Here is a 100,956-nt window from a genome sequence, read left to right on the forward strand (position 1 = left end):
GGGTCTGGCGCCCGATCCGATGGCGGCCTACGCGAAGTCCGGATATTTCGAGAAGATCGCCGCCGACCGGGTCGGCGGCCGGCAGGCCGGCTGGGACGCCTAGCCGCGGGCCTCACCAGTCGTGGATGGTGCCGTCCTGGAGCCGGTTGATCGGCAGGTACGCCGCCTCGTACGGGTGCGCGGCCGCCAGCTCCTCGTCGAGGCCGACACCGAGCCCCGGTGCTTCGCCCGGATGCAGGTGCCCGTCGGTGAAGGTGTAGGCGTGGGGGAACACCGCGTCGGTCAGCTCGGTGTAGCCGGCGTACTCCTGGATGCCGAAGTTGTGGATCGCCAGGTCCAGGTGGATGGCGGCGGCCATGCCGACGGGGGAGATGTCCTCGGGCCCGTGGACGGCGCTCTTGATCTGGTGCTGCGCGGCGAAGTCGAACAGCTTCCGCAGCGGTGACACGCCGCCGAAGTGGGTGACGGCCGAGCGTACGTAGTCGATGAGCTGCTCGCTGATCAGCGTCTGGTAGTCGAAGACGGTGTTGAACACCTCGCCGATGGCCAGCGGCGTGGTGGTGTGGGAGCGGACGAGGCGCAGTCCCTCCTGGTTCTCCGCCGGGGTGCAGTCCTCCAGCCAGAACAGGTCGTACGGCTCCAGGTCCTTGCCCAGCCGCGCCGCCTGGATCGGCGTGAGGCGGTGGTGGGCGTCGTGCAGCAGGGGCAGGCCGGGCCCGAACTCCTGGCGGACCGCGTCGAAGACCTTGGGCAGGTTGCGCAGGTAGGCGGCGGTGTCCCAGTCCTCCACCACCGGCCGGGCGCCCTGCGCGGCGTCCTGCGCGGGCCGGACACCGTACACGAGCTTGAGCCCCGGCACGCCCGTCTGCACGCGGATCGCGGGATAGCCCTCGGCCAGCCGCGCCCGGATCGAGTCGAACAGCTCGGGGATGTCCCGCCCGCTGGCGTGCCCGTACGTGCGCACGCGCTCGCGGCTCGCGCCGCCCAGCAGCTGGTACAGCGGGAGCCCGGCGACCTTGGCCTTGATGTCCCACAGCGCGACGTCCACGGCGGCGATCGCGGCCATCGTCACCGGCCCGCGCCGCCAGTACGCGCCCCGGTAGAGGGACTGCCAGGTGTCCTCGATGCGATGCGGATCGCTCCCCATCAGCAGCGGCACGACGTGGTCGCGCAGGTAGCTGGCCACGGCGAGCTCGCGCCCGTTGAGGGTGGCGTCGCCGAGGCCGGTGACGCCTTCGTCGGTCTCGATCCTCAGAGTGACGAAGTTGCGGCCAGGGCTGGTCAGGACCACCCTGGCGTCGACGATCTTCAATGCACTGCCTTTCATGAGACGGGGTCAGCCCTTCGTGGCCCCGGCGGTCAGCCCGGCGACGAGGTACTTCTGGCCGAGGACCGCGACGATGACGACCGGCACCGTCATGAGCGTGGCGGCGGCCATCAGACCGCCCCAGTCGGTGCTGGCGTAGGAGATGAAGTTGAACAGCGTCACCGGCGCGGTCTGGGTGTCCTCGTCGGAGAAGATGAGGGCGAACATGAAGTTGTTCCAGCTGAAGATGAACGCCAGCACGGACGCGGTCGTGGTGCCGGGTGCGGCCAGCGGCAGCGCGATGCGCCAGAAGGCGCCGAAGACGGTGAGCCCGTCGGTACGCGCGGCCTCCTCCAGCTCGACGGGCAGCCCCTCGAAGAACCCGATCATGATCCACAGGATCAGCGGCACGGAGACGAACATGTGGCTGAGCACCAGCACGGTGTAGCTGCCGACCAGCCCGGCCTGGGCGAACAGGTAGTACCAGGGCACGAGCAGCGAGATCGCCGGCACGATGCGCGCCACGAGGACGAGCGAGCCGGTGCGGTGCATCCGGAACCGCCCGACCGCCCAGGCGGCGGGCACGGCGATGATCGCGGACAGCACGGTGGACACCACGCCGACGATCAGGGAGTTGCGCAGCGAGGCGAGGACCTCGCCGTCGGCCAGGACGTTGCGGAAGTTGTCCAGCGTGGGGGCGAAGAGCAGTCCCACGCTCGGGTCGGTGACCTGGACGTTCGTCTTGAAGGCGGCGGCGAACATCCAGATGATCGGCAGGACGAAAGCCAGGCACACGACCGTGATGGCGATGCCCCGCAGCCAGGGGAGCATCCTCATGCGGACTTCCTTCCCGGGCGCCGCCGCAGCAGCACCACGACTCCGACGATGGCGAGGGTGAACAGGACCAGGACGGCCGAGGCCAGGCCGTATTCCTGGTAGTCGAAGGTCAGGCCGTAGGCGTAGACGTTGAGGGTCTCCACCTCGAAGTCCGAGCCGCCGCCCGGTCCCTTGGTGGCGTACAGGATGTCGAAGGTCTTGAGCGCGTCGATGGAGCGCAGCACGACGGCGGTGGCCAGCGTCGGGACGAGCATCGGCAGCACGACGTACCGGAAGCGCTGCCACACCCCGGCCCCGTCCACGTGCGCGGCCTCCTCGGGCTCCTCCGGCAGCGTGGACAGGCCCGCGAGCAGCAGCAGCGTCATCATGGGGGTCCACTGCCACACGTCGATGAGCATGAGGAGCGGCAGCGACTGGCTCACCGAGCCGAGGAACTCCTGCGGCGGCAGCCCGACGGAGGAGAGCAGGTGGTTGGCGATGCCGTTGGTGGGGTCGAGGATGAGCAGCCAGAGGATCCCCACCGCCACGGGGGTGGTCAGCAGGGGGACGATGAGCACCGTACGGACCCAGCGGCTGCCCCGGAACGGCTTGCGCATGAGCATGGCCAGCGCCAGGCCCAGCACGGTCTCGACCAGCACGGCGCCGACCGTGAACAGGGCGGTGCGCCCGACGGCCGGCCAGAAGCGGCGGGTGTCGGTGAGGGCGTCGCCGAAGTTCCGCAGGCCGGCGTGGTCGTTGCCGGCGTTCACCGCGCCGAAGGCGTCGGTCAGGCTGAGGTTCAGCGTGAAGAACAGCGGGAAGATGATCATCAACCCGACGAACGCGAGGGCCGGGGTGAGCATCGTCCACTTCAGGCGCCGGTTGGCCTGCTCGAACGAGCGCGGCTTGGCGCGGGCGGCGGGGCGGCCGAGCGCCGGCGCGGTCCGGGTGGCGGACATCAGCCCTCCCTGTGGCGGTTGTCGCGGACGAGGAAGTCGGCGAACTCGGCGTCGGCCTCGCGGGCGACCGGCGCCACCGGCTCGCCGAGGATGCCGGCCACCAGCGGGCGGCCGATGATGTCCCGGGCCCGGCCGACCTGCAGCACGTCGGGCCGGTCGAGCCCCAGGCCGATCCGCGCCTGCGCCTGCATGGTCGTGGCCAGGTCGGCCGGGAACGCGGCCAGCGTGGCCGGATCCGACCAGGCGGACTGCCGGGCGCGATGCTGACCGCGCCGCTGCGCTGCCCCCGGCCGACGAAGCCGAAGAGGTCGCCGCTCTGGCCGGAGAGCCGCAGTGCCGCCTCCATGAGCTCGTCGAGCGTCTCCGGCGCGCCCGTCAGGTCCTTGCGGTAGTAGAGGACCGGCCGCTCGGTCACCACCGGAACGCTCAGGACCTTCCGGGCGGTGACGGAGCGCTCCCGCGGCGCCTTGAGGAAGTCGGCCCAGTCATAGGCCAGGTCGCCCGTCACCAGGCCGGTGAGATCGGCCAGCCAGCCGTTGTGCGCGAAGAGCAACTGCTCCTGCAGCGCCCGGACCATCATCACGTCGATGTCCGTGGCCGAGGCGTTGAGCTTGACGTTGTAGCTGTTGGCGAGCTGGTCCGAGGTGAGCAGCGACATCGACACCCGGCGGCCGGCCCGCTCCTCGAACTCGGGGAGCAGCTTCCTGATCGCCTGCGACCAGACGTGGTTGATGGCCATGATCCGCAGCGGCGTGTTCGGGGAGGGCCTGCCGCTGCCGGCCGAGCAGCCCGCGAGCGCCGTCCCGCCGAGGGAGGCCGCGACCGACGCCGCGAGCCTGCCGAAGGAGCGGCGGCTGAGGTGGTGGCTGTGGGTGGACATGCTCATGGATCGGCTTTCTGCATCGGTACGTCCCTGCAGCTATGGTCCAACTGGTAGGACCAGTTGGACCATAGCAGTCGGAATTCACCATCGCCACTCCCGGATATGAGGGTGAGCTGGGACGGAGGAGCTAGCCGCGGCTCGTGGACCGGCTCAGCAACGTCTCGATGTGCTGCCTGGCCATCGCGTCGACGCTGACGTCGAGATCCTTGCCGTAGGTGCGCAGGCCGAGAGTGAGGTGCTCGCGCATGTAGCTGCGGGCCCGCTCGACGTCGCGGGCCACGATCGCCTCGAAGATCTCGGCGTGATGGGGGACACCGGGCTCGCCGATGCTCGGGTCGGAGTGCGAGCGGAGCATCATCTCGAACATCATGCCGCTGATCGACGACAGCATGATCCGCAGCACCGGATTGCCGCTGGCCTGCGCGATCGCGTCGTGGAAGTCGAGGTCGGCATGGGCCATGTCGACGACGTCGGTCGCCTTGAGCAGCGCGTCGTTGGCCCGCCCGATGACCGCGAGCTGCGCATCGTCGGCGCGCTCGGTCGCCAGCCCGACGATCTCCACCTCCAGCGGGATGCGGGCCTCGATGAGCTGGCGGACCGTGGGCCGGCCGGCCCGGTAGAGGGCGTCGTAGTTGCGCGCGTGCTGGGAGGACTGCTCCCTGACGAACGAACCCCGGCCGGGCGCCACCTCGATCAGGTGCTGCGCCTCCAGCCGTCGCAGCACCTCGCGCACGACGTTGCGGCTCGCGCCGAACTGGGCGGCCAGCTCGCGCTCGGACGGCAGCTTGGCGCCCACCTGGATCTCGCCGGATCGGATGTCGTGCTCCAGCTGACGCGCGATGCGCTCGGTCAGCAGCCCCCGGTAGGACTGTGGCACGTCCTGGCCCATCGGTGCTGGCAGGTCGGTGGGCATGCACCGAGGATACAGGAGGTCCCCTGCGGCGATATCGCCGTCCGTGACCGGTACCGGCTCGGAGATCCCGGGCTCGTACAATCGGACCACGCCTCGGAAATGGAGCTTCATGGTCACGCCTGGTCGCCGACGACGAGTGACGATCGCCGACGTGGCGAGCCACGCTCAGGTCTCCGTCACGGCGGTGTCCAAGGTGATCCGCAACGCCTACGGCGTCAGCCCGGCCATGAAAGACCGCGTCAAGACGGCCATCGAGGAGCTCGGCTACCGGCCGCAGGCCGTGGCCCGGGGGATGCGCGGCCGCACCTTCACGATCGGCCTGGTGCTGCCGCACATCAGGAACCCGTTCTTCGCCGACATCCTCGACGGCCTGACCGCCTACCTCGAGGACACCGACTACCAGGCGTTCATGATCCAGGGCGGCGCCACCAGAAAGGTCGAGCAGCGGGCGGTCGACGCCCTGATGGACCGGCAGGTGGACGGCATCATCATGGTCGCGCCCCTCGCCTCGAAGGCGCGCCTGGAGGAGGTGGCGAAGGAGAAGCCGACCGTGGTGCTCGCGCGTCACGAGCGGTCGTCCTTCTACGACTCGGTGTTCGACGACGACGAAGCGGGCGCCGAACTGGTCGTGAACCACCTCATCGAGCTGGGGCACCGCCGGATCGCGCACATCACCCACCAGGACGACAGCATCGCCCGGCCCGCCGACCTGCTGCACAACATCCGGTCGGCGACCTACGAACGCGTCATGACCGAGCACGGGCTCGCCGACGAGATCGCGGTCGCGACCAGCTTCTACAACGAGCAGGGCGGCTACGACGGCGCCCGCGAGCTGCTGGGCCGCACGGCGCGCCCGACGGCGATCTTCGCCGGAGCCGACCAGGCGGCGCTCGGCGCGCTCGCCGCGGTCCACGAGGCCGGCCTGTCCGTGCCGGCGGACGTCTCGGTCGCCGGCTACGACAACACCCACCTGGCCGCTCTGCCCAACATCGCGCTGACCAGCGTCGACCAGGACGGCGGCGAGATGGGCCGGGCCGCGGGCAAGCTCCTGCTGGAGCGCGTCGAGGGCCGCATGACACCGGTGCGCTTCTCCGTCACCCCGAGCCTGGTCGTCCGCGGCTCCACGGCGGCGCCACCCGCCGCGTAGCCCGGACTCGGACGCCTACCCGCTCGTGCCCGTGCGGGCGTTCCCGGGCGCGGTTACCTGCTCGCGCGGTGCGGGCGTTCCCGGTCCGGCCCGGCGGGCAGCCGCCGCGCGTCCCCGTCCTGTCGGATGTCCGCGTGGACATCATGCCCAGGGCGCCCGGCGGCGGATCATCGACCGCCGTCGCCCCACGGGAGGTCAGCGGGGGAAACGTTACTCGTAAGACTCATTCATTAGCGATTTCAGCTGCGAAAATCCTGGAAACCGTTACCCAAATCGAGTCTTGACACCCTTTCACGTAACGCCTACGTTAACCGCATCGGGGAATCGCTTAAAACGATTCAATAACCCTGGAGGGGTGTGTGAAGACCTCCCACCGCACGCTTGCCGCGGCCCTGGCCGTGCTCGCGACGGCGGCCCTTACCTCCTGCGGCTCCGGCCCCGGCTCCGACGCCGGGCCCGCGGCCGACGGCACCGTGACCCTGTCCTTCATGACCGGCAGCGACCAGTCGATCGTGGACACCTCCAAAGCCCTGGCCAACGCCTTCATGAAGGCCAACCCCACCATCAAGGTCGAGATGGAGCACCAGCCCGGCGGCAGCGAGGGCGACAACATCGTCAAGACCCGGCTGTCCACCGGCGAGATGACGGATGTGTTCTGGTACAACTCCGGCTCGCTGCTGCAGGCGCTCAACCCGGCCCAGACCCTCGTCGACCTCACCGGCGACCCCGTCCTGGCCAATGTCCAGCCCGAATACCTGCCCGTCGTGACGCAGGGCGGCAAGGTGTTCGGCGTCCCCGCCACCACGCTGACAGGCGGCGGCATCCTCTACAACCGCAAGGTGTACGAGCAGCTCAAGCTGGAGGTCCCCAAGACCTGGGCCGAGTTCATGGCCAACAACGACAAGATCAAGGCAGCCGGGATCACCCCGGTGATCAGCACCTTCAAGGACACCTGGACCTCGCAGATCTTCGTGCTCGCCGACTTCCACAACGTGCAGGCCGCGGTGCCGAACTTCGCGCAGGACTACACCGCGGGCAAGGTCAAGTACGCCACCACGCCCGCCGCGGCGGGCGGGTTCCAGCACCTGGCCGACGTGCACGCCAAGGACTACCTCAACAAGGGCTTCGGCTCGGCCACCCTCGACCAGGGCCTGAAGATGCTGGTGGAGGGCAAGGGCGCGCACTACGCGATGCTCAGCGGGCTGCTGCCGCCGCTGCTGGCGACCTACCCGCAGACGGCCACCGACGTCGGCCTCTTCGGCATCCCCGGCAACGACCCCGACCGGAGCGGCGCCACCGTCTGGGAGCCGAACGCCATCTACATCGCCAGGACCACCGAGAAGCTGGACGCGGCCAAGAAGTTCCTGGCCTTCGTCGCCTCGCCGGCCGGCACGGAGGCGGTGACCGCGGCCGTGCGGCCGTCCGGCCCGTACCGCATCAAGGGCTCGAAACTGCCCGACGACGCCATCCAGGTGGCCAAGGACCTGCAGGCCTACATCGACAAGGGTGCCACCACGCCGGCGCTGGAGTTCCTGTCGCCCATCAAGGGCCCGTCGCTGGAGCAGATCACGGTCGCCGTCGGCTCCGGGCTGACGCCGCCCGCCGAGGGGGCCGCCCAGTACGACAAGGACGTGGAGAAGCAGGCCAAGCAGTTGGGGCTCGCGGGGTGGTGACGAGGCAACACGCCGGGTCCCGCACGGGGCCCGGCGTGGCTCCCGGGCAACGGCACGCCCGCCCGGCGGCCAGGCGCAGGTCGGCCTACCCGTACGCGCTGTACGCCCCGGCCGCCGTCGTCTACCTGGTGATCTTCCTGGTGCCGACGGCCATGGCCTTCTACTTCGCGCTCACCCGCTGGACCCTGTTCGACAGCACCTTCGTCGGCCTGGAGAACTTCCGCGACTTCCTGGCCGAGCAGAACCTGCGCATCGGCTTCCAGAACACGATCGTCTACGCCGTGGTCACCAGCGGCCTGAAGGTCGTGCTGGGGCTGCTGCTCGGCGTGCTGCTCACCTCCCGGCTGCGGCTGCGCGGCTTCCTGCGCTCGGTGGTGTTCTTCCCGGTGCTGGTCTCCACCGTCGCGGTCGGCATCACCTTCAGCGCCCTGCTGCGCCCGGACACCGGCCTGGTCAACCGGGCCCTCGCCGTGGTCGGCATCGACGGCCCCGACTGGCTCGGCGACGCGAACTCGGCGCTGCTGTCGGTGGCGCTGGTGGACGTGTGGAAGGGGGTCGGCCTGGCCACCGTCATCTACATCGCCGGGATCATGTCGATCCCCCGGGACTACTTCCAGGCCGTGGCGGTGGACGGCGGGGGCGCCTGGCACCGGTTCCGGCACGTGACGCTGCCGCTGTCCTGGCCGGCCACGTACTCGGTGATCATCCTGTCGTTCATCGGCGGGCTGCGCTCGTTCGACCTCATCTGGACGATGACCCGCGGCGGACCGGGCTTCACCAGCGACACCATCGCCTCGATCATCTACAAGCAGTACCAGGCCGGCTTCTTCGGCCTGTCCACCGCGGGCAACGTGCTGCTGTTCCTCGTCGTCACCGCCATCGTCGTCCCGCTCAACTACTTCCTCGGCAGGAGGCAGGTCGCCGCATGAGAACGCTGAAGAGGCTCAGCGCCGAGACGGTCGCGCTGGTCCTGGCCACCGTGATCTTCCTGGTCCCGTTCTCGTTCATGCTGCTGACCGCCGTCAAGGACCGGGCGCAGGCCGCGGATCTGGACTTCGCCTGGCCGGCGAGCTGGCCGGTCGTGCGGAACTTCCTGGACGTGGTCGAGGCGCGCGACTACGTGCTGCTGCGAGCCTTCGTCAACAGCACCGTCCTCACCGTCGCCTCCGTGGCGCTGATCGTCGTCTTCGCCGCCATGGCCGCGTTCGTGCTGCAGCGCCGGGCGGGCAAGATCGGGTCGCTGGCGAACTTCCTGGTGCTGTCCGGGCTGATCATCCCGCCCGCGATCGTGCCCACGATCTGGCTGCTGCAGGGGATCGGCCTGTTCAAGACGCTGCCGGGGCTGATCCTGGTCGAGGTCGCCTACGGGCTGTCGTACGCGGTGCTGCTGTTCCGGGCGTTCATCGCGGCCGTCCCGCGCGAGCTGGACGAGGCCGCCCAGATCGACGGCTGCACCGGGCTCACCCTGTTCTTCCGCGTCATCTTCCCGCTGCTGCGGCCCGTCACCATCACGGTCATCCTGACCACGTCGGTGGCCGTCTTCAACGACTTCGTCAACCCGCTCTACTTCACCCCGGGCGATGAGAACGCCACCGTGCAGGTCACCCTCTACAACTTCCAGAGCCAGTACAGCACCCAGTGGAACCTGCTGTTCATGGACATCGTCCTGATCACGATCCCGCCGCTGCTGCTGTTCGTCCTCTTCAACCGCAAGATCGTCGCCGGCATGACGGCCGGCGCCATCAAGGGATGACGGGCGGTCCGATGATCCACGCTCACGAGTTCCGGCACGAAGGGCTGACGCTGCGGGCCACGGTGCACCTTCCCGAGGGAGACCGGCCCGCGACCGGCTGGCCGGTCGTGGTGTTCGTCCACGGGTTCGCCAACAACCGGATGGAGAGCCGCTCGTTCGTCCTGATGGCACGGCAGCTGGCGGACGCCGGCTGCGCGTCCGTCCGGTTCGACCTGTCCGGGCACGGGGAGAGCGACGGCGACTTCTTCGACGTCACCGTCACCGGCGAGATAGCCGAGACCCGGTCCGTCGTACGCGCCGTGCGCGGCTCCGACTTCGCCGACCCCGACCGGATCGGCCTGGTCGGGATGAGCATGGGCGGTGTCGTCGCCGGGATCGTGGCCGCCGAGGAGCCCGGCGTCCGCGCCGCGTGCCTGTGGTCGCCGGCCGCCGTCGCCCCCTTCGAAGTGGGCGCCGGCCACCTCAAGGGCCGCGACATCGGCGCCGAGATCAAGGAGCAGGGCTACTTCGACGCCGACGGCCACCGGATGAGCCCGGCCCTGGTCGCGGACATCGCCGACCTCGACGTCTACGGCCGGTCCCGCCCCTACGCCGGGCCCGTACGCATCATCCACGGGGACCAGGACGACATCGCGCCCGTCTCCTACGCCCGCCGCTACCTCGACCACTACGACGGCAACGCGGAGCTGGAGGTGGTCGAAGGCGCCGACCACGGCTGGTCCACCGTGCCCCACCGCAGCCGGCTGCACCGGTCCACGCTGCGGTTCTTCCTGAAGACCCTCTCATGTCCGATGGACACTTTCTAGTTTCCTCAGGACATTGCTTAGGAGTGCGGCACAGCCTAAGTTCTGTCCCATAGCGATCTCACCTCCAGGGGGACACATGTCACTTGACGACCTCACCCGGCTGGTCGCCGTCCCGTCCGTCGAGTTCCGGCCCGAGTTGCGCTGGTGGCTGGCCGAAGGGCTGCACACCGACGAGACCCTGGTACGCGAGATCGACACCGCGCACAAGCTCGGTTTCGGCGGGATGGAGTTCCTCGCCATGGACGAGGACGGCATCGACCACGCCCGCTACGGCTGGGGCTCGGAGGAGTGGACGCACGACTCCCACGTGGTGGTGGAGGAGACGACCAGGCGGAGCATGGCGGTGAGCTTCACCTCCGGCACGAACTGGGCGAACGCGAACCTCCCCACCATCCACCCCGATCACCCGGCCGCCGCGCAGGAACTCGACGTGGCCACAGAGGACCTCGGCCCCGCCGGCTCGCGCCGCGGGCCGCTCCCGCGCGTGGACCTCGACGCCGAGCCGCCCGTGACCCACATTCCCGGTCACCGCGGCAAGGTCACCGAGCAGCGTCTGGTGGCCGTCGTGGCGGCGCGCGTGCTGGAGACCACCCAGGCGGGCACGATCCTCGACCTCGAATCCGTCGCCGACCTCACCGGCCAGGTGCGCGACGAGACGCTGGACTGGCAGGCCCCGGCCGACGGCGACTGGCGGTTGTTCGTGCTGTGGACGCACGGCACCGGGCAGACCGCCTCGCCCTCGGCGTCGGTCAACTACACCGTCAACTACCTGGACCGGGACGGTGTCGAGGCGGTCATCGACTACTGGGACACGGTCGTGCTCACCCCGGAGCTGCGCGAGCGGATCGGCCGCAACCCGCGGGTGCAGATGTACATGGACTCCCTGGAGCTGTCGACCTACGGCGCCGGTGGCCTGTTCTGGGGGCGTACCGTCGCCGCCGAGTTCCGGGCCCGCCGCGGCTACGACATCACTCCATGGCTGCCGTTCCTGCTGCGCAGCGTGCCGTTCATGGCGGTCAGCACGACGTACCACTACGACGTGCGCGAGGAGCACCGCGGCACCGTCGAGAAGGTGCGCTTCGACTACGTGCGCACGCTCACCGACCTCTACATCGAGAACATGCTGCGCCCGTTCGCCGCGTTCCTGCACGAGCACGGGATCGGGCTGCGCGCCGAGATCAGCTACGGGCTGCCGTTCGAGCTCACCCGGCCCGGCCCGGAGGTCGACGGGATCGAGAACGAGTCCCTGGAGTTCGGCGCGCAGATCGACGCCTACCGCCTGATGGCCGGCCCGGCCCACCTGTTCGGCAAGCAGTACTCCTCCGAGACCGGCGCGACCACCCGCAACCACATCCTCGACCACCGCTTCTACGACCAGATCATCGCCACCCAGCTCGCGGCCGGCATCACCAGGACCGTGCTGCACGGCTGGGCGAGCACCGCGGGCGCGCCCGGCGCCACCACCTGGCCCGGGCACGAGGGCATGTGGTCGCGCTTCTCCGAGCGGTTCGACACCCGCCAGCCCGCCGCCGAGTTCTACCCGCTGTGGAACCAGGCGATCGGCCGCTACCAGGCCGTCCTGCGCCAGGGCCGGCCCCGCATCGACGTGGGGATCCTGCGGACCGACCACTTCACCGACAACACCTGCGGCGTGGCCCTGTACGACGAGGAGGGCCGGCGCATCCCGGACGAGGACGCCTACGGGCGCAGGTGGATGCGCGACCGGCAGAACCACTGGTGGCAGGACCTGGGCATGCAGGACGCCGGATGGACGTACGAGTTCTTCGACGGATCGCTCCTGCTGCGCGAGGAGGTCTCGTTCGCCGGCGGGCTCGTCCAGCCCGGCGGCCCCGGCTACCAGGCGCTCATCGTCTACCAGGAGACCCTGGACGCGGACGTGGCGGCGGGGCTCCTGCGGTGGGCCCGCGACGGCCTGAAGCTCCTCGTCGTCAACGGCGCCCGCGAGCTCAAGTGGCTCGTCGCCGGACAGCACACCACCCACCACCGGGCCGCCGCCCGTACCCCGGGCCTGGACGGCCGCGACGACGAGCTCGCCCGGACGATGGCGGCCCTGCGCGCCCTCCCGAACGTCGCCGAGGTGCACGATCCCGCCCACACCGTCGGGGCGCTGCGCGAGCTCGGCGTCACCGGACGTGCCGAGTTCACCGCCGACAACCCCGACGTCCTGAGCCACCTGCGCGAGGACGGCGATCTGCTGCACCTGTACCTGTACCACTTCCGCTACGAGAGCGGCGAGCCGACCACGGTCGAGGTCGCCCTGCCGGGCACCGGCGCCGCCCACCGGATCGACGCCTGGACCGGCGACCTCCGGCCGCACCTCGGCGTCCGGCACGACGCGGGCCGCACGATCGTCACCGTGACCCTGGCCCCCGGCCAGACGGCGCTGCTCACCCTCGACCGCTCGGCGGCGCAGCCCGCCGGCTCCGACCCCGTCACGCCCGAGCCGGTGCGGGAGATCGCCGAGTGGACGATCGTCGTCGAGAGCTGGGACGCCGGTGAGGTCGAGGTCATCACCGAGGACCGCGGGCTCGGCTACGAGACCCGCGAGGAGCGGCCCCCGCACGGCCGTCACCCGCCTCGACGCCGGCCACGGCCCGCTGCGGCCGTGGAAGGACCTGCCCCAGGTGGGCCCGGAGGTCAGCGGCGTCGGCGAGTACACCGCCACCTTCACCCTCGACCAGGTCGCCGGGGCCAGGTATGTCCTCGACCTCGGATCGACCGCCGGCGCCCTGGGATCCGTGCGGGTCAACGCGGGCGCGGCCAAGGGCTTCGACACCTCCGTGCCCCGCGTCGACGTCACCGCCGACCTGCGGCCGGGCGAGAACACGGTCACGGTCCGGGTCTCCAGCTCGCTGAACAACCGGCTGCTCGCCCGCGGCTACTACGACGGCGTGCCCGACGTGGTCGCGTCCTTCACCGGGGCCGACGAGACGCAGCGGACGACGGTCCACGAGCACGGGCTGCTCGGACCGGTGCGGCTGCTGCGCGAAGCGGCAGCGGCCGGCAAGTAGGGTTTCGGGAAGCCGGAACGCACAACAGCAGAGGTGAGGCGCATCGTGGCCCGCGCGCAACGCTACGAGCTGGACGATCAGGACATCGACCTGTCACCCGTCATCGCGCCCGACCCCCTGGACCCGAGGGTCTCCTTGACCTCGATCATCCACTGGGCCGACAGTCTCCCCGTGCGGCTGTCCGTCATGACCGCCGTCGACTTCCCGGTGCACGACGTGTCGATGTTCCTCGTCGTCAACCAGCTCAGCTACCGGGGAGCGATGCGCCCGAGCGAGCTCGCGGAGACCCTGGGCACGGGACGGGCGAACATCTCCAAGATCGCGCACCGCCTCGACACCGCGGGCCTCATCCTGCGGGTGCGCGAGCCCTCCGACGAGCGCAGCGTGCTGCTCGCGCTGACTCCCCGCGGCCGGGAGATCGGGGAGCGGATCATGACACACGTCCAGCAGACCTTCGACGAGGCCCTCGCCCACTGGAGCGAGGAGGATGTGACCGACCTCAAACGCCTCCTCGCTCGCCTGGCCCGCGACACGGTGTGGGTGCGGCAGGCGCCACGAGGGCGCATCGCGCCAGGACGAGCCCGATGATCGCCGCGAGCGGACCGCCCCGGGCGCGCATCGCTCCTCGACGGTGACGCGCTCACCCCACTGTTTCTCGGGCCCGCCGGGCTGACCCCCGGGGGCCTCAGCGTTGGATCATCCGCATCTGCTCCTCGTTGTGGTCGTCACCGGCGGCCGGGGGCAGGTTGTCGAGCTTGGCGAGCTGGTCGGCGGTCAGCCGGACGGAGTCGGCGGCCACGTTCTCCTCCAGCCGCGAGACCCGCTTGGTGCCGGGGATCGGGGCGATGTGCTCGCCCTTGGCCAGCAGCCAGGCCAGGGCGACCTGCGCCGGGGTGACGCCCGCCGCGGCGGCGACCGCCCGCACCTCGTCGGCGAGGGCCAGGTTACGCCGGAAGTTCTCGCCCATGAACCGCGGGCTGGTCCTGCGCCAGTCGGTGTCGTCGAACTCCTCGGGCGAACGGATCGCGCCGGTCAGGAAGCCGTGCCCGAGCGGCGAGTACGGCACGAAGCCGATGCCCAGCTCGCGCAGCACCGGCAGCACCCGCTGATCCACGTCCCGGGTCCACAGGGAGTACTCCGACTGCACGGCGGTGACCGGGTGCACGGCGTGGGCGCGCCGGATCGTCTCCGGCCCGGCCTCGGACAGGCCGATGTGGCGGACCTTGCCCTCCTCGACCAGTTCGGCCAGGGCGCCGGCGGTGTCCTCGATCGGGGTGTCCGGGTCGACGCGGTGCTGGTAGTACAGGTCGATGTAGTCGGTGTCCAGGCGCCGGAGCGAGCCCTCGACGGCGGTGCGGACGCTGGCCGGGCTGCTGTCGAGGCTGCCGGGGCCGCGGCCGGTGTGTGAGATCATGCCGAACTTGGTCGCCACGACGACCTGGTCGCGGCGGCCCTTCAGGGCCTTGCCGACGAGCTCCTCGTTGGCGTACGGGCCGTAGACCTCGGCGGTGTCGAGGAAGGTGACGCCCAGGTCCAGCGCGCGGTGGATGGTGCGGACGGACTCGGCGTCGTCGCTGCCGGCGCCGGTGTAACCGAAGGACATGCCCATCGCGCCCAGGCCGATGCGGGAGACGTCCAGGTCTTTCAGGGTGGTGTGCCTCATGGTCACCTTTCGGGGACGAGTCTGATCGTCGCGTCTCGTGAGCCGGGGTTGACGACGCCGTCGATGATGTTGGCGCCGTAGCGGCGGTACTTGGTGCGGTAGACCTCGTCGATCTGGTCGTGGACGGCTGCGTCGGCGGGTCCGGCGTCGGCGAAGGTGACGTCCGCCTCGACGCCGCCGGCCGAGATGCGGCCCTGGCGACGGGTCTGGGTACCGCGGTACCAGGCGCCGGACCGGCCGTTCATGCAACGGACATAGAGCTCGTCACCTACGCGGACCACCCATATCGTCACGGGTGGGCGCAGCGTGCCGTCGTCGCGCCGGGAGGCGAGCTCCAGTTCTTCGGCGTAGCCGATCGTGCTCAGTTCGTCGCCGGTCCAGGTAGCCATCGCGGACGCCTCCTTCGGGTCAGGGCTGGACGGGGACCTACCCGCGCCCGGTCTCAGCCGGGTGACCGGCACGCCTGGCGGAGGTCCGTTGTCGGTAAATCCATGCCTGCTCCCGCCGCTCGTCGGGCGTGCCGGGCGATCCGGCCGACGTCTTCCCTGGTCAACCCCATCAAAGTCGCTCGCTCGGACATGCGGCAGGGCCTGCCGTTACAGGTAATGACAGAACCCCCATCCCCGCCGGCAGGGATGGGCACGGGTCAGGTCTGGTCCTGCGCCTCGGCGAGGTCCTGCGTGGCCGCCCAGCTGGCGAGCATCTTGAGCCCGTCGGCGGTGGGGCTGCCGGGGGTGGCGGTGTAGACGTTGAGGGTCAGGCCGGGCTCGGAGGGCAGCTCCATCGATTCGAAGTCGAGGTCGAGCTGCCCGACCACCGGGTGCCGCAGCCGTTTCCGGCCGCTGCGGTGGAACTGCACGTCGTGGGAGGCCCAGCGCTGCCGGAAGACCTCGCTCTGCGTCGACAGCTCGCCGACCAGCTCGATCAGCGCCCGGTCGTGCGGGTTACGGCCCGCCTCCAGCCGGAGCATGGCGGCGGCGTCGTTGGCGACCCGATCCCAGTCGACGAAGAACTCGCGCGCGGCCGGGTCGAGGTAGACGAACCGGGTGGTGTTCGCCGGGCGGCGCGGATCGGCCAGGACGGGGGAGTAGAGGGCGCGGGCCAGGGCGTCCAGCACGCTGTCGGAGGCGCCGGAGAGGTTCCCCCGCTCCATGCGGACGTAGTAGTCGATGGAGACGCCGGCGAGCATCGCGACCTCCTCCCGCCGCAGTCCCTTGACCCGGCGGTTGCCGCCGTACGCGGGCAGTCCCGCCTGCTCCGGGGTGATGCGCGCCCGGCGCGAGCCGAGAAACTCGCGGACCTCGGCGCGGTGCTCGATCTGGCCCATAACCCCAGGGTAGGCAGCTTTGCCCCTTTCGCCGCGGGCGCGCAGGGCTTATAAGTAAGTATCTAGTTCGTTCGTTAATCGACGCCAGGAAGGTGAGACGCCCATGCTCACCGCCGACCACGGCATGGCAACCCCTGTCAGCCGCCGCCCCGCGAGTCCTTCCCTGGCACTCGCGACGGTCTGCCTCTCCGGCACCCTGGAGGACAAGCTCGCGGCCGCCGCCGCGGCGGGCTTCGACGGGATCGAGATCTATGAGGACGACCTCATCGTGTCGAGCTGGTCACCGAGCCGGATCCGGCAGGAATGTGCCGACCTGGGGCTGTCGATCCACCTCTACCAGCCGTTCCGTGACTTCGAGGCGGTGCCGCCCGAGGCGCTCGAGGCCAACCTCCGCCGGGCGGAGCGGAAGTTCGACGTGCTGGAGCACCTTGGCACGCGCACGCTGGCGGTCTGCTCGACGACCTCCATGAGCGCGCTCGACGACGACGACCTCGCCGCGGAGCAGCTCCACACGCTGGCCGGCCGGGCCGCGCGGCGTGGCCTGCGCATCGCGTACGAGGGCCTGGCCTGGGGCCGGTTCGTGAACACCGTCGAGCACGCCTGGCGGATCGTCCGGCTCGCCGGGCACCCCGCGCTCGGGCTGTGCCTCGACAGCTTCCACCTGTTCGCCCGGGGCGACGATCCCGCCTGGATCCGTGCCGTGCCCGGTGCGAAGGTGTTCCACCTGCAGCTCGCCGACGCGCCGCGGCTGAACATGGACGTCCTGGAGTGGAGCGAGCACCACCGGCTGTTCCCCGGACAGGGCGTCTTCGATCTGACCGGCTTCGTCGGCCACGTCCTGGCCACCGGGTACGACGGCCCGCTCTCGATCGAGGTGTACAACGACGTCTGCCGGCAGGCGGATCCCCGGCACGTCGCCGTCGACGCGATGCGCTCGCTGCTGTCGCTGGAGGAGACGCTCGGCCCGGTGGCGGCCCGCGAACGCATCCAGCCGGCCGGCCTGCCGCCGGCTCCCCCGCTCGACGGTCACGTGTTCACCGAGCTGGCCGTGGACGAGATCTCCGGCCCGAACGTGGCGCGGGCGCTGGCCGCGCTCGGGTTCACGCACACCGGCCGGCACCGCTCCAAGCCGGTGCAGCTGTGGTCGCAGGCCAAGGCCCGGATCCTGCTGAACTTCGCACCGCAGCGGACAGTGCCGCCGGGCACCGCGGCCGTCTGCGCGCTGGCCGTCGAGAGCGCTGACCCGGCCGGCTCGGCCCGCCGGGCCGAGCGGCTGCTGGCGCCCGTGTTACCCCGCGCCCGGCGGGTGGAGGAGGCCGAGCTCAACTCCGTGGCCGCACCCGACGGGACCGCCGTCTTCTTCTGCCGTACGGGCGGGGACGACAACTGGCTCGACGACTTCGCCCCCACCGGCCGCACGGCCCCCGGCGAGGGTCTGCTGACCGGGACCGACCACGTCTCGCTCACCGAGTCGGTCGACGACTTCGACCAGGCCGCGCTCTTCTACCGTTCGGTGCTCGGCCTGCAGGCGACGCAGACCACCACGCTGCCCGCGCCGTTCGGGCTGATCCAGAGCCGGGCCGCGACCGATCCGGCGCACCACGTACGGATCAGCCTCAACACCGCGCCGCTCCGGCGGGGCGACTGGTCACCGGCGGTGCCGAGCCCCCAGCACGTCGCCTTCACCACGGACGACGCGATCGCCGCCGCGAAGGCGATGCGGGCGCTCGGCGCGCCGCTGCTGACGATCCCCGACAACTACTACGACGATCTCGACGCCCGCCTGGCGCTGCCGCGGGAACTCCTCACGGAGATGAGGCGGCACTCCATCCTCTACGACCGCGATCAACACGGCGAATACCTGCACTTCTACACCGAGATGCTCGGCGCGCGGATCTTCTTCGAGGTGGTGCAGCGCGTCGGCGAGTACTCCGGCTACGGCGCGGCGAACAGCGCGGCGGTGCGCATGGCCGCGCACCGCAGGCGCCGGCTGACCACGCTGCGGGAGCCGTCCGCCCTGGCCGGTGGCGACCACGACTACTCGCTGGCGCATCTGACGGCGCTCAGCCTCTCTCCGCCCGAACTGGTGAGCGCCGCCGCCGACGCGGGCTACCGGTACGTGGGCCTGCGCATGACCCGGGTCACCCCGCACGAGCCGCACCACCCCCTCGCCACCGACCCCGCCCTGATGCGCGCGACCAAGGTCCGCCTCGCGGCCACGGGAATCGAGGTGCTCGACATCGAGCTCGCCCGGATCGCGCCCGATGACGACCCCGCGGACTTCCTGCGCTTCCTGGAGGCCGGAGCCGAGCTCGGGGCCCGCCATGTCATCACGCAGCTCCCGGATCCCGACTTCGCCCGCAAGACCGACCGGTTCGCGCGGTTGTGCGAGCTGGCCGGGCCGCTCGGCCTCACCGTCGATCTCGAGTTCCCGTCGTGGACGCAGACGCCCGACCTCGCCGGAGCCGTCCGCGTCCTGCGGGCCGCCCGGCAGCCCAACGCGGGAATCCTGGTCGACCTGATCCACTTCGCGCGCTCCGGCTCCCGCGTGGCCGATCTCCGCGACCTGCCCCCCGAGTGGTTCCGCTTCGCCCACGTCTGCGACGCGCCGGCCGCGGCGCCGGCCACCCAGGAGGAGATCATCCATGCCGCCCGCTTCGAGCGCCTGTTCCCCGGCGAGGGCGGCATCGACGTGCACGGCATCCTCGGCGCCCTGCCACCCGGGATCCCGTACGCCCTGGAGATCCCCCGGGCCACGCTCGTGGCGCAGGTGGGCGCCAAGGAGCACGCCCGCCTCGCGATCACCGCGGCGCGCCGCCACCTCGACGCGGTCGCCCGGCGAGCGGGCCCGACCGAGGCGGCGTAGCGCGATCAGGGGGCGTCGCACGCCTGGCCGACGGTACGGGCCACCTCCTCCGCCGCCAGGAAGCACCGGTGGATCGACCCGCCGCTGCCCCCGGCGTCCCCGATGACGTGGACCCCGAGCCGCGGCCGCCGGGCCTCGCAGGCCGCCAGCAGGCCGGTGCGCGGGGCGACGCCATGGGAGATCAGCAGGGGCCCGGCGGCGGGCAGCCATTCTTCGTGGCCGTCGGACCGGACGAGCAGACGGTCGGGTTCGATGGACGTGATCGCGGACTCGGGGAGGATGCGCACCTTCGGGTTCCCGGTGAGCCGCGGCACCATGAGGATCTTGGCGCGGCGGCCGACGTCGGGCGCGAGGCTCGGCTGGGAGCCGATGAGCAGCACCTCGGCCCCGCCCGCGGCGAGGTGGTCGGCGACGGCGACCCCCTCGCGGTCGGCGCCCCAGATGACGCAGGCGCGGGGGACGTCCTCGCCGAGGGCGAGCCAGCGGCGTACGTCGAAGACGTGCGGCAGGCCGGCGCCCGGGACGTCCGGCAGGCGGCCGGTGCCGCCGGTGGCCAGCACGATGGCGTCCGCCTCGTGCTGCGCGAGCACCTCCGCGGTGACGGGGACACCGGTGCGGACGGTGACACCGAGCCGGTCCAGCTCGGCGGTGCACCACTCCAGGATGCGGTGATATTCCGGATACGCGGGGAGGCGGGCGGCGAGCGCGAACTGGCCACCGACGTACCCCGCGCGTTCCAGCACCCGCACCCGGTGGCCCTGCCCGGCCAGCCGCCGTGCCGCCTCCAGACCGGCCGGGCCCGCGCCGATCATCAGCACCGACGCCTTCTTCGAGGGGGCGCTCGGCGCGCCGAGGTGCTCCCGGCCCGCCCGAGGGTTGACCGAGCAGGGGATCGGCTCGCCGGTGCCCAGCTGATCGATGCAGTGGTTGCAGGCGATGCACGGCCGGTAGGGCCCGCCGGTCAGCGCGTGGCGGGGAAAGCCGGGGTCGGCGTGGAGCGTACGGGCCAGGGAGACGAAGTCGGCGCGGCCACCGGCGACGATCGCCTCGGCGCTCTCCGGCGTGCTGATCCGCCCGGCGACGCCGACCGGCAGCCCCAGCGCGCGGTAGCGCTCGGCGTACGGGGCGAGCAGGCCGCGCTCCCACTCGCCGGGCTGGATGATCCACTGCCCCGCCTCGTACGACCCGGCCGAGACGTCGAGGAAGTCCAGCAGGTCCAGGCGGGCGCGGGAGATCAGCTCGAAGGTGCGCTCCGCGCTCAGGCCGCCCTCGAAACCCTCGTGCGCGGAGACCCGCAAACCGACGGCCACGCCGGGTCCTGCCCGCTCCCGGACCGCCTCGACGACCAGGTCGAGGAAATGGAGGGGATCGGCGAACTCGTCGGTACGCAGGTTGAAGGCCGGGGAGAGGAACTGGTGCACGAGGTAACCGTGCGCGCCGTGGATCGTGATCACGTCCACACCCGCCTCGCGGCAGCGCCGGGCGCCCTCCCCGTAGGCCTCGACCAGCTCGTACACCTCCGCGGTGGCCAGCTCCAGCGGCAGCTCGCCGCCGGCCGGCAGGCACGGGACGGGGGAGGGGGCGATCGGGCGGAACCCGCTGACCGCGCCCTGGGCCGTGCGGCCCCCATGGTTCAGCTCGACACCGAACAGAGCGCCCTCGGCGTGCACGGCGGCGGCCAGCCGGGCGAGACCGGGGACGCGGGCGTCGACGTCGACGCCCATCTGGCGCAGCCGGCCCCTGCCGTCCGCGCGCACGTAGGCGGCCTCGGCGAACACCAGGGCGGCGCCGCCGCGCGCCCGCCGGGTCAGGTATTCGACGTAGCGGTGGGTGACGGTGCCGTCGATCTCGCAGTAGTTGCGCTCCATCGGTGCCGAGACGAACCGGTTGCGCAGGCGTACGGGGCCCAGAGCCAGCGGCCGTCCCACGGCCGGCCCGTCCCAGCTCATGATCGCGGTTCCTTCCGAGAGTACGGACTAGATAGTCCACAAAGCTGGGCCAGGGGCGCGGTGAAGTCAAGGGGGAGATCAATTCCGCGCGAACCGCCGCGGATTGCCCGCTAGCCACCTAACTCACTAGTACGTACATTAGGAGGGCCATGTCACGGGCCAAGCGCTCACGCGGCTGTCGTACCTGCTTGAAAGGAAGAAGTGATGGATTCGTTCCTGATCGGGTTGATCGGCTCGGGCATCGGCCCCTCCTTGAGCCCGCCGCTGCACGAGCAGGAGGCCGTGCACCACGGGTTGCACTACGTCTACCGGCTGCTCGACATCGATCGCGTGGGCGGTGACGTGGGCGAGCTGGTCCGTACGGCCCGGCGCTTCGGCTACGACGGGCTCAACGTCACCCACCCCTGCAAGCGGGACGTCATCCCGCACCTGGACGAGCTGTCGCCGGACGCCCGCATGCTCGGGGCGGTCAACACCGTGGTGTTCGACGGTGAGCGGGCCATCGGCCACAACACGGACTGGACGGGCTTCGCCGAGTCGTTCGCGCGGGGCCTGCCCGACGCGCCCGCCCACCGGATCGTGCAGCTCGGCGCCGGGGGAGCGGGGGCCGCGGTCGCGCATGCGCTGCTCACCATGGGCGCCGACCGGATCACCGTGGTCGACTCCGACCCGGCACGGGCGCGCGCACTCACCGGTGAGCTGGCCGCCCGCTTCGGTGCCGAACGGGCTCATCACGCCGGCCCGGCCGAGCTGCCGGAGCTGCTGGCCCGGGCCGAAGGGCTGGTGCACGCGACCCCGACCGGCATGGCCCGGCATCCGGGCCTGCCGCTGCCCGCCGAGCTCCTCCACCCCGGCCTGTGGGTGGCCGACATCGTCTACCGGCCGCTGGAGACCGAGCTGCTCAAGCAGGCGCGGGCGCTCGGCTGCCGGACGCTTGACGGTGGCGGCATGGTCGTCTTCCAGGCCGTGCACGCGTTCAGGCTGTTCACCGGCCGGGAGCCGGACGCCGAGCGGATGCTCGCCCACCTGACCGACCTCATCGCCGTCTGAAGGAGGAAATCGTGCGCAAGTCCATCGCCACCGTGTCGGTGAGCGGCACCCTGGCCGAGAAGCTGGCGGCCATCGCGGCCGCCGGGTTCGACGGGGTGGAGATCTTCGAGAACGACCTGCTGGCCTGCCCGCTGCCGCCGGAGGAGGTCCGGGCCAGGGCCGCCGACCTGGGCCTCGGCATCGACCTCTACCAGCCCTTCCGCGACTTCGAGGCGGTGCCCCCCGAGGTGCTGGCGCGCAACCTGCGCCGGGCCGAGCACAAGTTCCGGCTCATGGAGCGCCTCGGCGCGGATCTGCTGCTGGTCTGCTCGAACGTCTCGCCCGCCGCGATCGGCGACGACGAGCTGGCCGCCGAGCACCTGCGGCTGCTGGCCGAGCGGGCCGCCGAGCACGGGATCCGCATCGCCTACGAGGCGCTGGCCTGGGGCCGGCACGTCAACGAGTATCTGCACGCCTGGCGCGTCGCGCGGCTGGCCGACCACCCCAACCTGGGCGTGTGCCTGGACAGCTTCCACATCCTCTCGCGCGGCTCCGACCCGATCGGCATCGAGGCCATCCCCGGGGAGAAGATCTTCTTCCTGCAGCTCGCCGACGCGCCGCTGCTGGCCATGGACGTGCTGCAGTGGAGCCGCCACTACCGCTGCTTCCCGGGGCAGGGCAACTTCGACCTGGCCGGGCTCGTCGCCAGCGTGCGGCGTACGGGCTACGCCGGGCCGCTGTCGCTGGAGGTGTTCAACGACGTCTTCCGCCAGGCGTCGGCGGAGCGCACCGCGCTGGACGGCATGCGCTCGCTCATCGCGCTGGAGCAGGACCTCAACGGTGCGGCGCAGCCGGCCGTGCCCGCCGGTTTCGCCTTCGCCGAGCTGGCCGACACCGGCGCGCTCGGCGGGATGCTGGCCGCGCTCGGCTTCGCGCGTACCGGGACGCATCCCACCAAACCTGTCGAGCTGTGGGAGCAGGGCGGCGCGCGGCTGCTGCTCAACACCACGGGCGCCGACCCCGCGCTGATCGCCATCGGCCTGGACGGCCCCGACCCCGCCGGCGCGGCCAAGCACGCCGAGTCGCTGCTCTCACCGGTCCTGCCGCGCGAGCGCGCCCCGGAGGAGGCCAAGCTGGAGGCGGTGGCCGCGCCGGACGGCACCGAGATCTTCTTCTGCGACGACGCCTGGCTCGCCGACTTCGCCCCCTCGGGACCCGTGCCCGGACCGGTCACCGGCATCGACCACGTGGCCCTCACCCAGCCGCGGCACCACTTCGACGAGGCCGCGCTGTTCTACCGCAGCGTGCTCGGGCTGCGCCCGCAGGAGAGCCTGGAGCTGCCCGACCCGTACGGCCTGCTGCGCAGCAAGGCCATGTCGGGCCCCGACGGCGCCGTCCGCGTCGTGGTGAACATCGCCCAGGTCGGCGCGGACCTCCTCCCCTGGCAGCACGTAGCGCTGGCCTGCGACGACGTCGTGTCCGTCGCCCGCAGGCTGCGAAGGGAGCACCCCGGGCTGCTGCTGCCGATCCCCGGCAACTACTACGACGACCTGGAGGCCCGCCACGAGGTCGATCCCGAGCTGCGCGACCTCGGCGTGCTCTACGACCGGGACGAGCACGGCGAGTTCCTGCACCTGTACACCGTCACCGTGGGCCGGGTCTTCTTCGAGATCGTCCAGCGGATCGGCGGGTACGAGGGCTACGGCGCCGGCAACGCCCCCATCCGGCTCGCGGTCCAGCACGCGGAAGGTCACTAGGATGGGCGGGTGACCGCTCAGCCCGCCGCCCCCGAGCGCCGGCGGGACCCAGACGGCACCAGGTCGGAGATCCTCGAGGTCGCCCAGCAGGAGTTCGCCCGCCACGGCTACGCGGGGGCGCGGGTGGACGAGATCGCCGCTCGCATGCGCACGACCAAGCGCATGATCTACTACTACTTCGGCAGCAAGGAGCGGCTCTACGTCGCCGTGCTGGAGAAGGCCTACGCCGAGGTCCGCGAGATGGAGCGGGCGGTCCAGGTGGAGCACCTGGCGCCGGTGGAGGCCATCCGCACGCTGGCCGAGCTGGCCTTCGACCACCACGACCTGCTCCGCGACTTCATCAAGCTGGTCACGATCGAGAACGTCCACCAGGCCGAGCACATCCGCACGTCGCAGGCCCTGACCAACCTGGGCACACCCGTGCTCGACCTCATCGAGGCGATCCTCGAAGCGGGCACGGCGAGCGGCGACTTCGTCGCCTGCCTGACCCAGGGGGCCGACGCCATCGACGTGCACATGCTGATCAGCTCGTTCTGCTTCTTCCGGGTGGCCAACCAGCACACCTTCGGCGCGCTGTTCGGGCGCGACATGAGCGCGCCCGAGCATCGTGCCCGGTTGCGCGCGATGGTGGGGGATATGGTCGTGGCCTATGTACGGGGCTCGGGCGCCTGATCCTGATCAGAACCCTTAATCCTGCGGCAACGCACTTGTAATGTACGAACCGGTGAGTTAGTTTCCTGTCACCGCACTACCCCCCGATGTCGCTGTGAGGAGCATATTGTGACGGTGCAGGGCAAACCCCGCAAAGCGGCCATTGCGGCCTGGATCGGCAGCGCCTTGGAGTATTACGACTTCTTCATCTATGGCACCGCCGCCGCCCTGGTCTTCAACAAGATCTTCTTCCCCTCCTCCTCGCCCGCCACAGGGACGCTGCTGGCGCTGGCCACGTTCGGCGTGGGTTACCTGGCCAGGCCGGTGGGCGCCTTCGTGCTCGGGCACATGGGTGACAAGTTCGGCCGCAAGCGCGTGCTGGTCACCACGCTGGTGCTGATGGGCGGCTCGACGTTCCTGGTGGGCTGCCTGCCCACGTACGACCAGGTGGGCCTGCTGGCACCGGTCCTGCTGGTGGTGCTGCGCCTGCTGCAGGGCTTCTCGGTCTCCGGCGAGCAGGCCGGCGCCAACTCCATGACCCTGGAGCACGCGCCGGAGAACCGCCGGGCCTACTACACGAGCTTCACGCTGAACGGCACCCAGGCCGGCCAGATCATCGCCACCGCGATCTTCCTGCCGATCGCGGTCCTGCCCGAGGAGGACCTGCTGAGCTGGGGCTGGCGGGTGCCGTTCTGGCTGAGCGTGGTGGTGGCGGTGGTCGGGCTGATCATCCGGCGCACGCTGGAGGAGACGCCCGCCTTCGAGCAGGAGGTCGCCACCAACAGCGTGCCCAAGGCGCCGCTGGCGGTGCTGTTCCGCGAGCAGTGGCGCGACGTGCTGCGGGTGGTGGTGGCCGCGGTCATCGCCTCGGTCAGCACGATCTTCACCGTGCACGCCCTGTCGTACGCGGTCAACACGATGGGCCTGGAGCGCGGGCCCATGTTGTGGGTCGGCGTGCTGGCCAACGTCGCCGCGGTGATCAGCATCCCGCTGTGGGGCAAACTGTCCGACCGGGTCGGCCGCAAGCCGGTCTTCGTCGGCGGGTCGCTCGGCTGCGCGGTGCTCATGTTCGCCTACCTGTGGTCGATCTCCGCCGGCAACTACGCGCTGATCTTCATCGCCGGCATCGTGATGTTCGGCGTGGTGCACAGCGCCACCAGCGCCGTCTGGCCGTCGTTCTATGGGGAGATGTTCACCACCCGGGTCCGGTTGTCCGGCATGGCCATCGGCACCCAGATCGGCTTCGCCATCGCCGGCTTCGCGCCCACCGTGGCCACCGCCGTGGCCGGCACCGGGCCCGAGAGCTGGCTCGGCGTCTCGATCATCACCGCGGTGGTGTGCCTGGTGAACGTGGCCGCCGTGGCCACCGCCAGGGAGACGTACCAGGTGCCGACCGCCCAGCTCGGGCTCAAGCCCGCCGGGCGGGTGAAGGTGTGAGCGGCTTCCGCGTCCACGCCGTACGCTACGCGCAGCGCGACGCCCGGCGCGGCGAGCACTTCCACGGCTACGAGCCCGGCGGCGAGAGCTCCCACCCGACCGCCTACTACGTCTGGCTGGCGGTCTCCGACGCGCACACGGTCGTCGTCGACACCGGCATCGCCCAGGAGCGGGCGGCGCGCGTCGAGGGCGTCGACTACCGCTGCTCGCCCGTCGAGGCCCTGGCCGAGCTGGGCGTCGCCGCCGAGTCGGTGGACCACGTGGTGCTGACCCACCTGCACTACGACCACACCGGCACCGCCCACGAGTTCCCCCGCGCCCGGTACGTCGTGCAGCAGGCCGAGCTCGACTACTGGACCGGCCCCTGGGCCGAGCGGATCGCGCGCGAGCGCTGGCTGCTCAACGACCACGACCTCGGCCACCTGCTCTCCGCCAGGAAGGACGGGCGGGTGCGGGTGGTGGACGGGGACGCGTTCGTGGTGCCCGGCCTGAGCGTGCACCTGGTCGGCGGGCACACGGCGGGCATGCAGGTGGTCCGGGTCGAGACTTCCCGCGGCCACGTGGTGCTGGCCTCCGACGCCAGCCACTTCTACGAGAACATCGAGGGTGACCGGCCCTTCCCGATCCTGCACAGCATGACCGGCATGTACGGCGCCTTCGACCGCATCAAGGAGCTGGCAGACGCCCCCGGACTCGTGGTCGCCGGCCACGACCCCCTGGTCCTGGAACGTTTCCCCCGGCTCACCCCCGACGTCGCCCTGATCGCCCCCTGACCGCTCGAACCCCAACCGGCCCCGCCGATTCCCCTTCCCTCATGAGGACCCCGGCCGAAGTGCGGCGGAGGGCGGGCGCGGGCCCCCTTCCCCCGCCCAAATCTCCCCCCGATTCCCCTTTCCCCGCCCAGGGTCTCCCGCCGATTCCCCTTCCCTCACCCAAGGACCCCCGCCGGAGTGCGGCGGGGGTGTGGTGACGTGTGCGGGGGACCCCGGAGGGTCAGGCGGGCAGGACCTCGATCTTGCCGGTGGGGCGCGGGCTGAAGGTGTCGTTGAAGAAGTACTCGCCCGGCTTGGTGAAGGTGTACTGGAACGACTCGCCCGGCTTGAGCCGGATGTCGAAGAGGCCCTCGAAGAACTGCGTGGCCCCGTGCACGTTGACGTTGTCGGCGGGGTTGACGAAGGTGACGGTGGTCCCGGCGGGGACGCGCAGGTGGGTGGGGGCCATGGCGTTGACGGCCGTGGACTCCTCCGTGCCGACCTGCCCGTTGGCAAAGACGCGGGCGAGCACCACGGTGTTGTTCACCGCGCTGCCGTCCACCGGCTGGCCGGAGACCGGGCGGCGGACCACGGGCGGCGGCGGGGTGTCGGCAGGCGGCACGGTGCCGCCGAGCTTGAAGGCCCACAGGTGGTCGCCGCGCGGGGCGGAGTTGCCGTACGGGATGCTGGTGCCGCCGGCGTAGACGGCGATGTACTGCTCGCCGTCGATCTCGTAGGCGATGGGGGAGCTGCTGACGCCGGCGCCGGTCTGCCAGCGCCACAGCTCGCGGCCGTCGCGGGCGTCCAGGCAGAGCAGGTTGCCGTCGGGCTGGCCGATGAACAGCAGGTCGGAGCCGGTGGTGAGGATGCCGTTGCCGTGGGCCAGCGAGTACGGCATGTTCTTCTTCCAGCGGACCCGGTTCGTGGAGGGGTCCACGGCCACGACGCCGCCGGTCATGTACTCGCCGGGCGGCCGCAGCCCGTTGGACGACTCGGTGAGGGAGTGGGCGGCGGCGACGTAGCCGAAGCCGGTGTAGACCAGGCGGGTGCTGTGGCTGTAGGACTGATGGTTCCAGTCGGCGCCGCCGCCGTGGCCGGGGATGGTGAGGATCGGCTCGTCCCAGTGCGGGGTGTACAGCGGCCCGATCTTGTAGTTGGGCACGGCACGGTAGGGCAGGCCGGGGATCTCGGTGCCGAGCGGCTGCCGTACCGGGGTCTGCTCGGTCCAGCCGCCCTGGCGCGGGAAGGGCTGGGTGGGCCAGGTCTTCTGCCGGGGCTCCTGCGGCACGGGCACCTCGTCGATGCCCAGCGGGGCCGAGCCGTCGGCGCGGTCGAGGATGTAGTACATCCCGGTCTTGCTGCCGTACACGACGAGTTTGCGCGTCCGCCCCCGCACGCGTGCGTCGAGCAGGACGGGCGCCATGACGTTGTCCATGTCCCAGATGTCGTGGTGGATGGACTGGAAGTGCCAGCGGTACGCGCCCGTCTTCAGGTCCATGGCGACGAGCGAGTTGGCGAACAGGTTCTGGCCGCCGCGCTCGGAGCCGTCCTGCGACGACTTGCTGCCCCTGGCGTTGCCGAACGTCCAGTAGACCAGGCCCAGCTCGGCGTCGATGGCGCAGTGCATCCACGGCGTCGCCCCGCCGACCTGCCAGGAGTCGCCCTCCCAGGTGTCGCCGCCGATCTGGCCGGGGGCGGCCGTGCCCCAGAAGTGCCACACCAGGTCGCCGGTCTCCGCGTCGAAGGCCAGGGCGGCGCCGCGCGGGCCGTCGTTGGTGCCGCAGTAGAGCATGCCGTCGTGGTAGGTGACGGCGACCTTCTCCAGGTTGCCGTACCCGTTGTGCTGGCGCTCCCAGAGCACCTGGCCGGTGCGCTGGTCGAGGGCGATCAGCCAGTTGTCGTTGGCGCAGGTGAACACCTTGCCCGCGCCGACCGCCACGCCGCGCCGGGTGACCGCGCCGCGCGTCTGCGCGTACTTCCAGATCATGGCCCCGGTACGGCCGTCCACCGCGACGACGTTGCCCAGTGCCGACTCGATGTAGAGGACACCGTCCACGGCCACGGCGGTGCTCTGGCTGTTGCCCGCCATGAGCCCGCCCTCGATGTTGTTCACCCACGCGGCCCGCAGCCGCTTGATGTTGCCTCGGTGAAGAGCACTGAGCCGGCTGTGGTTCTGGTTGGCCAGGTTGCCGCCGACCTTCGGGAAGTTCCGCTCGGATCGGTGTACGGCGGCGGCGGCCGGGGTCTGCCCGGCTCCCGCGAGTGCGACGGCGGCGACGGCGCCCGCGAGTAACTCTCGACGACGGACCATGACCATCCCTTCATGTTCCACTACGTGGACTGTTAGTGCCATTCAATGGACGAACCATAGAGCGGTGTCCAGAGGTCGTCAATGGACCGTCTGATCCGCCTAGTGGACCTGGATCAGGGCATGCTGCCGCAGCGCGGCCAGGAGCGCGCGGTCACAGGCCGAGATAGATCCGCCGGACCTGGGGGTCGTTGCTCAGCTCGGCCGAGGTGCCGCTCGCGGCGATCTCGCCGTTCTCCATGACCAGGCAGGTGGTGGTGACGTCGAAGGTGAGCTTGGCGTTCTGCTCGACGAGCAGGATGGACAGACCGGCGGCGTTGAGCTTCTTGAGCACGCCGGCGATGTCCGCCACGAGCTTCGGCGACAGCCCCATCGAGGGCTCGTCCAGCAGCATCACCTTGGGCCGGCACATCATGGCCCGGCCGACGGCCAGCATCTGCTGCTGGCCGCCGGACAGCGCGCCGGCCAGCCGGCCCCGCATCTCGCCCAGCACGGGGAACAACTCGTACACGTCGTCGATCGGGGTGCGTTTCCAGCTGCTGGCGTACGCGCCGAGCAGCAGGTTCTTCTCCACGGTGAGCCCGGGGAAGACGTGCCTGCCCTCCGGCACGTAGCCGATGCCGTGCCGGACCAAGGTGTGCGCGGGCGCGCGCAGCAGGTTGTGCTCGCCGAAGCGGATGGTCCTGGCCTGCCGCGGCGCCAGGCCCATGACCGCCTTGAGGGTGGAGGTCTTGCCCGCTCCGTTGGCGCCGATGATGCCCAGCGACTGGCCGGGTTCGACGGTGAAGGAGACGTCGTGGGCGGCACGGACGCCGCCGTAGTGAACCGACAGTCCTTCCACGGTCAGCGTGGTCATCGGGTTGCCTCCTCGACGGCGGCCTCGGCGGTCTCCTCGGTCGGTGCGGACATCGAGTCACCGAGATAGGCGGCGACCACGTCCGGGTGCACGGCGACCTCGGCCGGCTGTCCATCGGCGATCACCTTGCCGCTGGACAACACGGTGACCTGGTCGCACAGGGACATGACCAGGCCCATGTTGTGCTCGATGATGATCACGGTGACGCCCGAGTCCCTGATGGACCGGACGATGTCGGCGAGCTGGCGCACCTCTTCGCCGTTGAGCCCGGCGGCGGGTTCGTCGAGCAGCAGCAGGGTGGGGGACATCGCCATGGCGCGGGCCAGCTCGATGCGGCGCTGGATGCCGTACGGCAGCGAGCGCGGCTCGGCGTCGGAGACCTCGGCGAGCCCGAAGCGCTCGATCAGCTCCCCGGCCCGCCGCCGCAGCGCCTGCTCGTACCCCAGGACCTTCCACGGCAGGCTCGGGTAGCGCCAGATCCACGAGGTACGGGTGCGGTCCAGCCCCAGCAGGAGGTTCTCGCGCACGCTGAGGTCCTCGAACAGGCGCAGGTTCTGGAAGGTACGCGCGACGCGGCGCAGGGACAGCTGGTACGGCGCCATCCCCGTCACGTCGTGCCCGCGCAGCACCACCGATCCCTGGCTGGGCCGGTAGAACCCGCTGACCACGTTGAACAGCGTCGTCTTGCCCGAGCCGTTGGGCCCGACGATGCCCCGGATCTGACCCGTGGGAACGGTGAGGGAGACGGCGTCGAGCGCGACCAGCCCCTTGAACCGCATCGTCACCTCCCGGATCTCCAGCGCGTCCTCCTCGGCGGCCGGAGAGGTGGCCTCGTAGGGCTGGAACGGGCCGAGCTGGGCCCGCGAGCCGCCGCCGCGCCCACGCAGGAGAGAGCGGATCTGCCCCGGCAGGCCCGCCAGCCCCTTGGGCGCGAACACCACCACGAGCACGACCACCAGGCCGTAGCCCAGCTGGGCGAAGCCGGAGGCGTCCAGCAGCGCCTCCCTGACCAGGGACAGCGCGACCGCGCCGACGACGCAGCCCAGGATGCTGCTGCGGCCGCCGATGATCACCATGGCGAGCAGCAGGAACATGTTCGCGATGTTGAACGACTCGGGGGCCACGAAGCGGATGAGCCCGGCGTACAGGATGCCGGCCAGGCCGCCGTACAGGCCGGACAGCACGAACGCGGTCATCCGCAGCAGCGGGATCTCCGCGCCGAGCGCGCCCGCGGCCAGGTCGTCGTCGCGCATCGCGCGCAGCCGGCGGCCCAGCGGCGACCGGGTGACCAGCAGCGCGAAGGCCAGGGCGACGGCGAAGACGATCAGCTCGACGTAGTAGAACAGGTAGCCGCTGGACAGGTCGAGGCCGAACATCGACGGCACCGGGATGTCGCTGATGCCCTCGGCGCGGCCGGCGACGTGGGCGTTGGTGACCCAGTTGGTGAAGGCGAGCGCCAGGCCGAGGGTGACGATGCCGAGATAGTGCGACTGCATGCGCAGCGCGGGGATGCCCACCAGCACGCCGAACACCACGGCGGCCAGCAGCGCCAGCGCGGACGCCGTCCAGAAGCCGAACCCCGCCTTCGTGGTGAGGATGGCGACCGCGTAGGCGCCGACCCCGAAGAAGGCGACCTGGGCCAGGTTGATCTGCCCGGCCACGCCCATGGTCAGGCCGAGCCCGATGGCCAGGATCGCGAAGATGATCGCGACGTCGGCGACGTGGATGGCGTAACCGCCCAGGCCGTAGGGCAGCAGCCAGGCCGCGACGGCCAGCGGCACCAGCCATAGGAGACGTTTCATGCGCGGTTCACCGTTGCCTCTCCGAAGATGCCGGTGGGGCGGATCATGACGATGACGGCGAAGACGAGGAAGGTGACCAGCTCGGAGTACTCCTGGAAGTTGCCCGCGGCGAAGGAGTCGAGCAGCCCGAAGGCCAGGCCGCCGACGATGGCGCCGGGCATGCTGCCGAACCCGCCGAGCATGGCCGCCGCGAAGCCCTTGATGCCCAGGGTGCCGCCCATCGTGGGATTGACGTACAGCATGGGGCCGATCAGGCTGCCGGCCAGTGCCGCGAGCCCGGCGCCGATGGCGAAGGCCATGGCGTTGCTGCGGCCCACGTGGATGCCGACCGCGGTGGCGGCCTGGTGGTCCATCGCGACCGCCTGCATGGCGGCGCCGCGCTTGGTGCGCTGCAGGAACAGCGCCAGCAGGCCGGTGGCCGCCGCCGCGATGGCGATGACCAGCAGGCTGTAGGTGGGGATGCGGATGCCCGCCACGTCGATCGGCCCGGTCGCCACCGGAGAGGGCACCGCGTGGCCGGTGGCGCCCCAGATGAGCACCGCCCCGGCCTCCAGCACCGCGCCGAAGCCGATCGTGCCGATCAGCATCAGCGTGAAGTCCTTGTTCTCCAGCGGGCGCAGGAAGCGCTCGATGACCAGGCCGATCAGTGCCGTGACCGCGATGGCCACGATGATCGCCACGGCGAAGGGCAGCTTGCTGGCCATGTAGAAGGTGGAGGCGGCGTACGCGCCGATCATGACGACGCTGCCGTGGGCGAAGTTGACCAGGCCCATGGTGCGGTAGACGATCGAGAAGCCCATCGCCACCAGCGCGTACACCGCCCCGAACGTGACCCCGCCGATCAGGGTCTGGAGGAAGACCTGCACGTCAGCTCGCGGCCTCGGGCACGACCTTGCCGTCCTTTACCAGGCCGATCTTGGTCTCGTGGATGCCGACGCCGTTGGCGTCGTAGTTGTAGTTCCCCAGCAGCCCCGCCCGCTTGACGCCGCGGATGGCGTCGGCCAGCTTCTGCCCGCCCTCGCCGTTGGTCTGCTTGAGCGCCTCGATCAGGATGGACGCGCCGTCGTAGGCCTTGGCCACGTGCATGCGGGCGTCCTCGTTGTAGGCGGCCTTGTACTTGGCGGCGAACGTCTTGATCTCCTCGGTGGCCTCGTTGCTCAGGTAGGGGGAGCTGACCACGGTGCCCTCGGCGTTCTTCAGCCCGGCCGTGGTGGCGTACACGTCGGTGCCCACGGGGGCGCCGCCGGCGAAGACCGCCTTGATGCCGAGCTCGCGCGCCTGCTTGGCGATCAGCCCGGACTGGACCTCCTCGGCGCCGATGAACAGCACCTCCGGGTCCTGCTCGCGGATCTTGGCCAGGTTGGAGTTGAAGTCCTTCTGGTCGGGGGTGACGACCTCGTCGGCGGACGGGGTGACGTTCCTGGTCTTGAGCGAGGCCAGGAAGGCGTCGTGCTCGCCGGATCCGTACGCGCCGTTGTTGCTGATCAGCGCGATCTTCTTCATGCCCTTGTCGTCCACGAGGTACTTGGCCAGCGTCTCGTCGAAGGTGACGCTGGTCGGCGCGTTGAGGAACAGGAACGGGCTCTTCAGCTCGGCCAGCTTCGGCGACTGGCCCGAGGTGATGTTCGGGATCTTGGCGTCCTTCAGGATGGGCGCCATCGCCAGCGTGACCGCGCTCTCGGCGGTGCCCAGCATCGCGATGTAGCCCTCGGCCGCGATCTTCCTGGCCACGTTGGTGCCCACCGTGGGGTCGCCCTGGCTGTCGAACAGGTCGAGCTTGATCTGCCGCCCGTTGACGCCGCCGGCCTTGTTGGCCTCCTCGATGGCGAGCTTGACGCCCTTGTGCTCCCACTGGCCGAGCGAGCTGAGCTGGCCGCTCTGCGCGTTGACGTTCGCGATCTTGATGGGGCCGGTGGCGTTCGCCTCGGTGCTTCCGGACTGGCCGGGAGGGGCACAGGCGGCGAGGGCTATCAGGGCCGCAGCTGCGATGGAGAATCTCGTGAAATGCACGGTTCACCTCGTAGGGGGGTGGGTGAGTATTAATTCACGGACTAGTACGTTCGTTATAACGTCAGGATGCGACTCAGGGAATCTCGAACTTACAACGGTTTCGGCGGGTCAGTCGGTGAAGAGGCCCTGGTAAATGTCCTTGATATTCCAATGGCCCGGCGTCGGCACCGGTTCGTTCACCATCGGCACATCGATCACGGCGGGCCGCCGGTTCGCGATGACCTCGCGCAGCGCCGTGCCGAGGTCGGCGGGCGTGGCGACGGTGCGGCCGTCGGCCCCGCAGGCCCGGGCGAGCGCCGCGAAGTCGGGGCTGTACGGCAGGCCGGCCGGGTCGGTGAAGTCGCAGCCGTGGCTGCGGCCGTAATGCGCCGACTGCAGGTCCGAGATCGTGCCGTGGGAGCGGTTGTTCATCACCACGAACACGACGGGCGCGCCCTGCTCGACCGCCATGGGCAGCGCGGGAAGCTGCGCGCTCATGCCCCCGTCACCGATGAGCGCCACCACGGTCCGGCCCGGCTCGGCGAGCTGCACGCCGATCGCGGCGGCCGGGCCGAAGCCCATGGTGGAGGCGCCCCCCGGGGTGATGAAGCGGCCCTCGGCGGGCAGCTCGTAGCACTGGGCGACGCCGTTCTTGTTCCAGCCCACGTCGGTCACCAGGATCGCGTCCGGCGGCAGCGCGTCCCGCAGGTCCTTCAGGATGCGTTCGGGCCGCAGCGGGAAGTCCTCGCTCCGGCCGCGTTCCCGGCTGGCCGCGAACAGCTCCGATCGAGCCTCCAGAATCTGCTTGCGCAGCTCGGGGCGGGTGCGTGGCGCGTGTGCCGCCGCCGCGCCGGCGATCGCCTTGACCGCGAGCCGGACGTCGGCCACGGCGCCGATCTCCGCCGGGTAGTTGCGGCCGATCTCGGCCGGGTCGATGTCGATCTGGATGAGCGTGCTGCCGGAGAAGTCCCAGGTGAAGCGGGAGTCCCAGGAGCTGGCGTCGGTCTCGGCGAACCGGGTCGCCAGCGCGAGCACCACGTCCGCCTCGCGGGCGTAGGTGTTGGTGAGGTCCAGGCCCCAGAACCCGGGCATCCCGAGGACCAGCGGGTGGGCGTCCGGAACCGTGCCCTTGGCCATGAGCGAGTGGGCGATGGGGATGTCGAGGTGCTCGGCCAGCCGGATCAGCGCCTCCGTCTCCTCGCGCAGCCCGCCGCCGACGTAGATCAGCGGCTGCTCGGCGGTGGCCAGCCGGGCCGCGATCTGCTCGGCGGTGGCCTCCGGCAGGCCGGGCAGGGCCGCGTGGCTGTTCGGCGGGTACGGCGCGGCGGGCCGGGAGAAGACGTCCATCGGCACGTTCACCAGCACGGCGCCGGGACGGCCCGAGGTGGCCGTCCAGAAGGCGCGCTCGACGAAACGGCCGAGGTCCTGGGCCCGGTGCACGTTCCAGGCCCGCTTGACGAACGGCCGGAAGACGCTCGCCTGGTCGGCGTCGGCGTGCAGGTTGATCTCCTGGTGCGGATGCCGGCCGTGGTAGTAGGAGGGGATGTCGCCGGAGATCACCACCATCGGCACCGAGTCCAGGGCGGCCGTCATGACGCCGGTCGCGGCGTTGGTCAGGCCGGGTCCCACGTGCACGAGCAGCACGCCGGGCTTGCCGGAGGCGCGGGCGTAGCCGTCGGCGGCGTGCGCGGCGGCCTGCTCGTGGCGGGCGATGACGAAGCGGATGCGGCTGTCGGCCAGCGCGTCCAGGACGGCGATGTTGGTGTGCCCGCAGGTGCCGAAGACGTACTCGACGCCGAGCTCCTCGAGCTGGGCGACGAGGGCGTGGGCGGCCGTGTTGGTCACTGGTCTCCCCAGATGGTCAGGCCCTTGAGCAGCAGGGTCTTGGTCACGGTGAAGTCCTCGATCATCCAGCGGGGCGACTCGCGGCCGATGCCGGAGTCCTTCACCCCGCCGAACGGGACGTGGTCGAGGCGGAAGTTGGACGAGCCGTTCACGACCAGGCCGCCGACCTCCAGCTCGCGCCAGGCCGTCACGATGCGGCGCACGTCGTGGGTGAACAGCCCGGCCTGCAGCCCGTACGTGCTGCGATTGCACTCCGCCAGGACCTCGTCGAAATCGTCGTAGGGGAGCACGGCGACCAGCGCGCCGAACACCTCCTCGCGCACGACCCGGGCCTCGGCGGGCGGGGCGGCGACGACGGTCGGCGCCATCACCGCGCCCTCGCGCGTGCCGCCGATCGTCACCCGGGCGCCCTGACCGGCCGCCTCGGCGGTCCAGCGGACCACCCGCTCGGCCGCGTCGTCGTCCACCATCGAGCCGACGTCGGTGCCCGGATCCAGCGGGTCGCCGACGACCAGGGCCTTCACCTCGGCGGTCAGCGCTTCGGCGAACTCCTCGAACCGGCCGCGCTGGACGTACACCCGCTGGACCGAGATGCAGCTCTGGCCGGAGTTGCTGTAACCGGTGCGGGCGCACACCCGCGCGGCGGCCGGCACGTCGGCGTCCTCGCAGACGATGGTCGCGGCGTTCCCGCCGAGCTCGAGCATCACCCGCTTCGGACCGGCGGCGTGGGCGACGGCGTGACCGGCCGTGACACCGCCGGTGAAGCTGATCACGGCGATCTCCGGCGCGGCGCACAACCGCGCGCCCACCTCACCGCCCCCGTGCAGGACCTGCACCGCCTCCACCGGCATCCCGGCCTCGAGCAGCAGCTCCACCAGCGCCGTGGAGACCGCGGGCGCCTGCGGCGGCGGCTTGACGATCGTGGTGTTTCCGGCCGCGAAGGAGGCGGCGAGCTTGTGCGCCAGCAGGTTCGCGGGCGCGTTGAACGGCGTGATCGCCAGCACCGGGCCCGCCGGGGCCCGCTGCGTGAGCGCGGTGTTGCCCACTCCGCGGGCCCAGCCCGCCACCGGCAGCACCTCGCCGCCGATCATCCTCGCCTCGGCGGCGGCGACGGACAGGGTGTCCGCCACCCGCAGGATCTCGCCACGCCCGTCCTTGAGCGGTTTGCCCAGCTCCAGCGCCAGCAGGCCGGCCAGCCGGTCGTTCTGCGCCGTGGCCGCGGCGGCGGCACGTTCCAGGATGTCAGCCCGGGTGGCGGGCGCCAGCCGCGCGACCTTCCTGGCCGACCGCCGGGCGTAGGCCAGGGCCGCGGTGATGTCGCCGGGCTGTGCGGTCCGTGCCCGGCTGACGGTTTCCCGCAGGTAGGGGCCCATGCGGTCGGCGTGCTCGCCGCCGGTCAGCCATTCTCCGGCGACTAAGCAACCGGCTTCGTGGATGGTGCTCATGGTCGATGACTCCCATTGATCCGCGCAGCGGTTCTTAGATTCCGCACTGTGGATTGCCTCACGGTATGAGGACGGCGAAGGTTCTGGCAAGAGGCTCGTGCAATCCGCTTGATGGAGCATATGGACCGCCAAGCGGACTGGGTGTTAGCGTACGGACCACATGAGAGGGTGAGCAGCAGGTTCACCTTCGACTCACTAGTGAGGATCCGTGCCTTCGAACATTCCTGCAGCGTCGGGGGAGAGCGGGGGTGTGCGCAGCGTCCAGCGCGCGTTCGACATTCTCTCGCTGCTCACCGAGGACCGGCGGACGTTGACGATCCGGGAGGTCGTCGACGAGACGGGGCTGGCCAAGACCACGGCGCTGCGCCTGCTGCAGACCCTGGAGCACATGGGCCTGCTGTGGGCCACGCCCAAGGGCTACGCGGCCGGTCCGGCTCTGTGGCGCTGGGCGCACCTGGCCCGCTCGGCGTGGGAGCTGCCGCCCGAGACCGTCCAGCTCATGCGCGAACTCGGCACCCGGCACCGCGAGACCGTCAACCTCTACGTCCTGCGCGACGTGCACCGCATATGCATCGCCCAGCAGGAGAGCCCGCAGCCGCTACGCCATGTGGTGCGGGTCGGCGACGAGCTGCCCCTGTGGGCGGGAGCCTCCTCCAAGGTCCTGCTCAAGGACGCGCCGGAGCGGCTGCTCCTGCGGGTGGCCCGCTCGTCTCCCCATGGGGCGGCACACGTGGCCACGTTGCGGGACTGGATCGACGAGGCGGCGCGCGACGGGTTCGCCGTCAGCCACGGCGAACGCGAGCCCGGCCTGTCCGCGGTCGCCGTCCCGGTCACGGGCGGCTCGCGGACGACCGTGGCGGCGCTGACGCTCAGCGGCCCCACGGTCCGCTTCACCGACGACCGTGTCGAAGAATTCGCCGCGGATCTGCGCGAGGCCGCCAAGCGCATGTCGGAGCGCGGGTTCGACCATCCGCTGACTTGACTCTATGGAGCGTGAATGCAGCAGTTGCCACTGGACGGCGTCAAGGTCGTGGACCTGACCAACGTTCTGGCCGGGCCGTACTGCAGTTACCAGCTGATGCTGTTCGGCGCGGAGGTGGTCAAGGTGGAGCTGCCCGGCGCCGGGGATCTCGCCCGGCGGCTCGGCCCCGACCCGGAGCTCAACCGGGAGCAGATGGGTGCCTCCTTCCTCGCCCAGAACGCCGGCAAGAAGTCGGTCGAGCTGGATCTGAAGAGCCCGGAGGGCCGGGCCGCCTTCGAGCCGATGGTCGCCGGGGCCGACGTCCTGCTGGAGAACTACCGGGCCGGGGTGCTGTCCAGGCTCGGCTACGGATGGGAGCGCCTGCGGGAGCTCAACCCCGGCCTGGTCTACTGCGCGATCTCCGGCTTCGGCCAGAGCGGCCCGATGAGCGGGGCGCCCGCCTACGACCAGATCATCCAGGGGTTGTCCGGCATGATGAGCGTCACCGGCACCCCTGACACGGCCCCGTTGCGGGTGGGGTTCCCCATCTGCGACACGGTCGGCGGGCTGATGGCCGCCCTGGCGGTCTCCGCCGCGCTGGCCGGGCGGCACCGTACCGGCCGTGGCTGCTTCCTGGATCTGTCGATGCTGGAGGCGTCGATCTCCGCCATGGGCTGGACGGTGTCGAACTACCTGATCAGCGGGGTGGAGCCAGAGCCGATGGGCGACCAGAACGCCACCGCCGCCCCCTCCGGCACCTTCGAGACCGCCGACGGGCCCCTGAACATCGCCGCCAACCAGCAGGCCCAGTTCGAGACCCTGTGCCGGCTCACCGGGCGGCCCGACCTGGCCACCGACCCCCGCTTCGCCGAGCGGGAGGCGCGCAAGACCAATCGGCAGGCCCTCAACCAGGAGCTCAACCAGGCCCTGCGGGCCAAGACCGCGCTGGAGTGGGAGGAGATCCTCTCCCGCGAAGGCGTCCCCGCCGCCCGCATCCTCACCGTGCCGCAGGCGCTCGAGCTCGACCAGGTACGTCATCGCGGCTTCCTCACGGAGGTCCCCTTCGCGGGAGCGGGCGAGCGGCAGGTCACCCTCACCGGGAACGGCGTGGTCGTCGACGGCGTCGCCCTGCGCCCGCGCGGGTCCGCCCCGCTGCTCGGCGAGCACAACGACGAGTTCGAGGCCGTGTCATGAGCGAGCGGGCCACGGGCGCCGGCCCCGGGTCGGGAGGCGGCGCCGGGGCGGCGGCGGACTGGTGGGCGACCGCGGTGTCGCGGATCGAGCCCGACGTCATCGAGCTGCGCGGGCAGCCGGTCCAGGAGCTCATCGGGCGGATCGGCTTCGCCGAGATGATCTGGCTCATGCTCCGCGGCGACCGGCCGGATCCCCGCCAGGCGGCGCTGCTGGAGGCGGCGCTGGTCTCGTCGGTCGACCACGGGCCGCACGCCCCGTCCATCGCCGTCGCCCGGATGGCCGCCACCTGCGGGGTGGGGCTCAACAATGCCGTCGCCACGGGGGTCAACCTGCTCGGCGACGTGCACGGCGGGGCGGGGGAGCAGTGCGTCCGGCTGCTGGAGGAGGTGGTCGCGGACGGGGACGCGGCCGCCGTGGTCGCCCGCTGGCGGGCGCGTGACAAGTACCTGCCCGGGTTCGGGCATCGCTTCCACACGCGCGATCCGCGCCGGGACCCGCTGCTGGACCTGGTGTCCGAGGCCGTCGCGGCCGGAGTGGTGCCGGGCGCGCACCTGCGCGCCGCGATCGAGGTCGAGCGGCTGATCGCGCCGGTGCCGATGAACATCGACGGGGCGACCGCGGTGATCTACGCCGAGCTGGGCTTCCCCGCACCCCTGGCGCGTGGTCTCTTCGTGCTCAGCAGATCGGTCGGGATCCTGGCCCACGCCTGGGAGGAAACCGGGCAGGGGCGGCGCAACAAGGGGCCGATCCCGCCGTCCATCCTGCCGACCTGGCTCTGAGTGTCCGCGAAAGGGGCTCCGCGGCGGCGGAGCCCCCTTTCGCGCGCCGCTTCCGCGGTCTGCTCAGTGGACCACCAGATCCATAGAACGGATGAACCTTAAGTCCGATCCGGGAGTGAAGGCAAGAGCTTGTTCCCGCGAAGATCCGTGGTTACGCTCAAACCCCTGAGTGGACCATTCGATCCGCCTGACGGATCGTTACGCGAGGTGCCCATGCGCAGCAAACTCTCCATCGCCACCGCCACCGCGGCGGCGGCCATCCTGCTCACCGCCACCGCCCCCAGCTCGGCCGCCTCCCCGGAGGGGGCGCAGAACCTCGGCGATCCCGACTACGGGGTCTGTCGCGGCACCGACCCCCGCTGCTACCACGACTGGGGCAACTTCGACCCCGCCAAGGGCTACAAGCTGCTCGTCTACAGCCGCACCGCCGGTCCCCGCCACGCGCACCTCGGCACCCCGCTCGCGCCCGGCCTGAACCCGCCGCTCAACGACAACAACGTCGCCGTCAAGGCGGTGATCAAGCTGGGCCAGGAGAACGGCTTCGCGGTCGACTACACCGAGGACGTCACCCAGCTCTCCTCGGCCGGGCGGCTGCTGCCGTACAACGCGGTGATGTTCCTCAGCACCACCCGCGACACCCTCGACGACGCCGCCCAGACCGCGCTGCGCCAGTACATCCGCGCCGGCGGCGGCTTCGTCGGCGTGCACAACGCCTTCGGCACCGAGTACAACTGGCCCTGGTACGAGGGCCTGCTCGGCAACGCCAACTTCTACGACCACAGCGCCAACCAGCCCGGCACCGTCGTCACCGTCAACCGCCGCGACGTCTCCACCCAGGGGCTGCCCCGGACCTGGAGCTTCTCCGACGAGTGGTACAACCTCGTGCCCGCCCCGACCCGCGTCCGCGTGCTGGCCGAGGTGGACGAGTCGACCCTGGCCCGCGGCGTACGCGGCAACCTCGGCCACCCCGGGCACGGCGACGACCACCCGGTGAGCTGGTGCCAGTACTACGACGGCGGCAAGGCGTGGCTCACCACCCTCGGCCACGACGTCAAGGCCTGGACCGACGAGCCCATGGACGGCGACCAGTACTTCACCCAGCACCTGCTGGGCGGCGTCAAGTCCGTGCTCGGCATGGCGCCGTTCTGCCGCTGAGGTCAGGAGGCGGGGCCGCGCCGAACACCGGGACCCGGCCGCGGCCCGCGCCGTTCATCCCCATGGGGTGACGACGGTTACCTGCGGGAATATCTGGTCGACCGCCTCCAGGAGGATCACGCACCCCGCTATCCAGATCACCCAGCTCACCACCGTGCGGGATCCGGAGGAGATCTTCTTCTCCCACCGTTCGAACCGGGCGCGCAGCCGTTCGCCCAGGGCGAGCCATCCGGCGAAGAGCAGGATGCCCGGGAGCACCATGATGGTCACGTACCCGCCGAGGAGCGGCGACCACTGGACGGCGGGCAGGCCGGCCGAGGTCATGATGCCGACCGCGCCGAAGAACGGCACGGCGGTGGCGAACTCGAACAGCCAGGTCCCCAGCCCCAGCAGCAGCATCGAGCGGATGGTCAAGGGCCGATCCTGAACGGGCACGCGGTCGGGCTTCCTGTCGGGGATGAAGTAGCTCCCCACGATGAGTGCGGCGCCGACGGCGGCCTGTCCCCAGGCCCATCCGGTCCCGTCGACAAGTCGCACGACAGCGCCCAGGCCGAGCATCAGCACCACGCCCAAGGCGAAGTACGCGATCGCGACCGATCCGAGGTAACCGCCGAGCAGCGCGCCCATGCGGCGCGGCCTGGTCAGCAGGAGATAGAGCGTCACCCCGATCAGGGTGGGACTCAGCGTGTCGAGCAGGGCCAGTCCGAGCACCGCGCCAATCGTCTCGATCGACACATGCGTCTCCTTCCGGGAAGGTGGCGAACCGTAAATAACACACCCATGCTAATTAAAAAAGCACGCCCGTGTTAGCATGCGGGCGTGCCAAGACTTGTCGATCATGACCAGCGACGGGCCGAGCTCGGCGCGGCCGCCATCCGGGTGATCCTGCGCGAAGGCCTGGCCGGCGTGACGGTCCGCGGAGTCGCCGCCGAAGCCGGCTGGTCCACCGGGTCCCTGCGGCACTACTTCCGCAATCAGCACGAGCTGCAGACCTACGTCGTACAGGCCACCACCGACACCCTCCGCGGGCGGGTCCTCCCACGCCTTCAGCGGCCCCGCACCGCGAGTTCGGTGGTCGAAGGGGCCGCCATGCTCGTGGAGGAGATGCTGCCGCTCGATGCCGAGCGGCGCGAGGAATACGCGCTGTGGTCGGCGGTCGTGGAATGGGAGCGCCAGCACCCTCCGGAAGGAGGCTCCGTGACGTGGAACGAGCAGCGGGCGTTGTACCGCCTCTGCATCGGCCTCATCCGCGGTCACGAGCCGGCCCGCGAGCTGGGTCAGGCCACGCTCCCGCACCCTGATGCCGAGGTCGAGCTCTGGGCGGCGCTCCTGCACACGTTCGTCGACGGACTCGCCTCCCAGATCATGAACACCCCCGCCCAGGTGCCCCCCGACACCGCCGCACAACTGCTGCGCTCACTGCTGCGGGCCGTGCCCGGCGCCCGGCCGGTGCCAGGCTGATACGGCCTGCTACCTTCCTGGCCGGCTCGCCGCCGATGCCCCCGCGACCCGCGGCGCGGACCCGTGCCGCGGGAGCGGCAACGGAGTGGCCAGGAGGAGGACCCCGGCGATCGCGATCGCGATGCGGGGGCCGGTGACGGCGGCCGGCGGCGCCGACCCGTGGTGCTGCCCTGAGTGCGGGTCCCTGTGGGAGCCGCTCCCGGTGGCACCCACCCCGCGCACGCCGGCACGGATCCACCTCACCTGGAACGGCATCGTCATCGTAGGTTTCACCGTCGCGGGTGCCGTACTCCTGAGCGCGCTGGCCATAAGCGTCACCGCGTTCACTGTCCTGATCGGGGTCGGAGGGCTGGCGCTCGTCGCGCTGATGAGCTGGGGCCTCATCCGCACGTGGAACGACTGATGGCGGTGCGCGAAGGCTCCACCAGGGCGTGAGACACGAGATCGGCTACGGGTCGCTCGGCTTCTCGTCCGCGTCCCCGGCGGGTGTCACGGGCGGTTCGGCGGAGGGCGGGGGCGTCTCGCTGACGATCCGGTCTCTGTTCCTGAGGTACTCGGCGTCGTCCTGCCAGTGAATCCTGGGTCGTCTGGGTGCAGCGGGCATGCCAGCCACCGTAACCGGGCGATCTTCAAGAGCGCGTAACGTGAGCCCCCGCACTCGGTCCTGCGGGATCCGGGGCGGCGGCGCTCACGTGCACGGGGTGGCCCGGCGCGCCCGCTTGTCAGCGGCCGGTGGAACCGTCGATCCGCTCCCGGAGGATGTCGGCGTGGCCGGCGTGCCGGCCGGTCTCTTCGATCATGTGCACCAGGACCCATCGCATCGACGGTGCCGGCCCCGGGCGCGCGGGCCGGGGGGCGGGAAGGGACAGATCCGGGCAGGCGTCGATGACCCGGTTCGCCCGCTCGACGGTCTCGCGGTAGTCGGCGAGCACGCTGTCGACGGTGTCCTCCGCGGACGGCCGCATGGTCGCGCGCCAGTCGCCGGCGTCCTCACCGAGGAAGTAGAACCGTTCGACGAACGCCAGATGCCTGAGCAGCCCGAGCAGGTTGGTGCCCGAGGGCACTCCGGCCGTCCGGACCTGCGGTTCCGGCACGCCGGTGACCTTGTCGGCGATCGCGTTCCGCAGGTGGTCGAGGAAGCCCCGCAGGGTGGCCTTCTCGTCGGCGCCGGTCCGCGGGGGCGTGGTGTCCTTCGCCCGCGTTTTCGGTCGCTGCGCGCGGGTTCCTGGCATCGAGTGGCTCCGTTCCGACGTGACGTCGTGTGGTTGCGGTGTTCATCCGGGGTCATCCCGGCGTCATCCGGCGGTTCGCTGGACGAGCAGGACGTTGTCGATGACGGTGGCGGTCTCACCGGCGGGTCCGGTGGCCCGGCGGCGGGGCATGTCGGCGCGCAGGACGGACCAGTGCGCGGGGTCGAGATTGAGTTCGGCGGCGATCTCGGTGGGTGTGGGGAAGTGGGCGTCAGGGTCCTGGTTCCACGACCAGGGCGCGGTGGAGCCGTGGTCGACGACCAGCAGCAGGCCGCCGGGGTGCAGGGCCCGTGCGGCGGTGCGCAGGACTCGGCCGCGGAGCATCGGGAACGGGGTGTGGAAGTACTGGGCCGAGACGAGATCGAAGCTGCCGGACGGGAAGCTGCCGGACAGGTCGTGCTGCTCGGTGGTGACCCGGTCCGCGACGCCGAGCTCGCGGGCGCGGTCCCGTACCCGTTCGACGGCGGTGCTGGAGATGTCCACGGCGGTGACGTGCCAGCCCCGCCGGGCGAGCCAGATGGCGTCGCCGCCGGCGCCGCAGCCCAGGTCCAGGGCGGCGCCGGGGCGCAGCGGGGCGGCGGTCTCGGCGAGCAGCGGGTTGACGCGCGCGTCCCAGGTGCGCCGGGTGCGGTAGTGCCGCTCCCAGAACAGCGCGGCGTCCTCGTCCGCCGCGCCGTGTCCGCCCGCGCCGTGTCCGCCCGCGCCGTGTCCGCCCGCGGCGTCGGACGTGGGCCGCCGGTGTCCGGTGGGATCCATCTGAGTCGCCCCTTCGTCGGCCGGCGTGCCGTACGCGATCCGATGCGTACGTTCGGCGCCGGTGATGTACCGACAGCATCGCCACCCCTGTTTCCCACTTGCAAGAAAAGTTGCGGATCCGCATTATCGGAGCATGGACCATCCCTCAGGAGACGTTCTGGCCGGAGTCGGGCCCCGCTTGCGTGCTCTGCGCCGGGCGCGGGGCGCCACGCTGGCGACGCTGGCGGACGAAACCGGCCTCACCGCGAGCACCCTGTCCCGGCTGGAGAACGGCAAGCTGCGCCCCACGCTGGAGCAGCTGCTGCCGCTGGCCCGCGCCCACGGCGTCCCGCTCGATGATCTCGTCGCGGCCCCGCCCACCGGCGACCCGCGCATCCACCTGCGGCCGGTACGGCGATCCGGGCTGGTGCTGGTGCCACTGACCAGGCGGGCCGGCGGTATCCAGGCCTACAAGGTGATCTATCCCCCGGCCGGCCGATCGTCCACGATGAACCTGCAGACCCATGAGGGATACGAGTGGTTCTACGTCCTCAACGGGCACGTCAGGTTCGTGCTCGGCGAGCAGGAGTTCCGGCTCGGCGTCGGCGAGGCCGCGGAGTTCGACACCCGCATCCCGCACTGGATCGGCAGCGCCGGCAGTCAGTCCGCGGAGCTGCTCACCCTGTTCGGCGCGCAGGGAGAGCGCGCCCATCTGGCGCCGCCCGAGCACTGACCGACCCGGCCCTCCGCCGGCCGACCCGCCTGGTCAGGCGTTGAGCAGCCGCTCGCAGCAGCTCCCAGAGCCGCTGGGCGGGTAAGCCGCGCCGGGGTCGTGACGGGCGGCAGGTTCTGTACCGCCGCACCCCGCTCGGCGACCACCTCACCGGCTCTGCCCGACGCGCATGAAGCCGATCATTAAGCCGGACGCTGATTTGATTGCCCGCGCGCATCCCAGGCTGTGATCGTGAACGCATCGAGGTTGTCAGGAAGGACGGCGGGATGAAATCCAAGCGGCTCGGGCGCAGCGCGGTAGAGGTCACGGAGCTGGGTTTCGGCGGTGGTCCGCTGGGCGGGCTGTTCACGCCGCCGGACGACGACGCGGCCGCCGAGGCGCTGGCCGCGGCGTGGGCGGGCGGGGTCCGCTACTTCGACACCTCGCCGCACTACGGGATCGGGCACTCCGAACGCCGGATCGGCGAGTTCCTGGGCCGGATGCCGCGCGAGCAGTACGTCCTGTCCACCAAAGTGGGCCGGCTGCTGCTGCCGCAGGACGCGGCCGGCCGGATGGACGAGTATTTCCAGGTGCCCGCGACCCACCGGCGGGTTTGGGACTTCTCCCGAGACGGCATCCGGCGCAGCGTCGAGGACTCCCTCACCCGCCTGGGCGTCGACCGCATCGACCTGCTCTTCCTGCACGACGCCGAGGAACACTTCGAGGCCGCGCTCCGCGACGGCTATCCCGCGCTGGCCGAGCTGAGAGCGGAAGGCATCGTCGGCGCCATCGGGGCGGGCATGTACGACAGCGGCATGCTCACCCGGCTCGTCCGGGAGGCCGACGTCGACGCCGTCATGTTGTCCGGCTACTACACGTTGCTGGAACAGTCGGCCCTCGACGACCTGCTGCCCGCATGCGCCGAACACGGTGTCTCGATCCTCGCGGCGTCTGTCTTCAACTCCGGTGTCCTTGCCACGCCGCGCCCCGGACCCGACGCGCGATTCGAGTACCGGCCCGCCGCCGCGGAGGTGCTGGAGCGCGCGCACCGCATCGCTGACGTCTGCGAGGCCCACGGCGTGACACTGCCCGCGGCCGCGATGGCCTTCCCCCTGCGGCATCCCGCGGTCGCCGGCATCGTGGTCGGCATGCGCTCGGCCGAGGAGGTACGACGCAACCTGGCCGCGTTCGCCGGGCAGGTGCCGGAACGGCTGTGGACCGACCTGGCGGCAGCCGGGCTCATCGACGAGCGGGCGACCTCGTAGATCTGGTCGCACCCGTCGTGGCGACCGCGGCCGGTTCATCCGCGCATCCGGCCTGCCCGCCGCACCCGGCGGACAGCGCGCCCATCTCACCGTCACCGGCCTGCCCAGCGACTTCGACCCGGCGGCCCTGCAGACCGCCGCGTCCGGACGGTCGAAGGCCGGTCCTCCTCCCGAGGACCGGGGCCGGGCCAAGTGTCATGTCAACGACGATGACCTGTTGTCGAGCAAGTGCAGGGATCGCGCCCGCAGAACCGCGCTGACCCGTCCCCGGCGACGACTGGAAGCAGGTAACTCCCAACCAGAACGACGGTTACATGAAGCAGTCGACGTACACGGTCAACGCCGGCGACTTCCAGGCCAACGGCCTGTACGAGTTCATCGCCATCCTGCGGCAGGACGACGGCGCCGTGAGCACCGTACGCAGCAACGAATTCTTCATCAGCTGATCCAGCGTGAGCGGCGTCCGGCCACTTTGTGGTCGGACGTCGCTCATGTTCGACGAGGTCCACGGGGACCTGCGCACGCGCCGCTCCCGGCCGGACGGCACGATCAGCGCGGTGCTCACCTGGCCGGCTGCCATTGGGCTTCCATCCAGACCGTGTCGTCGTAGGTCAACGCTTCGATGCGGACGCCCGGCGTGGCCGGCGCCGGCACGTCGATCTCGCCGCAGTCGGCGACCACGCTGACCGACACCAGCGCGGCGCTGCCCACGACCGTGACGCGTGCCCGGGTGGCCGAGGTGGCGAGGACGACGAGGACCGCCTCGGTGAGATCCCGCCTGACCGCGACCGGCGGTGCCGGCCACTGGCCGCGCGCGTCCAGCTCCACCACGACGCCCTTGCGGTCCGCCACGTCGATGCAGTGGCGCAGCTCGTGCAGCAGGGGGTTGGCGACGGTGTCGGACTCGGCGAACAGCCTGCGCATGCGGGCCGCCTCGATGGCGCAGCTCCGCTGGACCAGCTGGTTCTCAGGGTGGAGCGATCCGTCGGCGAGCCCCTCCAGCAGCGGCACCGTGGTGACCGACAGCTCGGCGAAGCGCTGCTGCCTGCGGCGGTGCGACTCGGCGGCGACGGCTTCCGCGACGCGTACCCGCTCGATCTCCCTGCGCGCGGCCACCGCCGCCGCGCCGAGGCTGCGCAGCACGGTCGCCACCACCGCCACGCACAGCGGGAAGCCGATCACGGTCACCGACCCGGTCGCGAACCTGGCCAGCTCCCCACGGGAGGCCCCTTCGAGCAGGAGCAGGTTGAGCAGCGCGGTGAGCTCGTGGGCCAGCAGGAACAGCACCGCCGTGCGCAGCGGGCGGTCCAGCACCACCACGAGGCCCGCCCAGTTGGCCGCGCCGAACATCCAGTCCGTGCCGGTCGAGGTGCGGCCCTCCGGCAGGGTCGTGTACGACAGCATGGACGCGGCGAGCACGACCGCGATGGCCACGCCGCGCAGCCGGCCCCACGACCGCCCGCGGATGAGCAGCGCGGCCTCCGCGATCAGCACGACGCCGAGCAGCGCGAAGGCGCCCAGCTGCGTGAGCGGCGTGTCATAGGAGCCGAGGTGGCGCACCAGGTTGGTGAGCCCGAGCCCGAACACGATCGCCATGGCGATGACCAGCGTCGCCACCCGCAGGCCGCGCCGCAACTGCGCCCGCGTGGACTCCTCGACGGCGTCACCCGCAACGGCCGCGCTCATCCCCGGGACGCCGTTCGACCTCACGCCGTTACGACTCGCGTCGGTGTCACGCATCGGCGGTGTCTCCCGTCAGTGCCCGCCATTCGAGCCGGACCTGAGTCCCCTCGCCGGCGGCGGAGGTGACCGTGGCCGTGCCGCCGACGCGCTCCATCCGGCCGCGTATGGACTCGCGCACCCCGCGCCGGGTCCCCGGCACGGCGTCCGGCGAGAACCCCTTCCCCTGGTCGGCGATGTCGAGGCGGAGCGCCCGCGCGTCCCCCCGGAGCCGGACGGTCGCGCGGGCGGTGCCCGAGTGACGGCGTACGTTGGTGAGAGCCTCGCCCGCCGCGTCGGTGATCGCCCTGGCGACGTCGAACGGAAGGCGGAGCCGCTCGGGGCCGTCGAAGTCCACGGTCAGGTGCGTGACGGCGAGATCAGCACGCAGCAGGTCGACGAGGTCGGCCTCCTCGGGTGCCTGCCCGCTGACGGAGCGCAGCCTGTCCAGGTCGCGCCGCGCCTGCGGGGCCAGCCAGCCGGCGTCCGAGCGCACCTGCCCCAGGCCCACCATCAGCAGGGTCGTCGCCGCCGTGTCGTGCAGCGAGTTGACCTGCTCGCGTTCCTCGGCGCGTACGGCCTCGGCCACCGTGGCCTCGCCGCGCGCCCGCAGGGCCTCGGCCGCCATCAGGTCGGCCCGTTTCGCCGCATGGCGGACGAGGATCCAGGCCGCTCTGGAGAGCGCGGCGGCCGGCACCGCCCACATCGTCCCGGTGACCAGGCTCGCGTCCACCTCCCACGCCTCCGCCTCCGTGAGGATCGCCACCGCCCCGCCCCCGCCGACGAACGCCGCCGTGCCGCCCGCCGCCGGTGAGGTGTGCCACTGGTAGGTCACGCAGGCGAAGGTGACCAGCAGCCGCAGCCACCCGGTGTTCCTGTCCTCCACGGCGTCGGTCCAGAAGATGCTGCCGAACAGTCCCAGCAGGACGGCCACGTCGAGGGCGACCAGCGCGTTGCCCCGCCCCGCCCGCAACCACCACGCGAACACACAGGTCCACACCGCCGCGACGGCGACCACGACCGCGGTGCTCACCAGGTGCTCGGCCGGGGCCCGGAAAAGGGCGATGGCGCAGATCGGCACCAGCGTCGCCAGGCGTACCGCGCAGGCGTACCTGCGCCCGAAGCGCACCAGCAGCCGCGCAGCCTCCCCTGCCAACCGCCACCTCTCGAACCGCGCACGTCTCTGCAGTCACGGCAGCCTAACGTCTCCACCGCCGGGATATGTCGTGACTTGGGGAATTCGCACGGGGATCGGCAGGCGGGCGTCCGCCGGTACCGGATGGGCCACGCATGCGGAAGCGGTGCTGCGCCGTCAGGTGGGGGAGCGGGCCGAGTGCTCCGGCGCCGGCGGTTGAATCAGGTTCGGCTAGGGGGAGGCCGGGCCGAGGCTCCATCCGGTGACATTGCCCTTGACGTCGCCCGCGGCCAGCCAGGACGCCCCGTCGTCCTCGGCGATCGCCACCGAGTAGACGCGCCCACCGGCGGACTTCAGCGGGTCGCCGAGTTGCTTGCCGCTGCGCAGGTCCCAGACGCGGATGGTTCCGTCGAACCCGCCGGAGGCGACGACCGCGCGCCCCTTCACCCTGCCTACCGCCAGGCAGGCGATCTCGGCGGTGTGGCCGGAGAACGACGCGAACTCCTCGCCGCTGCGCGCGTCCCAGACGCGGACCTTGCGGTCGGAGCCGCCGCTGATCCCCACCGGCGTGCCGTCCATCGCGGTGGTCGCCACGGCGAAGACGTCACCGCTGTGGCCGCGGAAGGTGGCGCCCGCAGAGCCGGTCTCCAGGTTCCACACCTGCGCGGTGTCGTCGGCCGACGCGGTCACCGCGAACGGATGCCCGTCGATCGTGCCGGTCGCGACGCCGAACACCGGGTCACCACCCGCCGCCTTGGGCTGGGGCCCGGAGTCCTTGCCCGTCGTGGGGTCCCAGACGTGGACCTTTCCGGCCTCATCGCCGCTGACCAGGACCGTATTGCCCGACACCTGCGCGGAGGCGATCGTGTAGACCATCTTCCGGTGGCCTCGGTAGGTGGGGCCGAGCGGCTCGGTGCTCTCCGCGCGGGAGACGATGACGCCGCCGTTCCGCAGCCGCCTGAACGCGGCCGCCTGCCCGTCCACCTCGCCCACGTCGATGGCGGCGTCCGTCTCCTCGCCGCCGGTGGTCCTCAGCTCGGCGAGCTCGCTGGGGCGCGTGTCGAACTTCCACGCTCTGGCCACCCCCTTGGTGCTGCCGGCCAGCACCGCGCGCTGTCCGACGTAGGTGCTCACCGCCAGGCTGTTGACCTCGCCGCCGAGAGTGACCCTCGCCATCCTCCGGCCGTACGGCTGGGCGGCGACGCCGGCCGTCGCCGACGGTACGCCCGCCGTCGCCGAGGGCATGGGCGTCGCCGGAGAGTCGCTCGCTCCCTCTCGCAGGGTCACCACCAGCACGCTCACGAGCACCGCCACGGAGACGGCCGAGCCCACCACCAGGAGCCTGGACCGCTTGCCGCGTGGGTCCGTGATGAGGGCGGCCGGCGGCGCTCCCTCCGTGGGCGGCGCACCGAGAGCGGGTGTCGCGGCGGGCTCGGCGACGGGCTCGGCGACGGGCGGCCCGGCCGGCGGCCTGCCGGTGGACGAGGCCCAGGCGTGTGCCGCTCCAGCCGGTGGAGCCGCGCCCGGGTCCGCGCCGACGGGCCTGGTCACGCTCTGGTCGTGGCCGAGGAGGAGATGCAGGGCCTCGGCCGACGTGGGGCGTTCCCGCGGCGCCTTGGCCAGGCAGCGGACGAGAAGGGCGCGCAGGGGCTCGGGGACGCCGTCCAGCTGCGGCTGGTCGTTGAGGATGCGGTACATCACCGCGGGCAACGTGTCCTGGCCGAACGCCGGGCGCCCGGTCGCGGCGAAGCCCACGGTCACCGCCCAGCTGAACACGTCGGACGCGGGCAGCGCCGGCTCGCCGTGGATCACCTCGGGGGCCATGTACGCCGGGGTGCCCACTGAGCCGGCGGTGGCGGTCACGTCGACAGCGCGCGCGATGCCGAAGTCGATCACCCGGGGGCCGTCGGAGCCCAGCAGGACGTTCGACGGCTTGAAGTCGCGGTGGACGATCCCGGCCCGGTGGATGGCCGCCAGCGCGGTGGCCGTGCTGACCGCGATGCGGTCGAGCGCGCCTCCGGACCTGGGGCCGTGCTCGCGGACGGAATCCTGCAGCGACGGGCCGTCGACGAACTCCGACACGATGTAGGGCCGGTCGCCGTCGACCGCCACGTCCAGCACGCGGGCCGTGCAGAACGCGGCCACCCGCATGGCCGCGTCGACCTCGCGTAAGAAGCGCTCGCGCGCCTCGCTCCTGCCCGCCAGCCGGGCGTGCAGCACCTTGATCGCCACCCGCTCGCCCGAGGCGTGCTCGGCCAGGTAGACCACGCCCTGCCCGCCCTCACCGAGGCCGCCGACGACGTGGTAGTCACCCAGCCGGGTCGGTTCGCCGGCCTGCAGGGGGCGGAACATGGTTCCCGACGATACACGTTCGGCAGATAGAGGGCGATCCTGCACTTCACGGCCGCTGGACAGGGTTCTTCGCCAGGTCCCGACGGCCGGATCAGGGGACAGGTGAAGTGCCGGACGACCGCAGTTCCTCGGCCGTGATGCGTTCGAGCTGCTTGTGCCGGGTCTCCGGGCCGAACGCGATCAGGGCGATCAGGGCCAGGGCCATCGGGATGACGCCGACAGCGGCGGTCACCCGTACCGAGGGGACCGCGACGGCGGTGATCACCAGGGCCAGGATCAGCACCCCGCCGGCCTTGGTCGCGCCCGCGGACAGGCCGCTCGTGCGTGCGCGGACGACGGTCGGATAGATCTCGGCGGTGTAGGCGGCGAGCACGGCGTTCAGGATGCTGATCCCCCACACCGGCACGACGAGCAGGACGTACAGCAGGCCGCGATTGGCGGCCACCTGGTCGCCCAGCGCGGCGAAGGTGGCGAGCGATCCGCCCATCAGCGCGATGAGCAGGATGATGGTCTTCTTGCTGCTCCAGAACCCGTACAGCAGCGCGATCGGCACGCTGAACGGGAAGCCGATGATCGCGGCGTTGCGGAGGATCTCGCTGGCGTTCACCTCGGAGAAGCCGAGCCGCTGGAGGTTGGACGGCATCCACTGCTGGAAGCCGAACTGGGTGGTGCCGATGCTCAGCCCCAGCAGGACGACGACGGCGGTCAGGCCGAGGAACGGCTTGCTGAACGCCAGCCGGGTGCCGCGGTCCAGGTCGCGCTCGACGGCGAGCTCCGACTGCGTCTCGACGATGGTGGCGCCGTACTTGCGCATGACGGCCCTGGCCTCCTCGTCCCGGCCATGCATGATCAGGAAGCGGGGCGACTCCGGGATCCAGCGGTTCAGCAGAAGCAGGATGAGACCGGTGGGCAGCCCGACGAGCCACAGCAGGCGCCAGCCGAACGCCTCGGGCGCAGCCCAGGTGGAGGCGAGCCAGCTCACGATGATGTACGCGCCGGCGATGTCGCTGCCGATGAGCACGATCATCCAGCCGCGATGCCTTCTGGGCACCGTCTCCGAGAGCAGCACGAAGGTGAGGGGGAGCATGCCGCCGACGCCGAGGCCCATGGCGAGGCAGGTGACCAGGTTCATCCAGAATTCGGGCATCGTGCCGCACGTCGACGTCGCGATGAAGATGATCGCCGCCAGCAGGATGGACGCGCGCCGCCCGATGCGGTCGCCCAGCCAGCCCCAGACGAACGAGCCGATCATGATGCCGGTGACGCCGGACAACGGGTAGAGGGCGATCGGCAGCGCGTCGGCCGTCGGGTTCAGCGGCCCGCGCAGCCCGTACTCGGCCGCGGCGCCGGGAACGAGGAACGCGAAGGCGGTCGGCTTCATCACGTCGATCGTGATGGCGGCCGCCATGACCAGGAGCAGCCCGACGTGAGCGGGTCTGATCCGGGCGTCGTCGAGCGGGGCGATGCTCACCCTGCTCAGCTCGGGCCGCCTGCCACCCGACCGCGGGAACAGGCTGTAGGCGGTGACGCCGACGCCGACGAACAGCAGGACCATGCCGATGGCCATCTCGGTCGTCACTGGCATGCCGGCCATGTGATAGTGCATGTCACGGGCCATGAAGTAGCTCGGCAGCTGTAACAGCACGCCGACCGTCGTGATCGTCACGCCCGACCAGAACGCCGGCGTATGTCCATGCGAGGCGGCCCTCATGGTGCGCACCTTCCAGCCGTTTCCGGCAGGGAGTCGAGTACGGATGGCGGAGCCTGGAGCGCCAGGACCTCGAGGGCTGCCCGCATGTGGTCCTTCAGCCGTGTCCGATCCGTGCCGGCGGCCGACGGCGCGTGCCAGGCCCGGCGGATCTCGCGAATCCGGTTCCACCTGTGCCGAGCCGCGGCGATGAGCTCGGCGACCTCCGGCGGCGGGTCCGCGTCCGGCCGGAGAAACCCTTGGACCACGCCCATCGCCCAATGAGGTGCGACCCAGTCGTGATAGGCGCGCATCATGACCGCTCGCTGGCCCGCGAAGTCGTCCGGGTCGCGGGCGATGGCCTCGGCCAGCAACTCCGCCTGGACGAGGCCGAGCCCCGCGCCTCGGGAGGTGAGCGGATTCAGCGCCGCCAGCGCGTCTCCGATCTGGTGGAGCCCGCACGGTCCGGAGAACGCGGACAGGCGGATCCTGCTCCGCAGAAATCCGAAATCCTGGATCGGCGCGAGCGGGACCGCGTCCCGCAGGCACGATCGCAGCCGCTCGGACGCCAGAGCCGCGCGATAGGACTCGAGCATGACCTGCCGGCCGGGCGGATGCCGGTCGCCGCGCAGGGCGACGAGGACCGAGGCGAAGGGCGGATCGTGCACGAACAGCCGGACGTGCACGACATCCCTGGACGGAGCGGGGCTCCACAGCGCGACGGCGTCCTGCGCGGCGGCGAATCCCGCGTCGGTCAGCCGGAAGGGCTGTGAGGTGTAGTAGAGGTGCGATCTCATGCTGACGTACGGCGCGGCGGAGGCGAGCCGGGCGTGGATGCCCGTCGCGTCGATGACCAGCCGGGCGGGAAGGACGGCCGTCGCCGTGCGCACGCCGCGCACCCGCGCCCCGGGCTCATCCCCGGTCACCACGTCGAGCACCCGCTCGCCGAACCGGAGCGTCAGGCTGGGGAGATCCCGCGCGCAGGCGAGGAGGGCCCGTTCCAGCAGGGCCCGGCGAAGGGCCATGAAGGCGGCCGGTGAATCGCCGGGATGTTCGACCGCGTCGCGGGCGCCCAGCTCGTAGACCTTGCGCGTCACGTCGGGCAGCGATCGCCACAGGATGTCACGCGCTCCCGCCATGAGTTGGTGGGGGCGCCGGGCGTGTGCCGCTCCGGCGCGAAGGGCGGGATAGCCCTCGCGCCGGCCGAACGCCGCGCACTCGTCACGTTCGATGACCGTCACGGGCAGGCCGTGCCGGGCGAGCATCATCGCGACCGACATGCCGGTCAGACCGGCACCGACGACGACGATTCCTTTTTCGACTTCATTGGCAACCGAGGTATCGACCACGAATTTCACATTAGCCGGTGCATCGGCCGGGCCACAGGTCCGGAAAATGACATGGCAAATGTCCGCTTGCTGACCGGAAAAACTCTTTCGCCGCGCACCGGCGCCGGTAATGATGACCGGGCAAGTCCCGTGAATCCAGGAAGCGGGCTCACGGTAACCGCCGATCGAAAGGATCACAGCATGAACGACGTGCTGAAGCTGCAGATGCAGGCCACCGTCGACGCCGGCGACTCCGGCATCGAAGAGGACGCGCCCATCAGCACGCTGAGCTGGTCGCACTGCTCGAACGAGAACTAGGTCACCCCGGGCGCGGGACTCGTCGATTCCCGCGCCCACCCTTTTCGAATTGCCGGTGCCGTACGAAGTCAAAAACAAAGAATGGCGAGCTCCGACCATGGTGCACATCAAACGTGTTTCCGACCTCCGGCTTTACCTGACCGGGCAGGCCGCCTCGGTCTTCGGCAGCAGCCTCACCGCCACCGCCTCTTCCGTGGTCGCCGTGATCAACCTGCATGCCACCCCCCGGGAAATCTCCTTGATCGTGGTCAGCGCGACCCTGCCGGCCTTGCTGTTCGGGCCGATCTGCGGTGTCCTGGCGGATCGGATCGTCCGGCCGCGCCGCATGCTCGTGCTGATCGACCTGCTCTGCGGTGGCGTGGTGCTCGCCTGTGCCGCCGCGGCCTTCACCGGCGTGCTGACGATCGCCTGGCTGTGCGCGGTGGGTTTCCTGATCGGCCTGGCGGAGATCGTCGTCTTCGCTCTGTACTTCACCCATCTGCGCAGCCTCGACGATGTGGAGAACGTGGGAGCGGCCCGTGGGCGGCTGCAGTCCTCCGAGATGATCTCGCGTGCCGTCGCGGGCACGATCGCCGGTCCCTTGCTGGCGACGCTGGGTGCTCCGCTGCTGTTCCTCCTGGACTCGTTGACCTACGCCTTCAGCGCCTCGTGCCTGCGCGCCCTGCGATCACCGGATCGGCGGTCGGGCAAACCCGAACCCAAGGCCGGGATCCTGCGCGAGATGCGCGCCGGGGTGTCGGTGATCCGCGCGCACCCGCTGCTGTCCGCCTTCGCGGCCTACGCGTTCCTGCTCAACGTGGCGACCCAGGGCACGCTCGCCCAGCGCTCCCTGTTCCTGCTGGACACGTTGCACCTGCCCGTCGCCCTGTACAGCGCTCCCATGGTGGCCGCCACGCTCCTCGGCGCCGTGGGCTCGCTGGCGGCGCCCAAGCTGCTGGAGCGCGGCCACTCGCCGCGTCGCCTCCTGCTGGCGTGCTCGCTGGCCGCCGTGCTCGCGACCCTCGCGTTGCCGCTGGCCGGCGGGCCGCTCTGGGCGGTGCTGGCACTGGTCACGATCGGCATCGGGCTGCCCGTGTTCTTCGGGGCGGCGGGCAACCTGGCGCTCATCACCATCCTGTCCGACGACATCGGGGACGAGTACTTCGGCCGGATGACCACGCTGCTCACCACGGTCGTGACGCTCGCGAGCGCCGCCGGCGCCCTCCTGGGCGGCGTGCTCGGGGAGCAGTTCGGCGTGCGCAACGGTATCTGGCTGTGCCAGGCCATCGCTCTCGTCGCGGTGACCATGCTCCTCGTCTCCGTGCGGCGGGGCCGTGCGCGAGCTGCCGACGCTCCCGCTGGTACGACCGCGGGAGTGCCCTCGTGAGATACCCGGATGCGCGGCGGGACCCGGTGACGGAGCACCGTCACCGGCATCTCGTCGCGGACCCGTACCGCTGGCTGGAGGACCCGGACTCCGAGGACACCCGGCGATGGCTGCGGGAGCAGCAGGCGCTCAGCGTCGGCTGTCTGGAGCGGCTGCCGGGCAGGCGACGGCTGAGCCGGATGTTGCGCGACCTCGCCCCCCGGCCGTCCCCGTCCCCGGCCAGGACCGCGGGCTCCCGCGGGTTCCGAGCCGGTCCCTTCGGGCCGGACGAGCGCTGGACGCTACAGGTACGGGAGCGGGCGGGGTGGCGGACGGTCGTGGGCGTGACCGACCTGCATCCCCACGCCACCGTCGCGAGCTGGCAGCCGTCTCCCGCCGGGAGCCTCGTCGCGATCCAGGTCCTCGTGGCCGGCGCCGAGGACCGGACCCCCCTGTCGCTGGTGGACGTGACCACCGGACGCGTCGTGGAGACGGTGTCCGGGACCCGGTACTCCCCGATCGAGTGGCGGGCGGACGAGCAGGCGTACTTCTGCACGCGCGGCCACCTCGACCGGCCCGGTACGGGCGTCTACCACCACGAGGTCGGCGGCGACGTCACCGCGGACGAGCTGGTCATCGGCGACGAGGCGGCGACCACCCGCTATCACGTGGCGCTCTGGCACGACCGCTGGCTGGTCGTCACTGTCCGGGACGGGACCGCGCGCGACACGCGGGTGAGCGTCGCCGACGTACGAGCGGGCGGCCCGCTCCGCCCGCTGCCGCCGGCGGCCGGAGCCTCGGCCGTCGTGGTGGTGGACGACGACGACCGGCTGGTGGCCTCGTCCTCGACGGCCGGCGGCTTCGGGCAGGTGCTCGTCGCGGACCGGGCCGGCGACGGCTGGGGGCCCTGGCGGGTCCTGCTGCCCGAGGACACCTCCGGGGTCCTGGCCGGCGTGACCCTCGCCCGCACCGAGCGCGGCCGCCGCCTGGTCGCGGTGCGCAACCGGGACGGCGTCAGCCGGATGACCGTGCACGACGCGACGACGGGCGCCGCGCTCACCGAGGTCGGGCTGCCCGGTGACGGGACGGTGAGCTCGATCAGGCCGACGGGCGATCCGGCCGTCCTGGCCCTCACCTATGCCGGTTGGGACACCCCGCCGTCGGCCTGGCGGCTGGATGTGCGTTCCGGCCGCGTGACCCCGTGCGACGAGGCGCCGGCACGTCCGGACATCGAGGTCAGCCGGCACGTCTACCACTCGGCCGACGGGACCGAGGTCCCGCTGACCATCCTGGCCGGGTGCGGCGCGGAGCGTCCCCGTCCCACCCTTCTGGCCGTCTACGGCGGCTTCGGCATCCCGGCCCGCCCCTCGTTCCAGCCCGACCTGCTGGCGTGGGTGCTCAATGGCGGGTACGTCGCGGTCGCCGGGATTCGCGGCGGCGGCGAGCGGGGCCGCCGATGGCACCAGGAGGGCAGCGGGGCGAACAAGGGCAACGCTCTGGCGGACCTGCACGCCGCCGGTGACTGGCTCGTCCGGCACGGTTGGACGCGGCGGGACCAGCTGGCCCTGCTCGGCGGCAGCAACGGCGGCCTGCTGGCCATGGCGGCCGCGGTCCAGCGGCCCGAGGCGTACGCGGTCGTGGGGTGCGCGGGTGCGCCGTTCGACATGATCCGTTACGAACGCTGGGGGCTGGGCAAGGCGTGGCGCGAGGAGTACGGGTCCCCGGACGAGCCGGCGGGGCTCGAGGTGCTGTTGAGCTACTCGCCCTACCACAACGTGTCCGCCGGGCGCCGCCACCCCGCGACGATCCTGATCACGGGGAGCAATGACACGCGCGTGGACCCCCTGCACTCCCGCAAGATGGCCGCCCGGTTGCAGCACGCGACGACGGGCGGACCGGTCCTGCACTACGTGGTGGAGGGCGCGGGCCATACGGGGGCCCGCGGTGAGCAGGGGATCTGGAAGACGGCCGCCGCTCTCGCGTTCATCGCCCGGCATACCGGACTGGCGCTCGCGGACGACGGGTGAGGAGCGGCGGCACGGCAGTGGAACACGGTGGAACGGTCGAGTCACGCCTATACCGACGAGGGGGCTCATCGCCAAATATGGGGGTTACGTGGGTAAGGCCAATGACACCGGCGTGATGACGTTACGTGATCTCGGCTTCGACGAACTGGCGGAACGAACGTACCGCGCGCTGCTGCAGAAGCCCGAGCACGACCTGACGGCCCTGGAGGCTCATGTCGGCGCGGTGGAAGACGATCTCAGAAATGCCCTGGCTCACCTCGTCGACCTGGGCGTCGCCCGGACGCACCCGGCCGCGCCGTCCGGGGTCGTCGCCGTCGATCCCACCGCGTCGCTGAGGCAGCTCATCGAGCACAAGGAGGACGAGCTGCTGCGGAAGTACCGCAAGGTGGCGGGGCTGCGAACCGAACTGGGGGCGCTCTCGGTGCTGGACGCGCGCGGGATGGCGGGGCTGCGCGGCGGTGGACCGGGGGTGGAGTGGATCGACGGCATGCGAGACGTCCGCGAGCGGCTTCATGAGCTGTCGTCCCTGACCCGGGCGAGCATGTACTGCGTGCTGCACGGCCGGCCTCGACCGGAGGTCTGCCAGGCACTCGACCTGCGCCTGCGCAGGGGCATCGAGCTGCGGCTGGTCCATGAGCGGTCGGTGCTGGACGATGAGCGGAACCGTACCTACCTGCACCGGCTCATGGCCGAGGGAGCACGGATCCGCGTGAGCGACCGGCGACTCGACCCGCTGATCGTCATGGATGAGCAGGTGGCCGTCGTGCCCATCGACCCGGAGAACCACGGACAGGGCGCGCTCGTCGTCCGTCAGGTCGGCTTGCTGACCGGCTTCCTGCGGCTGTTCGACCGGCTCTGGGACGAGGCCCGCGAGCTGTCCCCGGATCTCCAGGACATCTCCCGGGAACCGGGACTGACCGACGACGACCGCCGGCTGCTCGACCTTCTCGCGTCGGGCAACACCGACGAGGTGGCCGCTCGCCGGCTCGGAGTGTCGGTTCGTCACCTGCGGCGGCGGATCGCCCGGCTGACAGCGCGGCTGGAGGCGTCCAGCAGGTTCGAGGCAGGCGTCGCGGCGGTTCGACGCGGCTGGCTCTGAGAGAGGAATGTCGCCATGCTGCAGCATCTCGCGTTCGCCCTGGCTCACGCGGACTACTACGAGCCACTCGACCTGGTCCCGCCGGGCGTCCCGTACCGGCCCGCCGGGATGCCGGCGACCTGGGAGCGATCGAGCAGGGACGTCTGGGCAGAATGGACGCCGCCCGGCGTCGTGCTCCCCGACCAGGGGTGGAAGATCCACGTCTCCAGCGCCATCGAGAACGCGCAGCGGGTGCTGGACATCGTCGCCGCCGTCTGCGTCGCGTTCTCCGTGCCGTTCAAGCATGTGAGCGGAAAGTCGTTCTTCCTCTGGGTCCACAACAAGCACGGGAACCGCGCGCAGAGCGGGAAGTTCTGCGCGGTGTACCCGCCGACCACGGAGGTCGCCCGCGAGCTGCTCGTCCGGCTGGAGCAGGATCTCGCCGGCTTCGCCGGGCCGTACATCCGCAGCGACCGGCGTTACGGCTCCTCGTCCTGCGTCTCCTACCGGTACGGCTCCTTCCGTGAACGATCCCGGCTGCAGGCCGACGGCACCCGGCAGCTCACCCTGCTGGACGCCGCCGGCCGGGAGATCCCGGACGAGCGGCGACCGGAGTTCGTGCTCCCGCCGGGCGTGACCGACCCGTTCGCCGCCCCGCGCCACGAAGAGGACGCCGGCGAACCGGCCGGCTTCGGCGGCTACACCTTCCAAGCGGTCCTCCAGCACAGCAACGCGGGCGGCGCCTACCGTGCCCGCGCGGCGGACGGCCGGCCGGTCTTCATCAAGGAGGCATGGGCCCACACCGGGTACGACGCGGACGCGCGGGACGCGCAACGGCGGCTGGAACAGGAACACGACACGCTCAGGACCCTGCACCGCAGGCACCCGGGGATATGCCCGGAGCCGATCGAGCTCTTCGCGCACTGGGAGAACACCTACCTGGTCACCGAGCTGGTCCCGGGCACGACGCTGAACAAATGGGTCGTCGCGAACTCCCCGGTGATCAAGGTCGGTCAGCCCCGGACAGCGTTCGCCGGCTACTACCGGAACTGCCTGGCCATCCTCGGCCAGGTCGAGCAGACCATCGCGACGCTGCACGAGCTCGGGTACGTCTTCGTCGACCTCAACCCGAGGAACATCCTCGTCGACGACCGGCAGAGGGTCAGGCTGGTGGATTTCGAGGCCGCCCGCCCGATCGTCGACCAGGCCGTCACGCCGCTGGGGGCACCGGGCTACCTCCCGCGTGAGGCGTACGAGGGCGAGCGGCCCACCGGCACGGCTTCGCGCTCCCTCGACGCGTACGCCCTGTCGGCCGTGGCGCAGATGCTGCTGTTCCCGCTGCACCAAGTGGTCACCCGCGCGCCGGAGGTCCTCGACCACATGCGCCACGACCTCGCGGCGCTCGCGCCGGTGCCGGACCGGCTCTGGGCCGAGGTGACGCGCGTCCACCGGCGCCCCGCCCGGCCGGGGCTGCCCGCGCCGGACGTGGTGGAACGCGCGCCGCTGGAATCGCTGCGCTGGCTGCGCGACCGGACCGCCGACGCGATCGGGGCGATGGCGCAGCCGGGCAATCCGCGCTGGGTCTACCCGACGACACCGGCCGGGTTCTCCTCCAACACCCGCTGCGTGGCGCACGGGACAGCGGGCGTGCTGCACGCCCTGCACATCACCGGGCGCGGGGTCGACCCGGAGGTCGTCGTGCGGCTGCGGGACGAGTCGCTGGCGCAGCGCCACGCCACACCGCCGGGCCTGCTGTACGGCAACGCCGGCATCGCCTGGGTGCTGGCCGAGCTGGGCGAGCCGGACGCCGCCGGGGAGTTGCTCGCGGCCGCCGACGGGCATCCGCTGAGCCGTACCTGCGCGACCTTCGGCGGCGGCGCGGCCGGCCTCGCCATGACACACCTGTCCCTCTACGGTCACACCGGAGACGACCGTCGGCTCGCCCGGGCCGGGGAAATCCTCACCGCGATCCCCGACGGCGAGGCGCTGACCGCGCAGCTCGCCCCCGGCGACGCCTCCGGCCTGGTCGGCGGCCGCCCCGGCATCGCGCTCGCCCTCTACTACCTGGCCCGCCTGACCGGCGACCGCGAGCCGCTGCGGCGCGGCCTCGGGCTGCTCCGCGACGAACTGCGCCACCAGCTCCCGGTGGAGACGGGGGCACTGGGGTTCCGGGTGTCCGCCGCCGACGCGCGCAACATGCCCTACCTCTTCGCCGGAAGCGCGGGCTACGCGTCCGTCCTGTCCCGATACCTCACCGTCGTCGAGGACGCCGAGCTCGCCGGCGTGCTCGCTCGCTGCCTGCGTTACTGCACGGTCCGGTTCACCGTCGGCGTGGGCCTGTTCCAGGGACTGGCCGGGCTGACGCTCGCTCTCTCGCAGTCGGCGGACCTCCTCGGCGATGCCGGCCTGCGTGGCGAGGCGATCAGGTCCGGTGCCGCGCTGTTCAAGTACGCGATCCCCGGCGACGACGGTGTCCGCTTCGTCGGTGACAGGTTCCTGCAACTGAGCGCCGATCTGTGGAGCGGCTCAGCCGGCGTGCTGCTGGCGGTGCACCACCTCCTGGCCGGCACTCCGGACCCGCTGTTCACGCTCGACGATCGGTGCTGATCGGCATGGAGGGTCACCGCGACGACTCCTTGCCGAGAGTTGGGCTCTCCTGAGCGCTCGTCACACTCTGTGCCTATACGGTGCCGGAATGGAGTCGTTCACCCCGACGCTCGACTGGGGCTCTGAGGGCTGGACATCGCTGGTGTGGATCGCCGAAGCGTGGGCGATCGCCGCGGTGTGCACCTTGGCGGTCCTCGTGCTGATCGGCCTCTCCACGACGTGGGGCCGGCAATTCTGGCGTATCACCGGCGCGTACTTCGTCGGCCCGGAGAGCCTCAAGGTCTGGCTCTGGCTCGGCGCCCTGCTGCTGTCGGTGGTCACCGGCGTCCGCCTGGACGTGCTGTTCAGCTACCAGGGCAACGACATGCTGTCCAGCCTCCAGGTCGCGGTCCAGGGCATCGCCGTCAACAACGCCGCGGTGAAGGGCTCCGGCGAACGCGGCTTCTGGATGTCCCTGTGGGTCTTCTGCGTGCTGGCGGCGATCCACATCGCCCGGCTGCTGCTGGACCTGTTCCTGTTCCAGCGGTTCGTGCTGGCCTGGCGCCGCTGGCTCACCGACCGGCTGACCGGGGACTGGCTCGACGGCAGGGCCTACTACCGGTCGCGATTCATCGACGACACCATCGACAACCCCGACCAGCGTATCCAGTCCGACATCGACGTGGTCACCGCCGGATTCGGGCCCCTGCCCAACCTTCCGAGCAACGGGGGGACGTCCAACACGCTGCTGTTCGGCGCGATCTCCGCGGTCACCTCGATCGTGTCGTTCACGGCGATCCTGTGGAGTCTCTCGGGCACGCTCTCCATCTCCGGCGTCGAGATCCCCAGGGCGATGTTCTGGATCGGGCTGGTCTACGTCCTCATCGCCTCCGTCGTCGCCTTCTGGATCGGCCGGCCGATCATCTGGCTGGCCTTCCGGAACGAGAAGTTCAACGCGGCGTTCCGTTACGCCCTGGTACGCCTGCGCGATGCGTCGGAGGCGGTCGCGTTCTACCGCGGCGAGGTCGCGGAGCGCACAGGGCTGCGGCGCCTGTTCGCCCCCGTCGTCAGCAACTACAAGCACTATCTGAACAGGACCATCGGCTTCAACGCCTGGAACTACGCGATCAGCCAGAGCATCGTGCCCCTGCCCTATCTCCTGCAGGCGCCGCGGCTGTTCACCGGTGAGATCCGCCTCGGCGATCTGACCCAGTCGGCCTCGGCGTTCAACCAGATCCAGAACGGCCTGTCGTTCTTCCGGAACGCCTACGACGCCTTCGCCGGGTACCGGGCGGCGATCATCCGGCTGCACGGGCTGGTCGTGGCCAACGAAGAGGCCAGGGCGCTGCCGGAGGTGACGACGCTGCCCTGCGCCGACGGTACGGTTCGGCTCGAGGCCGTCGAGGTCCGCACCCCCGATGGGCGGCAGCTGATCAGGCCGCTCGACATGCGGCTCGACGTGGGTGACACGCTGGTCGTCACCGGGCCGTCCGGCAGCGGCAAGACCACGCTGTTGCGCAGCCTCGCCGAGTTGTGGCCGTTCACCACCGGCACGCTGACCAGGCCGTGCGGACCCAACGAGACGATGTTCCTGTCGCAGCTGCCCTACGTACCGCTGGGCGACCTGCGCGCTGTCGTCACCTATCCCGGCAAAGAAGGCGACATCGATGACGAGACCCTGCGCCGCACGCTGCAGAAGGTGGCGCTGTCGCACCTCGTGGGCCGGCTCGACGAGGTGCAGGACTGGGCCAAGGTGCTCTCCCCGGGCGAGCAGCAGCGGATCGCGTTCGCCCGAATTCTGCTGACGAAGCCGAAGGTGCTCTTCCTCGACGAGTCGACCTCGGCGCTGGACGAGAACCTGGAGTTCGTCCTCTATCAACTGGTGCGGTCAGAGCTGCCCGACACCATCGTCGTCAGCGTCAGCCACCGCTCGACGGTCGAGCAGCACCACACCCACGAGCTCAAGCTGCTCGGCGAGGGCGCATGGCGCTTCAGCCCGCTGGGAGGCGACGAAACGGAACCCGCTCCGGCGTGACGGGCACGGAGCCGTACGCGCCCATGGAGGACATGGTGCTCCTCGCGGGAAGGCGGCAGCGGTCATCATGCGCCGGCCAGGCGCTCGAACCGGGGGATGCGGGCCAGGTCGCAGGCCACCGTGACGCGGGCGGGCCCTTCGACCACGACGCCGTCGTCGCGGCGCCAGCGCCCCGCCGGGACGGCGACGCTCCGTTCCGTGGCGCTCTTCGCCGTCACGGGCGCCACGATGAGGTCCGGGCCGAGGAAGAACTGGTCGGTGACCTCGTCCAGCCCGCTCGCGTGGATGTCCCGTCCCGACAGCCGCAGCAGGCCGTCCTCGAACGCGAACGCGAAGGGCCGCTCCGACCAGATCACTCGCGCGCGGTTCGACAGCAGCACCGGGCTGCTCTGGTTGGACGGCGCGGCATCGCCGGACCCGTGCCCTTCCGGCGAGCCGAGGTCGCGGGCGAACGGCCGCATGCCGAACGGCATCGCCAGACCGTCCTCCGCGGCGCCTCCCCACCAGCGCTCGCCCGCCTCCAGAGCCAGCTCCAGCGCATCCCCTGACTGCTCCAGGAGCGGGATCTCGTGCCCGGGCGGGACGTGTCGCTCGTCGGCGTCTGCACCGACGACACCGCGCTGTCGTATGCCCGGCCGATCACGATGTCTCACCTCGGCCCCGCGCGTTGTCGAGATTGGCGATGCGCCTGCTCCTCGAACGCCTCCAGGGCGCTGACGGGCCACCTCGCCTGGAGCTCGTCGAGCCCGAGGACCTGGTGCGGCGCGCCACGACGACCCTGTTCACGGACGTGCCATAGCCCAACACACGATCGATACGTATCGCATTGATCGTGTCCACGGACGGGTGGAGCGACAAGCGCGGCGAACGCCTCGGCTGTGCCGGCACGGGCGGGCAAGAAGTTTCAGGTACGCCCGTACGCCTGAAGAATATTTGAGCAGAAGGCGCAAAAGTCTGGACCAACGACTCCCCGGCGGCGACGATTCGATCATCGATCGAAGACCGCGGATATGCCCGGGTGCCCGAAGTCCAGGGCGTGATCCCGGCTCAGAACGGCCGAGTGGCGGATCGTGTACCGGACGTCGATCGCGTCACGGTGGCAGGGAAGGGCTGGTCGCACCGTCGAGATCGTCTCCTCACCCAGCGAGACCCCCCGGGTTTTCGCGCCTCCGTTGGCACGCTGAGCACCGCACAGCTCGCTCAGCCAGCCGCCCCCCGTAAGCCCCTGGAGAAGCTCAATGGATCTGCCGGATGAGTTAGACCTGCCCGAATCCCGATGGAACGGCCTTCGAGAAACGCCCCAGGAGCCGGATCGCCCGGACACGTCGTGGAATCGTTTCGCGAAGGAAGAGGCAAAGCCCGAATCGCGCTGGCCACGCAGGCTGGCGCCTGTTCTCTCGATCGTCCTGCTGGTGGAGATGGCGTACGCCGTGCCCGCCTACGCGGCCCCGCGCTCGGCGCCGGCCGTGCAGAAGGAGGTGCCGGTGACGGGCACGAGGGTGCCCGTCAAGCCGCCGCTGGAGGATCCGGCCGGCAAGCAGGCGTGGACGGCGCCACCGGGCGTCACCTGGCCCAAGCCGCAGAAGGCGGAGCTGGGCGGCGCCGCCGCCAGGACCCTGGCGGCCGGCTTCCCGGTGAAGCTGGCGCCGGGGACGGCCAAGGCGGCCCAGGCGACGGCCCCGATCAGTGTCGAGCTGCTCGACACCGACCTGCTCGGCCTGGCGATGCGGGTCACGCCGGGGCAGGGGGTGGCAGCGGCGGCCGCGGCCAAGCCGGTCAGAACCCGCGTGGAGGTGGACTACTCCGGCTTCCGGTACGCCTACGGCGGCGACTACGGCGCCCGGCTGCGGCTGGTGAAGCTGGAGGAGTGCGCGCTCACCGGCGCGGCCGGCTGCCCGCAGCCGGAGCCGGTGAAGAGCGACAACAACGTCACGGACGGCACGGTGAGCGCCGAGGTCGAGACCGGCGGCCTGTACGCGCTGACCGCGGCGGCGTCCGGTCCGTCGGGCGACCATGCCGCGACCTCGCTGGCGGCTTCGTCCGACTGGAGTGTGGGCACTCAGTCGGGCGACTTCACCTGGGGCTACGAGATGCGCACGCCTCCGGCGCTGGGTGGTGAGGAGCCGGGCGTGTCGCTGGGCTACTCCTCGCAGAGCGTGGACGGCCGCACCGCCTCCACCAACAACCAGGCGTCCTGGGCGGGGGAGGGCTTCGAGCTGAACCCGGGCGGCTACGTCGAGCGCCGCTACAAGTCCTGCATGATCGACGGCAAGAAGACCGGCGACCTGTGCTGGGACCAGGACAACGCCACCCTGTCCCTGGGCGACTCCTCGGTGGAGCTGGTCAAGGACGCCACCACCAAGCAGTGGCGGCCCAAGCGCGACGACGGCACCAGGATCGAGGCGCTGACCGGCGCCACGAACGGCGACAACAACGGCGAGTACTGGCGGGTCACCACGGCGGACGGCACCCAGTACACCTTCGGCCTGAACCGGCTGCCCGGCTGGGTCACCGGCAAGGCGGAGACCAGGTCGGTGCAGACGGTGCCGGTGTTCGGCAACAACAGCGGCGAACCCTGCTACAACAGCACCCCGGCCAACGCCTGGTGCCAGCAGGCGTACCGGTGGAACCTCGACTACGCGGTGGACACCCACGGCAACGCCACCACCTACTGGTACGAGCGCGAGACGAACCACTACGGCCGCAACATGAAGCCGGAGCTGGGCACCCAGTACGTGCGCGGCGCGTACCTGACCCGGATCGACTACGGCTACCTGAAGAGCGAGCTGTTCACCAAGGCGCCCGCGGCCCGGGTGGTGTTCGAGGTGGCCGAGCGCTGCCTGCCCAGCGGAACCATCACCTGCGCCGCCGACCAGCTGAAGAAGGAGACCGCCGGCCACTGGCCGGACGTGCCGTTCGACCAGATCTGCGACGCGGGGGTGAAGTGCACCGACCGCCTGGCGCCGACGTTCTTCACCCGCAAGCGCCTGGCCAAGGTCACCACCCAGATCAGCAACGGCGCCGGCACGTACAAGCCGGTGGACTCGTGGGCGCTGGCGCACCAGTTCCCCGCTTCGGGTGACGGCATGAGCCCGGCGTTGTGGCTGGCCTCGGTCCAGCAGACCGGTCACGTGGGCGGCACGATCACGCTGCCCCCGGTGAAGTTCACCGGCGTGCAGCTGCCCAACCGGGTGGACGCCCTTGAGGGGCGCGCCCCGCTGGTCAAGTGGCGGGTGCAGGCGATCAACAACGAGTCCGGCGGCGAGCTGCGGGTCAACTACTCGGCGGCCGACTGCAAGCCGGGTGACGTCCCCACGGCGGACCGGAACACCAGGCGCTGCTTCCCGCAGCGCTGGGCCCCGCCGAACGAGGCCGAGGTCACCGACTGGTTCCACAAGTACCTGGTCACCCAGACCATCGAGGTCGACCGGGTCGCCGGCTCGCCGAACGTGGTCACCGACTACGAGTACCTCGACGGTGCCGCCTGGCACTACGCCGACAACATCCTGGTCAAGCCCGAGCACCGCACCTGGGCCGACTACCGCGGCTTCGGCCGGGTCCGCGTCCGCCAGGGCGACGGGCAGGACGGCAAGCGCACGCTGACGGAGTTCCGGTTCTTCCGCGGCATGCACGGCGACAAGCTGGCCGACGGCACCAAGCGGGTGGCCCAGGTCGAGGACACGGAAGGCGTCAAGCTGGACGACCTCGACCAGCTCGCCGGGTTCGAGCGGGAGGAGATCCTCTTCGACGGTGACGGCGGCGCGCTCCTGACCGCGACCGCGCAGGAGCCGTGGTCGGTCAAGACGGCCGAGTCCACGCAGGGCGGCGTCACCAAGGCCGCGCACGTGGTCCAGCCCAAGTCCATGGTCACCCGGACCGCGCTGCCCGGGGCCAAGTGGCGGCGTACCGGCGAGGACCGCGCGTACGACGCCAAGGGCCTGCTGCTCCAGGTGGACGAGAAGGGCGACCTGGCCAGCGCCGATGACGACGAGTGCACCCGCTACAGCTACGCCCGTAATGACACCTCCTGGATGCTCGACTACCCCAGCAGGGTCCAGACGGTCGCCGCCGGCTGCGGCACCGCGGTCTCCACGCTGGCCGCCGGTGAGGTGATCTCGGACGAGAAGATCCAGTACGACGGCCAGGCGAACGGCCAGCCGCCGACCAGGGGCGACGTGACCACGGTCCAGGAACTCGTCTCGGCGGACGGCCAGACGATCACCGGCACCACCCGTACCTACGACGCCTACGGCCGCGAGACCAGCGAGACAGATCCGGTCGGCACCAAGTCCGTCACCACCTACAGCCCGGCCGCCGGGGCCCCGGCGACGGAGACCACGGAGACGAACCAGCTCGGCCACGTCGAGCGCACCCAGCTCGAACCGGCCTGGGGCGAGCCCATCGCCGAGATCGACGCCAACAACCGCCGCGTCGACATGGAGTACGACGCGCTCGGCCGCCTGGTCAAGGTCTGGCAGGCCGACCGCAGCAAGGCGGCCGGGCAGTCGCCCAGCACCGAGTTCTCCTACACGGTGCGTACTGACGGGCCCAGCGTCGTCACCACCAGGACGTTGCGCGCGGACGGCGGCTACACCACCAGCCACGAGCTGTACGACGGCCTGATGCGCGAGCGCCAGACCCAGGAACCCGCGCCCACGGACGACCAGACGCAGGACCCCGCGCTGCGCGACGGGCGCACGATCACCGACACCTTCCACAACTCCCAGGGCGAGGAGTACAAGGCCAACACCGGCTACTTCGCCACGGGCACCCCCGCCACCGACCTGCTGGCGGTGGCCGACTCCGCCGTCCCCAACCAGGTCGTGTCGTTGTTCGACGGCGCGGGTGAGGTCAACGCCGAGATCCTCAAGGTGAAGGGCGTGGAGAAGTACCGGGTGACGGCCAAGGAGGAGGGCGACCGGCTCCACGTCACACCGCCGCCGGGCGGCACGGCGACGACCCGGATCGGTGACGCCCAGGACCGGCTGATCGAGCTGCGCCAGTACAAGGGCGCCACCCCGACCGGCGAGTACGACTCCACCAGGTACACCTACGACCACGCCGGCCGCCTGTCCACGGTGACCGACCCGGCGGGCAACGTCTGGCGCCACCACTACGACCTGCGCGGCCGGGAGATCAGGACGGAGGACCCGGACAAGGGCGTCACGACCACCACGTACAACGACGCCGACGAGATCGTCACCACCACCGACTCGCGCGGCAAGACCCTGTGGTACGGCTACGACGCCCTGGGCCGCAAGACGCAGATGCGCGAAGGATCGGCGAGCGGCCCGCTGCTGGCCGAGTGGAAGTACGACGCGCTGGCCAAGGGCGAGCTCAACGCCAGCATCCGGTACGTGGACGGCCAGGCGTACACGGCCGAGATCAACGCCATCGACGCCGACTACCGCACCCTGCGCCAGACCGTGACCATCCCGGCACGGGAGGGCAAGCTGGCCGGCTCCTACCAGCTCAACACCCGCTACACGCTCGACGACCAGGTCCAGTCGATCAGCTTCCCGGCCGCCGGCGGGCTGGCGGAGGAGCAGGTCGTCTACAGCTTCGACGGGCTCAGCCAGCCGACCAGGGTCACCGGCCTGTCGGCGTACGTGAGCGCGGCCCGCTACTCCAAGCTGGGCGAGACCCTCCAGTACGAGCTGGGCGAGGGCACCAGGAAGACCTGGCTCACCTACACCCACGACGAGGGCACCCGCAGGCTGAGCGGCATGCGGCTGGACCGGGCGGGTGCCGCCGCCAGCGATCTGGACCTCAACTACACCTACGACGCGGCCGGCAACGTCACCAAGATCGCCGACAGGGCCGGCCAGGACACGCAGTGCTTCAAGCACGACCACCTGCGCCGGCTGACCTCGGCGTGGACGGCCACCGACGACTGCGCCGGCGGCAGCCCGCAGCCGGGCACGATCGGCGGCGTGGCCCCGTACGCGGTCAGCTACGCCTATGACGTCACCGGCAACCGTACCCAGGAGACCAAGCACGCCTGGGGCGGCACGGCCGAGACGGTACGCACCTTCACCTATCCCGCGGCCGGCGGCAAGCAGCCGCACGCGCTGCAGACCGTCGGGTCGGACCTGTTCGAGTACGACGCCGCGGGCAACACCACCAGGCGCAAGGTCGGCACCTCCGACCAGAGCCTGGTCTGGGACGCCGAGGGCAACCTGGAGTCGGTGACCGAGGCCGGCAAGACGACCTCGTTCCTCTACGACGCCGACGGCGACCGGTTGCTCCGCAAGACCCCCACCGACGCCACCCTCTACATCGACGACATGGAGCTGCGCCTCGACTACGCGAAGGACGCCGTCGAGCAGACCCGCTACTACACCATCGGCGGCGAGGCCATCGCGGTGCGCACGCCGGACAACCAGGTCTTCTTCATGGCCAACGACCACCAGGGCACCGCGCAGGCCATGGTGAACGCCGGCACCGGAGACGTGGCCATCCGCCGGCAGACCCCGTTCGGCGAGGACCGCGGGACACCACCATCCTGGTGGCCGGGACAACGCGGCTTCGTCGGCGGCACCAAGGACGCGACCACCGGGCTCGTCCACCTCGGCGCCCGCGAGTACGACGCCACGAACGGCCGCTTCCTGTCGGTCGACCCGATCATCGACGAGAGCGATCCGCAGCAGCTCAACGCCTACGCCTACGCAAACAACAGCCCCGTCACCATGAGCGACCCCGACGGTCAGCTGGTCTGGTTCGTCGTCGGCATCGCGGCGCGGCTCGCGGCCCGCGCCATCGCCAGGAAGCTGGCCCAGGCGGCGGCCAGGCGGGCCGCGCAGGCCGCGGCCAGGCGGGCGGCGCTCGCCGCGGCCCGGCGCAGGGCCGCGGAAGCGGCAAGAAGGCGGGCCCTGGAGGCGGCCAGGCGCAGGGCCGCCGAAGCGGCCAGGAAGAAGGCGGCTGAGGCGGCGAGGAAGAGAGCCGCGGAAGCCGCCAAGAAGAGGGCGGCGCAGGCGGCCAGGAAGAAGGCCGCGCTGGCCAGGCAGCGGGCGGCCGCCGCGGCGGCCAGGCGACGGGCCGCAGCGGCAGCGCGCCGGGCGGCGGCGGCCAGGCGACGGGCCGCGGCCGCGCGCAGGGCGGTGACCAGGCGGGCGAGCAGGCCCCGGAGCACGGTCAGGCATCGGCCCGCCGTCCGTCCGACCAGCCGCAGGGCGGTCCAACGGCAGTCGCCGCCCAAGGCACAGCGGAACCCGCCGAACACCGGCCAGAGCCAGTCGCGCGGGCTGACCGACGCGCAGAGACGCTCGATCGACGAGCAGTTGGGGAGGGTCCAGCCCACAGGCTCCCACCAAGGGAGCGCCCGGAAATACACGGAAACGATAGCTGACCAGGGCACCGGGCACGGCCCGGCCTCCAAGCCGTACACGTCGGACAGTCCGTCCTCGAAGACGCCGACGATTCTCTGGCGCCTCTGGCAGGTCCTCAGGCCGCTGGAGCCGCCGGGGTAACCATGCCGTGTGGCCAAGCGTGATGCGGCAGGGTCACGGCCGGCCGAAAGAGGAGCGGAGCTCCCGCCCGAACGGTGTCGACAAGATCACTGTTCGGTGCGGGAGCTCCGTTGCCGTGCGGCTCAGTCCACGAGATCCACGGGGGTGCCGTCATCGCGCAGGCCGGCGACGAACTCCGGGTCGGCCTCCCTGCCGGTCACCAGGAGATCCACCTCGGCGAGGTCGCAGACGGGTGCGAGCCCTGTCCGGCCCAGCTTGGAGGAGTCGGCGAGCACGACGTGCCGCCGGGAGGCCCCGATCATCTTGCGCTTCATCTCGGCCTCCAGCAGGTTGAGCCCGGTGACCCCGAGCCCCGGGTGGACACCGTGGCAGCCGAGGAAGAGCGTGTCGGCGTGGATCCGGTCGAGCATGGGTGCGCCCAGAGGGTCGACGAGCGCGTGCGTGACAGGCCGGAGCGTGCCGCCGGTGATCAGCACGGTGATGCGCGGTATGGCCGGCTCCAGTTCGACGGCCACCCGGAGGCTGTTGGTGAAGACCACGACGTCGGTCAGCTCCGAGCGGGCGACGAGGGCGCGGGCCAGGAACGTCGTGGTGGTGCCGGCGTCGATGACCAGGCTCTCCCCGCTGGTCACCAGGCCGGCCGCGTGCCGCGCCAGCCGGGTCTTCTCCACCGCCGCGCTGCCGAGCGAGACCTCGAAGGACGGCTCGGCCGGCCGGGACGGCCTGGCCGGGATCGCGCCGCCGCGGACCCGGCGGATGGCTCCCTGCTTGTCGAGGAGCTCGAGGTCGGCACGGATCGTGACGCTGGTGACGCCGAAGATCTCGGCCAGGTCGGTGACGCGGACGAACTCGTGCTCCAGCACCATGGAGATGATGCGCTCGCGCCTGGCGTCCACGGCGATGTCCGGTGTCGCCGCCGCGTCCCCCATCAGCTCGCCCTGCCTGACATGGCCCGCCGGCCTCGTGTGATGCCCGCGGGCAGCAGCGCCCGGTGCGCGTCGATGAGCTCGTCGCACAGGGCCTCGATGGCCGGCACGGGCAGGGTGGCCGAGGTGTTGGGGTCGAGCATGGCCGCCTGGTACACCGCCGATCGTTGTTCCTGGAGGGCCGCGGTCACAGTCAGCTCTACCACATTGAGGAACGTCCGGTTCAACGCGGCCAGCTGGACGGGCAGCGGGCCGATCGGCGACGGGTGGACGCCGGACCCGCCGACGACGGCCGGCACCTCCACACACGCCTCGGCGGGAAGGTTGTCGATGAGGCCGGTGTCCGGCACCGTCAGATAGACCTCGCGGGAGGTCCCGGTGACCACGGAATGGATCACCTCGGACGCCATGGTCAGCGTCGTGTCGGGCGGTGGCCCGGCGGGCGGCCGGGCGGGCGGGCCGGCGGGGGCGGCCGAGGCCGGGACGGCCCCGCCCAGCAGGAAGGTCGTCGCGGTGGTGAGGGAGGCGAGCCAACGTCCGATCTTCATGGGAGCCTCGGGGAAGCTGGGGGGTTGTTCTCACAGCGAAACCTGGACGTAACGGAATACAAGCATGAAGGTTTCGCTTGCGCCAGATCCAATCTTCGCTATCGCAAGTGATGGGCTCCGCCTAAGATATGATTAGGCCTTGACAAAATATCGATAGCTCGCATCATTATTACCGACGACCGGCCCCATGGAACGCCGGCGAGTGGCTGTCGACAGGGAGCGCCCATGCAAGCGGTTGGGACACGACTCGATGCCGGGACCGACCGGCGTCAAGGGTTTCTCGGCCGCCAGGGCCGCCCGCGGCGACGGCGGGACGATCGCCGGGTCGCGTGGTTGTTCCTGCTGCCGGTGATCTTCGGTTTCGCGGTCTTCTACGCCTACCCGACGGTCCGGGGCGTCTGGTACTCGTTCACGGACTACAGCCTGCTGGCCGACCCGAAGTACGTCGGCGCGGACAACTACCGGCAACTGGTCAGCGACGGGCAGTTCTGGAACGCGCTCAAGGTCACGGGCTACTACGTGGTCGTGAACATCGTCTCGCAGACGCTGCTCGCGCTCGGGCTGGCCGCGCTGATGCACCGGCTGACCCGGTCGGTCGTCCTGCGCGCGACGCTGCTGGTGCCCTGGCTGGTGCCGAACGTGACGATCGGCCTGCTGTGGGCCTGGCTGCTGGATCCCGAGCTCGGGTTCGTCAACCACCTCATCGGCCTGACCGGGCTCGACACCACCCTCTCCTTCAACTCGCCGGACTGGGCGATGCCCCTGGTGGCTCTGGTCAACACCTGGACCTACACGGGCTACACCGCACTGCTGCTCTACGCGGGGATGCTGCAGATACCGCCACACCTGTACGAGGGCGCGGCGATCGACGGCGCGGGCGAATGGCGCATGTTCCGCTCGATCACGCTGCCGCTCCTGCGGCCGATCCTGGCGCTGGTGCTGGTGGTGTCGCTGATCGGCTCGTTCCAGATCTTCGACACGGTCGCGGTCGTCTACGGCGGCAAGCCGCCCATCCCGGAGACCCGGGTCATCTACTACTACATCTACCAGCGGGCGTTCACCTACTTCGACATGGGATACGCCTCCGCCCTGGCGATGGTCCTCGTGGTCATCCTCGGCGTGCTGACGACCATGCAGTTGCGGATGCTGCGCGCGTCGCGTTCGGACCTGGGTTAAGGAGCCTTCGGATGTTCTCCGGAATGAGAGTCGGCAGGAGGGCCGCCTGGCTCGCCCTCGTCGTCACGGTCGTGCTCACCGTCTTCCCCTTCTACTGGATGGTCCGCACGGCCCTGACCCCGGCGGGCGACCTCTACACCAATTCGACCGCGCTGTGGCCGGACAACCCCACGCTGATCAACTTCGCGCGGGTGCTGGGTCTGGTGGACGCCGAGACGGCCAGGGCCGCGGGCGGGTCGGGCGCGCAGCTGAATTTCCTGCTGTACACGATGAACTCGATCATCTACAGCGGGCTGATCGCCGCCGTGCAGACCTTCTGCTGCGCCATGGCGGGCTACGCCTTCGCCCGGCTGCGCTTCCCGGGCAGGGACCTGGCCTTCGCCGTCATCATCGCCGCGCTGATGGTGCCGCCGATCTTCACGATCCTGCCCAACTTCGTGCTGGTCAAGCAGCTGGACCTGCTGAACACCCTCCCGGGGCTGGTCCTGCCCAGCCTGCTGATGACGCCGTTCGCGGTGTTCTTCCTGCGCCAGTTCTTCCTGTCCATCCCCCGGGACGTGGAGGAGGCCGCGACGCTGGAGGGCATCAGCCGGTGGGGGATGTTCTGGAAGATCGTCCTGCCCATGAGCCGCGGCCCGCTGATCACCATCGGGCTCACCACGATCGTGTGGAGCTGGAAGGACTACCTGTGGCCGCTGCTGGTGGGCAAGGGCGAGGACACCCGGGTGCTCACCGTCGGGCTGGGCGTGTTCCTCCAGCAGTCGCCGAACCGGGGGCCGGACTGGACCGGGCTCATGGCCGGATCGGTGCTGTCCGTCATCCCGGTGCTCATCCTGCTCGTCTTCCTGGGCAAGCGGCTGGTGCAGTCGATGAACTTCTCCGGCATCAAGTGACGAAGCGGGGCGCGGCCGGAGCCGCACCCCTTCGTGGTGGCGTCAGGAGGCCCGGATCCGCCCGAGGGTCAGCCAGCCGGGGACGGTCGTGTCCTGGCCGGCGTTGGCGAAGCGCAGCGGCATGCCGTTCCGCAGCGGGTTGGCGGCCCGCAGGACCAGCGTGTACTCGCCCTTCCGCAATCCGTCGGCCGGTCCGTTGAAGGGCAGGGCGGCGGTGAGCTCGGCCGGCTCGCCGGGCATGACGCGGGTCAGCTTCCAGGACGTCGTCCAGGTCCGGGCGATCCGCCCGTCCCGGCCGACCGCGGCCACCTGGACGGGCCAGTCGTAGGAGAACGGGGCGACGCCGTCGTTGCGGATCCGGACGGCGACGTCGAGGCCGCCGCGCCGCTGCTCGGTCCGCACCGCGGTGACCCTGAGCTCGTAACCCAGCGACTTCGCGCCCTGCAGCGCCTGGTCGTAGGCGGCGCCGGTGTACCCGGGGCTGAAGGCGTAGTGGTTGAGCAGCCAGGTCGCGTGGGTCTGGGCGACGCTCGTGGCGAAGTCCTTGTCCCCGTCGCCGGGACAGTCCATCGGCGTGTTGAACAGGCAGCCCTGGAGCTCGGGCCGCAGCTCGCCGGCGACCGTGTCGGTCCGCCACTTGTCGGTGGTGCCGGCCTGCTGCATCAGGTCCATGAAGTGCCAGCCGGGGCCCGGCAGGGTGGAGTAGGCGAAGGAGTCGTCGTGGTAGCCCAGGTCGTGTTCCTTGTTGTCGGCACCGGGGTAGCGGACCATGAGCCTGGTCCGGTCGAACGCCTTGTCGTAGGCGTCCAGTACCCTGAGCTGCTCGGCCGGGGAAGCGAACCAGTTCTCCGTGCCGGGGTCCCCGTTGTGCGGCCAGGTGTGCCACTCGCCCCAGAAGCCCAGCAGGCCGAGCTGGACGAACCCGATCCGCGGGTCACCGTCGTAGCGGCGGCCGAGCGCGGCGATGAACCGATCGAGCGCGGCGGTCAGATTCGGGTCGTCGTAGTCGGGCGACACGCTCTGCCCGTTGTTGCCGAAGTCGTCGTACGGCCGGGTCAGCAGGTTCTGGTCGAGCAGGAACTGCGGGATGCCGCTGGGCTTGCCCGGATAGTCCAGGTAGAAGCGGAACGCCGCCTGGTGGCCACGGGCGGCGATCGCGTCCAGCTGCTCCTCCAGCGCCCGCCAGTCGAACCGGTGCGCACCGGTCATCACCGCGTTCAGCGGCAGGTAGAACCACTCCATCGAGTGGGGGAACGTCGTATAGGCGCCGGCGTAGGGGATGAAGCCCTCCAGCGGGTTGGCGTCCGGGGCCTCCGCCGCCGCCAGGTTCCGCCAGCCCGGCTGGGCGGCCGAGGCCGAGCTCGGGGTGGGCAGCGCCGTGACGGCCGCGGCCAGGAGGGCGACGAGCGCCATCCGGGCAGGCCGGCCGGTCGGAGAGTGGACCATCGAAGCCTCCACGTGACGATCGTCAAGGCATTATGAGCTGGCCTTGACAAATTTTCGATGAGCCACATCATTATTCGAGAGAGCCAACAAGGCAAGAGGGAACTTCTCGGGCCCTCGGCCCCATCCCCCAGGAAGAGGCACCTCGATGATCAATAGGAAGCGGGTCGGAGCGGCGCTGCTGTGCGCGCTGCTGGCGGGCACCACGCTCACCGCGTGCGGCGGTTCCGAGACGGGCAAGCCGGCGGGCGGTGACGGGGGCGGCAAGGTCACGCTCGACTACTGGCTGTGGGACGACAACCAGTTGGCCTCCTACCAGGCCTGCGCCGACGCCTTCCAGAAGGCGAACCCGAACATCGCCATCAAGATCACCCAGACGGCCTGGGCGCAGTACTGGCAGAACCTGACCACGCAGCTGGCGGCCGGCGAGGCTCCGGACGTGTGGACCAACCAGGTGTCGTACTACCCGCAGTTCGTCTCCAGCCAGCAGATCCTCGACATCCAGCCCTACGTCGACGCTGACAAGGTGGACCTGACCCAGTATCAGGACGGGCTCGCGGACCTGTGGACCAAGGACGGCAAGCGGTACGGGCTGCCCAAGGACTGGGACACCGAGGCGGTCGTCTACAACACGGAGATGCTCGACAAGGCCGGCGTCAAGCCCGCGGAGCTGGCCGACCTGACCTGGAACCCCACCGACGGCGGCACCTTCGGGGAGGTCATCGCCAAGCTCACCGTCGACGAGAAGGGCCGCAACGGCCTGGACCCGGCCTTCGACAAGGACAACGTCGCGGTCTACGGGTACCAGCCGGAGTGGAACGACGGCTCCCAGGGCCAGAACGGCTGGGGCGAGCTGGCCGCCGCCAACGGCTTCACCTACCTCGACAAGAACCCGTGGGGCACCCAGTACAAGTACGACGACCCCAAGCTGATCGAGACCATCAGCTGGTACAAGGCGCTGACCGACAAGGGGTACGCGCCCCGCTTCGACAAGCAGTCGACGCTCGGCATCGACGCCGTGATGAACTCCGGGAAGGCCGCGCTCACCATTGCCGGCTCCTGGACCATCAACACGTACATGGGTGACGGCGCCAAGCAGAAGTTCGCGCTCGCGCCGCTGCCCGTCGGGCCGATCGGGACCCGCAAGAGCGCCATCAACGGCCTCTCGGACGCCATCTGGGCGGGCACCGAGAACAAGGACGCCGCGTGGAAGTGGGTGAAGTACCTCGGCTCGACCGACTGCCAGGACGTGGTGGCCGGCAACGCCGTCGTGTTCCCCGCGATCAAGACCTCGGCGGAGAAGGCGCTGGCCGCCCACAAGGCCAAGGGCCGTGACGTGCAGGTGTACGTGGACTACACCAAGACCCCCGGCGGCACGTTCCTCCTGCCGATCACCGAGCACGGCACCGAGATCAGCCAGATCGTGCAGGACGCCCTGCAGGCGGTCATCCTCGGCCAGATCGAGCCCGCCGAGGCGCTGAAGAAGGCCAACCAGCAGGTCAACAGCCTGTTCGCCTGATCGTTCCGTCCTTGCCCCGTCCGGCGGGATCCGCGCTGCACTTCCGCCGGACGGCACTGCTGCTCGAAGGAGAACCATGCCCCTGCTCGTCGACCTGGCCGATCGTGAATTCGCGGTCGAGCTCACGGGTTCCGAGCCCCCCACGCCCGTCGCCGGCGGCCTCGTCCTGCCGCCCGGCCGGGTCGCGATCCTGCACGGCCTCGCCGACGCCCTGTTCTACCGGCACGGCCAGAACTCCTGGAGCCCGTGCGGGTGGCGCCGCCTCAGCGAGCCCCCCTTGCGGATCGCCAACCCCCAGCGGCGCCTGACCGCGGACGACACGGTCTGGGACGACCCGGCCCGCCACCACTCCTCGGCCGTGGCCGCGTTGCAGGGCGCGGACGGGCGGGTGCTGCTGCTGGGCTCACTCGGGCTGGGCACCCCCCGCCTGGCCGCCGACCACGACACCCTGGCCGGCTGGTGCGAGGAAGACGGGGCCCCCTGGTTCCTCGCCTACGGTCCCGAGCAGGAGGTCTTCGCCCACTACACCGACCAGCTCGCGGCCCGGCTGGGCAGCAGCGACCGGCAGGCCGGCAACGTGTGGTGCACCTGGTACGCGTACTACGAGGGCATCAGCGAGGAGGTGCTGAGCAAGGACGTCGCCGCGCTGGCCGGCCTCCCGTTCGACGTCGTCCAGATCGACGACGGCTGGGAGCTGGCCGTCGGGGACTGGGAGCCCAACCACAAGTTCCCCTCCGGCATGCGCGCCCTGACCGAGCGGATCACCGCCGCCGGCATGAGAGCGGGCCTGTGGCTGGCGCCGTTCATCGTGCTGCCCACGTCGGCGACGGCCCACGAGCACCCCGAGTTCCTGCTGCGCGACGCCGACGGGCAGCCGGTCGTCGCGGGGCACAACTGGGGCACCTCCTACTGGGCCCTTGACCTCACCCACCCCGGCGTCCAGGAGCACCTCACCCGGATGATCCACCGGGTCGTGCACGAGTGGGGTTTCACCTACCTCAAGCTCGACTTCGTCAACGCCGGCGCCGTCCCCGGCGTCCGGCACTCCGGGGCGCCCCGCGAGCAGGCCTACCGGGACGCGCTCGCCCTGATCCGGCGCGTCGCGGGCCCGGAGGTCTACCTGCTCGGCAGCGGCGCCCTGCTGCTGCCCTCGCTCGGGCTGGCCGACGGGCTGCGCAGCGGCCCCGACGTCGCCCCGCTGTGGACCAACTACGCCAGCGACGACCCCTCGGACGCCATGGCCTACAACGCCGTCGTGAACACGCTGCACCGGCTGTGGCAGTCGCCCCTGCTCCAGGTCGACCCGGACATCGTGTACTTCCGCAGCCGGCTCAACCTGCTCACCGAGACGCAGATGGGCTGGCTGCAGGACCTGGCCACGATCTGCGGCTTCAAGGCCGTCTCCGACCCGCCGTCGTGGCTCGACGCGGACGAGCTCGAACGCCTGGCGGCCTACCTGGCCGAGCAGCCGGAAATCGTCCCGACCGGCCGGTACAGTTTCGCCATCGACGGCCGTACCGTCGATTTCGCCACTGCGCTGGACCCGGGACGGCAGTATCCGATCACGTGACAGGGCCGCTAGAATTACGCTATAACGAAGCATAATTGGGGGGTTGAGGTGCCCGAGGCGGCCGGAGCCGACGTCAGCAAACTCCGCGAGATCAACTCGCTCAGCATCGTCCGGGCGATGCGGGGTCAGCCACCCGCCACCGTCACCGAGCTCGCCACCCGCACCGGCCTGTCCCGGCCCGGCACCGACGTCGTGGTCCGCGGGCTGGTCACCGACGGATGGGTGCAGGTCGTGGAGCCCGACGGCAGCAGCGTCGGCCGCCCCGCCCGCCGCTACCGCTTCAACGCCGGCGCCGGGCACGTGCTCGGCGTCGACGTCGGCGGCCACAAGATCCTGGTCCTGCTCGCCGACCTCGAAGGGCAGGTGCTGCGCAGCCACCGGCTCCCGGTCGAGCCCGACGCCGACCCCGCCGCGCGGCTCCAGGCCGTCGACGCCGCCATCACCCAGTGCCTGTCTGACGCCGGGATGCGGCCCGACCAGATCTGGGCGGTGACGGTCGGCGTGACCGGCCCGGTCGACGCCACCGGTCGCACCACGCTGTTCACCCCGCTGCCGGGCTGGTCGAGCGTCTCGCCCGCCGAGCACCTCTCGGCCCGCTTCAGCTGCCCGATCCTGGTCGAGAACGACTGCAAGCTCGCCGCCGTCGCCGAACGCTGGAAGGGCGCCGCGCAGGACGCCGACGACATCGTCTACCTGCTGGCGGGCATGCGGACCGGCGCCGGCCTCATCCTCGACGGCACCCTGCGGCGCGGGTACGGGGGAGCGGCCGGCGAGATCGGCGCCCTCAAGGCGGTCCGCTGGCTCTCCGCCCCCTCCCACATCGAGAACTGCCCAGGGGTGCCCGAGGACATCCACCCCAACGACAAGGCCGCCTGGGTCTTCGAACGCGCCCGCGAGGGCGACCGCCACGCCCGCACCGCGCTCCGCCGCTACGTCAAGGACCTGGCCGTGGGCGCCGCGGCCCTCGTGCTGACCCTCGACCCGCAGGTCGTCATCCTCGGCGGCGGCTACTCCCGCTCCGCGGACCTCCTCATAGAGCCCTTCGAGCGGGAGCTGGGCCGCCTCTGCCTGCGCGTCCCCGAGATCCGGGCGTCCGATCTCGGCGCGGACAGCGTCGCCCTCGGCGCGCTGCGCGTCGCCCTGGACCAGGTCGACGCGCAACTGTTCACGGACGGGATGCCCGCCCCGATCACCCTCCACGCCTGACTCGCACGCCCCGACCGCCGGGTACCTGAACTGAACCCGCGTGCCGGCAAGCCGTGGCAGCCGGCGCTCCTGAGCGGAGGGCACCTGGTCAGGAGCGCCGGCCCCGGGCGGGGCGCAGGACTCGGATCATGCCCGCCCGGCACCGCGCGCTACCGGCTCGGCAGCGGCCGCGTTGGGCAGGAACAGCGCCCCGAGCGCCAGGCCGATCACGCTGTTTCGGCGCTGAGGGCCTGCGCCACCGGCCGGCGCGCCGCCAGGCGTGCGGGCAGGGCGGTGAGCGCGGCCGTCGCCAGGAGGATCGCGAGCGCGGCGCCGGACATCCAGGAGAAGGGCGGTGCGGTCGCGTTCCTCGCGCCGAAGATCCAGAACACGGCGATGCCCATGGGGATGCCGACGATGGCGCCGGGCAGGGCGGGCAGGAGCTGGGCGGCGGACAGCCCCGCCGAGATCTGCCCCGGGGTGGCGCCGAGCGTACGCGCGATGGCCATGTTCGCCCGGGCCTCTATGGCAGTGGTCCAGGTGAACGTGATGGTGTTCACGACGGCGAGTGTGATCAGCAGGATGGTGACGGCCAGCATCAGCCGGCGGTCGTGCTCGCCCCGCAGGTTGGGCAGGGCGGAGGAGCCGTGCAGGCCGTAGCCCCGCTCCGGCTGGGCGTAGAGGGCCAGCAGGGTGATGATCGCGATCACTGTCGTGGCGGTGGAACACGCCTGCAGCACGGCGCGGCCCGGCCGGCGGGCGGTCAGCCGCAGCCCGAGCAGGAGCGGCGTGGGCAGCAGCGCGGACAGCGCGGTGAGCCAGGGCCGGTGACGGGGCTGGTGCGCGGTGGCGGTCAGCGCCGTGACGGTCGCCGTACGTACGGCCCGCAGCGTGGGACGCAGCGTGGACAGCACCGCCACCGCCACGGCGAGCACGGTCGCCGCGGCGACGGTGGCGCCGGTCAGCCCGGCGGCGTCGCCGATCCGGCTGGCGGTGGGGCTGGCGATGGCGGGCGCGGTCAGTCGGGCGATCACCAGCCCCAGCGCGTCGCCGGCCAGCGCCAGCGCCAGGTACTCGGTGAGCAGGACGGTGGCGATCAGGCCCGGGGTGGCGCCGACGGCTTTGAGCAGCCCGGCCCGGCGCGTCTGCTCGACGGCGCGGCCCGCGGCCAGCGCCGCCACTCCGGTGATGGCCAGGAAGCTGAGCAGCCAGCTACCGATGACCAGGATCGGCTGGCTGTTCCTGAGGATGACCATGTCCTGTACGGCTTTGAACTGCCAGGAGTGGAAGTTGATCCTGATGGTGGAGCCGCGGTGGGCTTCGCGGAAGGCCTCGGTGGCGGCGGGGTCGCGCAGCTTGAGGTCCAGGGCCGAGGTCACCGGGAGATCCTGGGACGACGCCAGTGTCCGGGCATCTGATGTGGTCATCCAGGCCAGGCCGGTGTAGTCGCTGGGGCCGCCGCCCGGGCCGATCTGCGCCGCCCAGGGGTAGATGGAGGTGGCCGCGGTCACGGCGATCCCGACGACGGGGTACGACCGGCCGGCGATGGTGACGCGGTCGCCGACGCCGACGCCCAGCGCGGTGGCGAAGCCCCGTTCGACGACCGCGCCGCCGGGCCGTACCCAATGACCCGAGGTCACCAGCGGCCGGTTGACCGTGCCGGGCGTCTCGGCGAAGCCGTGCACCACCACCGGGGACGACGTGGAGTCGCGCGTGGTGAGGTTGGCGTAGACGATGCGATAGGGGCCGTGGTGGGCGACCACTTCGGGATCCTTCGCCAGCGAGGCCAGGGCCGAGGTCACGCCGGGGCCGGTGTCGCCGGAGACTGCCACCACGTCCGGCCCGGCGGTGGCCGCGCGGGTCTGCTCGTACAGCGCGTCGCTCACGCCGCGCAGGGACAGACCCAGTGCCATCGTGGCGGTGGCCACGGTCACCGCGAGCAGGAGCATCACGGCCTGGACCTGGTGCCGCCGCACGTCAGCCAGCACCAGACGCATGACGAGCACGATGGAGCCCATGACGTTCAGCCCTCCAGCCCGATCAGCCCGCCGAGCCCGCGCGGGTGGGCGCCGGCCAGCCGGGTGTCGTCGACGAACATCCCGTCGCGCATCGAGATCAGCCGATCCGCCGTGGCCGCCACCCGCTCGTCATGCGTGACGATCAGGAGGGTCTGCCCCGCCGAACGCAGCTCCTCGAAGATCCTCAGCACATCGAGGGTCCCCGCGGTGTCGAGGTTGCCGGTCGGCTCGTCGGCCAGGACGACCAGCGGCTCGTTGACCAGCGCGCGGGCGATGGCGACCCGCTGGCGCTGTCCGCCGGACAGTTGCGACGGCAGATGCCGGGCACGGTCGGCGAGCCCGACCCGTTCCAGCAGCAGGCCCGCGCGCCGCCTGGCCTGGCGGCGCGAGCGCCCGGCCAGCAGCGCGGCCAGCTCCACGTTCTCCGCCGCCGACAGCTCCTCCACCAGATGGAAGGCCTGGAAGACGAACCCCACCGACCGGCGCCGCAGCCGCGCCAGGGCCCGCTCGCTCAAGGTGTCGATGCGCCGCCCGGCCACCCACACCTCCCCACCGGTGGCCCGCTCCAGGCCACCCAGCAGGTGCAGCAGAGTGGATTTCCCGCAGCCGCTGGGCCCCATCACCGCCAGCATCTGTCCCTGAGGCACCTCCAGGTCGACCTCGTCCACCGCGCGGACCCGGCTCTGCCCCTGACCGTGCGTCTTCACCAGGCCGCAGGCCCGGACCGCGGCGCTTGACACGTTCATCCACCCTCGATTTCGTCATCGGCCTTAGACCAGGCCCGCTCGCAGGCATCCAGCCAGCGCAGGTCCGCCCGCAGCCGCAGCACGACCCCTTCCAGCAGCAGGCCGGCGCCCGACCCCGCCGGCTCGGCCAGCGCCGCCTGCTGCGCCTCACGCAAGCGGCGCAGCAACTCACGGCGCTGCGCCGCCACCAGCTCCACCGGGTCGGCCAGCCGGGCCGCCGCGGCGGCGGCGAGCTTGAGATGGAACTCCGCCAGGTCCGGTTTCGGCCAGCCCACCTCGGCCAGCCACGCGCTCACCCGCTGCTGCCCCGCCGGGGTCAGCGCGTAGACCTTGCGCTCCGGCCGCTCGGGCAGACCGTCCGCGCGCTCGCAGACCACGAGCCCCGCTCGCTCCAACCGGGCCAACGTCACATAGATCTGACCGCGGTTCATCGACTCGCCCAGCGGGCCGAGACTGCGCCGCAGCCGAGCGTGCAACTGGTACCCGTGCGACGGCTCCTTGGCGAGCATCGCCAGCACTGCGTCCTGCACTCCAGCCCCCTAACGGTTGGCCAATAGATAGCGGTTATCTGCGGGAGGTGTCAAAACGGTACACCTGGCGATGTCCTGGACCGGCACGTTCTGCCGGCCTGCGACTTCATGGAATCCGTCATCCTCGCCGGTCGGCGCCAGTGCATCATGGCTGTCTTCGAGCGGAAAATTATATTGTCCTTGACAATCTTTTATGTCGGAAGAAATCATGGTGGCTCGTCACGCTGCGACCCTGCGTCCCGGCGGTTCCGCCGCTGGGCGCCCACTCCCGAAGGGCATGCACCCCATGTACAAGACCACCTCGCCCGACGGCACCACCGTGGCCTTCGACCGCGTCGGCGACGGCCCTGCCCTGATCGTGGTGGGAGGCGCCTTCAGCACGCGCAGCCACCCCGTGGTGGCCGATCTGGCCCGCCATCTGTCCGAGCGCTTCACCGTCTACGCCTACGACCGACGCGGCCGAGGCGACTCCACGGACAACCCCGCGTACACCGTCCAACGGGAGATCGAGGACCTGCACGCCGTGATCGATGCGACGGGCGGCCCGGCCCACGTCTACGGCCTGTCCTCCGGTGCCGCGCTCGCCCTGCGCGCGGCAGCCGCCGCCCTGCCCATCGACCGGCTGGTGCTGCACGAGCCGCCGTACGACATCGACGGCGCCCGGCCCGCCCTGCCCGCCGGCTTCGCCTCCCGGCTCGAAGCGCTGAGCGCCGGCGACCGCCGCGGGGAGGCGGTGGAGTACTTCATGACCCGGGGGATGGGGATGCCCGCCGAGATGATCACCCAGATGCGCGCGACCCCCGCCTGGCCTGAACTGGTCGCGCTGGCCCACACCCTGGTCTACGACACTGCGGTGATGGGGGACAACACGCTGCCCGCGGCGCAGGCCGCGAAGATCGGCGTGCCCGTGCTGGTCCTGGCCGGCGAGCACAGTCCGGAATGGCTGCGCCAGGCCGCGAGTGCCGTCGCCGAGGCCTGCACCACCGGCCGGCTCCTGGTCCTGCCCGGACAGAGCCACTTCGCTCCCGACAACGCCGCGGTGGCCGCGGCGATGGCCGACTTCTTGCTCGCCTGACCGTGATGCCTCTCAAGAGTCGAGTTGCCGAGCCGGCCGTGGTTCTGCGCAGGACCTGCGCGCGTGCTCGAGCTCGGCGATTCAGGCTGGCGCGCCCCGCCCGTCTGGCCGCGAAAGGCTCTGTCTCAACCGTATCCCAGCGTCCTGTCCTTGCGATGGCTCATGCATCGGCGCTGTTCCGGGTGTGCTGGGTGACGGCGTGTTCGAGGCCGTCGAGGATGGCGCGTAGGCCGAACTCCTGCGTCGTGGTGGCCGAGGGGGTGGCCTGGGTGGTGGCCAGCAGCGGGAAACGGTCGGCGTTGAGGAGGAGCAGGTCGCGCATGATCGAGGTGGCGCTGCCGCCCGTCCAGATCTGAGTGCCAGGAGTCGCGGCCGCGTGGGTGGCGCGGATGTGGTTGGACACCAGCATGACCGCGTCCAGCCGTTCGCGTTCGGTCAGGGCGGTGTCGGCCAGGGCGCTGAGGGCGCTTTCCGGCCAGCTGGTCTCGCGTGGGCCCATGACGCGGTCGCCCACGGTGACCGACGGCAGCCAGGGGTGGCGCCGCCAGGCGGCGGACAACTGGCGGGCGTACTCTTCCAGCTTGGCCCGCCAGCCGGTCACCCCGCTCAGGTCGGGGGGTGTGCCGACCGCCGCCTCGACCATGACGGCTATCAGCTCGGCCTTGCCGTTGACGTAGCGGTACAGGGCCATCTTGGTGAGACCGAGCTCGGCGGCGACCCGCTGCATGGAGACGGCCTCCAGCCCTTCGGCGTCGGCGACCTTCACAGCGGTGTCGGCCACCTGGGCGACGTCGAAGGCGGGCCTGGGGCCTCTGCTACGCGGTTTCCGCAGGCCCCACAGCAGCTCGGCCACTGCCCCCGGATCCTCCTCGTTGGCCACCATCGTCGCCCTCCCACTTGTCATCCCCGTAAAACTGTATCTATGATACACAGTGTCCTAGCGACACAGTTACTCTCCCGAGCGCAGGAGCACGACCTGGGGCGGCTACGACCAGAATGCCGCGACCGGCCTTCGTTTCCGGACCGCCGACGACAACCGACTCCGATCACCGAAGGGGCATCAGTCATGTCACTCGCCCGCGTCCACAACTTCGCCATCTCACTCGACGGCTTCGGCACCGGTGAGGGTCAGAGCCGCGACGCACATTTCGGGCACGCCGGGCAAAGGCTGCACGAGTGGATGTTCGCCACCCGGTGGTGGCGGCACAAGAGGGACGGCCAGTCCGGCGGCACCGGCGGAGTCGACGACGCCTTCGTCCAGCAGCACGCTCTCGGAATCGGCGCCGAGATCATGGGTGCCGGGAAGTTCGGCCATCCCGGGTGGCACGAGGACCCGGAATGGAAGGGCGCGTGGGGTCCCAATCCGCCGTTCCACACGCCGGTCTTCGTCCTCACCCATCACGTGCGCCCGTCCATCGAGATGGAGGGCGGCACGACCTTCCACTTCATCGACGCCTCACCCGCCGAGGCGCTCGAGGCGGCCCGCAAGGCTGCGGACGGCCTGGACGTACGCATCGGCGGGGGTCCCACCGTGATCCGCGACTTCCTTGCTGCCGGGCTCATCGACCACCTGCACACGGTGGTGGTCCCGATCCTCCTCGGCCGAGGCGTACGCCTGTGGGACGGACTGGAGGGCCTGGAGAAGGACTACGAGGTCGAGTCCATCTCCTCGTCCAGCGGAGTCACGCATGTGACGTTCACCCGTGCGGGTGTCTGAACCGCCTCCGCCGAGAACGCGGGCAGGGCTCCAGGGCCCGTCCACCGCCCTGCTGGACCAGGTCATCGCCTGGAGTGCCGTGCTGAAGACCCTGCGCTAAGGAGAGCGCCATCTGCCCCCTTCTTGCAGCACCCGGAACGACAGCGACCGAGAGGCTCGTCGGCCGAGCGCGAGTGACCAGGCAGATTTGCGGCATGCGTCGCGGGCAGGGCCCGCGCGGGGGCGGCGTGCCCGGCTACGTCGGTGTCGCCGAGGGCGGCGTGCTGCCCGGCCCCACCCCTGCCAAGGCGTGAATTCGGCTCCAGGGACGGCCTCGGCGGCAGGTGTGGCGGCGCCGGTGGCCTTGCTGTCCGGAGACGGGATGGCCGCAGTGGCCCCCGGCGGCGTCAGCCGGATTGCGCGGCAGACGGTGACGCGATGGACTCGCGGCTGCGCAGGGGCATGGGGACCCGGTGCACGTCGCCCGGTCGATCAGGGTCTGTGTCGTCGTTGTCGATCTCGGTGAACAGCACGTCGACGGCCTTGCGGCCGAGTTCGTAGTGCGGCAGCGCCACGGTCGTCAGCCGGGGCCGGATCCACGAGGCGATGGGGTGGTCGTCGAAGGAGACGACGGACACGTCGTCCGGAACCTTGAGCCCGGCATCGTCGAGCGCCTGGTAGGCGCCCATCGCGATGCGGTCGTTGAAGCAGATCAGCGCCCGTGGACGCGCGGTCTCCAGGAGGTCCCGCGTCGCGGTGAAGCCATGTTCCGGCTGCCAGTCGGGGCAGGTACGACCGCCCGCCACCTTGACGCCCGCCTCGCCGAGCGCCTCCCGGATGCCGACGAGCCGTTCCACCGCCGCGACGCTTTCCGGGGGAACGTCGCCGATGCCGGGGCCGGCGCCGATCAGGTGGATGCCGTCGCGGTGGCCGGCGTCGAGCAGGACACGGGCCGCGCGGCGGCCGGCCTCGACCTCGTCAGGGAGGATGGCCGGCAGGGGAGTGGGCTGTTCGGGCAGCGCATTGAGCAGAACGGCGGGGGCGGCCGTGATCGACTTGGGCACCTTGATGGTCCGGGTGAACATCGAGGCCAGAATCAGCCCGTCCACCTGGCGGTCGTGCATGGCCTGCAGCAGCAGGCGCTCGAGCTCGGCGTCCCCCTCCGTCTCGCCGATGAACAGCATGAAGCCACGCTCGCGGGCGGCCTCGAGCGCACCCTTGATCATGTCGCCGGCCAGCCGCGAGGTGGCGACTGTGTCGGAGATGAAGCCGATCGTCCGGGATGTGCCCGTACGCAGGCCCACGGAGACGATGTTGGGCCGGTACTGCAACTCGTTGGCGGCCTGCACGACACGCTGCTCGACGTCTTGAGAGATCCGCAACTCGCGCCCGCGGCCCGACAGCACCAGTGAGGCGGTCGTGCGGGAGACGCCCGCGGCTTTGGCCACATCGGCCAGCGTGACCCGTCGTGGGCTCACCCAGAACCTCCGATCGTCAAGAGTGCGTTACGGGGGGTTGACATCGTACGACGCGCGTGGTGAGACTATCGGGCGCTAACCCGATTTAGCAACGGAGTCGGGACATCAGCCCGGTGCCGATTGTCCCAGGCAGCAGAGGAGATGCACATGGCTCGTCGAGTCCGCCCCGGCAGGTCCGGGGCCGCGCTTGTGATCGCCATGGGGACGCTGGCCGCCGCCTGCGCGGCACCCGGCGGCAACGGCCCGCAGCCCGCGGCCACCAGCGCGTCGCCGCAGTCCGCCGCGCCCGCCTGCGGCACGGCGCAGATCACGATGAACGGCTACTTCGAGACCGGCTTCCCGCTGCCCAAGGCGCTGACCACCGAGTTCACCAAGCAGCACCCGAACGTCACCTGGAACATCCGCGAGGACCAGTTCGCGGTCATCACGCAGAACGCCCCGCGCGTCCTGGCGGACAACCCACCCGACCTGATGCGCCTGCCCCAGGTCTCCGAGCTGGTCAAGGACAACCTGCTGAAGAACCTCGACGGCTACGCCCAGGCCTTCGGCTGGGACAAGTGGCCCGCCTCCCAGCTCGAACAGCTCCGCCTGGGCCCCGGCGGACGGCCGCGCGGGCAGGGCTCCCTGTACGCCCTGGGCCTCAACTTCAGCATGACCGGCGTCTTCTACAACAAGAAGCTCGCCACCCAGATCGGCATGTCGACGCCGCCCGCCACGCTGGCGGAGCTCGATGCCGCGCTGTCCAAGGCCAAGAGCGCGGGCATCACGCCGATCGTGCAGTTCAACGGCGGAGCCACCGGCGGGCTGGCGTTCCCGCTGCAGAACCTCATGGCCTCCTACGGCCCGGCCGGACCGATCAACGACTGGATCTTCCAGAAGCCCGGCGCCACCATCGACACCCCGTCGAACCTGCAGGCCGCCCAGCACCTGGAGAAGTGGATCAAGGCGGGCTACTTCCAGAAGGACGTGAACGCGGTCGACTACGCGACGATGATGAGCCGCTTCATCGACGGCCAGGGCCTGTTCATGTTCAACGGCGACTGGGAGTCGGGCAACCTCGACAAGCAGATGCCGGGCAACGTCGGCTTCACGTTGATGCCGCCCGCCCAGCAGGGTGGCAAGCTGGCCGCCATGTCGGCGCCCCTCACCTTCGGGATCGCCGCGAACGCGAAGAACGCCGACTGCGCCGCCTTCTTCCTCAACTGGGTGGCCACCGACCAGCGGGCCCGCGAGATCGGCGTCGAGGTCGGCGGATCGCGCCCGATGGGACCGGCCGACGCGTACATGCCGGCCGTCGCCTCCGACAAGGTCACCGCGAGCACCCTGGCCGCCGGGGCGGACATCGCCGAGGACAACGGCGCGATGGACTTCATCGCCAACGCCACCGGCGCCATCTACGCCAAGAGCTGGACCCCGAACCTGCAGAAGCTGGTGGCCGGAGAGCAGACCCCGCAGGGGCTGCTGAAGGCGGTCCAGGCCGACTACGCCGGTCAGCTCGAAGGGAACTGAACGAGTTGACGCCCCGGTCAGTCGCCGCCCGGTCCGCGCACCGTCGGCCGGCCACCACCAAGCTGCGCGGCACCCGCGGCTTGGTCGGCTGGCTGTTCATCATCCCGGCGCTCGCCTTCTACGCGGTCTTCGTGCTGCGCCCGGTCGCCTTGACGTTCCAGTACTCGCTGTACGAGTGGGACGGCATCGGGCCGTCCACGTGGGTGGGGGCGGCCAACTACGGCAGGGTCTTCACCGACCCCGATCTGTTCGACTCGCTGGTCAACGCCTTTCAGCTGATCGTCTTCTTCAGCGCGATCCCGGTCGTGCTCGGCCTGGCGATCGCCGCCACGATCAGGCGCATCGCCCAGAGCCGGCTCGCCCTCGTGGCCCGTACCGTGCTCTTCCTGCCGCAGGTCATCCCGCTGGTGGCGGCCGGCATCGCGTGGAGCTGGCTGCTGGCCTCCACCGGAGTGATCAACCAGCTCCTCTCGCTCATCGGCCTCGGCGGGGTCACCCGGGCCTGGCTGGGCGACTTCGCCACCGCCCTGCCGGCGGTCGGCATGATCGGCGCGTGGGTGCTGCTCGGCCTGTGCACGCTGCTGCTCCTGGCCGGCATGAGCAAGATCGACCCGGCGCTGTACGAGGCCGCCCGGCTGGACGGCGCCGGGCCGTGGCGGGAGTTCGTCTCCATCACGGTGCCCAGCCTGCGCCAGGAGATCGCGGTCTGCGTCACCGTGACCGTGATCGCGGCCCTGGCGAGCTTCGACATCATCTACATCTCGACCCAGGGCGGTCCCGGAAACACGACCATGGTGCCCGGCCTGCAGATCTTCTACCTGGCCTTCTCCGAACGCGAGGTGGGGACGGCCTCGGCCCTGGCCATGGTCCTCATGCTCCTCGTGATCGCCTGTGCCCTTCCCATCCAGTGGTTCGCAAAGGACGGCAACCGATGATCCTCGCGTGGCGGGAGTCCTGGACCGGCAGGCTGCTGCTCGTCGTCATGATGGCGGTCACGCTCCTGCCGTTCCTCAGCCTGTTCGTCACCGCCCTGCACCCCTCCGGCACCTACCCGGCCGGACTCGCCTGGCCCGGCGACCCGCAGTGGGGCAACTTCCTGCGGGCCTTCGAGGCCGCGAACATGGGGGAGCTGCTGAAGTCGAGCGTCCTCATCGTGCTGGGCGTGGTCCCGATCTCGATCCTGCTGGGCACGATGGCCGGCTTCGCCGTCGGCCACCTGCGCGTGATCGGCGGACGCGTGGTCTTCCTGCTGTTCGTGCTCGGCCTGACGCTGCCCTTCGAGGGCATCATCACGCCGCTGTACTACCAGATGCGGGACATGGGACTGCTGAACACGCGCTGGGCGATCATCCTGCCGCTCATCGGCCTGTTCATGCCGTTCTCGGTCTTCTGGATGCGCGCGCACTTCGTCAACATGCCCGCGGAGCTGTCCGAAAGCGCGCGGATGGACGGCGCCAACGTGTGGCAGTTGTTCCGGCGCATCCACGTCCCCCTGGCCATGCCGGCGATCTCGTCCCTGGGCATCCTGCTGTTCCTGTGGACCTGGAACCAGTTCCTGCTGGCCATCGTCCTCGTCGACGATCCGGCCAAGCGCACGATGTCCGGCGCGCTGGGCGCCTTCCAGGGCCAGTGGGGAACCGACATCCCGCTGCTGTGCGCCGGATCGCTACTCATCCTGACACCCACCCTGGCGATCTTCCTCATCTTCCAGCGGCACTTCGTCAAGGCCCTGCTCCAGGGCTCCCTGAAGGGCTGACGGCACCGCGCCCGGCCGCACCAGGGCCGGTGGAACCCGCACATCCCACCCCACGAGTGAAAGCAGAGGTCGTTCATGGTCCTACGAGGACGGTCCGGCGGCGCACGGAATCCGGCGAGCGGATCCAGCCCGTTCGCCGGACATGCCCACGTCTGCGGTAGGGGCGGCGCGTGAACGGTGGCCGACCGGCGCTCTGGACCAGCCGGCACCTCGATCTGCTCGCCGGCACCACCGCGACCACCGCGCCCCTCTTCGACCCCACGGCCGTGCCTCGGCTCCTGCCGGGTCACGATCTCTGGGATCTGTGGCCGGTTCAGGAGGAGGACGGCTCGACGGCCCTGTTCGGCGGCCACGAGGTGTGGATGGTGCTGTCGGCCCCGGCTCTCGGCCACCCCGAAGGGCGCCACGACCGGGCCCGGATCCGCCTGTTCGCCAGGAACGGCGACGGATGGGAGGACCTCGGGAACGCCTTCGCCGACGACGCCTCGCCCGGCAGCCGGGAGTGGTCGGGATCAGCGGTCCGCCGGCCGGACGGGACGGTGTCGGTGTTCTACACGGCCGCCGGCCGGCGGGGCGAAGCACGTCCCACGTTCCGGCAGAGCGTCATCGAGGCGCGCCTCGGCCGGCTCGCCGGCGGCGACCGGTTCTCGCCGCACGAAGCCGCCGGACATCGGGAGATCCTCCGCTCCGACGGCCGGATGTACCTGCCGACCGATGAGGCCGACGGGTCACCGGGGAACATCAGGGCATTTCGCGATCCCGGCTGGTTCCGCGACCCGGCCGACGGGCGCGACTACCTGCTCGTCGCGGCCTCCATCGCCTGGGGCGACGGCTTCACCGGCGCCATCGCCCTGGCCGAGTCACGGGCCGGCGGCTGGTCGCTGCTCCCGCCTCTCCTCGTGGCCGAGGGCGTCAGCCGGGAGCTGGAACGGCCGCACGTCATCGTCCACCAGTCGCGGTACTACCTCTTCTTCACCGCCCAGCGCCACTCCTTCCACCCGGCCGATCGCGCACCCACCGGGCTCTACGGCTTCGCCGCGCCCAGCCTGACGGGACCGTACGAGCCGCTCAACGGCTCCGGGCTGGTGATCCGGAACCCGTCTTCCGAACCCGATCAGGCCTACGCGTGGCTGGTGCTGCCCAGCCGCCACGTGGCCAGCTTCGCCAACTACCGATCGCGGCGGGGCGGAAATCCCCTGCATGCGGAGGCGGCGCAGGCACGAGCCGACTTCGGCGGGACCATCGCGCCCATGCTCGAACTCGATCTGGACGGAATGACCACGTCCGTCGCCCCCGCCTCGGAAGGTCCGGCGGAGCGCCGGGGCGTGCCCTTGACGGACGGCCGAGCGTGAGCCACCCCGGCTCGCCTCGCTGACCCTCGGAGGCCGCGCTCCAGCTCAGGCGGGCGGGAGCGCGGGCGGCGCGGTGCTCTCGCGTACGACGAGTTCGGTGGCCAGCTCGACGCGGCTTTGCGGCAGCTGCTCGCCTTGGGCCAGCCTCAGCAGCATCGAGGTGGCCGCCGCGGCCATCTCCGCGAGGGGCTGGCGGATCGTGGTCAGCGGCGGGATGGCCCACCGCACCGAAGGCATGTCGTCGAAGCCGATCACGCTGAGATCGTCCGGTATGCGCAGGCCGAGCTGGTGGGCCGCGTGGTAGACGCCGATGGCCTGACCGTCGTTCGTGGCGAAGATCGCGGTAGGCCGGTCACGCAGGCGCAGCAGGCGGTGGGCCTCGGCCAGACCGCCCTCGATGAGAAAGTCCCCCCGGCCGACCAGCTCCGGATCCGCGGGCGCGCCGGCCATGTCGAGGGCGGTCCGGTAGCCGTCGAGACGGGCCCGGCTGGACAACGCGGAGTCCGGCCCGGTGATGATGGCGATGCGGCGGTGCCCGAGCTCCAGGAGGTGGCGGGTCGCCATGAGCCCCCCGTTCCAGTTCCCGGCGCCGACCGACGGGATGTTTCCGGCCGGAGCGTCGGCCGGATCCAGCAGGACCAGCGGGATCTCGCGGCGGGCGAGCTGTTCGTGCTGGCGTTCGGTCAGGCCCGAGAACACCGCGATCACGCCGCTCGGCCGGCGCCGCAGCACACTCTCCAGCCAGGCGTCCGCGGCGGTGTGGTCATGGCACAGGTCCGATATCGCCACCGTGAGCTCGTGCTCGCGCGCGACCGCGGCCACACCCTTGGTGATCTCGACGGGATAGTCGCCCTCCAGCGCGTGGAAGACCAGCTCCACCAGGGCCGTCGGCGTGGAGCGGCGGCGCTGTCGCCGGTAGCCGTGCCGGCGGATGAGCTCCTCCACGGCGGCGCGGGTTTCGGACGAGACCTCGGAACGGCCGTTCACGACTTTGGAGACCGTCGCGGTGGAGACTCCGGCCAGCTCGGCGAGCTGGGCGATGGTGAGGGGGGACGACTCCGTGGTCATGGCGGCAGTCTAGTCACGGAGCGCTGACAGGCGGACAGCGCCGGATCGCCGTGGATCGGCCGTTCGGGCCGTGGACCAGCGTTCGATCCGTCCGGCCGTTTCGGGAGAATCGCCGTAAGTTTCGTCAGCCTGCCGGTAGGGCCGTGCTCTCCCGGATGATCAGTTCGGTGCCCAGCTCCACGCGGTGCTGTGCCAAGAGCTCGCCCTGTGCCAGCTTGAGCAGCATGTCGGTGGCGGCGGCGGCCATCCCGGTGAGCGGCTGGTGGACCGTGGTCAGGGGCGGGTTCATCCACCGGACCGCGGGCAGGTCGTCGAAGCCCACCACGCTCACATCGCCGGGTATGCGCAGGCCGAGCCGATGGACGGCGCGGTAGACGCCCGTGGCCTGCCCGTCGTTGCAGGTGAAGATCGCCGTCGGCGGGTCGGGCAGCCGCAGCAGGCGTTCGGCCTGGGCCAGGCCGCCCTCGATGAGAAAGTCGCCCCGGCCGATGAGCTCCGGATCGACGGGGAGGCCGGCCATGTCGAGGGCGGTCCGGTAGCCGTCGAGCCGGGCCCGGCTGGCGAGGGCGTAGTCGGGCCCGGTGATGGCGGCGATGCGCCGATGTCCGAGGCCGAGCAGGTGGCGCGTCGCCATGAGCCCGCCGTTCCAGTTGCTCGCGCTCACCGAGGGCACCTGGGGCGCGGGGTCGCCCCGCGGGTCGAGCAGGACGAGGGGGATGCCGCGGGTCGCGAGCTGCCGGCGCTGCGCCTCCGTCAGGCCGGAGAACACGGCGATCACGCCGGCGGGACGGCGGCTCAGCACGCCTTCGATCCAGCCCTTGCCCGGGGTGTCGCGGTGCTGCAGCTCCGACAGCACCACGGCGAGCTGGTGCTCGCGCGCCACCTGCTCGACTCCCTTGGCGATCTCGGTGGGATATTCGCCCTCCAACGCATGGAAGACCAGCTCCACCAGGGGCGCGGAGGTGGCGCGGCGCCGTTGCGGCCGGTAGCCGTGCTCGTGGATGAGCCGCTCGATGAGGGCACGCGTCTCGGGCCCCACCTCGGAGCGCCCGTTGACGACCTTCGACACGGTGGCCGTGGAGACCCCGGCCAGCTCGGCGAGCTGCGCGATGGTCATCGGCTGGGACAAGGTGACGCCGTCGTCGGACGGGCCTTCGGCCGTGGTCATGGCGGCAGTTTAGCGAGCAGGTTTCGGCGAGCTGTCCCGCTCATTTCGTCGTTCTTACGGGAGGTTCTTGACGAGTTTCAGAATCCGCACGTAGGGTCCGGCGTTAACGATCGCTCTTGACTCCGAAACTTTCTGATCCGCAGGTGTCCAGTAATCAGCTCCTGATCAGCCGGCCACTCCCGGATGCCCGCCCTTCTTCCGGATCACCTCCGCCCTCCGCTCCTGAACCCAGGAAGAGATCATCTGTGAAGCTCCGTGAAGCCACACCGGTCGTGCTCGCCACGGCCCTCGTCCTGACCGCCGCCGCCTGCGGAGGCGGCGGCCCAGCCCAGCCGTCAGGCGACGGCAGATCATTCGAGTTCTGGTCGTTCACCGGCATCAACCAGAAGGAGTCCGTCGAGGACTACCAGAAGGCCAACCCGGGCGCGCAGGTGAAGCTCACCGAAGTGGGCACCTCGGTGGAGACCGCGCAGGCGCTCACCACGGCGCTGGCCGGCGGCAAGGTGCCCGACCTCGTGCTCATCCAGGGCGACGATCTGCCGAAGTTCGTCCAGCAGCCGCAGAACTTCCAGGACCTGCGGCAGTACGGCGCGGACAAGATCAAGGGCGACTACCTCGACTGGGTGATCAGCCAGTCGGTGGCGAAGTCCGGCGAGATCATCGGCATCCCCACCGACGTCGGCGGCATGGCCGTGGCCTACCGGACCGACCTGTTCAAGGAGGCCGGGCTGCCCACCGACCGCGAAGAGGTGAGCAAGCTCTGGTCGACCTGGGACGCCTTCATCGAGACCGGCAGGAAGTACACCTCCGCCACCGGCAAGGCGTTCGTCGACAACGCCGCGACCAGCGTCTTCCTCCAGGCCGTCAACCAGGGACCGCAGAAGTACTACGACCCCTCCGGCAACGCCGTCTACGCCACCAGCCCTCAGGTCAAGACCGCGTTCGACCTGGCGATCAAGACCGCCCAGGCCGGGATCACCGCGAAGCAGAGCTCGTTCTCCGAGGGCTGGAGCGCGGGCATGGGCAAGGGCGACTTCGCCGTGATCTCCGCGCCGTCGTGGATGCTCGAGTCCATCCGCGACCACGCGCCCGACACCAAGGGCAAGTGGGACATCGCCACGATCCCGGGCGGCGCCGGCAACTGGGGCGGCAGCTACCTGGCCATCCCCAAGGGCGCGGCCAACCCGAAGGCCGCCTGGGACTACATCTCCAAGACCCAGTCGCCGCAGGGCCAGCTCGAGCACTTCACCGACTCCGGCGCGCTGCCCACCACCCCGTCGGTCTACCAGGATCCGAAGCTCACCGGGCTCAAGGACCCGTTCTTCTCCGACGCGCCGACCGGGAAGATCTACACCGACTCGCTGCTCGGGCTCAAGCCGTTCCTCATCGGCCCGGACAGCTCCGCCATCGGCCAGGAGTTCCTGAACGCGATCACCAACGTCGAGCAGGGCAAGGGCGACCCGGCCAAGGCGTGGGACGCGGCGCTGGCCAACATCAAGACCGCGATCGGCAAGTGACGTGGCCACGACGCTCAGCCCGCCGCGGGCGATGCCCGAGGCCGAGGCGCGGGTGCGGCAGGGCCTGGCCGAGCGGCTGGCCCCGTACGCCTACATAGCCCCGTTCTTCCTGCTCTTCGCGGTCTTCGGGCTCGTCCCGCTGCTGTTCACCTTCTACGTCGCGCTGTTCGACTGGAACCCGATCGGCGAGCACGTCTTCATCGGCTTCGACAACTTCGCCCGCCTGTTCGGCGACACCCGGTTCTGGAACGCGGCCTGGAACACGATCAGCATCTGGCTGCTGTCGACCGTGCCGCAACTGCTGATCGCGCTGGGGCTGGCGCACCTGCTCAACCACGCCCGGCTGCGGCTGGCGGTGTTCTTCCGGATGTCGATGCTGGTGCCGTACGTCACTTCGGTGGCGGCCACCGCGATCGTCTTCGCCCAGATGTTCGACCGCGACTACGGCCTGCTCAACTGGCTGCTCGGGCTCGTCGGCGTGGGGCCGATCGACTTCCTGCAGTCCGGGTGGGGGAGCCATGTGATGATCGCCGCGATGGTGACCTGGCGCTGGTTCGGCTACACCACGCTGCTCTACCTGGCCTCGCTGCAGGCCGTCCCCCGCACGATCTACGAGGCCGCGGCGGTGGACGGCGCGGGCGCGTGGAAGCAGTTCCGGCACATCTCCATCCCGTCGCTGCGCCCGGTCATCGTGTTCACCATCGTCACCTCCACCATCGGCGGCCTGCAGACCTTCACCGAGCCGCTGCTCGTCTCCCCCACCGCCCCGCTCACCTGCGGACCCGTCCGGCAGTGCCAGACCCTCACGCTCTTCCTGTACGAGCAGGGCTTCGGCCGGTTCCAGTTCGGCTACGGCGCCGCCATCGGCGTGGCGCTGTTCGTGCTGATCATCGCCTTCGCGGCGCTCAACTACGTCCTGTCCACCCGTATCCGCCCGGAGCGATGATGAAGAAGGCCGACCGGGTCCGATGGTGGACCTATCTGTTGCTCGCGGTGGCCACGCTGGCCTGCGTGTTCCCGCTGTACTGGATGTTCGTGGTGGCCACGACGGACACGGCGACCGCCACCAAGCTGCCGCCGGAGATCGTCCCCGGCGGGAACTTCTTCCACCTGGCCGGGCTCGTCTTCTCGACCGTGCCGTTCGTCCGCTCGATCCTCAACAGCCTCGTCGTGGCCGGCACGATCGGCGTCGGGCACGCCGTGCTGTGCTCGCTGGCCGGGTTCGCCTTCGCCAAGCTGCGTTTCCGCGGCCGCAACGCGCTCTTCCTCATGGTCGTGCTGACCATGACCGTGCCGACCCAGCTCGCCGTCATCCCGCAATACATGATCATCTCTTCGCTGGGGTGGGTCGACACCCTGCAGGCGCTCATCGTGCCGGGGCTGGCCAGCGCGTTCGGCATCTTCTGGATGCGCCAGCACCTGGCCACCACGATCAGCGACGAGATCCTGCAGGCCGCCCGCATCGACGGGGCCACGACCTGGCAGATCTTCTGGCGGATCGCGTTCCCGCTGGTGCGGCCGGCCGCGTTCGTGCTGGGGCTGCTCGGCTTCGTCACCGCCTGGAACGACTTCCTGTGGCCGTTCATCGTGTTGAAGTCGCCCGAGATGTACACCGCGCAGATCGCCATCAAGGCGCTGCAGAACAGCCTCACGGTGGACCTCGGCCTGGCCATGTCGGGCTCGTTCCTGGCCACCCTGCCGCTGGTCGTGCTGTTCGTCTTCGTCGGCAGACGCATGGTCGCCGGGATCATGGACGGCGCTTTCAAGGGCTGACCCTCGTACGCACGCAAGGAAGAGACAACGCAGGTGAACCGTGCCCCCGCGCACGCGCCGGGCGCTGCCGTGGAGTGGTCGCCGAAGCCCTCCTACACCTCGGCCGACACCGGCTCAGGCACGTACTCCGTACCGCTGCTTCGCTCCGACGTACCGGACATCAGCGTGGAACGCGTCCCGGCCGCCCGGAACGACGAGGGCCGGGACGTCTACTACCTGATCAGCACGACCATGCACCTGAGCCCCGGCGCACCGATCATGAAGTCCTACGACCTGGTGAACTGGGAGATCGTCAACTACGTCTTCGACCGGGCGAGCATCGGAGACCCCTTCTCCCTGCGCAACGGACAGACGTCGTACGGCCAGGGCCAGTGGGCGCCGTCCCTGCGCCACCACGACGGCAGGTTCTACGTCGCCTTCAACACCAACAACCTGGGCGGCGCCCACCTCTACCGCACCGACGACATCGAGAACGGTGCCTGGCAGCGCACACCCCTTGGCCGCGGCCTGCACGACCCGTCACTCTTCTTCGACCTCGACGGAACGCCGTACATTTTCTACGGCTCCGGCGGTACGAGCGCCGTGCGCCTCGACTCCGGCCTGACGGCCATCGAGCAGGACTACCCGAACATCTTCACGGCGAGCGACTACGCCGGCCGGCCGTTCATCGGCGGCCTGTTCGAGGGCGCGCAGTTCCACCACATCGACGGTCACTACTACGCGGTCGTCATCACCTGGCCGCCGGGGCAGGGGCGCCAGGTCGTCATGCTGCGGTCGAAGGAACTGCTGGGCCGCTACACGTCGGCGGGCGGGGTGAACACCTACGAGGCGCGCGGGGTGCTGAACTCCGACGGCTTCGCCCAAGGAAGCCTCGTGCCCATTTCGCGCGAGGGCGGCCGGACGGACTGGTACGGCATGTTCTTCCGTGACACGTTCCCGCTCGGGCGCACCCCGGCGCTCATCCCCGCCACCTGGCAGGACGGCTGGCCGACCTTCGGGGACAACGGGGTCGTGCGGGTGGACGGCGTGTTCGCCAAGCCGATCCGGCTCGGTCCCGAGCAGGAGGTGTTCGAGCGGCAGAAGAGCATCGTCGCCTCGGACGACTTCGCCAACGATGCGCCGCACAAGGCGTACATGGACGAGGAGTGGACGATTCCCGAGCCGACCCTCCTGGACGACCCCGGCTGCGAAGCCGAGACGGTCGAGCTGGCGGAGCTCGCGCCCAACGGGTCCCGGCTCGACCCGGTGTGGCAGTGGAACCACGCTCCCGACAACCGGTACTGGTCGCTCACCGACCGGGACGGATGGCTGCGGCTGACGAACGGCAAGGTCGTCACCGGCCAGTACCGCTACACGAAGCTCTCCGACCGGGCCGCACTGGCCTGGTTCGAGGAGGCGCGGAACACGCTGTCGCAGCGGACCTTCGGACCGCGGCAGTCCGTCGAGACCAAGATGGACATCTCCGGCATGAAGCACGGTGACGTCGCGGGCCTGGCGGCCTACAACCGCGGCTTCTCGTACGTGGCGGTCAAGCGGGTCGGTGGCGAGAACACGCTGGGCGTCGTCAACCGGGTGCAGCCGTTCGCGGCCGATCCGGACCGGGCCGCCCTCGAAAGCTTCGTGCCGGGCACGGCCGTGGCCCTCGACGACGCGACCGAGGTGCACGTGAAGGCGGACCTCGACTTCGCCTCCCAGGCCGGACAGTTGTGGACGACGTTCTTCTACAGCCTCGACGGTCTGAACTGGACCCGGTTGGGCGGCCGCGTCGGCCCGCAGACCCTGGACGGCAGCCTCGCGCACTTCATGGGGCACCGTGTCGGCCTGTTCGGCTACGCGACCCAGGAGCAGGGCGGGCACGTCGACTTCGACCACTACCTGCTCAGCGACACACTGACCGCGCAGGGCCGGCCGCTCGACACCAGCCGCCTCGACGCGGCCGTCGCGTACGCCGCAACCCTGGACGAACGCCACTACCCGAAGGCCGCCTGGACCGCGATGCGGGCCGCGCTCGCCGGGGCGAAGGCGGCACGGGCCGGCGAGTTCGGCAGCCAGAACCAGATCGACGCGCCGGAGCGGGCACTGAGCTACCAGCTGGCCCGGCTCGGGACGCTCAAGACCGACGCGCCGCCGCCGGAGGCGTCCGTGGTGGCGCCCGGTGCGCGGGCGGCACGGTGATCTCGACGGTACGGGTGCCGCCGGGCCGCCCCGAGACGATCGGCGCGGCAGGGCCCTGGGCACGGCGGATGCTCCCAGACGCCGTGCCCAGGACCCGGTTCACACGGTGATCACCGCGGACCGGCTCGCCGTGGCAGATGTCGCGCCATCAGCGCTGCAGGGTCAGCACACCGGGCCGGTAGGGCAGCAGGCCGTAGTCGCCGCCGGAGTTGGGGTTGCGTCCCTGGTAGAGCAGTTGCAGGTTGCAGGGGTCGATGGTCATGGTCTGGTCGGCGCTGGT

80 protein-coding genes and 2 pseudogenes are annotated in these 100,956 nt (G+C 70.9%); 44 read left to right on the plus strand and 38 right to left on the minus strand.

Annotated elements, in window-relative coordinates:
- Positions 1-112 precede the first annotated feature (112 nt).
- The 5 genes and pseudogenes from manD to AB0J69_RS38170 form a co-directional block, all read right to left on the minus strand.
- Complete coding sequence (manD, locus tag AB0J69_RS38150; protein ID WP_364127917.1) at positions 113-1,312, minus strand: D-mannonate dehydratase ManD; 1,200 nt, start codon at positions 1,310-1,312, stop codon at positions 113-115.
- 24 nt (positions 1,313-1,336) lie between these two features.
- Positions 1,337-2,143, minus strand: a complete 807-nt coding sequence (locus AB0J69_RS38155; RefSeq protein WP_364128125.1) for a carbohydrate ABC transporter permease — start codon at positions 2,141-2,143, stop codon at positions 1,337-1,339.
- Positions 2,140-3,081 carry a sugar ABC transporter permease gene (locus tag AB0J69_RS38160; RefSeq protein WP_364127920.1) on the minus strand — a complete coding sequence of 314 codons (942 nt, stop codon included), beginning with the start codon at positions 3,079-3,081 and terminating at the stop codon, positions 2,140-2,142. The genes AB0J69_RS38155 and AB0J69_RS38160 overlap by 4 nt, the downstream gene beginning before the upstream one ends.
- Complete coding sequence (locus tag AB0J69_RS38165; protein WP_364127922.1) at positions 3,081-3,272, minus strand: hypothetical protein; 192 nt, start codon at positions 3,270-3,272, stop codon at positions 3,081-3,083. The genes AB0J69_RS38160 and AB0J69_RS38165 overlap by 1 nt, the downstream gene beginning before the upstream one ends.
- Positions 3,273-3,412: 140 nt before the next feature.
- Positions 3,413-3,820, minus strand: a pseudogene (locus AB0J69_RS38170) (extracellular solute-binding protein); the annotation flags it as partial.
- Here AB0J69_RS38170 and AB0J69_RS38175 point away from each other — a divergent pair.
- Entirely contained in the window at positions 3,708-4,070 is a 363-nt protein-coding gene (locus AB0J69_RS38175; RefSeq protein WP_364127925.1) for a hypothetical protein, read from the plus strand. The pseudogene AB0J69_RS38170 and the gene AB0J69_RS38175 overlap by 113 nt on opposite strands.
- Positions 4,071-4,091: 21 nt before the next feature.
- On the opposite strand, the gene AB0J69_RS38180 is transcribed toward AB0J69_RS38175, so the two are convergent.
- Entirely contained in the window at positions 4,092-4,877 is a 786-nt protein-coding gene (locus AB0J69_RS38180; RefSeq protein ID WP_364127928.1) for a FadR/GntR family transcriptional regulator, read from the minus strand.
- Between the two features lie 151 nt (positions 4,878-5,028).
- Between AB0J69_RS38180 and AB0J69_RS38185 the strand changes: the two genes are divergently transcribed.
- From AB0J69_RS38185 to AB0J69_RS38215, 7 genes and pseudogenes are all read left to right on the plus strand, one after another.
- Positions 5,029-6,024, plus strand: coding sequence for a LacI family DNA-binding transcriptional regulator (locus tag AB0J69_RS38185; protein ID WP_364127931.1), 996 nt, complete (start codon positions 5,029-5,031; stop codon positions 6,022-6,024).
- Positions 6,025-6,383: 359 nt separating this feature from the next.
- The gene (locus AB0J69_RS38190) at positions 6,384-7,697 is read left to right on the plus strand and encodes an extracellular solute-binding protein (protein WP_364127933.1); all 1,314 of its coding nucleotides are present in this window, start codon (positions 6,384-6,386) and stop codon (positions 7,695-7,697) included.
- 35 nt (positions 7,698-7,732) lie between these two features.
- Positions 7,733-8,626: a sugar ABC transporter permease gene (locus AB0J69_RS38195; protein ID WP_364127936.1), complete on the plus strand. Its 894-nt coding sequence runs from the start codon at positions 7,733-7,735 to the stop codon at positions 8,624-8,626.
- Positions 8,623-9,450 carry a carbohydrate ABC transporter permease gene (locus AB0J69_RS38200; protein WP_364127939.1) on the plus strand — a complete coding sequence of 276 codons (828 nt, stop codon included), beginning with the start codon at positions 8,623-8,625 and terminating at the stop codon, positions 9,448-9,450. The genes AB0J69_RS38195 and AB0J69_RS38200 overlap by 4 nt, the downstream gene beginning before the upstream one ends.
- Positions 9,451-9,461: 11 nt before the next feature.
- Complete coding sequence (locus tag AB0J69_RS38205) at positions 9,462-10,256, plus strand: alpha/beta fold hydrolase (RefSeq protein WP_364127941.1); 795 nt, start codon at positions 9,462-9,464, stop codon at positions 10,254-10,256.
- 337 nt (positions 10,257-10,593) lie between these two features.
- Positions 10,594-11,937: pseudogene (locus tag AB0J69_RS38210) on the plus strand (glycosyl hydrolase); the annotation flags it as partial.
- A 1,612-nt stretch (positions 11,938-13,549) separates the two neighbouring features.
- On the plus strand, positions 13,550-13,876 hold the full coding sequence (locus tag AB0J69_RS38215) for a MarR family transcriptional regulator (protein ID WP_364128127.1): 327 nt from the start codon (positions 13,550-13,552) through the stop codon (positions 13,874-13,876).
- Positions 13,877-13,973: 97 nt separating this feature from the next.
- Here the strand turns inward: AB0J69_RS38215 and AB0J69_RS38220 are convergent, their stop codons facing one another.
- From AB0J69_RS38220 to AB0J69_RS38230, 3 genes are all read right to left on the minus strand, one after another.
- Entirely contained in the window at positions 13,974-14,951 is a 978-nt protein-coding gene (locus AB0J69_RS38220) for an aldo/keto reductase (protein WP_364127944.1), read from the minus strand.
- A 2-nt stretch (positions 14,952-14,953) separates the two neighbouring features.
- Entirely contained in the window at positions 14,954-15,340 is a 387-nt protein-coding gene (locus AB0J69_RS38225) for a DUF2255 family protein (RefSeq protein WP_364127947.1), read from the minus strand.
- 257 nt (positions 15,341-15,597) lie between these two features.
- The gene (locus AB0J69_RS38230; protein ID WP_364127950.1) at positions 15,598-16,278 is read right to left on the minus strand and encodes a helix-turn-helix transcriptional regulator; all 681 of its coding nucleotides are present in this window, start codon (positions 16,276-16,278) and stop codon (positions 15,598-15,600) included.
- 103 nt (positions 16,279-16,381) lie between these two features.
- Between AB0J69_RS38230 and AB0J69_RS38235 the strand changes: the two genes are divergently transcribed.
- On the plus strand, positions 16,382-19,144 hold the full coding sequence (locus AB0J69_RS38235; RefSeq protein ID WP_364127952.1) for a TIM barrel protein: 2,763 nt from the start codon (positions 16,382-16,384) through the stop codon (positions 19,142-19,144).
- 5 nt (positions 19,145-19,149) lie between these two features.
- Here AB0J69_RS38235 and AB0J69_RS38240 read toward each other — a convergent pair whose 3' ends face one another.
- The gene (locus tag AB0J69_RS38240) at positions 19,150-21,093 is read right to left on the minus strand and encodes an FAD-dependent oxidoreductase (RefSeq protein WP_364127954.1); all 1,944 of its coding nucleotides are present in this window, start codon (positions 21,091-21,093) and stop codon (positions 19,150-19,152) included.
- A gap of 204 nt (positions 21,094-21,297) precedes the next feature.
- On the opposite strand from AB0J69_RS38240, the gene AB0J69_RS38245 reads away from it, so the two are divergent.
- From AB0J69_RS38245 to AB0J69_RS38265, 5 genes are all read left to right on the plus strand, one after another.
- Complete coding sequence (locus AB0J69_RS38245; RefSeq protein WP_364127957.1) at positions 21,298-22,143, plus strand: shikimate dehydrogenase; 846 nt, start codon at positions 21,298-21,300, stop codon at positions 22,141-22,143.
- Positions 22,144-22,154: 11 nt separating this feature from the next.
- Positions 22,155-23,879, plus strand: a complete 1,725-nt coding sequence (locus AB0J69_RS38250; protein ID WP_364127960.1) for a TIM barrel protein — start codon at positions 22,155-22,157, stop codon at positions 23,877-23,879.
- A 9-nt stretch (positions 23,880-23,888) separates the two neighbouring features.
- Complete coding sequence (locus AB0J69_RS38255; protein WP_364127963.1) at positions 23,889-24,551, plus strand: TetR/AcrR family transcriptional regulator; 663 nt, start codon at positions 23,889-23,891, stop codon at positions 24,549-24,551.
- 114 nt (positions 24,552-24,665) lie between these two features.
- Positions 24,666-25,967, plus strand: a complete 1,302-nt coding sequence (locus AB0J69_RS38260) for an MFS transporter (protein WP_364127966.1) — start codon at positions 24,666-24,668, stop codon at positions 25,965-25,967.
- Complete coding sequence (locus tag AB0J69_RS38265; protein WP_364127969.1) at positions 25,964-26,740, plus strand: N-acyl homoserine lactonase family protein; 777 nt, start codon at positions 25,964-25,966, stop codon at positions 26,738-26,740. The genes AB0J69_RS38260 and AB0J69_RS38265 overlap by 4 nt, the downstream gene beginning before the upstream one ends.
- A gap of 220 nt (positions 26,741-26,960) precedes the next feature.
- On the opposite strand, the gene AB0J69_RS38270 is transcribed toward AB0J69_RS38265, so the two are convergent.
- From AB0J69_RS38270 to AB0J69_RS38300, 7 genes are all read right to left on the minus strand, one after another.
- On the minus strand, positions 26,961-29,030 hold the full coding sequence (locus AB0J69_RS38270) for a PQQ-binding-like beta-propeller repeat protein (protein ID WP_364127971.1): 2,070 nt from the start codon (positions 29,028-29,030) through the stop codon (positions 26,961-26,963).
- A gap of 151 nt (positions 29,031-29,181) precedes the next feature.
- On the minus strand, positions 29,182-29,883 hold the full coding sequence (locus tag AB0J69_RS38275; protein ID WP_364127974.1) for an ABC transporter ATP-binding protein: 702 nt from the start codon (positions 29,881-29,883) through the stop codon (positions 29,182-29,184).
- Positions 29,880-31,685 carry a branched-chain amino acid ABC transporter ATP-binding protein/permease gene (locus AB0J69_RS38280; protein WP_364127977.1) on the minus strand — a complete coding sequence of 602 codons (1,806 nt, stop codon included), beginning with the start codon at positions 31,683-31,685 and terminating at the stop codon, positions 29,880-29,882. The genes AB0J69_RS38275 and AB0J69_RS38280 overlap by 4 nt, the downstream gene beginning before the upstream one ends.
- Positions 31,682-32,551, minus strand: a complete 870-nt coding sequence (locus tag AB0J69_RS38285; protein ID WP_364127980.1) for a branched-chain amino acid ABC transporter permease — start codon at positions 32,549-32,551, stop codon at positions 31,682-31,684. The genes AB0J69_RS38280 and AB0J69_RS38285 overlap by 4 nt, the downstream gene beginning before the upstream one ends.
- A gap of 1 nt (position 32,552) precedes the next feature.
- Positions 32,553-33,695 (minus strand): ABC transporter substrate-binding protein, encoded by a 1,143-nt coding sequence (locus AB0J69_RS38290; RefSeq protein ID WP_364127983.1) that lies wholly within the window; start codon positions 33,693-33,695, stop codon positions 32,553-32,555.
- A 108-nt stretch (positions 33,696-33,803) separates the two neighbouring features.
- Positions 33,804-35,519 (minus strand): thiamine pyrophosphate-binding protein, encoded by a 1,716-nt coding sequence (locus tag AB0J69_RS38295; RefSeq protein WP_364127986.1) that lies wholly within the window; start codon positions 35,517-35,519, stop codon positions 33,804-33,806.
- Positions 35,516-36,964, minus strand: coding sequence for an aldehyde dehydrogenase family protein (locus AB0J69_RS38300; RefSeq protein ID WP_364127989.1), 1,449 nt, complete (start codon positions 36,962-36,964; stop codon positions 35,516-35,518). Before AB0J69_RS38300 ends, AB0J69_RS38295 begins: the two co-directional genes overlap by 4 nt.
- Positions 36,965-37,214: 250 nt before the next feature.
- Here AB0J69_RS38300 and AB0J69_RS38305 point away from each other — a divergent pair, with 250 nt between their 5' ends.
- From AB0J69_RS38305 to AB0J69_RS38320, 4 genes are all read left to right on the plus strand, one after another.
- Positions 37,215-37,946, plus strand: a complete 732-nt coding sequence (locus AB0J69_RS38305; protein ID WP_364127992.1) for an IclR family transcriptional regulator — start codon at positions 37,215-37,217, stop codon at positions 37,944-37,946.
- Between the two features lie 15 nt (positions 37,947-37,961).
- A complete protein-coding gene (locus AB0J69_RS38310) occupies positions 37,962-39,119 on the plus strand; it encodes a CoA transferase (protein ID WP_364127995.1) in 1,158 nt (385 codons plus the stop codon).
- Positions 39,116-39,898: a citryl-CoA lyase gene (locus AB0J69_RS38315; protein WP_364127998.1), complete on the plus strand. Its 783-nt coding sequence runs from the start codon at positions 39,116-39,118 to the stop codon at positions 39,896-39,898. Before AB0J69_RS38310 ends, AB0J69_RS38315 begins: the two co-directional genes overlap by 4 nt.
- A 213-nt stretch (positions 39,899-40,111) precedes the next feature.
- On the plus strand, positions 40,112-41,053 hold the full coding sequence (locus AB0J69_RS38320) for a ThuA domain-containing protein (RefSeq protein WP_364128001.1): 942 nt from the start codon (positions 40,112-40,114) through the stop codon (positions 41,051-41,053).
- 54 nt (positions 41,054-41,107) lie between these two features.
- Here AB0J69_RS38320 and AB0J69_RS38325 read toward each other — a convergent pair whose 3' ends face one another.
- Complete coding sequence (locus tag AB0J69_RS38325; RefSeq protein WP_364128003.1) at positions 41,108-41,788, minus strand: GAP family protein; 681 nt, start codon at positions 41,786-41,788, stop codon at positions 41,108-41,110.
- Positions 41,789-41,872: 84 nt separating this feature from the next.
- Here AB0J69_RS38325 and AB0J69_RS38330 point away from each other — a divergent pair, with 84 nt between their 5' ends.
- Positions 41,873-42,514: a TetR family transcriptional regulator C-terminal domain-containing protein gene (locus tag AB0J69_RS38330; RefSeq protein WP_364128005.1), complete on the plus strand. Its 642-nt coding sequence runs from the start codon at positions 41,873-41,875 to the stop codon at positions 42,512-42,514.
- An 85-nt stretch (positions 42,515-42,599) separates the two neighbouring features.
- A complete protein-coding gene (locus AB0J69_RS38335) occupies positions 42,600-42,917 on the plus strand; it encodes a hypothetical protein (RefSeq protein ID WP_364128007.1) in 318 nt (105 codons plus the stop codon).
- A gap of 45 nt (positions 42,918-42,962) precedes the next feature.
- Here the strand turns inward: AB0J69_RS38335 and AB0J69_RS38340 are convergent, their stop codons facing one another.
- The 3 genes from AB0J69_RS38340 to AB0J69_RS38350 all read right to left on the minus strand — a co-directional run bounded on the left by AB0J69_RS38340 (position 42,963) and on the right by AB0J69_RS38350 (position 44,520).
- Complete coding sequence (locus AB0J69_RS38340; protein ID WP_364128010.1) at positions 42,963-43,118, minus strand: hypothetical protein; 156 nt, start codon at positions 43,116-43,118, stop codon at positions 42,963-42,965.
- A 118-nt stretch (positions 43,119-43,236) separates the two neighbouring features.
- Positions 43,237-43,746 (minus strand): DinB family protein, encoded by a 510-nt coding sequence (locus tag AB0J69_RS38345; RefSeq protein ID WP_364128012.1) that lies wholly within the window; start codon positions 43,744-43,746, stop codon positions 43,237-43,239.
- 63 nt (positions 43,747-43,809) lie between these two features.
- The gene (locus tag AB0J69_RS38350) at positions 43,810-44,520 is read right to left on the minus strand and encodes a class I SAM-dependent methyltransferase (protein WP_364128014.1); all 711 of its coding nucleotides are present in this window, start codon (positions 44,518-44,520) and stop codon (positions 43,810-43,812) included.
- Between the two features lie 133 nt (positions 44,521-44,653).
- Here AB0J69_RS38350 and AB0J69_RS38355 point away from each other — a divergent pair, with 133 nt between their 5' ends.
- The 3 genes from AB0J69_RS38355 (at position 44,654) to AB0J69_RS38365 (ending at position 46,922) form a co-directional block, all read left to right on the plus strand.
- A complete protein-coding gene (locus AB0J69_RS38355; RefSeq protein WP_364128016.1) occupies positions 44,654-45,232 on the plus strand; it encodes an XRE family transcriptional regulator in 579 nt (192 codons plus the stop codon).
- 266 nt (positions 45,233-45,498) lie between these two features.
- A complete protein-coding gene (locus AB0J69_RS38360) occupies positions 45,499-46,476 on the plus strand; it encodes an aldo/keto reductase (RefSeq protein ID WP_364128019.1) in 978 nt (325 codons plus the stop codon).
- A gap of 314 nt (positions 46,477-46,790) precedes the next feature.
- Positions 46,791-46,922, plus strand: a complete 132-nt coding sequence (locus AB0J69_RS38365) for a hypothetical protein (protein WP_364128022.1) — start codon at positions 46,791-46,793, stop codon at positions 46,920-46,922.
- Between the two features lie 115 nt (positions 46,923-47,037).
- Here the strand turns inward: AB0J69_RS38365 and AB0J69_RS38370 are convergent, their stop codons facing one another.
- From AB0J69_RS38370 to AB0J69_RS38390, 5 genes are all read right to left on the minus strand, one after another.
- Positions 47,038-48,162, minus strand: coding sequence for a hypothetical protein (locus tag AB0J69_RS38370; protein WP_364128025.1), 1,125 nt, complete (start codon positions 48,160-48,162; stop codon positions 47,038-47,040).
- Positions 48,163-48,208: 46 nt separating this feature from the next.
- Positions 48,209-49,351 carry an ATP-binding protein gene (locus AB0J69_RS38375; RefSeq protein WP_364128028.1) on the minus strand — a complete coding sequence of 381 codons (1,143 nt, stop codon included), beginning with the start codon at positions 49,349-49,351 and terminating at the stop codon, positions 48,209-48,211.
- 210 nt (positions 49,352-49,561) lie between these two features.
- Positions 49,562-51,682 carry a serine/threonine-protein kinase gene (locus AB0J69_RS38380; RefSeq protein ID WP_364128030.1) on the minus strand — a complete coding sequence of 707 codons (2,121 nt, stop codon included), beginning with the start codon at positions 51,680-51,682 and terminating at the stop codon, positions 49,562-49,564.
- A 91-nt stretch (positions 51,683-51,773) separates the two neighbouring features.
- The gene (locus tag AB0J69_RS38385; protein ID WP_364128033.1) at positions 51,774-53,393 is read right to left on the minus strand and encodes an MFS transporter; all 1,620 of its coding nucleotides are present in this window, start codon (positions 53,391-53,393) and stop codon (positions 51,774-51,776) included.
- Positions 53,390-54,895, minus strand: coding sequence for an FAD-dependent oxidoreductase (locus AB0J69_RS38390; protein ID WP_364128036.1), 1,506 nt, complete (start codon positions 54,893-54,895; stop codon positions 53,390-53,392). The genes AB0J69_RS38385 and AB0J69_RS38390 overlap by 4 nt, the downstream gene beginning before the upstream one ends.
- 217 nt (positions 54,896-55,112) lie before the next feature.
- Between AB0J69_RS38390 and AB0J69_RS38395 the strand changes: the two genes are divergently transcribed.
- From AB0J69_RS38395 to AB0J69_RS38415, 5 genes are all read left to right on the plus strand, one after another.
- Entirely contained in the window at positions 55,113-56,381 is a 1,269-nt protein-coding gene (locus tag AB0J69_RS38395; protein WP_364128039.1) for an MFS transporter, read from the plus strand.
- Positions 56,378-58,387 carry a prolyl oligopeptidase family serine peptidase gene (locus AB0J69_RS38400; RefSeq protein ID WP_364128042.1) on the plus strand — a complete coding sequence of 670 codons (2,010 nt, stop codon included), beginning with the start codon at positions 56,378-56,380 and terminating at the stop codon, positions 58,385-58,387. Before AB0J69_RS38395 ends, AB0J69_RS38400 begins: the two co-directional genes overlap by 4 nt.
- An 88-nt stretch (positions 58,388-58,475) precedes the next feature.
- Positions 58,476-59,486 carry a hypothetical protein gene (locus AB0J69_RS38405; protein WP_364128045.1) on the plus strand — a complete coding sequence of 337 codons (1,011 nt, stop codon included), beginning with the start codon at positions 58,476-58,478 and terminating at the stop codon, positions 59,484-59,486.
- Positions 59,487-59,501: 15 nt separating this feature from the next.
- Positions 59,502-62,072 (plus strand): class III lanthionine synthetase LanKC, encoded by a 2,571-nt coding sequence (gene lanKC, locus AB0J69_RS38410; RefSeq protein WP_364128048.1) that lies wholly within the window; start codon positions 59,502-59,504, stop codon positions 62,070-62,072.
- Between the two features lie 88 nt (positions 62,073-62,160).
- Positions 62,161-64,086 (plus strand): ABC transporter ATP-binding protein/permease, encoded by a 1,926-nt coding sequence (locus AB0J69_RS38415; protein ID WP_364128050.1) that lies wholly within the window; start codon positions 62,161-62,163, stop codon positions 64,084-64,086.
- A 65-nt stretch (positions 64,087-64,151) separates the two neighbouring features.
- Here the strand turns inward: AB0J69_RS38415 and AB0J69_RS38420 are convergent, their stop codons facing one another.
- Positions 64,152-64,739: a hypothetical protein gene (locus AB0J69_RS38420; protein WP_364128052.1), complete on the minus strand. Its 588-nt coding sequence runs from the start codon at positions 64,737-64,739 to the stop codon at positions 64,152-64,154.
- 765 nt (positions 64,740-65,504) lie between these two features.
- Between AB0J69_RS38420 and AB0J69_RS38425 the strand changes: the two genes are divergently transcribed.
- Positions 65,505-71,555 carry an RHS repeat-associated core domain-containing protein gene (locus tag AB0J69_RS38425; protein ID WP_364128129.1) on the plus strand — a complete coding sequence of 2,017 codons (6,051 nt, stop codon included), beginning with the start codon at positions 65,505-65,507 and terminating at the stop codon, positions 71,553-71,555.
- Between the two features lie 122 nt (positions 71,556-71,677).
- On the opposite strand, the gene AB0J69_RS38430 is transcribed toward AB0J69_RS38425, so the two are convergent.
- Positions 71,678-72,484 carry a DeoR/GlpR family DNA-binding transcription regulator gene (locus AB0J69_RS38430; protein ID WP_364128055.1) on the minus strand — a complete coding sequence of 269 codons (807 nt, stop codon included), beginning with the start codon at positions 72,482-72,484 and terminating at the stop codon, positions 71,678-71,680.
- Positions 72,484-73,029, minus strand: coding sequence for a hypothetical protein (locus AB0J69_RS38435; protein WP_364128057.1), 546 nt, complete (start codon positions 73,027-73,029; stop codon positions 72,484-72,486). Before AB0J69_RS38435 ends, AB0J69_RS38430 begins: the two co-directional genes overlap by 1 nt.
- A 225-nt stretch (positions 73,030-73,254) precedes the next feature.
- Here AB0J69_RS38435 and AB0J69_RS38440 point away from each other — a divergent pair, with 225 nt between their 5' ends.
- A complete protein-coding gene (locus AB0J69_RS38440) occupies positions 73,255-74,205 on the plus strand; it encodes a sugar ABC transporter permease (RefSeq protein WP_364128060.1) in 951 nt (316 codons plus the stop codon).
- 11 nt (positions 74,206-74,216) lie between these two features.
- Complete coding sequence (locus AB0J69_RS38445) at positions 74,217-75,098, plus strand: carbohydrate ABC transporter permease (protein ID WP_364128063.1); 882 nt, start codon at positions 74,217-74,219, stop codon at positions 75,096-75,098.
- Between the two features lie 42 nt (positions 75,099-75,140).
- On the opposite strand, the gene AB0J69_RS38450 is transcribed toward AB0J69_RS38445, so the two are convergent.
- A complete protein-coding gene (locus AB0J69_RS38450) occupies positions 75,141-76,544 on the minus strand; it encodes a DUF4832 domain-containing protein (RefSeq protein ID WP_364128066.1) in 1,404 nt (467 codons plus the stop codon).
- Between the two features lie 145 nt (positions 76,545-76,689).
- On the opposite strand from AB0J69_RS38450, the gene AB0J69_RS38455 reads away from it, so the two are divergent.
- From AB0J69_RS38455 to AB0J69_RS38465, 3 genes are all read left to right on the plus strand, one after another.
- A complete protein-coding gene (locus AB0J69_RS38455; RefSeq protein ID WP_364128069.1) occupies positions 76,690-78,060 on the plus strand; it encodes a sugar ABC transporter substrate-binding protein in 1,371 nt (456 codons plus the stop codon).
- Positions 78,061-78,136: 76 nt separating this feature from the next.
- Complete coding sequence (locus AB0J69_RS38460) at positions 78,137-79,630, plus strand: glycoside hydrolase family 36 protein (RefSeq protein ID WP_364128071.1); 1,494 nt, start codon at positions 78,137-78,139, stop codon at positions 79,628-79,630.
- Between the two features lie 48 nt (positions 79,631-79,678).
- Positions 79,679-80,836 carry an ROK family transcriptional regulator gene (locus tag AB0J69_RS38465; protein WP_364128073.1) on the plus strand — a complete coding sequence of 386 codons (1,158 nt, stop codon included), beginning with the start codon at positions 79,679-79,681 and terminating at the stop codon, positions 80,834-80,836.
- Positions 80,837-81,042: 206 nt separating this feature from the next.
- Here AB0J69_RS38465 and AB0J69_RS38470 read toward each other — a convergent pair whose 3' ends face one another.
- Genes AB0J69_RS38470 through AB0J69_RS38485 form a run of 4 tightly spaced genes read right to left on the minus strand, consistent with a single transcriptional unit; the run spans position 81,043 to position 84,319 of the window.
- Positions 81,043-82,812: an FtsX-like permease family protein gene (locus tag AB0J69_RS38470; protein ID WP_364128076.1), complete on the minus strand. Its 1,770-nt coding sequence runs from the start codon at positions 82,810-82,812 to the stop codon at positions 81,043-81,045.
- Positions 82,813-82,838: 26 nt separating this feature from the next.
- The gene (locus AB0J69_RS38475) at positions 82,839-83,579 is read right to left on the minus strand and encodes an ABC transporter ATP-binding protein (RefSeq protein WP_364128079.1); all 741 of its coding nucleotides are present in this window, start codon (positions 83,577-83,579) and stop codon (positions 82,839-82,841) included.
- Positions 83,576-84,109 (minus strand): PadR family transcriptional regulator, encoded by a 534-nt coding sequence (locus tag AB0J69_RS38480; protein WP_364128082.1) that lies wholly within the window; start codon positions 84,107-84,109, stop codon positions 83,576-83,578. Before AB0J69_RS38480 ends, AB0J69_RS38475 begins: the two co-directional genes overlap by 4 nt.
- A gap of 9 nt (positions 84,110-84,118) precedes the next feature.
- Positions 84,119-84,319: a hypothetical protein gene (locus tag AB0J69_RS38485; protein WP_364128084.1), complete on the minus strand. Its 201-nt coding sequence runs from the start codon at positions 84,317-84,319 to the stop codon at positions 84,119-84,121.
- Positions 84,320-84,395: 76 nt separating this feature from the next.
- On the opposite strand from AB0J69_RS38485, the gene AB0J69_RS38490 reads away from it, so the two are divergent.
- Positions 84,396-85,184: an alpha/beta hydrolase gene (locus AB0J69_RS38490; protein WP_364128087.1), complete on the plus strand. Its 789-nt coding sequence runs from the start codon at positions 84,396-84,398 to the stop codon at positions 85,182-85,184.
- 160 nt (positions 85,185-85,344) lie between these two features.
- Here AB0J69_RS38490 and AB0J69_RS38495 read toward each other — a convergent pair whose 3' ends face one another.
- Positions 85,345-86,088 carry a TetR/AcrR family transcriptional regulator gene (locus AB0J69_RS38495; RefSeq protein WP_364128089.1) on the minus strand — a complete coding sequence of 248 codons (744 nt, stop codon included), beginning with the start codon at positions 86,086-86,088 and terminating at the stop codon, positions 85,345-85,347.
- A 162-nt stretch (positions 86,089-86,250) separates the two neighbouring features.
- Between AB0J69_RS38495 and AB0J69_RS38500 the strand changes: the two genes are divergently transcribed.
- Positions 86,251-86,901: a dihydrofolate reductase family protein gene (locus AB0J69_RS38500; RefSeq protein ID WP_364128092.1), complete on the plus strand. Its 651-nt coding sequence runs from the start codon at positions 86,251-86,253 to the stop codon at positions 86,899-86,901.
- Between the two features lie 386 nt (positions 86,902-87,287).
- Here the strand turns inward: AB0J69_RS38500 and AB0J69_RS38505 are convergent, their stop codons facing one another.
- Positions 87,288-88,358 carry a LacI family DNA-binding transcriptional regulator gene (locus AB0J69_RS38505; RefSeq protein ID WP_364128094.1) on the minus strand — a complete coding sequence of 357 codons (1,071 nt, stop codon included), beginning with the start codon at positions 88,356-88,358 and terminating at the stop codon, positions 87,288-87,290.
- Between the two features lie 147 nt (positions 88,359-88,505).
- Here AB0J69_RS38505 and AB0J69_RS38510 point away from each other — a divergent pair, with 147 nt between their 5' ends.
- The 4 genes from AB0J69_RS38510 to AB0J69_RS38525 all read left to right on the plus strand — a co-directional run bounded on the left by AB0J69_RS38510 (position 88,506) and on the right by AB0J69_RS38525 (position 92,975).
- Entirely contained in the window at positions 88,506-89,867 is a 1,362-nt protein-coding gene (locus AB0J69_RS38510) for a hypothetical protein (protein WP_364128097.1), read from the plus strand.
- A gap of 5 nt (positions 89,868-89,872) precedes the next feature.
- The gene (locus AB0J69_RS38515) at positions 89,873-90,802 is read left to right on the plus strand and encodes a sugar ABC transporter permease (protein WP_364128100.1); all 930 of its coding nucleotides are present in this window, start codon (positions 89,873-89,875) and stop codon (positions 90,800-90,802) included.
- The gene (locus AB0J69_RS38520; RefSeq protein ID WP_364128103.1) at positions 90,799-91,623 is read left to right on the plus strand and encodes a carbohydrate ABC transporter permease; all 825 of its coding nucleotides are present in this window, start codon (positions 90,799-90,801) and stop codon (positions 91,621-91,623) included. The genes AB0J69_RS38515 and AB0J69_RS38520 overlap by 4 nt, the downstream gene beginning before the upstream one ends.
- A gap of 170 nt (positions 91,624-91,793) precedes the next feature.
- Positions 91,794-92,975, plus strand: a complete 1,182-nt coding sequence (locus tag AB0J69_RS38525) for a glycoside hydrolase family 68 protein (protein WP_364128106.1) — start codon at positions 91,794-91,796, stop codon at positions 92,973-92,975.
- 45 nt (positions 92,976-93,020) lie between these two features.
- Here the strand turns inward: AB0J69_RS38525 and AB0J69_RS38530 are convergent, their stop codons facing one another.
- Both AB0J69_RS38530 and AB0J69_RS38535 read right to left on the minus strand, forming a co-directional pair.
- Positions 93,021-94,043, minus strand: a complete 1,023-nt coding sequence (locus AB0J69_RS38530; protein ID WP_364128109.1) for a LacI family DNA-binding transcriptional regulator — start codon at positions 94,041-94,043, stop codon at positions 93,021-93,023.
- Between the two features lie 124 nt (positions 94,044-94,167).
- Positions 94,168-95,211, minus strand: a complete 1,044-nt coding sequence (locus AB0J69_RS38535) for a LacI family DNA-binding transcriptional regulator (protein WP_364128112.1) — start codon at positions 95,209-95,211, stop codon at positions 94,168-94,170.
- Positions 95,212-95,456: 245 nt separating this feature from the next.
- On the opposite strand from AB0J69_RS38535, the gene AB0J69_RS38540 reads away from it, so the two are divergent.
- The 4 genes from AB0J69_RS38540 to AB0J69_RS38555 are packed head-to-tail and all read left to right on the plus strand — an operon-like array spanning position 95,457 to position 100,676.
- Entirely contained in the window at positions 95,457-96,728 is a 1,272-nt protein-coding gene (locus AB0J69_RS38540) for an extracellular solute-binding protein (RefSeq protein ID WP_364128115.1), read from the plus strand.
- A gap of 1 nt (position 96,729) precedes the next feature.
- Positions 96,730-97,674, plus strand: coding sequence for a sugar ABC transporter permease (locus AB0J69_RS38545; protein ID WP_364128118.1), 945 nt, complete (start codon positions 96,730-96,732; stop codon positions 97,672-97,674).
- Positions 97,671-98,501, plus strand: coding sequence for a carbohydrate ABC transporter permease (locus AB0J69_RS38550; RefSeq protein ID WP_364128120.1), 831 nt, complete (start codon positions 97,671-97,673; stop codon positions 98,499-98,501). The genes AB0J69_RS38545 and AB0J69_RS38550 overlap by 4 nt, the downstream gene beginning before the upstream one ends.
- Positions 98,502-98,534: 33 nt before the next feature.
- Complete coding sequence (locus tag AB0J69_RS38555; RefSeq protein WP_364128123.1) at positions 98,535-100,676, plus strand: family 43 glycosylhydrolase; 2,142 nt, start codon at positions 98,535-98,537, stop codon at positions 100,674-100,676.
- The last annotated feature ends 280 nt before the right edge of the window (positions 100,677-100,956 follow it).

The organism is Nonomuraea sp. NPDC049709 (assembly GCF_040674815.1).
Classification (GTDB): Bacteria; Actinomycetota; Actinomycetes; order Streptosporangiales; family Streptosporangiaceae; genus Nonomuraea.

Coding starts and splice junctions, on each gene's coding strand:
- AB0J69_RS38360 (WP_364128019.1), top strand. CDS start 45,499: ATGAAATCCAAGCGGCTCGGGCGCAGCGCGGTAGAGGTCACGGAGCTG.
- AB0J69_RS38460 (WP_364128071.1), top strand. CDS start 78,137: ATGCCCCTGCTCGTCGACCTGGCCGATCGTGAATTCGCGGTCGAGCTC.
- AB0J69_RS38340 (WP_364128010.1), bottom strand. CDS start 43,118: ATGCCCGCTGCACCCAGACGACCCAGGATTCACTGGCAGGACGACGCC.
- AB0J69_RS38200 (WP_364127939.1), top strand. CDS start 8,623: ATGAGAACGCTGAAGAGGCTCAGCGCCGAGACGGTCGCGCTGGTCCTG.
- AB0J69_RS38225 (WP_364127947.1), bottom strand. CDS start 15,340: ATGGCTACCTGGACCGGCGACGAACTGAGCACGATCGGCTACGCCGAA.
- AB0J69_RS38215 (WP_364128127.1), top strand. CDS start 13,550: ATGCGCCCGAGCGAGCTCGCGGAGACCCTGGGCACGGGACGGGCGAAC.
- AB0J69_RS38455 (WP_364128069.1), top strand. CDS start 76,690: ATGATCAATAGGAAGCGGGTCGGAGCGGCGCTGCTGTGCGCGCTGCTG.
- AB0J69_RS38160 (WP_364127920.1), bottom strand. CDS start 3,081: ATGTCCGCCACCCGGACCGCGCCGGCGCTCGGCCGCCCCGCCGCCCGC.
- AB0J69_RS38240 (WP_364127954.1), bottom strand. CDS start 21,093: ATGAGCTGGGACGGGCCGGCCGTGGGACGGCCGCTGGCTCTGGGCCCC.
- AB0J69_RS38205 (WP_364127941.1), top strand. CDS start 9,462: ATGATCCACGCTCACGAGTTCCGGCACGAAGGGCTGACGCTGCGGGCC.
- AB0J69_RS38535 (WP_364128112.1), bottom strand. CDS start 95,211: ATGACCACGGCCGAAGGCCCGTCCGACGACGGCGTCACCTTGTCCCAG.
- AB0J69_RS38440 (WP_364128060.1), top strand. CDS start 73,255: ATGCAAGCGGTTGGGACACGACTCGATGCCGGGACCGACCGGCGTCAA.
- AB0J69_RS38310 (WP_364127995.1), top strand. CDS start 37,962: ATGCAGCAGTTGCCACTGGACGGCGTCAAGGTCGTGGACCTGACCAAC.
- AB0J69_RS38370 (WP_364128025.1), bottom strand. CDS start 48,162: ATGAGCGCGGCCGTTGCGGGTGACGCCGTCGAGGAGTCCACGCGGGCG.
- AB0J69_RS38220 (WP_364127944.1), bottom strand. CDS start 14,951: ATGAGGCACACCACCCTGAAAGACCTGGACGTCTCCCGCATCGGCCTG.
- AB0J69_RS38395 (WP_364128039.1), top strand. CDS start 55,113: ATGGTGCACATCAAACGTGTTTCCGACCTCCGGCTTTACCTGACCGGG.
- AB0J69_RS38235 (WP_364127952.1), top strand. CDS start 16,382: ATGCTCACCGCCGACCACGGCATGGCAACCCCTGTCAGCCGCCGCCCC.
- AB0J69_RS38385 (WP_364128033.1), bottom strand. CDS start 53,393: ATGAGGGCCGCCTCGCATGGACATACGCCGGCGTTCTGGTCGGGCGTG.
- AB0J69_RS38450 (WP_364128066.1), bottom strand. CDS start 76,544: ATGGTCCACTCTCCGACCGGCCGGCCTGCCCGGATGGCGCTCGTCGCC.
- AB0J69_RS38320 (WP_364128001.1), top strand. CDS start 40,112: ATGCGCAGCAAACTCTCCATCGCCACCGCCACCGCGGCGGCGGCCATC.
- AB0J69_RS38275 (WP_364127974.1), bottom strand. CDS start 29,883: ATGACCACGCTGACCGTGGAAGGACTGTCGGTTCACTACGGCGGCGTC.
- AB0J69_RS38350 (WP_364128014.1), bottom strand. CDS start 44,520: ATGGATCCCACCGGACACCGGCGGCCCACGTCCGACGCCGCGGGCGGA.
- AB0J69_RS38470 (WP_364128076.1), bottom strand. CDS start 82,812: ATGCGTCTGGTGCTGGCTGACGTGCGGCGGCACCAGGTCCAGGCCGTG.
- AB0J69_RS38230 (WP_364127950.1), bottom strand. CDS start 16,278: ATGGGCCAGATCGAGCACCGCGCCGAGGTCCGCGAGTTTCTCGGCTCG.
- AB0J69_RS38425 (WP_364128129.1), top strand. CDS start 65,505: ATGGCGTACGCCGTGCCCGCCTACGCGGCCCCGCGCTCGGCGCCGGCC.
- AB0J69_RS38165 (WP_364127922.1), bottom strand. CDS start 3,272: ATGCAGGCGCAGGCGCGGATCGGCCTGGGGCTCGACCGGCCCGACGTG.
- AB0J69_RS38490 (WP_364128087.1), top strand. CDS start 84,396: ATGTACAAGACCACCTCGCCCGACGGCACCACCGTGGCCTTCGACCGC.
- AB0J69_RS38475 (WP_364128079.1), bottom strand. CDS start 83,579: ATGAACGTGTCAAGCGCCGCGGTCCGGGCCTGCGGCCTGGTGAAGACG.
- AB0J69_RS38430 (WP_364128055.1), bottom strand. CDS start 72,484: ATGGGGGACGCGGCGGCGACACCGGACATCGCCGTGGACGCCAGGCGC.
- AB0J69_RS38500 (WP_364128092.1), top strand. CDS start 86,251: ATGTCACTCGCCCGCGTCCACAACTTCGCCATCTCACTCGACGGCTTC.
- AB0J69_RS38365 (WP_364128022.1), top strand. CDS start 46,791: ATGAAGCAGTCGACGTACACGGTCAACGCCGGCGACTTCCAGGCCAAC.
- AB0J69_RS38270 (WP_364127971.1), bottom strand. CDS start 29,030: ATGGTCCGTCGTCGAGAGTTACTCGCGGGCGCCGTCGCCGCCGTCGCA.
- AB0J69_RS38435 (WP_364128057.1), bottom strand. CDS start 73,029: ATGAAGATCGGACGTTGGCTCGCCTCCCTCACCACCGCGACGACCTTC.
- lanKC (WP_364128048.1), top strand. CDS start 59,502: ATGCTGCAGCATCTCGCGTTCGCCCTGGCTCACGCGGACTACTACGAG.
- AB0J69_RS38445 (WP_364128063.1), top strand. CDS start 74,217: ATGTTCTCCGGAATGAGAGTCGGCAGGAGGGCCGCCTGGCTCGCCCTC.
- AB0J69_RS38355 (WP_364128016.1), top strand. CDS start 44,654: ATGGACCATCCCTCAGGAGACGTTCTGGCCGGAGTCGGGCCCCGCTTG.
- AB0J69_RS38345 (WP_364128012.1), bottom strand. CDS start 43,746: ATGCCAGGAACCCGCGCGCAGCGACCGAAAACGCGGGCGAAGGACACC.
- AB0J69_RS38315 (WP_364127998.1), top strand. CDS start 39,116: ATGAGCGAGCGGGCCACGGGCGCCGGCCCCGGGTCGGGAGGCGGCGCC.
- AB0J69_RS38415 (WP_364128050.1), top strand. CDS start 62,161: ATGGAGTCGTTCACCCCGACGCTCGACTGGGGCTCTGAGGGCTGGACA.
- AB0J69_RS38520 (WP_364128103.1), top strand. CDS start 90,799: ATGATCCTCGCGTGGCGGGAGTCCTGGACCGGCAGGCTGCTGCTCGTC.
- AB0J69_RS38155 (WP_364128125.1), bottom strand. CDS start 2,143: ATGAGGATGCTCCCCTGGCTGCGGGGCATCGCCATCACGGTCGTGTGC.
- AB0J69_RS38550 (WP_364128120.1), top strand. CDS start 97,671: ATGATGAAGAAGGCCGACCGGGTCCGATGGTGGACCTATCTGTTGCTC.
- AB0J69_RS38245 (WP_364127957.1), top strand. CDS start 21,298: ATGGATTCGTTCCTGATCGGGTTGATCGGCTCGGGCATCGGCCCCTCC.
- AB0J69_RS38180 (WP_364127928.1), bottom strand. CDS start 4,877: ATGCCCACCGACCTGCCAGCACCGATGGGCCAGGACGTGCCACAGTCC.
- AB0J69_RS38380 (WP_364128030.1), bottom strand. CDS start 51,682: ATGTTCCGCCCCCTGCAGGCCGGCGAACCGACCCGGCTGGGTGACTAC.
- AB0J69_RS38495 (WP_364128089.1), bottom strand. CDS start 86,088: ATGACAAGTGGGAGGGCGACGATGGTGGCCAACGAGGAGGATCCGGGG.
- AB0J69_RS38510 (WP_364128097.1), top strand. CDS start 88,506: ATGGCTCGTCGAGTCCGCCCCGGCAGGTCCGGGGCCGCGCTTGTGATC.
- AB0J69_RS38300 (WP_364127989.1), bottom strand. CDS start 36,964: ATGAGCACCATCCACGAAGCCGGTTGCTTAGTCGCCGGAGAATGGCTG.
- AB0J69_RS38280 (WP_364127977.1), bottom strand. CDS start 31,685: ATGAAACGTCTCCTATGGCTGGTGCCGCTGGCCGTCGCGGCCTGGCTG.
- AB0J69_RS38530 (WP_364128109.1), bottom strand. CDS start 94,043: ATGACCACGGAGTCGTCCCCCCTCACCATCGCCCAGCTCGCCGAGCTG.
- AB0J69_RS38485 (WP_364128084.1), bottom strand. CDS start 84,319: ATGATTTCTTCCGACATAAAAGATTGTCAAGGACAATATAATTTTCCG.